This window comes from Neobacillus phoenicis, assembly GCF_047302305.1.
Classification (GTDB): Bacteria; Bacillota; Bacilli; order Bacillales; family Cytobacillaceae; genus Neobacillus.
Map to the genome: position 1 here is coordinate 1 of NZ_CP154847.1, position 115,343 is coordinate 115,343.

A 115,343-nucleotide genomic window follows, 5' to 3' on the forward strand; every position below is an offset into this window, starting at 1 on the left:
TTCATTATCGCTCGAAAGCGACTTTATTATCTTACCAAGTTATCAATCGAAAGTCAACAACTTTTTTCAACTTCTTTTTCTTGTTAACTGCTGTTTAGCAGCAACAGAAATTAATATTATACTATAATACTAATTTCGTCAATCCCGAATTTTATTTTTTTAAAATAAAATAACAAGAGCAATGTTATCTTGCATCGGGAATTACTATATTACTATCACGCCATTCATATGTCAACAGCTTTTTTTGTAATTAAAAGAGGGATTCTTCTATTAGAAAAAGAATAGTATTTCTAGATGTAATACTAGTTTAAAATAATTTTCACCTCAGGGGGAACCAAAAACATGGATAGAAACAGATTTTCCGCAATCGCCCATCGCAATCACGCCTTTAGTAATCCTATTAATGAAATAAAGATGATGAAAATGATTCGAATGATGTCACTTGAGCCAAACATGAAAGTAATTGATTTCGGAGCAGGAAAATGCGAACTGCTTATTCGTCTAGTAGAGGATTTTAATATTACTGGTACTGCTATCGAATTATATGATGGCGCCATTGAGGAAGCCAAACTTAAAGCATTGAACCGAATTCCTGAAGGTCGGATTGATTTTATTGTGGAAGATGCAAGTATGGCAGTACGAAGATTAGAAGCTAATAAATTCGATGTCGGTATTTGTATCGGATCGACTCACGCTTTAGGCGGTCTTGAATCTACTCTTGAAACAATGAAACGTGTCGTAAAAAAAGATGGATTCATTTTAATAGGAGAAGGATATTGGAGAAAGACGCCTAGCAAAAATTACTTAGAAGCATTAGGAGGCGCAGACGAATCCGAATTGAAAAGCCATGCGGAGAACATAATGATCACTGAAGAACTAGGCTTCATTCCTCTTTGGTCATATGTGGCCAGTGAAGATGATTGGGATGACTATGAGTGGCTTTATTCCTCTTCTATTGAAAATTACTGTCATGAAAATCCTGATGATCCGGACCAGGAAGCGATGTTGGAGCGTATCCGCAATTGGCGGAGAACTTATTTGAAATGGGGCCGGGATACATTAGGATTTGGTTTATATTTGTTTCGAAATAATTAGCATACAAAGAAAAAAACTCAAGCTACCATTTAGCTTGAGTTTTTTCCTTCTACAAGAATATCCCACCATATATTAACGACCCCATAATTACATAAGCTGGGTGTACCTTTAATTTTTCAAGGAGGAAAAAGCTTACCCCTACCAGAATTAGCGTTTGAAGCACACCTGAATCCGAGTAAGAAGTAGAAAAGAAACTGAACGCCATCACACCAAGCATAACAGCAATAGTAGGTCGGATATAATTGGTCATCCGCTTCACCTTAGGAGAATCTTTATACTTGTAAAGAATCCCTAACAGAACAATCATTAATAGAAGCGAAGGAGCAACAGTAGCAAAAATCCCAACGATTGAACCTAGAACTCCACCCTGCTCGTATCCAATATAGCCGGCCATTTTTGTTGCAATGGGACCTGGCAGTGAATTTCCTAGGGCTAACACTTCACTAAATTCCGGTACCGTCATCCAGCCGTAATGGTCGACGACTTCATTTTCAACTAGTGGAATGGAAGCAGGGCCTCCTCCATAACCAACAATTCCTGGTATGAAAAAGGCAAGAAAGATATGCCAATAAAGCATTATCCCACCTCCCTTTCACTATTTTTTTCAACTTTAGCAGCCTTATCACGCTTCACTAAGGCAAATAGTAATATGGCTACGATTAAAATGGCAGGATGCACATGGAAGACCTCTAATAATAGTAAACTTCCAACCACCGTTACACCTGCACTAATATGTCCTAACGTTTGATAGGACTTCTTGTAAAAATCCCATGTTAATGTGGCCATCATTACACCTACAACTGGTACAACCGCTTTAGTCATACCTGCTACCCACGGCAGGTCCTTGACCGACGCCAATGAGGTTAGCAGGACTATCATTAATATAATAGTAGGAATGATGGATGAGAAGATTGCATTCAGCATGCCTACATATCCGCCTACTCGATAGCCGATATACCCTGCCATTTTAGTGTTAATTGGGCCGGGAAGGGTATTTGCTAACGCCAAAACATCTGCAAATTCATCATCGGTCATCCATTTATAGGTTCCAACTACCTCTTTATGAACAAGCGGAATCGATGACGGTCCCCCTCCATACCCTAATATTCCGGAACGGAAAAAAGCGATAGATATATCCATCTGTTTCATCATTTATCAACACCTTTTATCAATTTACCAGGCAGCAATGGTTCCATCCGTTCTTGATTCTGTTCCACCTGAAAGCACACCGGTTTTTGGGTTTCTCCAAATGATTTGTCCTCTTCCGAATCCTCCACCATCTAAGGCTACTTCAATCTCATGACCTTTTCTTGCTAAAGCTGCGGCAATATGAGCTGGGAATGAATGTTCAACTTGAACTTTCTTTCCCTCCATCCACTGCCATCTTGGCGAGTCTAAAACTGATTGCGGATTTAGATGAAAATCAATTGTGTTCATGATGACTTGAGCATGGCCTTGAGGCTGCATATACCCACCCATCACTCCAAACGGTCCAACGGCTTCATTATCCTTTGTTAAGAATCCAGGAATAATCGTATGGTACGTTCTTTTTCCAGGCTCCAACCGATTTTCATGTGATGGATCTAAAGAGAAATCAGCACCGCGGTTTTGCAACGCGATTCCTGTTCCAGGGATAACAATTCCAGAACCAAAGCCCATATAATTACTTTGAATGAAAGAAACCATATTGCCCTCGCCGTCTGCCGTTGCTAAATAAACAGTTCCGCCTTTAGGAGGTGTACCCGGCTCTGGAGTAAGGGCAGTGTCCCCGATTAGACTTCTTCTTGCTTCAACAAATTCTTCAGACAATAACTGTTCAGCTGTAACAGACATTTTTTCTGGGTCGGTTACATATTTTTTTGCATCTGCAAAAGCTAGCTTCATCGCTTCAATCTGCTTATGATACGTATCCACCGATTCCTTTTCCTTCATTTCAAAGCCCTTTAGCATGTTAAGAGCCATTAAGGCAACGATTCCCTGGCCATTCGGTGGAATCTCCCACACATCATAGCCTCTGTAATTAACCTTAATCGGCTGTACCCACTCAGGCTTGTATGCAGCTAAATCTTCTTTCGAAAGGAATCCACCGTGCTTCTTTGAGAACTCATCGATTTGATCAGCCAATTCTCCCCGATAAAAGCATTCCGCATTGGTTTCCGCAATCTTGCGTAATGTGCTGGCATGACCTTTGGAGCTCCAGATTTCCCCTGTTTGAGGAGCCTTTCCATTTGGAGCAAAGGTCTCAAACCAACCTTTATATTCATCGCCAGTAAATAATTCTTTGAATCTATTAAATGCACTATTCCAGTACTTCCCTAAAATCGGGCTTAGCGGATAGCCAGTTTCCGCATACTCAATGGCCGGCTGTAATACTTCCGTTAAAGGAAGTTTACCGAATCGACGGGATAACTCCGCCCATGCTGCAGGTACACCAGGAACCGTAACGGGTACAAGGCCAAAGGTTGGCATCTTTTCATGTCCCATTTCTTTAACCGCATCGATTGAGATGCTTTTTGGAGATGGACCACTGGAGTTCAGTCCATGCAGTTCGCCTTTTGTCCACACTAGTGCAAAGGCATCTCCCCCAATCCCATTGGAGGTTGGTTCAACTACCGTTAAACAAGCAGCAGTTGCAATCGCTGCATCAATGGCATTCCCACCCTTTTTTAATATATCGAGACCTGCTTGTGCTGCTAAGGGCTGTGATGTTGCCACCATGCCATTTTTGGCTATTGTCGTCATTCTTTGTGATGGATATGGATAATTCAAGTAATCAAAGTTCATGAATTCTTCTCCCCTTATACATACATTTCATGATTGTTGTTCTTCAACTTTCTTTTGTTAATTATTTTAACCTATTAAATTTACAAACGGAATATTCATATCTAAAAAATTAACAAAAGTTTGTATGATATGTGATTTTAACAAAAAAGAGGCGCCCTCAAATTGAAGGGATCAGCCTCTTGCGAATTTAGGCATAATGACAAGCAACAAAATGATTTTCACTTACTTCATTGAATTCTGGTTCTTCTACTCGGCATTTGTCTGTCGCTAATGGACATCTAGTATGGAACCGACAGCCGCTTGGAACATTAATTGGACTTGGAACATCCCCAGTCAATATAACTCTTTCCCTTTTCTTCTCTTCTTTTGTAGAAGGGATTGCAGATAGCAAGGCTCTTGTATACGGATGAAGCGGATTGTCATATAGTTCCTTTTTATCCGCAAGCTCCACCATTTTCCCCAAGTACATCACTGCTACCCGGTCGCTGACGTGCTTGACTACACTTAAGTCATGAGAAATAAATAAATAGGTTAATTGATGTTCCTTTTTTAATCGCTGTAATAGATTTAGAATTTGTGATTGTACCGATACATCAAGCGCAGATACCGCTTCATCACAAACGATTAACTTTGGATTCGTACATAACGCACGGGCAATGCTGACCCGTTGACGCTGACCACCAGAGAATTCATGTGGGAAACGATGATAATATTGCTCGTTTAACCCTACTTCTACTAATAAATTGCAAACATAATCGTACACATCTTTTTTAGGTACAATCTTATGTGTCTCCACAATTTCAGAAAGCATGGTTCCTACTGTCATCCGTGGATTCAGCGAGCCGTACGGATCCTGGAAAACGATTTGCAGATCCTTACGGTTATCTCTCATTTCCTTCTTTTTTACACGAGTAATATCTTTTCCTTCATATATAATAGTTCCAGAGCTTGGCTCATGGAGTCGGAGAATAGCACGTCCCATAGTGGATTTGCCACAGCCCGATTCTCCAACAATCCCCAACGTTTCTCCTTTTTTTAAAGAAAAGCTAATTCCATCCAATGCTTTGACAACCTGTTTTTCTTTAGAAAAGAACCCCTGATCACCAACAGGAAAGTGTTTGGTTAAATTTTGAACCTCAAGAAGATTTTGTTGCGGCGATTTCTCTAATTGAAGACTCATTAAGCTCACCTTCCTTTTCATTCCATTTATCTGTATATTTCCAACAGCTTACAGCATGCTGTTCCTCTATTGATGTAATATCCGGAGCATGACTTCTACAAATCTCTTGTGCGTATGGACATCGATCAACAAATCGGCATCCTTGTGGCATGGCATCCGGTGATGGGACAGACCCTTTAATGACAAAAAGCTCTTCCACATGATCTTCTGCATCGACATCCGGGATGCACTTCATTAAACCTTGCGTGTATGGGTGAAGTGGATTGTTAAAGACCGTATTCCTACTTCCGTATTCAACAGCTTTTCCTGCGTACATCACCAGAACCTTGTCAGCCATTTCAGAGACAACAGCTAAGTCATGAGTAATCATAATAATTCCCATATCCAAGTCTTTTTGCAAATTCTTCATTAAATCTAAAATTTGCGCTTGAATCGTTACATCCAATGCAGTGGTTGGTTCGTCTGCAATAAGGAGTTCCGGATTGCAGCTTAGCGCGATTGCAATCATCACGCGCTGTCTCATCCCTCCGCTCAATTCATGCGGGTAGGCATCGACCCGTTTTTCAGGCGATGGAATACCAACAAGCTTTAGCATTTCTATCGCCTTTAGACGTGCTTCTTTTTTATTTAAATTCTGGTGAAGAATAATCGTCTCAGCTATTTGTTTACCGACCGTCTGGACAGGATTGAGTGAGGTCATTGGTTCCTGGAAAATCATTGAGACCTGGTTACCACGAATTTTACTCATTTGCTTCATTGATTTACTAGCTAAATTTTCACCCTTTAACAGGATTTCCCCTTCAATTTCTCCTGTTTTAGGTAGCAATCCCATAACAGAAAGGGAGGTCATACTTTTCCCACAACCTGATTCTCCAACGATACACAGGGTTTTCCCCTTTTCGACCGTAAATGATAACCCGGCAACGATATTCGTTGTTTTCTTCTTGCCGACAAAACTGACTTTTAAGTCCTTAACTTCTAATAATGAATTTGTCATTTTATTCCCCTCATTTCAGCTTAGGATCGAGTGCATCACGTAATCCATCACCAAATAAGTTGATTGATAGAACCGTTAGAAAGATAAATAATCCCGGGCACAATGAAATCCATGGAGCATCTTTCAGATACCCTTGTCCCATCGATAACATCGCACCCCAGCTTGGTGTGGGCGGTTGAGTACCCAATCCTAAGTAACTTAAAGACGCTTCCGAAATGATAGCTGCAGCAATCGATAAAGTCGCTTGAACAAGAATCGGTGGTAAGCAGTTTGGAAAGATGTGGCGGAACATGATTTTTACATCACTAATACCTGATGCTTTAGCCGCAGTGACATATTCTCTTTCCCTTTGACTCAGTACTTCTCCTCTTACAAGACGGATAAAGTTAGGTGTAAAAATAATTCCAATCGCAATCATCGCGTTTTGTAATCCCGCACCAAGTACAGCTGCAAGTGAAAGGGCTAATACTAATGGTGGGAACGAAAGCAAGGCGTCTGTGAAACGCATGACTACATATTCATCTAGGACTCCTCTGTAATAACCTGAAAATAATCCAATAGGAATCCCAATTAAAAGAGCTATACCAACAGAGATAATACCAGCTTGGATGGAAACTCGCGCTCCATAAATAATCCGGCTGAAAATATCGCGACCTAGTTCATCCGTGCCCATGATATTGGCTGCACTTGGACTTTGAAGGAATTTCGCATAATCCTGCTCACTTGGGCTATGTGGTGCAACAATTGGAGCAAACACAGCCATCAAGATGAGAAGAAGAGTAAACACTCCGCCAATGACGGCTAATTTATTTTGAAAAAAACGAGAACTCATTTCTTTCCATCTACGTTTTCTTGGACTTTCTACTTTTACTAGTTGTTCCAGCTTAGCTTCCATCGTTATTGTCCTCCTGTCAGCTTTATTCTTGGATCTAGTACGGAATAAAGGATGTCGATCAAGAAGTTTACCACCACAACAGCAATGGCCATAAATAGGACAGCCCCTTGTACGACAGGAAAATCTCTTGTTAATATCGCATCAATTACTAGACGCCCTAGTCCTGGAACAGCAAAGATGGTTTCCGTTATAACTGCTCCACCTAAAAATGTGGCCAATTGTAATCCACTTACCGTTACAACAGGAATTAACGCATTTTTCAAGGCATGTCCAAGGACAACCCCTTTTTCTAATACCCCTTTTGCATAGGCCGTACGAATATAGTCAGCCTGCAAAACTTCAAGCATACTTGAACGAAGCATCCTTGTAATTTCAGCACTTAAGCGAACACCTACAGCTAGCGCTGGTAAAATCATTAACATCATACTCTTTTTAAAATCAACCCATGGTTCCACATATCCTGAAGGTGCGAACCAGCCCAGTGAAATTGAAAAGATAAAGATTAGTAAAATACCTAAGAAAAATGGCGGAATAGATACACCAGACAATGCAAAAGTAGTTCCAAAGTAATCCCAGAAACTTCCCTTTCTCGTTGCTGAGATAATACCAGCTGGAATCGCAATAATCATGGCAATTAAAAAGGACATAACAGAAAGCTGAATAGTTACCGGTAGTTTTTGAAGCAAGACACTAAGAACCGGTGTATTATCTTTTAAAGAGTTTCCAAGGTCTCCTTGAAGTACGTTTGATACCCAATGGATATATTGCATATAGAGAGGGTCATTCAATCCCATTTTCTCACGTAATGCCTGAAGGGCTTCCTCGGTTGCTTCTTGCCCTAAAATCATCCTTGCCGGGTCACCCGGGGTTACATGTACTAAGGAAAAAACGATAATACTTACTAAAAATAGAATGACCACCATAAGACCTAATCTTCGAATTAAAAACTTTGCCACGTATGTCCCTCCCTTTCTAAGGCGTTCAGCTTTGATGAAATATGATCGGCTTGGAGAATTCCCCCCAAGCCGATCCATGCCTATTGCTTATTTAAACGAAACGTCATGGAAGCGCATCATTTGATCCGGGATGTGCTTAAAGCCTTGTAAATTGTTTTTATATGCTTTGTAATCTAGTTCGTGATAGAGGAAGATGTATGGTACTTCTTCTTGTCCTAGTTTAGTAGCTTCCGAATAAATATCTTTACGCTTAGCTTGATCTGTTTCTACACGGGCTTTCTGCAACAGCTCGTCCATTTTCGGATTAGAATATCCGTAGTTAATAGAGCCAGTAGAATGGTAGAGTGCAAAGATATTTCCATCTGGATCTGTTCTTCCGCTCCATCCTAAACGAACCGCATCAAATTTGAAATTATCCATGTTATCTAGCATGGTTCCAAACTCGACAATTTCAAGCTTCACCTTGATTCCAGCTTCCGCTGCCATCGACTGAATCATTTGTGACATTTGTTCTTCCACTGGTTTAGGTGAAAGCTGAAGCGTAAATTCAAATCCGTTAGGGAACCCAGCATCAGCCATGATTTTCTTCGCTTTTTCCACATTTTTCTTTGTTGGTTTGATGTTCTTATCAAACGCCCATGAATCTGGAGGAATGGCTCCTGCAGAAGGTACGGCTGTATTACGAAGCGCAACTTTGATAATCGCATCACGATCGATAACTAGATCTAATGCCTGACGAAGTGCTTTGTTATTAAATGGTGCTTTTTTGTGATTCAAATATAATCCTTGGAATCCAAGTGCTCCAACTTCTGAAAGTTTGATGTTAGAGTCCGTTTTTAGTTTTTCAACATCTTTCGGCGGAACCTTACTGATGATATCCAATTCACCTGATGTTAAGTTAGTTAAACGTACATTTTCATCTGAATATGGACGATAAACGATTTTTTCAAACTTTGGCGCTCCGCCCCAATAATCTGCATTTTTTTCCACTTCAATCTTGTCCTGCTTCACTCTTGAAACAAATTTGAATGGCCCTGTTCCTACAGGAGAATTAGCGAAGTCTGCTCCTTTTTCTTTTACAGCCGTAGGAGAAACCATCATCCCAGCACGGTCAGATAAAGCTGCCAAGAACGGGCTGTATGGTTCTTTAAGCTGTACTTTAAGTGTATTTTCATCAACCACTTCAATTGTTTGGATAGAAGATAATTCAGATGCACGAGGTGACCCAGCATTCGGATCTAACATGCGTTCAAAATTGAATTTTACTGCTTCTGCATTAAATGGTGTTCCATCGTGAAACTTTACATTTTCTTGTAGGTAGAAGGTATAAGTTTTTCCATCTTCAGAGATATCCCACTTTTTCGCAAGCTGCGGAACAAAGTTTAGCTTTTCATCTACGTCGATCAGCTTGTCATAGATACTATGGAATACTTGTCTATCAACAGCCGCAGTTGAAAAATGCGGGTCTAATTGCGGCGGGTCATCATCAAGACCAACTGTTAATGTGGTCTTATCCCCACTATCCTTTACTGGTGCACTTGCCTTTTGTGAATCCTGCGCCCCTGAACTGGAAGAATTATTATTGCCACATCCAGTTAGAAGCAACAAGAGACTCATAAATAATGCTGCGAAAACTTTTGTCTTGTAAGCCATCTTTTTCTTTTTCCCCTTTCGCATAACGAAACATCTATCTTTAAGTATAAAAATATTACTTTATGACTACTTTTTGAAAGTGTTTCGTTATTTTTTATTACATTTTGTAATTTTGCTTTATTATAATACAGTGATTTTTAAAAATCTATATAATATTCGGAAAATAGTAAAATTTTTTTCTAGTATAATTTTTCCAATAACTTTCAATATCCATTTGATTAAAACTAGGATTGTACGTTAATATAAATTTACAAATGCTTAGGGAATGTAGGAGGACGACGTATGAAAATTGATGAAATCGATCGCAGGATACTCGAATTGCTTGCCGAAAACGGCAGAATGTCCTATGTAGATATCGGGAAAGAGTTAAATTTATCTAGAGTATCGATTCGTGAGCGGGTAAACCAATTAACAGAGAACGGCATTATTGAAAAGTTCACTGTGGTCATCAATTCTGATAAAGTGGGAAAAGCTGTTTCTGCTTTCTTCGAGGTGGATTGTGAACCAGCCTCACTCGTCAGCGTGGCCGAAACATTAGCTAATAACCCTAGCGTTGCAAGCTGCTACCAAATGACTGGACCGAGTACCTTACATATGCACGTGCTTGTTGAGGACTTTTTACGATTAGAGAAATTTATTAATGAGGAATTATATAGTTTAGAAGGCATAACAAGAGTGGCGAGCCACATCTTATTACGAAGATTTAAGAGCAGGACTGGATTAAAGTTATAAGCAACCATAGAAAATGGCATGAACAAAATGTCCATGCCTTCAATCTATCATCCAGTTGGCTGCTTCATTTTATCAAAAATAGAGGAAAAGTACTTTCTGACCTGTCCTATTTTGTCACTTGAAGGTTTTGAAAATGGGCTATCCTCCAACCGTGAATTAACATCTAGTCTTGAATCGGGGTCTACAAGTTCTAAAGAATACACTCTCTTACCGTTCATTATGCAACGAATCGAACAAGCTAACTCTTCGCTCGGGCTATCCTTCAATAAATATCCTCTGACATCAGCCGTTAACGCTCGCGCCTGATACCCATTCCTTGCAAAGGTGGTTAAAATAATGACCTTGCATCCAAGCGACTTCATAGCCTCCGCCGCATCTAGACCGCTCATTTTTGGCATCTCAATATCCATTAAACAAACATCAGGCTGTAATTGATGAACAAGTGTAAGTGCCTCTTCCCCGTTGCGGGCTTGCCCGACCACTTCCATATCTTCTTCCAAATTAAGCAGGGAACCCATGGCTGCTAGCAGCATTTCCTGATCCTCTGCGATGACAATTCGAATCATTCGGTTCTCTCCTTATCTGGCCTCTCGTTTCATTTAAGCGAAAACCCCCAATGAGGGGGCTTATTGTTATAATTCGGGTTTCGCCTGAACGGAAATGCGTTTTTTCGCTACTGCTTTCACTTCTTTGAAGCTAACAAAATTCTTGTTTTTCTCATCCCACAAGCGGAATCGGAGTGACTTTAAGCTTGTAGCAAGAGAAATCGTAGGTACGTTTTGTAATGGAGCTGTGTTATTGTGTGCCTCTTCAAGCTTATAGTTTGGAACCCTTGGGCTTAAATGGTGTACATGGTGATAACCAATATTACCAGTTAGAAATTGCATGATTTTTGGAAGTTTATAGAAAGAGCTACCTTCGACTGCTGCTTTTACATATTCCCAATTCTTATCTTCTTCAAAATAAGAATCTTCAAAAGTGTGCTGTACGTAAAATAACCAAATACCTACTGCACCCGAAATCATGAAAATGGAACCCTGTACTAAAAGGAACGACTGCCAGCCAATTGCCCAGCAAAGTAATGCATACAAGGCAACGATTAAAACATTCGTTAAATACGTATTGTTGCGTTCCTTCTTTTTCGCACCTTTGCGGTTAAATCTATTTTTTAAAACGAAAACGTAAATCGGACCTAAACCAAACATAACCAATGGATTACGATAAAAACGATAGGCTAATCGAAGGCTTAGCGGTGCTGCCAAATATTCATCCACCGTAAGTGTCCATATATCGCCTGTACCTCGTTTATCTAAGTTACCACTTGTCGCGTGATGCACTGAATGCTCATGCCCCCATTGATCAAAAGGGAAAATAGTTAAAACACCCATACATGTCCCAACAATACGGTTGGCACGACGGCTTTTAAAGAAAGAATGATGGGTACAATCATGGAAAATGATGAAAATCCTTGTGAGAAACCCTGCAGCAAATACCATAGGAACTAATGCCAGCCAATAAGAAACAGAAAGACTAATATAAGCCAAATACCATAAAATCATAAACGGGCCTACTGTGTTAATGATTTGCCATATACTTTCTTTTGTTGTTGATTTTTCGAATGGAGCCACTTGTTTTCGCAAATTTTTAGTATCTTGTAAGGTCATTTTTTTGAATTCCCTTCCTTTAATTGTGTTGTTATTACAAAGTATAGTGCAATATTTTTAATCATGTTAGTATCAGGTGTCATGTGTAGACCATGATAAATGTCATATAAAAGGTGAAAATAATGAAAAAGGTGCCTGACACCAGCACTTTAACGCACTGGGGGTCAGGCACCTTTATTATTTTTTATTTTGGGTGAATAATTCCTTCTTCTTTCGCCTTAAAGACGGCTTTATGTCGTCCGGTGACTTCCAACTTTGAATAAATGTTTGAGATATAGTTTTTTACAGTTCCTTCTGTTAAGAATAGCTTTCGGGCGATCTCACGGTTAGATGCTCCCTTTGACAACTCCTCGAGCACTTCTACTTCTCTATCTGTAAGGCCATGGCTAGATTTTTTATTTTTTTCCGTCTTCAATCGTTCCGAGGGGGTTACCCAGTCTGCAATTAACTGTTTTGCAATTTCTTGTGTTATGAGAGTACCTCCATGATGAACCAGTCTAATTCCTGCTGCAAGGTCCCTTGGGTGGATTGCTTTGAGTAAATATCCTTCTGCTCCTGTGGCTAGCGCTCCTCTAACGTACTCTAATTCCTGAAACGTAGTTAAAATAATCACCCTAACGTTTGGAAACAGACTTTTAATTTGCCGGGTTGCTTCTACTCCGTCCATTAACGGCATGTGAATGTCCATCAGAATAAGGTCAGGTGAGAGTTTTTTTGTTTGCTCTATCGCCATCTGTCCATGTTCCGCAACACCAACAATGTCAAAATCCTCTTCTCCCCCTAACACAATCGAAAGGCTTTCACGGATGAGTTCCTGATCATCCACAATCAATACTTTTATCATTTTGTAGGTTTTCTCCCCTCATTCGCTCAACTCTTACAGGTAAAAAACAAGTAACTACGGTTCCCCCCTGATCACTCGACTCTATAGCCAAACTGCCTTGAAGGGATTCCAGACGTTCTTTCATTCCACTAAGACCAAATCCAAATTTTTTCTCTTTTATCCCCATTCCATTATCCGTAATCACTAATAAAACTTGGGATGCCTCTTGATTCAGTGTGACAGTGATTTCGTCCGCTTGTCCATGGCGAACAGCATTTGTTAATGCTTCCTGAAGGCATCGCGTGAGCGCTATAGCCCCTTGGAAAGTAATCGATGCTGGTGCACCGTTACTTTTAAAGGTAATTTCCATCTTTGTGTGTGATGCAAATTCGTAAACAATATTCCTCAGTTGAGAGGACAAATCTCCTATCTCGTCATTAGGGGAAATTTGATGAATATACGTTCTTGTTTCCTCTAGTGACCTTCTCATCACGTCTCTTAGTCTGCTCACCTGTTCCTTTGCTTTTTGTGGGGATCCATCCATCAGGAATGATACTGCATCAAGTCCCATAATGACTGATGTAAAAGTGTGTCCTACTGTATCATGTAAATCTCGTGCAAGCCGATTCCGTTCTTCCAATAACGTAATGTTTTCAATCTGTTTGGCGTATTCTTCTAAAAGTTGATTCTGCCTGTTGTTTTCTTCAAGTAGAACTTTTGTCTTTTTCTCCGCTTCTAGAACCTTTGAAATGGCAATGCCGACACCGAAAAAAAAGAGTCCATCAATGACGCCCATCCCTAGCTGTTCTAAGCCTACAGCCAGAATCGCAAGAAAAGGAACAATCGTAAAACCCGCCCATAAGAGCCATCTCTCTTTATCAGGACGACTATAAATTCCTGCACATAATGATGGAATGGCTAAAAAGGAGGAATATTTGCCTAATAAGTAACAACCTACGATTAAAAACAAACCGCTAAAGAATAATTCAAGCAGCGGATAGTTTTTTCTCCCTGAGCTATGCGTCCATTGAGGAATTAGAAATGCTGCAAAAAGCAAGGTCATGTTGAGCCAGGCTAGGGGGATCGGATTTAAAAACAAAACTAAAATCAATAAATGTAAAATAAACCAACCAATTCTGGTGAGTTGCGCAATTTTATAAACCCAATGGGTTTCATTTTGGAATGGTACCATTCAGCTCTCCTTCATGCTTTCGAATATTTTTACTAATTCAACACGCACTTCCTTTTTACCTTTTTTCAAAAGTCACATTAGTCATATGACTGCACATGATGATGTTATGACAAAGCACACTATTGGATCTGACCTCTTCTATTTCATAATGAAGATACAAATGAGAACAAAGGGGAGCTAGTAATGAGAAATTTTCTATATCGTCATGGATTAGTATTATTTTTAGTGGTTATGTTTGGAAGAGGAATTCTAGGGATGCTAACAGTTAAGGGTATTCAAGTAGTCAATCCTGCACTTACTATTCAGAAGGATTTAGGTTGGTTAGTTATGCTATTATATGCAGTCTGTGCTTTTTTAGCGGTAAAATGGGTAAAGGCTGACAAGGAAATCGGTTTAATTAAAGCAACCGCCAAGGATTATTTTGTATGGATACCAGCGCTTGTGATTCCTTTCACTTTGGCACTTCATTTAGGCTTTCACTCCACATGGGGCCATGTTCCTTTATTAATGATCGCTGCTATAGGGGTTGCAGTTAACGAAGAAATTCTATTTAGAGGTATTCTTTTACGTGCGATGTTACCTTTCGGAAAAGCATTCGCTATTATTGTTCCATCCCTACTTTTTGGAATAGCCCACCTCGGTAATATTCTTGTTGGTGGAGATGTAATCTTTGGTCTTTTCCAATTTGCCTGGACATTTATTGCTGGCATGGCGCTAACCGCTATGCGTTTACAAAGTAAAAGCTTACTACCTGCCATCGGATTTCATTTTGTTTTAGATGCTGTGGAGTATGGAGCGACTGGTGAATACGGCGTTCACAGCACCAACTTTTCACTTGGATGGCTGTCCATATTTGTTCTGCTAAACCTGCTCTTTCTTGCTTATGCACTTTATCTATTAAAAAAGAAAAACAACAGTGTAAATGTTGCAATGGATGCTTTTACTGCAAAATAATAGGTTTTCAAGTGAGCGAACAGCGCGAGTCACTGTTCGTTTTTCTCTGTCTTTCAAGTATAATAACCGTATTCAGCTTTTGCATATGATAGATCTTTGAGAGAAATCTTATATATAAGTCGGATAATACAAAAAAAGAGGTTACTACATGAGTGTGAGAAGTTTTGAAGAATATAATTTAAGTGAAGAAATAAAGAGAGCACTAGCTGTTTTAAAATATGAAGAGCCTACAGAGGTACAAGGTGAAGTGATCCCACTGGCTTTGGAAAACCAGGACCTTGTCGTCAAATCACAGACTGGCAGTGGCAAGACAGCCTCCTTTGCTATCCCTATTTGTGAACGGATTGACTGGGAAGAAAGAAAGCCTCAGGCCTTGATTCTTACGCCAACAAGAGAGCTTGCAGCTCAAGTTCGTGAAGATATCACGAATATAGGAAGATTTAAACGTATTAAAGCACTTGCTGTTTATGGAAAAGAGCCTTTTTCCAAACAAAGAGAAGAATTGAAGCAGAAAACACATGTTGTTGTTGGTACGCCTGGCCGTGTCATGGACCATATCGACAGGGAAACACTGGTACTAGATGAAATAAAGTATCTGATTATTGATGAAGCAGATGAAATGCTGAACATGGGCTTTATTGATGAGGTAGAAGCGATTATCAAAGAACTTCCACGAGATAGAGTAACAATGGTATTTTCCGCTACTTTGCCAAAGGATGTGGAAGCCCTCTGCCATCAATATATGAAAAATCCTACTCATATTGAGATTGAGTCAACTGGAATGACGACAGATACGATTGAGCATCGTGTTATCGAGGTAAAGGAGGAAGAAAAGCTTTCAATTCTAAAGGATGTCATGGTCGTTGAAAATCCAGATAGCTGCATTATTTTTTGCAACACAAAAGAGCACGTTGACACCGTATTTGCCGAGTTGGAAGAGTCAAATTATTCTTGTGAACGACTGCATGGTGGATTAGAGCAACAAGATCGTTTTGCTGTTATGGATGGGTTTAAGATGGGGAATTTCCGATATCTTGTGGCCACCGATGTAGCGGCACGAGGAATTGATGTTGATAATGTTTCACTAGTGTTCAACTACGATGTTCCTATGGAAAAAGAAAGCTATGTCCATCGCACAGGAAGAACGGGGCGTGCGGGCAAGCAAGGAAAAGCATTTACATTTGTGACTCCGTATGAAGAGAAATTCCTTCGAGCCATTGAACGGTATGTTGGTTTTGAACTATTGAGAATGAACGCACCTAGCCAAGGCGAGGTTTCTAAAGGGAAAGCCGCTTTTGAGGAAAAAATCAGCGGTCGCCGCGTGGTAAGAAATAATAAGACCGCTCGAATCAACCAAGGGATCACGAAACTTCATTTCAATGGCGGCAAAAAGAAGAAGCTTCGCGCTATCGATTTCGTTGGGACGATTGCAAAAATTCCTGGAGTGACGGCTGATGATATCGGCATCATCACGATCCATGACCAGATGTCTTATGTGGATATTCTCAACGGAAAAGGTTCCCTCGTCATTCAGGCGATGGAGAATACACCTGTCAAAGGCAAGAAGTTGAGAGTGAGTAAGGCGATTAAATAATAGTGTGGCGGTGGTTGGATTGCAGTAACTTGCGACTGGCATAGCCCCAATTGGCGGAGAGGCTCTCTCAATTGGCGCATAAGCCCACCCAATTAGCGGATAACCTAACTCTATTGGCGCATAGCTTCACCCAATTGGCGGATAACACTTGTCAACCAGTCCACATTTGCAAAAAAGACGATTATGCCAAGCATAATCGTCTCTATTTTTATTAGATATCCCTTATTAAATATATTTCCTCAGCTTTGCCTTAGTTTCTTCGCTCGCAAAGCACGCCTCCACACTATCGAGATAAATCTTCTTATAATCCTCTTCACTCATGTTGAATTCATCAAAGACAATCGAACATTCCTTTGCCATCGTTGTATCAGACACCGTTCTGTTATCGGTATTAACCGTCACTTTGATGCCATCCTTATGAAAATCATGGATAGGGTGTTCACTATATTGGTTCACTGCTTTTGTTTGGACATTGCTTGTTGGGCACATTTCAAGGACTACCTGCTTTTCCTTTACTACATCATAGGCCTCTGCACAGTCTTTAATAAAGACACCGTGTCCAATTCTTTCAGCCCCTAACATCTCAACCGCTTCAAGAACATTTTTCCCCACGCCCGTTTCGCCGGCATGGATTGTTACCCTATAGCCATATTTTCTTGCTAATGCAATCGGCTCTACAAAGTCACCACAGAACCCTTCTTCTTCCGATGCACATAAGTCGATGGCCACAACCCCTTTACCTAGGAATTGCTTTCCTTTTTCCACAACTTCAAAAGCACTTTCGGCTGACATCGTTCTCATGCAGGATAAAATGATATTTCCATAAATATCGAATTGAGCCTCTGCTTCTCTCATACCATCAATGACGCTTTGGATGACTTCTTCAACAGATAACCCCTGTGCCGTATGAAGCAACGGCGCAAAGCGAACCTCCATATATTTCACATTTTCTTTTGCAGCATCTTCAAACAGTTCAAAGGTAATTCTCTTTAAATTCTCCTGTGACTGCATCACTAAGTTAGGAAGAGCAAAACGCTTCAAATACTCATCAAGAGATTCACAATCTAGTGGAGCAATGAGTTCTTGTTGGATCTCGTCTCTATCCATCGTGGGCAAACTAATACCCTCTCTTTTTGCTATATCAATAATTGTTTCCGCTCTAAGGCTTCCATCAAGATGGCAATGTAGTTCAATTTTAGGTAAGGTTGTAAAATTCATGTGATGTGACCCCCGTCATTTTTTTATAAAAAAAAATTCCTGATTACGAAGAAAATACACATACATGTACATTCTTCGTAATCAGGAATTATTGGTTCCTGGTAGAGACCCCCAAACCATATCTTTGGAGTTATACGAACTTTTCATATTTCATTGAGTCAAGATTAATAGAGATTGTTTTGGTTGTCAAGACCATTCCTCACATTATCCAGTGGCCAATTGCCGTTCATTTATGTTTTGTTTGGAATAGAGTTCTTTGTAATAACTATTCCTTTTCAATAGACTTTGGTGGTTCCCACTTTCTATGATTTCCCCATTTTTTATCACAAAAATCGTATCAGCATTTAGAATCGTAGAAAGTCTATGAGCAATCATAATAATCGTCTTATCGTTATCGAATTGGTTAATGGATTCTTGAACCAGTTTTTCACTTTCATTATCTAGTGCACTGGTGGCTTCGTCTAAAATAATCAGGGACGGATTTTTCAGGAATACACGCGCAAGAGCGACACGCTGTTTTTGTCCACCAGAAAGCTTCACTCCTCTTTCACCTATTTCTGTATCGTAGCCATTCGGCAATGCTGAAACGAACTCATGAGCAAAAGCCTTTTTGGCAGCCATATAGATTTCTTCATCTGACGCATCGAGCTTTGCCATTTTAATATTATCCTTAATCGACGTACTGTAGAGGAAGTTATCCTGAGTGACAATTCCCATCTGCTCCCTCAAACTGGCGATGGAGTAATCCTTGATATTGACACCATCGATTAATACTTCACCCTTTGTAGTATCATACATTCTTAGTAGCAGTTGCAGGATGGTACTCTTACCGCCCCCGCTCTCACCGACAAAGGCATATGTTTTCCCTTTTTCAAGCGTCAATGACATATTTTTAATGATATTATTTTTTCCGTCATACGAGAAAGTTACGTTATTTAACTTAATAGATTGTGTGAACTGGTTTAATTCAGCAGGGTTTGCTTTTTCTATAATCGTGGATGGTGTGTGGAAAAAATCAAAGATCCGCCCCAGTGCAACGCTGCCCTCTGTAATGGCCGGGTATGCATTGACTAAAGCTGCCACAGGACTTCTCATTTTATCCACATAGGCAAAAAAGGCTATTAGGCTACCTACGGTTATACTCCCATCTATGACAAAAAGACTTGCTACAATCGCCACGATAAACGGTGTCATATCACTGAGCACATTGACGAGAGCTAACATGACCGCATTTATCTTCGCATGCCTATCTGTCAGTCTATCAAAATGGTGTAAATGCTGATTTAGCTCTTCTTTGTCTCGCTTTTCTGCGGCAAATAGTTTGGATAGAAAAGCCCCTTGAATTTTTTCGAAAATAAATCCACTCATTACCGACCGATACTTCATCATGTTTCGGGTGGACTGTTTAAACCTTTTTGATAAAAAGTGCGCTAGAATAAATTGAACTCCCACCAATACCACCGATAAGATTGCTAACTTCACATTTAGTGTTAGCATTACCACGATGACAAACAGCAGGACAATCATTTCAATCCAAATGTTCCCAAACACTGCGGTTAGAAAGCCACGGACCTTTTCAATATCATCGAAAAATCGTGTTCCTATTTCTCCGCTTTTGTTCTCAACAAAGTATTTGGCATCCAAGGAATGGACCTTTTGAAAAGCGTCCTTGCGCAGCTGTTTAATGATGTTATTGTTGGCCTTATGAATGCAAAACTGCCTTACATATTCCATTGGAGTGCGGATGAGAAGGAAAACCAGAATCATGCCTGCTGCAATGTACAAAAGCTGTTCTAGCATTTCCGAACGTGACAGGGATTCATTTTGAAGCAACTGATCGAAGATGTATTTTAATATCAATGGAACAAACAATGGAATGAGAAAACGAAACAAGCTCCCCACGAAGCCAATAAGATAATAGCTCCTCACTTGTTTTATATAGGGTAAAAATAACTTAAAATCTTTCATGCTATAAAACTCCTTCCATAAACCAAATTCAGCTGGCAATTTGCCATACGACAGTTAACTAGCTTTATGATTTTATTGTACGGTCGGCTGTTGCCTTACAAACCGCATAACTTTGGTATCAGCCCCGCATGGTTTTCGAGTTTTACCGCATGATTTTGGCGGAGTCTGTGCTACATCTTTGCGGTTTTTCAATCCATCCACTGTCGTAAGATGATTTCATACCAAATGAAAGGATGTTGTTATTCATGAATAACCACACACAAGCACAGGCTCCAACCATGAGTTCTTTATTTTCTAACCGCTTTGTTCAAGCCATTTTACTCTCCGGACTGTTCCTGCAACTGGGAATCTGGGTGAGGAATTTTGCCATCTTACTGTTTGTAACCGAACAGACCAACAAGGATCCATTTGCGATTTCCATGATTTCTGTGGCAGAATTTGCCCCGATCTTCCTTTTCTCTTTTATTGGAGGAACATTTGCAGATAGATGGAGACCCAAACGTACAATGGTTCTTTGCGATCTTCTAAGTGCCTTATCGGTATCCGCTGTTTTGCTGGCACTAGTCTTTCATCCGCTTTATGAAGGACAGTTCTTCCTCGTTTTCTACCAAAATTGTCTTTCATCCGCCTTATGAAGGACATTTTCACCTCGATTTCTATCAAAATGTCTTTCATCTGTCTTATGAAGGACATTTTTACCTCGATTTCTATCAAAATTGTCTTTCATCTGTCTTATGAAGGACAGTTTCACCTCGATTTCTATCTAAAATGGAGAACGTCTATAGTTTTGTGTAAATGGTTATACTTACCAATTAAGGAGATGATCATTTATGCAAAATTATAGGGATATGACAATTAGAGAATTGGCAGGTCAATGTGAAACAGTGGACGATATTCATGCCATGATTAGGGACCTTTTCAAGGAGACTCTCCAACAGGTTTTCGAGGCTGAGATTGAGGAGCACCTTGGGTACTCCAAACATGATTCTAAAGGTATCAATACGGGAAATAGCCGGAATGGCTATAGTAAAAAGACCATTAAATCTAAGTTAGGTGAAACCAAGTTAAATATCCCTAGAGATCGTAAAGGTGAATATGAACCGCAGATTATAAAGAAATATGAGACCTCTATTAATGGATTAGAGGATCAAATAATTGCCCTTTATTCTAAAGGTATGTCCACACGGGATATTGAGGACCACATGAAGGATATTTATGGTATTAACGTCTCTTCTAGTTTAGTAAGTAAGGTTACAGACAAAGTGTTGCCTCTTGTCTATGAATGGCAGTCCCGTCTACTAGACCCTGTGTATCCTATTGTGTTTTTGGATGCAATACACTTTAAAGTTAAGCATGAAAATAGGATTGTTAGTAAGGCAGCTTATACAGTTTTAGGCGTAAATACAGATGGTATTAAGGACATTCTTGGTATTTGGATCGGCGAAGATGAGAGTGCTAGTTTTTGGTTGAACGTTTGCCAAGATTTGAAGAGTCGTGGTGTACAAGATATCCTAATTGCCTGTAAAGACGGGCTTTCTGGATTTTCAGAGGCAATTAATGCCACGTTTCCGAAAACAGATATTCAGTCTTGTATCATTCATCAATTACGAAATAATGTAAAGTGTGTTCCTCACAAATTCCGTAAGGAACTTATGGACGATTTAAAAAAGGTATATAAAGCATATACAATTGAACAAGCAGAATTGGAATTTGATGAGTTTAAAGAAAAGTGGGGAAAGAAATATCCTTCTGTTATTAAATCATGGGAGACCAACTGGCTAGAACTCACGACTTTCTTTTCTTACCCAGTAGAGATTAGAAAGTTAATTTACACAACCAACACTATTGAAGCATTCCATAGACAACTAAGGAAAGTCACAAAAACAAAAACTGCTTATCCAACGGATAATGCATTAAGGAAAATTGTTTACCTTGCGACTGTTGGAGTTACAGATAAATGGTCTAATCCTATTCCTGGATGGTTAGAATGTAGACAGCAGTTTGATATCATGTTTGAGGGCCGGCTTGGGAAATAATTGACGTAGTTAAGTTAGGGCTCTGCCCTAAGGGTTTATCGCTTTCGTTCTCCCAAAAGGAAAAAGAGAGGAAAAATCCTCTCTCCTTTTGTACAGAACCCTACTAGGTGCTCGGGTTGCTCCCCAGCATTGCCCTATCCCCCTAGTAGGTAAGAACACTTTAGTTTCAATATAGTCAAATCATATAGGATTTAACCATTTACACAAAATAATTTACATTCCCCTAAAATGTCTTTCATCCGCCTTATGAAGGACATTTTCAGCTCGATTTCTATCAAAATTGTCTTTCATCCGCCTTACGAAGGACAGTTTCACCTCGATTTCTATCAAAATTGTCTTTCATCTGTCTTATGAAGGACATTTTTACCTCGATTTCTATCAAAATTGTCTTTCATCCATTGTTAGCACCTGCTCCTCTTAGGGTGTGATTGGTTATGCTCATTCTTTAATCTCAATCACAAACGGGAACGCTCTTACTGTTCCATTTTGTTTAAACTCGGCCCAAATCTTATAGATACCAGGTTTTTCAAAGGTGGTTTCAAAGATGGACTCTTTCTCATTTGACGGGTGAACATGAAGAAACTCTTTCCCATATTCGTCAAGAATCACAACATGACCCATTGCCCCTAAATAGGGAGTTAAATTCGTTTGGTCTAAGTCGAAGGAAAGTGTTACAGGTTCTCCGACCTTAAATGTACTAACCTTTAATGTGACCGTTTCTCCATCTACCTTTTTACTAAAGGTTGTGTCTGGAATCAGCTCATGTCCGTGTGTCGAAGAACTTGGATTCCCCACGATAAAGGAAACAGGCTCTACTTTATATGCGAAATTCTTCGGTTTTATATCAATAAAAGCTTTATAAAACCCTTCTGGTAGGTTATTTTCAATCGTAAATTCACCTTTACCAGTTCTTTCCGGGTGCACATGATAATATTTTTTCAGCTGTTCATCCACGATAATGAGATGGAGTTCTTTCTCATGATTGATTTCTAATTCGTCAACCGGGTTGCCCGCCTTATCCTTTAAGAAAATAGTAATGCTCATTTGATCATTTTGAACAAATACATTGACCTCGCTGCCCTCATGGTTGATTCCAGAAGAGGCTTCATGTTCATGGCCGCCGCTGTCACCACTTTCTCCCGTTTCATCATGAGCTTTCTCATCCATTTTCATCGCTTGCTTTCCGTGCTCCTCAGTCTGTGCCGCCGTATTTTTATCCTCAGCAAACCATTTATCATAAGCCTCAAATCCAATGATAACGATGGTCACATAAAGAATCCCAGCTAATGCCCACTTGATCATGCCACTCACTCCTATTTTTGGGGACAGTCCCCCGCTGCTTTAACGCAGTGGGGGACTGTCCCCAAGTTTTTATACACTTCTTAATGCGTCAATCGGGTTCAGCCTCGACGCTTTTCGTGCCGGTGCAATGCCGAAGATAATCCCTATTGCAGCAGAGAATCCCAGCGCCAATAATACCGTTGCTGTTGAAAGGGCGAAGCTTGCTCCAATTAACGCACATACACTCCATGCAATTAACGCCCCAAGTAAAAAGCCGATCGCTCCGCCAAAGAGTGATAAGAATACGGCTTCTAGTAAAAACTGCTGCTGAATTCGTTTGGGTTCTGCTCCCAGGGCCTTCCTTAGCCCAATTTCTGTGGTTCTTTCCGTTACTGACACCAGCATCATGTTCATAATCCCAATTCCACCGACAATAAGCGAAATGGATGCAATCCCTCCCAGCATAAGAGATAACATCGTAGTGATCTTATTAAACGATGCGAGCATATCCTGCATATTCATCACGGTAAAACTATTATCTTTATAATTGAATGCCTGTTTTAAGACTGCTTCAATATCAGCTGTTATCTTTTCAGAATGAGTGGAATCACCCATATACACATCCACACTCGAAATATACCCCGTTCCAAGAATATTCATTGAGGTGGTATAAGGAATGATGACTGCATCGTTATTAGAGGAATCGGAAAAACTGTTAGATTTCTCTAAAGTGCCGACCACCGTATAAGTGACACCAGAAATAAGAAGTTTTTTGCCAATGGGATCCTCTCCCCAAAACAATTCGTCTGCTATATTGGCACCAATGAGGCATACGTTATTTTTACTCTCGGTATCAAGAATGGTTAGGCCTCTTCCTGTTTCAACCAAGTCTTTATTTTTTGAAAAATACACATCATTTTTACCCTGAACTGAGACATCCGTTTTTTCTTTACCGTTATATACCACCGTAGTGCTTCCTGAAAGAGTTGGAGAAACACCAGCAACATCCTCGATTTCCGCAAGTTTTTGAATGTCACTGTCTATCAACCCCTGCTTCAGTGGTGTCCCCATTGCTTGAACGGATATTTTATCTGCACCAAAGGAGGAAAACTCACTTGTCATCCCATTCATTGCACCTTTAACTATGGTGATTAAGGCAATTATGGATGCGACACCAATCACAATTCCCAGCATGGTTAGGAAGGAGCGCATTTTGTTATGGATGAGATTCATCCAAGACATCTTCAGATTTTCCTTAAACATATACAGTCTCCTCTCTCAGTTTGCCGTCTAAAATGCGAACAATCCTGCTGGCATTTTTGGCAATCTCGATATCATGAGTAATCATAATGATGGTTTTTCCTTCCTGATGAAGCTCATGAAAAAGCGCCATAATTTGCTGACCCGTCTTTTGATCCAATGCTCCAGTGGGTTCATCTGCTAGTAAAATAGTAGGTTCTGTGACCATCGCTCTAGCAATGGCCACCCTCTGCTGTTGCCCTCCAGAAAGCTGATTCGGCCGGTTTTGTAATTTATCACCTAGCCCCACTCTTATGAGCATTTCGCTGGCCCTCCGTCTACGTTCCTTTTCAGCCACCCCCGCATATACAAGAGGCAGCTCCACATTTTGAATGGCACTCAGTCTAGGAAGGAGTTGAAATTGTTGGAACACAAATCCAACCTCTTTGTTTCGAATCGCAGCCAACTCAGATTCATCAAGCTCATCAACCTTTTGATTCGATAAAAAATAATCTCCGCTTGTCGGTGAATCGAGACAACCAATCAGGTTCATCAGTGTGGATTTTCCTGAACCTGAAGGACCTAATATTGCAACAAAGTCTCCTTTATTTACTGTAAGACTTATGTGATTAAGGACGACTTGTTCTTCTTCGCCCATTACATATGTTTTGGTTATCTGATTCATGTCTAGAATTTGCTCACTCATTATTGGCTACCTCCCTGCATCATGTCTGCATGAGAAACCTTTTTATCATCAGTTGAAATAATGACCTCGTCACCAGCACTCACACCGTCTTTAATTTCAATTGTCGTTCCATCGTTAATGCCTGGTTGAATATATTTTTTGTTTGTCATCCCTTTTTCTGTTGGGATTAATACGTACGGTTTATTTTTACTATCAAATTGGATTGCCTTCATAGATAAAGTAACTACATCCTTTGCCTGTTGCTTCAGAATTTTCGCCTCTGTACTCATTCCGACTTTGATTGTTTCGTCTTTAGCAAGATCAATAGTTGCAGTAAAATAAGACACCCCATTTTCATTGGTTGCTTCCTTAGATATGGTGGAAACCGTTCCTTTTATTTCTTTTCCAAGTGCATTGATCGTTACATTGACCTCTTGACCTACCTTTAAGTATTTAAGGTCAAATTCGTCGACCTTTACGGTGGTTTGTAAAATGGAATAGTTGACGATATCGATTAGTTGCGCCCCAGACATTAGCTCCGCATTTTTCTCCACATGGATTTTTGAAATCTCCCCGTCTAATGTAGCCTTTATTTTGTCTCCCTGTTTCGTTACCATCAAGACATCTCCGTTTTTCACTTGGTCTCCAACTTTAACCTTAATTTCTTTTATTTGCATGGCCTCTTCACTCGTAATTGTCTTCCTGTTTTTCGCTTCTACTGCCCCGGAAAAGCTGTAAAAGGTTGTAATGTCTCCCGTTTGTGCTTTTTCTTTTTCCACGTTGCCTAATCCCTTCGGCGTAAATAATACTGCTGAAATCAGCGAGGCAACGATTAGCCCTACAATCGACCAAATCACGATCTTCTTCTTGCTCTTCTTTTTTTGCTTTGTATTCATCTTTCCTACCTCCGATTGTTTTATTGTCCTTGTTCTGTAATCCGACTAAATTTATTAACATTTCTTGAATGATTACATTGTACGGAGTTTCCATTCCATCAAAACCGCAGACTTTAGGAGACCCCACGCAGAATTTCGTGGTACCACCGCATGTCTTTTGCAATAATTGGGACTGCTCCCGAAAGGCACAAAAGAACCTTAACTCGATAGGTTAAGGTTCTTACATATGGACTGTCTGTTTCTTCTGAATTTGTTGAGACAATAACACGGCTCCCCCAATAATAATTACGACAAGTAGCAAGATGATTAAATAGATTGGTAAAAACAAAGTCGCTATAGCAAACCAACCAAATAAAAGAAAGAGCGGGCTGGTTGCTCTAAGAAACATATAAGTAAATCTCGACCAGCCAGATCGAATAAAGGGTGTGGCTTCTAATAATAAAATAGTTGGGTTCATAATGCCTTTAAAAGATTACCTTTTTTATATGATTTCCTTTCTTACTCGTCACTTTCGATGTTTTACTCGTCAAAAGTATGATTTACTCGTCTATTTTCTAATTTACTCGTCAAACTTCACACTTTACTCGTCAATAACCCCATTTTACTTGCCAAATACCTAAACTACACCCACTCCTTCATAAAAAACACCACAGTTAACAAGGACTGTGGTGGGGCAGAATTATATGCTTTCTTAGTCTTCAAAAAAATAGCCGGCGGTCACCGGCTTCCTTCTTCAAGTTAATATAAATCTTCATTTGGTAAAATACCCAGGCTCTTGGATTTTTTGATGGCTTCTACCCTGGAATTCACGTTTAGTTTTTGGAACAGTTCCGTTAGACTGTATTCTAATGAACGTTGACTGATTAATAGTGTCTTAGATATTTCTTTGTTACTGTGCCCTTTTGCTAATTCCCGAAGAAGTGTTTCTTCTTTTTTTCCAATCGTAGTCTTTTCATTTGCCTTATCCCCTTGGACCACGATTTCCTGACGTCTAAGCTGCTTTAACAGATGCATAGGAACGATGGCTTCTTTCCTCGCAGCACTTCGAATCGCCTGAACCAATTGCTCGCGGGTTGACGTTTTCGCTACAAAGCCCGAAACCCCTGAATCCATCAGCAAATTAAAATGCGGGGCAATATCAAATCCGGAATAAATTAAAATTACGGCATCAGGAACATCCTCGAGCACCTTCCGTGCCAAATCGGCCCCATTGATATTGGGCATATATAGGTCAAATAGAATCACATCAAATGTCTTCAGACGAACTAAGTCAGGGACACAATATACGTCCGTTTCAATCGTGACATTCATTTCCGGCTCTGCTTCTATCAACATTTTTGTTCCTTCGACGACTGATCGATGATCATCAACCAACAATATTTCCATAGTAATCACCTTTTTGCTTTGTTGTAGTTGGCAGGGTAATGTTCATCTGAAAACCTTTCCCCGCAGCGGAATGTACCTTTACTTCTCCTTCTAAACTTAGAACTCTATTTTCAATACCAGCAATACCCATATGTTTATATGAACCTTCCATACCAGATAATTCTACCCCAACTCCATTATCATCATAAGAAAAGTAAACCTGTTCTTGATTGCTTGCCAGCTTCATCGTTACTTTAGTTGCCTTAGAATGTTTTGAGGCATTATTTAGTAGTTCCTGTACGATTCGATACATTCCTAAAATTTGATCTTCATTGAGAGGGATTTGCATGTTTTCTGCATCAAATTCTATCTCGTAATTAGAGAACATTCTGGCATAGGAAAAGAGGCTTTTCAACGATTCTACTAATCCCATTTTTAAAAGAAATGGCGGCCGCAATTCATTACAGGTAATCCGGATTTGGTGGATAGCATCGAGTAATCCTTCCTCAATTTCCATCAATTCTTCTTTTATCTCCTTATTAAATAAAGTGGTGGAACGAAGTGATTCCAGCTTGCGATACCAAATAATGAGATCCTGTAAAACGGTATCATGAAGGTCGCTTGATAGAGCGGCTCTTTCTTTTTCTGACAATCTGAATAAAAGGCGTAACATCCATTTCGGCGTTTCTTTGTAAACTGCCATGTCCTCCATGCGCTTCATCAGGTCTTCAATGAATTGAAGGTTATCATAAAGAATGGTGACATAATGGACAGCAGTCTCCAGCCACTCCTCTTCGATTTTAAGCAGGGCATCTTTGAAATGAATCCGCAAGTATATGAGCTGATCCCTCTCACCAATTTTGATCCACTTATCCTTCCGAACCCCGTCATTCGGTTCCTGACCCCGTGGTATTTCTTCAATGGAAGCATCCGTCACGGATAACACACTCTTCACCTCATCGATTAGCCTAGTTTCTAACTCAGATACTTTCATGACATTCGCAAGGTCATTAGAAAAACGATTAATACTTTGTTGGAGCGTTTTGTACCTTTCTTCACTTGAGATGAGTTCCCGCTCCTCCCGTTTCCGATCCGTAATATCCTTCACGATTCCATGTACACCATTTAATTTTCCAAATAGAAAAATCGGTACGAAGGTAATATGAACAATTCGCTCACCTATGCTAGAACGAACGATACGACACTCCACATCTCTTGATTCTTTCCTCTCGATGACTTCAGAAAGAACTTGGAATACAGGAAGGTGGTCTTCATCATGAATTAAACCGATAAAACAACGGTCCGGTAACTGCTCCATTTTAATACCTGTTATTTTCTCAAAGGCATGATTCGCATTGACAAAGTTGGCATGTAAGTCAATTGAAAATACACCATCTAAGTTGTTTTCAAATAAAGACTTATACCTTTGTTCGCTCTCCTCAACCACCAGCTCAGAACGTTTTTTCTCCGTGATATCTAACATCATGCTATCAAGTCGTTCCACTGCTCCTGTCTTATCCAAGTACGGTTGGATAATCAGCTGGCCCCATTTAGTTTCATTTTCATTATGGATAAAACGAATGAGTTTGTTCACTGGTAATCCCTTATCTAACGTTTCCTTAACTGACCCCATGAGCATAAGATTATCGTCAGGGTGGATATGGTCATGCATGCGAATCGGTTTATGCATGAGTTCATGTCTTGGAATACCTGAGATTTTTTCAATACTTTCCGAACAAAAGGTTAAAAAGCTAAAATCCTTATCTGTTGACCAAACCGCTGCATTCACGCTTTCCAGGATATTTTCCAGTAACTGCTCTGTCATTTTGCGCTCCGTAATATCTCTTACGACAGCTACCACATACTTTACATTCCCAAAGCTATCCAGCACCGGTTTTACTTTTGTTTCAGCATATAGCGTGGATCCCTGTGAATGGATCACGCGGTATTCCAAACTGACTTGCCTCTTTGTTTCAACCACCTGAAGATGTTTGGAGCGAACATAGTCTCTGTCTTCTGGATGAATGATATCAAATGCATCCATCCCTTCGTATTGATCAATGGTGTAACCTATTAACGGTTCGATGGATGGTGAAACATAACGGACAATTGATTTATTATCAACCATGACGATTGCATCTGTCATGTTATCGGCGATAATCTTGTACTTTACACCCTCACTTAGAACATCATCACTACTACTGTAATTCGAATTTTTCCCCATCGCCACTTCCCCTTTCAACGCAGTGCACTTTCCAATATCATCCTATTTATCCTCATTATAATCGAGGATGAATCCATGACACACGCAAAAATATGGGGAAAGTCCGCAATTTATGTACCGATGCCAAGTTTAGTTCTTTTCAACATAAAGTAAGTTATCGAGGGAATACTACTCCTATTTAGTTAAAATGTGGGAGGATTAGAAAGTGACTAGAGAAAATGCTTTATCCATTTTCGCTTTAGGCGGAATCAATGAAATCGGAAAAAACATGTATGTAGTTCAATATGCAGACGATATCGTTATTATCGACTGCGGCGGTAAGTTTCCCGATGAGAGTCTATTAGGAATTGACTTGATCATCCCTGATATTACTTATTTAGAAGAAAACAGGGAGAAGATACGCGCCTTGGTGGTTACCCATGGTCATGAGGATCATATTGGCGGCGTTCCTTACTTTTTAAAAAAATTAAATGTACCGATTTATGCCACCAATTTTACTTTAGGGTTAATCGAATTAAAGCTAGACGAGCACCGGCTAATGAGGGATACGAAGCTCATCCCTGTTAATGCTGATTCAAACCTAGAGTTCGGGCAAGTCCAAGTATCCTTTTTTAAAGTGAGCCACAGTATTCCTGACTGTCTCGGAATTGTTTTGCATACACCAGAAGGAAATGTCGTCCATACCGGCGACTTCAAATTCGACCTGACACCTGCTAATAACCAATATGCTGATATTCATAAAATGGCCGAAATCGGCCGTCAGGGTGTCTTGGCTCTCATTTCCGAAAGCACCAATGCCGAACGAACTGGACTCACCCCTTCAGAACGAATGGTAGGAAGTCATATGGATGAAGCCTTTATGAAGGCAGAAGGCAAAATTATTGTTTCTACCTTTGCTTCGAATGTGAATCGAGTACAGCAGGTTGTTAATTCGGCAATCAAGACGAACCGCAAGCTCGCCTTACTCGGTCGAAGCATGGTGAATGTCGTAGATGTGGCGATCGAACGAGGGTATTTAACGGTTCCAGAGGGAATGTTGATTGAGCCGCGCGAGGTCGATCGGTTAGCCCCAGAAAAAGTAGCGATACTTTGTACAGGGAGTCAAGGAGAACCAATGGCTGCACTTTCACGACTTTCTAGCGGCAACTATCGGGATGTGGCGATTTATCCTGGGGATACAGTTGTTTTAGCTGCCTCACCTATACCGGGTAATGAAAAGGATGTATCACGAATTATCGACAACCTCTTTCAACTTGGGGCGAAAGTCATTTATGGCTCTGGCAGCACCACTGGCATGCATGTGTCCGGCCATGGCTATCAGGAAGACTTAAAGCTGATGCTCACCTTAATGCAGCCTACGTATTTCATTCCGATCCACGGTGAATATCGCATGCTGCATCATCATCGCATGTTAGCCGAATCGATTGGAGTAGAGAAAAACAATACCTTTATTATTAAAAATGGCGATGTGGTCGATATCGAAAACGGAGCGGCACGACAGACTCGAAGGGTGCCATCAGGAGATACGTATGTAGATGGCATAAGCGTCGGTGATGTTGGTGCGATTGTATTACGCGACCGAAAGCAGCTATCTGAGGATGGAATGCTAGTCGTTGTTTTAACATTAAGTAAGGCCGAGCGAAAAATTATTTCCGGGCCTGATACGATTACTCGAGGGTTTGTATTTGTAAAAAATTCCGAGGATCTTATCAAAGAAGTGAACCAGCTCGTTAGAAAAACAGTCAATGATCTACAAGAGGAAAATGTCCGCCAATGGAATATCATCAAACAAAACATTAAAAAATCCGTTGGCCAATACCTATTCGCTCAAACCAAAAGAAAACCAATGATTCTGCCTATCATCATTGAAATATAAAAAGGTGTCAGGCACCATTGTGAAAATTTCACATGGTGCCTGACACCTTTTCTTTGATCACCTAATCTAGAGAACCCACGGTTTGAAACACTTCTGTTGATTCTGGCGTGACGTAAATCGTGCGGCTTGGGAAGGCGACTTCTACGCCCTCTTCCTCTAAGATCCCCATAATTTCTAAGTTGATATCATGTTTGATTCTCACGTGTTCTGCCCAAACGATTGTATTGGTGAAGAAATAGATAAGAATATCGAGACTACTTTCATTATAATGATCGAATGCAACCATAATCGTATCTGGATGAATATCCTCATGATTCTTTAACATCTCTTCGATTCGCTGGACCACTCTTACAATTTGGTCTTTAGTAGTTCTATAGTTAATGCCTAAGTGGAAATTGATCCGTCGTTTTCCCATTCGGCTCCAGTTGGTAATCGGTTCGTTTGCCAGGGTTGAATTCGGAACGGTAACAAGTGCCTGACTAAATGTTCTCACCTTCGTGCTTCGGAAATTAATATCCTCTACTGTCCCCTCCACGCTAGGAGTTAAAATCCATTCACCAATTGAAAAAGGTTTCTCTGTGACAATGACGATTCCACCAATTAGGTTGCCTACCGCTTCCTTTGCAGCTAAGGCAAAGGCCAGACCCCCTAATCCAAGACCGGCAACCAAGCCATTTACGTCATAATTAAATTCCTGACCAATAATCGTGATACTAATCGCAATCAGGATGACACGGATGGTTCTTGAAATAAACGGAAGCAGAATTAAATCAATTTTATTATTAATTTTTTTGTTCATACTAATTAAAATTCCCGAAGTAGGAGAGGACAAATTAAACAATCCCCATGTTATTAACACAATGACCATTGATCGTAAAAATTTTAAAAATAACGCATTATGTTGTTCGACAAACGGGAAGTAATCCATTGCCACATACAAACCTACAATAATAAATGCCCATCCTAAAGGACGTTCGAAACTTAAAAAGATTTGCGTAAAGAAATCAGTTGGTGTTTTTCTAGACAGCTTTAGAATCAACTGAAACACATACTTAGTAAATAGGTTTCTAAATAGGATAAACACCAGCAAAATCCCGATAGAAATCCCTAAATTTTTTAACATATCATAGTCTAATGCCGACATTGAAAAAGCCAATACAAATGAATCCATAGACATTTTAAAGATACCTCTCTTTATTACTTTTTTAAAGGCTCTGTTAAACTTGTCTGTTGATTTCCGCTCCAGGTACGAGCGGTTCGTGGGCGTTTCGGCGAGCTCCCCGGCGCTTGCGCCTGCGGGGTCTCCCCTGACCCGTACTCCTACAGGAGTCTTCGCACCTTCCGCTCCAATTAACAGGGTATAAAAATCAACACTATTCTTTAACAGAGCCTTTTTAAAACAATACATCCACATATCTTAAAGTTTAAAACTAAATATTTGAATACGGCAAAAGTCATGGATTTATTTTCAAAATCTTCCATATAAATATTTATACTATTCTAACAAATGCTGTAATATGAAATTATAACTAGAGTTGATGGGGGATGTTTCTATGAAAAAAAGAAAGCTGGCTTCACTTATAATCGTTGGTTTATTACTTTTATTTACTATTGTAACCTGTTTCAACACACTAACTTTAAAATCAAAGCAACCCTCTCCTAAACCAGTCAAAACCGTGATTAACCAGGATGAAGCAGTCGCCCATCTATCAAAAGCCATAACGTTCAAAACCGTTTCCTACCAAGACCGCAGTAAATTTGCTTTCAATGAGTTTAGTAAGTTTATTGATTTTTTACAGGAGAGCTTTCCAGCCGTCTATAAAAATCTAGAATTTGAAAGAGTCAATGATTATGCCCTCGTCTATAAATGGAAGGGCAGTGACTCTAGCAAACTTCCCATCGGTTTAACGAGCCATTATGATGTGGTCCCCGTGTTAACAGGAACCGAGGCCAATTGGGAGCAGGATCCTTTTAGCGGAAAGGTGGTCGATGGAAAGATTTGGGGACGGGGTACATTGGATGACAAAATTGGTGTCATTGGTATTTTACAAGCAGCCGATTATCTCTTAGCTGAAGGCTTCAAGCCAGACCGCGACATGTATTTCATGTTTGGGTTTGATGAGGAAATCGGCGGGGATGAAGGTGCAAATGCTATCGTAACCACTCTAAAAGAGAGAGGGATTACGTTTGACTATGTGTTAGACGAAGGTGGAGCCATTGTTGAAAACATGGTGCCTGGTGTGAAGCAGCCGGTTGGCGTAGTTGGTATCTCAGAGAAAGGCTCGGCCACTGCAGAATTGACGATCGAAGGCAGCGGCGGACACTCGTCACAGCCGAAGGATCATACCAATATTGGCCGAATTGCCAGAGCGATTAGTAAATTGGAAGATACCCAGTTTAAAGGAGACTTGAGAGGTCCAGGAGAAGACATGTTTGAATTTGTTGCCCCTGAAATGAGCTTTGGGATGAAATATGTGTTTGCCAACAAAGCTATTTTTGAACCGGTGATTGAAAAAATCTTAATGCAGCAGCCTGCATCTGCTGCGTTAATTCGAACCACCATCGCCCCGACGATTTTTCAAGCGGGCGAACAATACAATGCCCTACCAGAAAAAGCATCCGCCATTATTAACCTTCGCGTAATGCCTGGAGATTCCTTAAGGGGGATAAAAAGTTTTATAGAAGATACAATTGACGACAAAGACATTGATGTGAAAATCACAGGCAGTGAGGCCTCTAAGGTATCATCAGTGAACGGCTGGCAATTTAAGTCGATTCAACAGGCAGCAAGAAATGTGTATCAGGATGCTGTCGTTGCGCCTTACTTAATGTTTGCGGGATCAGATGCACGGCAATATGACCCTATTGCGAAAAACACCTACCGTTTCTTGCCCGTACAAATTACTTCTGAAGACCTCAACCGGATGCATGGCACAAACGAGCATGTCAGCATCGAAAACTACATGAACGCCATTAATTTTTATGTAGAAGTGATGAAGGAAGCAAATAAATAATGTGTTAATAGGTGCCTTCCCAAGAAAGGCACCTATTTTTCTCTTAATCCATCGTCAGCTGCAAGGAAACATTCTCAACTTCAATGGGTTTACCTAATGGAAGTTCAGGATTGGTGGTTTTTGCATACAAATGAACTTTTAGATCATTCTCTTTTTTTAAATGAAAATCTAATACAGTATCATTCATAATAAGCGATCGTCCTGTTTCTGTTTCCACGCACTCTGGGAACACACTCGAAATAAAGGCTTTGACCTCATCGCTTTCCTGTAGCTCTACGACCGCTCGATTAATCGCATTTACTTGGTTCTTCTCACTATTGGGATGCATAAAGTATTTTTTGGTAAACTCATATTTTTCCTGGCTGTCCATTTCTAAAAACATAATTTGCAAGTCCGTTCCTGGAATTTCAGACGTATATAGGGTGCGAAACGGCAAGCTTTTTTTGAAAAAGCGAAGCATAGTAAACGTAATCCGTTCTGGACCACTTACATGGACTCCCCGACTCTCTAGTTCGGCTTTAATCTCTTCCACATTATCTACCATGAAGCACAAACCAAAGATGCCTCTTTTACCGGAATGATATTTCGTCACCCACTCCGGCCTCCAGCCTCCTCCATCTTCAGAAAGCATCCAGGGCATTTCAAGGTATTGTTCACCAATCCAAATATTTGATACCTTAAATCCTTTCGTCCCTTTCCCTTTTGTTGGTTCAAAAGGAATGCCTAAGTTGTCTAATTCATTTTTAACCCAGCTAATTTTTCATCATTGTTAGTTATATGTACAACAAAATGGTCTAGTCTCATCATATCGATACCCCTTAATTTAGCAATCATTCAAACTACAAGTAACATAATCTACCATTTTTGTATTTTTGTCCAATTAAAATCCGATGAATTTGGAGCTTACCTCCCCTTTTCCTGTAAACTTAGCTATAATTACAAAAACGATGAAAAAAGCACCATTAATTGGAGGTGGTTGCTATGACAAATATTAGAGACCTCGCCAAGATGGCTAGTGTTTCTGTAACTACTGTGTCTCGCGTGTTAAATCATCACCCATATGTGAGTGAAGAGAAGCGAAAAGCGGTGCTGAAAGCAATCGAGCAAACGAATTATCAGCAAAATATCAATGCGGTCCATTTAAGCATGGGAAAAACCTTTCTTGTTGGTGTCGTTGTTCCTTATATTGACCATCCCTATTTTTCTTTGTTATTGAAGGGAATGGCAAGTGAGGCATTGAAACACAACTACAAACTCGTTCTTTTTCAGACCAACTATGATGAAACAAGAGAATTAGAAGCCTTACAAATGCTGAAACAAAAGCAAATAGATGCATTGATTATTTGTTCCCGTAAAACCAGGTGGACGACGATTTCTGACTACCTGACTTTTGGCCCGATTATTTTATGTGAAGATACGAGAGGAAGGCCTGTTTCATCCACCTTTGTAGACCACTATAAAAGCTTTATGACTGCACTAGAATATTTATATGAAAAAGGGCATTGGAACCTTGGTTATTGTATCGGACGTAAATCTGGTAGGAACAGCTTTTATCGAGAAAAGGCCTTTAAAGATTTTGTCACCCAACATGATTTGCCTTTTCATCCCGCTAATATATTTGACCACTGTCTGCATTTTGAGGATGGAGAACGGGTTATTGAGCGGATTTCAGACATGTCGGAACCGCCGTCTGCGCTGTTGGTGACCAGTGATGAAGTCGCAGCAGGAATTGTTACCTGTGCCCAAACCCGAGGACTATCGATACCTAACGACCTTGCTATTATCGGCTTCAACAATCAACCGGTTGCCAAAATGATGAATATCACCACAATGGAAATTCCGCTTGTGGATATAGGTAAAAAAATCTTTTTACAAGGTATTAATGATACTAACAAGGTCTATCATCAAGAAATATCCGTTACCTTAATTGAACGGAAGACCGTCTAATTATTCCTTATATCTGTCTATTGCACAAGGACAATTGTCCACGAATGGTGCCTGACACCTTTTACGGTTTAATTTTTTGCTAAAATCTCTTGACCTGAAACGCGTTTCATACAATATTCTGTTTTTGCAAAGCCTTCAGCACCTGGTCCGCGTGATCGGGTAACCGAGCGTCAAGACTGGTGCTGATGTTAACTCGGAGGTGTTACCATGCAAAAACCAATTGTATTTTTCGATATTGATGGAACGATTTTAAATGAAGATAAAGTAATTCCAGAGTCTACAAAGACTGCCATCCGTCTGCTTCAGGAAAAAGGAATTCATACGGTCATTGCCACAGGTCGTGTTCCAAAAATGTTTTATTGGATTCTGAAGGAATTAAATATTAACTCATATGTAGCGATGAATGGACAGTATGTGGTGTTTGAGGGGCAGGAAATCTACTCCAATCCAATTGATTCTAAAGTCCTGCAATCTCTATCCACTATGACCGCAAGCAAAGGGCATGCCCTAGCCTACTGTAGCCATCTCGATTACAAGGTGAGTGAAAGAAACCATCCGTTTATTGAGTCTGGCTTTGATTCTTTGATGATGGCTTACCCTGAAGTGGATCCAGAGTATTTTAAGCGGTGGTCTATTTTTCAAGGACATCTATACTGTGAATCCCAATATGAACAAATGTATGCGGAACGTTTCCCAGAATTAAGTTTCGTCAAATGGTATGAGTATGCGTACGACATCCTGCCAAAAGGAGCTTCCAAGGCCGTAGGTATTCAGAAGATGCTTGAGGCATTAAAGATTAAAATTGAGCATAGCTTTGCTTTTGGAGATGGATTGAACGATTTGGAAATGCTCTCTACTGTCGGAACCGGAGTTGCTATGGGCAATGCCGTTCCGGAGGCAAAAGCTGTTGCAGATTTAGTGACAACCTCTAATTGTAATGATGGCATCCTCCGTGGATTGATACAGCTGGGACTTTTAGAGGAAGAGCTTGCCGTCAAATAAAAATAATGGGCCCTTCTGTCTGAAGGAGCCCTCTTGTGGTGTCAGGCACCATTTTTCATTAATTTACTGAAGGCACAAAAATCTTTTCATACTCATAATCCCCATTTGTTTCGTTTATTTTGATAACCGACGCATTTTCTACGGGCTTAAAGCCAGTCAACTCCTCAATCGGCCAGTTCATTAGAAAGGTTAGCAGCATTTGAATAAAGGCTGCATGGGTAACAATAACCACATTTTCATATCTTTGCTGCCGCTTTACGCGCTCTATGACGGTGTGCATAAACATCGTCGCACGTAAGTATACATCGGCCAATGACTCCCCATTTTCATATCGAAAATAAAATTGGCCTGCTGCTTTGAATTCCTTCTTTTTCTCTGGTGGACGATTGCTAAAGTCATAAAGATTACCTAATTCCCATTCTCTAATTAGAGGATTCTCGTGAAAGGGAACTTGTTCTGGCAGCAGCGAATGAACCGCTTGAGCAGTTTGGATTGTGCGTAAATAAGGAGAACTGTATACCACGGTCTTTTCATTTAGTATGGATTTCATAAATTCAGCCGTTTTTCGAACTTGAAGGAACCCTAGATTTGTCAACGAATGCTGTGAGTCATGGGTATGCGCCATCACCGTTCGATCGATGTTATGTTCAGACTCCCCATGCCGGATTACGTATAAATTCAACTCTCCCCACCCCTTAACAATTTGTCCATATAAGATACTACTACCTATAAAACTATTAAATTCATCCTTTTACATAAGGAAGTAATTTCGGGGCTATTCTGTGCCCGATTAATACAATTAAAATAGTCATTAAACCGTAAGGAGCATTTAAAACGATATCCCCCAAATGAATAATCTCATCATGAAGAAGCCGATAAAATAGATATAGTGAGTATGGTACGGTGATCAAAATGGCCGTCCCCACACCTATTGCATAGGTTCGAAAAAAGAGAGACTGCCCGATATGTGTGAATACATGAAGAAACAAGAGAACATTAAATCCGACCAATAAGCCAAATAATTGCTGCTCCACTGCCATATAAGCTGCAATTATATACATGACAAGTTGCAATACAACAGGGATGGAAAATCTGGCTGCCGTTGTCTGTGACATCCCCTCAAATATGCCTCTTGCCCTTAATGGTACTCGTTTGATTACCTTTGCATAATTTTTCTGAAACCAAGCTTCTACAAAGATGATTTCTTCAAAATCATGTAATAAAAATGTAAGCGGAAATAACCAAATGACCGTTTCTATACTTAGATTCGTATTAAGCCATTCCAACATGCTCTCACATCTCCACTCTCCAACATTAAATCTATTGTTTCTCTAGATATTCGATAACGAGTTGAAAATCCCTTTTTGTTCCAACTGGCCCATGTCCAGGAATAGCTGTTTCAATATCCATTTCTTCTAGTTTCCTCAAAATCTGAATCCACTTATCAGGATTGGACTCCTCAAATAAGGATGGCTTTGAATTCACAAATAACAAATCACCCATGAAGGCTACTTTCTCCTCTGGAATATAAAGGACAGCATCACAGTGGGAATGCCCGCCACCCAATGTAAATAACTGAGCGCTTCTTTCGGTCCCTGTAAAAGTGAGTTCATCTGTAAATGTTTGTTTCGGTAACATTAATTCCAATGTGGGTAAAGACACTTCCATTTCGCCTAAAAAATGAATCTGTTGCTGTAACTTTTCATCGTATGCCTCACCTAATTTCAGCTTTAGTGACTGGATATAATTTTTAAGACCTTGGATATCACTTTTCTGTTTATCAATTCTCGCAGGATGAAGGTCCTTCATTTTTTCATAGGTGGTTTGACTCGAAATAATGGTACTTTCCTTGAAAACCTGGTTCCCTCGGATATGGTCTCCATGCCAATGACTATTAATCACCCATGTGACAGGTTGATTCGTTACTTGAACGGCAATCTTGTTTAAGTCTTCCGCCGCTTGTTGAGTGTTAAAGGTATCAAACACAAGGGTCTGGCACCCTAAATCCACAAACCCGGCGTTTCCGACTGCACCGCCGCCCTCTTTTGCAATGGCTGCATAAATTCCATCTCGGACTTTTTCGAGTGTAAAGTGTTTGCTTTGAAATTTTTCTAGCATATCTTTCTTACTTCTCCTTCATTGAGTTATTGTTAACATATAAGGTTTTCTTACATTATTTTTTTAAATTGGTGAAAAATAATGTAGGAAAGTGTATTTTAATAAGTATGTAAATATGCTGTGGCAGACAATTAATAGGGATGTGTAATAGTGCAGTCTTTGAATCATCTCATTGGACATTATGGGTACTTTGGAATCATTATTGCCTTAATTGGTGGGATTGTGGGACTCCCCATACCGGATGAGGTTTTACTTACTTTTGTTGGCTATAATGTTTTTCAGGAGAAAATGTCTTATTTCCCCTCCCTTTTATGTGCTTTTATCGGTGCATTCGGCGGGATTACGCTAAGTTATCTTTTAGGGATTAAATTAGGTCTCCCATTCTTACAAAGGTTTGGACCAAAGTTTCATATAACGGAAGAAAGAGTGAATAAAACAAGGAAATTATTTATAAAGTTTGGGCCCTTTCTGCTGATCATCGGCTACTTTATTCCTGGTGTAAGGCATGTGACGGCCTATCTTGCTGGAATAAATAATTATTCTTATAAAAAGTTTGCCTTATTTGCCTATTCGGGTGCCATGACCTGGTGCTTTACTTTTATTACGCTGGGAAAAGCGTTAGGAGATAATTGGGTTCATGTCGGCGCTTATCTTTCTAGATATAGTCTATATGTTCTCTTCGTACTCCTTCTTGGCGCTATTTTATTTTTTACCTTTCGGAGGAAAAAAAGAGTTTTGAGCTAAATATTTAATCAAACGTTTGATTAGTTTTACGAAAACCGGCCCCTTGTATAGATAGATTTTAATCAAACGTTTGATTAGTTTTTCAAAATCCAGCTTCTTGTATAGACAACTTTTAATCAAACGTTTGATTAGTTCTTCGAATCCCGCCATCTTGTATAGACAACTTTTAATCAAACGTTTGATTAGTTTATTAAAAGATCAATCCTATATTATCCACGGTACATAACCAATCTTCATAACTCAATGAGATAATTTTCCGCATGACTTTTCCTTAATCTACATCCATTTTAATAGTGTATTTTACTATTTTTTAAGTTTGTTCCATTTCAATTTTTTCCAAAAATTAAGAAGCCGCTCTATTTTCATAGAGAGACTTCTAATAATCTAGCTTATTTTGTTACCTTAGCTTGAAGAGCAGCACGTGCTTCTTCGCTAACTGCGTCTTTTCCACCAAGAACAGTTACAGAGGTAACTTTGTTTGTGTACACAAAACGAGTTAAGAAAGAATCTACTTCCGTAGGAACAGCCGTTGGCTCAACTAATAATAGTAAACCACCGTTTGCCACTACTAATGGAGCAGCTGATAATGCATCCGGGAAGTTTCTACCACTTGCAACATATAGGTTGTTTGTGTTTGTAGAGAACTTGTTTAGGATTTTCGCTAGTGTACCGAAGCGAGTTTCTCCAGCTAGTCTTTCAACATGTAGAGCAACTTTGTCAGCTCCTTTGTACACTTCATTAGAAATAACGTCTGTTCCACCAAGAACGAAGACTTCTTCATCTTCTAGAATCGCTTTCGCTTCATCTGAAAGAGTTTTTCCATCAGTTAAGACGATTGGCATCTCATACGCACCAGCTACAGAAGCAGCACTCAATGCATCAGCAAAGTTTGCACCAGTTGCTAAGAATACGCCATTTCCAGCAAATCCAAGCTTTTGGAGCTCAGCTACGATCGCTAAGTTTGTACCATAACGGTTTGGCATTCCTTCTGTTTCAAGCCGCTTCACGTTTTCTAAACTGATTCCAAGCTCTTTAAGTTGGGCAACTGCCTCTTCAGATACAGCAGCAGTTCCACCTAGAATGTAGACTTGGTCTGCACCAAGACGTGTGATCTCATCTAGAACTTCCTTAGTAAGCTTGCCATCTGCACCAACGGATAGAATTGGAGCATTCAGAGCAGCAGCTAGTGGTCCAGCAGATAAAGCATCAGGGAAGTTATAACCTGTTGTTAAAATAACAGCCTTATCCTTATCTTCCTCTGCGTATCCATCTGGATGTAATTGCTTAGACACTTCTATACCTGTTGCGATACGGTTGGCACCTTCCACACTGCTTAATACGTTTTGATCTGTTGAAATTGGAAGCAATGAAAGTACTTCGTTTGTTTTAGCATCTAATAGATACACGGCACCAGTGTACTTACCAGCTTCATCAGGTGTTTTAATGCTTACTTTAGTGGTTACTGATTGACCAACAGCAAGAGTTTTTTGAACATCATCAACAACGATTGAACCTACACCCTTTTCACCTGGATCTAATACTTTTTCTACTGCATAAGAAAGATCGAAAGATGTATTTCCATCTGGTACAGAGTAGCCAAAGACATCTAAGTAGTATTCGCCATCTGGTAAGCTAGTGAAGGAAATTTGTTCCTCTGATCCGCCATCCCAGTTTTCGCCGACAACATTCATGTCTTTGTCATAAAGAGTTAAGTCTAGGTCATCACTTGGATTTCCTGGATTAGATATCTTTGCATTGAAGGAAACATTGTTTTTAATCGTTAATGGAACCGTGAAACTTTGTTCATTACCTACGTTGTAACGACCAGCTGTTTCTTTAGGACCGCTGAAGGCAGCAGTAGCTAATTTCACATCGCGCTTCTCAGATAGGTAGTTGTGGAAAGTTACTTCTTTTTCAAGCTCAGTTGAATTAGCTACTTTACCAAGCTTAATTTGTCCTGGCTGTGCAACCACGTCTTGAACGATTGCATCAAGCTTGTACTTATTCATTTCTTTTCCAGGAGTTGGAGCAGTGGCTGCATATACATGAACTTCCCAAACACCTGGTTTTGGTCCCTTGAATACTGCATCTTCTACGTTAAGACCGCCATATCCAGCATAGCCAACGAACTGATTGACTTGTTTTCCGTCTGGATCAAAGACGAGCATACGAACGCGACCTTTGTAGTCACCGCCTACGCTAAGAGCACTTAATGAGAAGCGAACTTCGCTTGCACCTGGCTCTACTTTGAACGTGTAACCTTTTGTTTGTGAACCAATTACTTCATCAGTCTTACTAAAACGGAAGTTGTTATTAATAGTGAACTCCTCACCAACAATAACCGTTTGATATGATCTTGCTTCTACATAAGGAGTAGAGGCATCATCAAATAATAATGTAGCTGCGTTTGTACCAGTTTTAAGTTTAGACGCATCGTATTTAACCTTGATCGTCTTAGAAGATCCAGCTGGTAAAACAAGCTTGTCTACAGACGGAGTGACCCAGTCTTCTGTTGCAGAAACAGATACATTTTTATCTTCATCTGTATTGTTTTCTACTAAAACTTCCACTGTTTCCGGAAGATCTTTGTTTCTTACATATAATCCTGGTCCGCCAGACACTTTTTCACCATGATACACGGTTACATCAAGCTCTTTTACTTCAGGTATAAAATTTTTCTTAAGGTACTCATATGCAGCAGGGATGTCGATCAAACCGCCACCTTCTTGAGTACGGTTATAGCCATCCAAATGCTTCGCAGTTTGGATAAGTGCTTCACGAGCAATTTCATAGCTGAATGGCACGCGGTCTTGTTTTGCAGCAGATTTTAATAACGCTACAGCTCCAGCTACGTATGGAGAAGACATACTTGTACCTTGCATCACCACATATGGTCCATTCTGAACTGGGTGAGCAGCGAAAGCAGAACCTGGTCCGACGATATCAGGCTTTTGGTTACCCGCTTCGTTTGGACCTACTGATGAGAAGTACCACAAGCCTTCACCAGCAACTGGAGTTCCATCTGCATTTTTACCATAAGGGTAAGAATTGTATTCTTTTGCCCACATTTCAGAATTAATGTAAGCCCCAACAGAGATATTCGGAGTTCCGTCACCAGGAGAACCTACTGTATCGACACCTGGTCCGTTGTTTCCTGCAGAAGTAACAAAAATAATATCTGTTTCTTCACTAAGTGCTTTCATTAATTCGCCGTATGAACCTAATCCATCATTCAAATCAGGCAGTGAACCTAAGCTTAAGTTAGCAACATCTGCACCGAACCCGCCTAAAGACTCAGGAAGAGCTGCATCGATCATTGCTGATTGGATACTCCATGTAGAAGCGCCACCTTGAGCTTTAAATACACGCAAACCAACTAGTTCTGCACCAGGAGCAACCCCTTCACCAGCAACTGCACCATATTGATTTGCTACAAGCTTTCCATTCGCAGCTGTGATACCAGATACGTGTGACCCGTGACCATTGAAATCAGTGAAAAGTGTGACAAATTTGCCATCAACGCTTAAATCAGTTACACGGAAGTTAGCGCCGGCCTTTGTATCATTCACATCCACGTCAAATGTTCCAGTTTCCCCGTTTGCATAAGCAGTTTCATCTGTAAAGTCGTTGTCAAGGTCAGTGTCCACAAACACCTTGTCACCAACTAAAAGGACCGGGAAGTTATCTGACTGCTTGAATCCACCACTTGAGTTTTTAACGTTATTACCAGTCTTCCCATCCGCATTTAAATCTTGGTTCGTGTAATCTGCATGACCAATTGGATATGGATTTGTTTCAAAACTAGTTGTACCAAAGTAAAGCTTATGGTCTGTAGCATCCAACCCAGTTGTGTTGTATGTAACATTTCCAACCGTTATCGAATCACCAGCCGCAAGCTCAGAGCTAAAGTACACATCGCCTTCAGCTTTATATTTAGGCCCATTCACACCTTCAACAACTTCAGGCCCATTAGTGACTGAGATTGTGTAATCACGTACACCTACGATTTTAGATGCACCATATTTACGTGTTGCTTTATCTAAAGCGCTAGTGAATGACTCGTGACCTGGGTCTGGACCTGAGTCAATAACAGCAATACGAGTATTAGCACCTGTATATTGCTTGTGAAAATCAAGCACGCCTGTTGGAGCATGCGTTTCCGCTTGATCTGGAGTAACTACTCCATCAGAAGCCACCTCGTTTTGACCTGCTACTTGAAGCTCTTCATCTTGAATTTTTTCAAGTTGAACAATAGAGTTTTTACCAACTGTACGAACAGAGTCAAGGTTCACGATTTCAAGAACCTTAGATGTAGGAACATCCGCTAAGTAAGCATAGTTCTTGTGGTTCATCTTTACTTTTGCACCTAGCTTTTCTAACTGTGCGGTCGCATCTACCTTACCGTTACCGATTACAATAAGCTCTTGTGTCTTTTTCGAGCTTAACGCTAGTGACATTACTTCTTGAAAGTTAGAAACACGAAATTTCTTCGTCTCTTGTAATGCAGCTTGCGCTTTTTGTGGATCAAATGCTACGACACCCGTGAATGAAGTTGCTACTAAGGTCGCGCTAGCAACCACTGAAAGCATCTTTTTCTTAAATCCCAAAGCGTTTCCCCCCTTATATTTTTACTCATTTGTTTGTAATTTTTAAAAATTCAAACAAATGAGAATATGTAAATTTTACTAGTTTAGTATTTAATTAGTCAACTAGTTTTGACAAAAAAGTAGTCTCCCATATGGGAGACTACTATTTTGATAAGAATCTATCCATAAGCCAAGCGGTTTCCGTTGAAATAGCTTGGTTACCGCCAAGGACATAATAATTTTTTGTGGAAAATAAATCTGTTACTTTTTTCACAGATTCAGGTTCTATTTGTGGCACTAGAATCACCGGACTTCCGGTACGAGCTGCTAATGGACCGACCGCTAACGCATCAGGAAAATTTAACCCTGTCGCAAAGTAGAGCGGCAATGTTGTATTTTCCTCATCTCCGAACGTCCGATGTACATTATAATTCGTTTCAAAACGTGTTCCCCCATCAATTCGATGTGGACTAGGTAGAGATGCAAACACTGCATTCCCAATGACCATTTCGCCACCAATTACATACGTCTTTGTTATTGCCTTGTCACTTAAGTACGCTTTCACTTGATCAGGAATAAAAGCCGATCTTGTAAACAAAAGTGGATACTGAAGCTTGCCACTATACGAGGCAACTGATAGTGCATCAGGATAATTTTCACCTGAAACAACAAACGCTTTATTTGTCGCAAACGGAATTGCTTGATTGACGACAACCGCTGTCTCGTACCGCGTGCTTCCTGCGAGACGGACCGTTTCCATCCCCAGCTCATGAAGCTGTGCCTCAACATTCAGTGGAATGGCATTTTCTCCACCAATAACGGCGATATAATCTGGGTTTATCCGCTGTAGTTCAGCCTTTAGTTCTTCCGTTACCTGTTGATGCTTCACCAGGAGAATCGGGCTATCAAGGTAGGTTGCAAGTGGAGCGGCAACTAGGCTATCGGGAAATGTATCAGCTGTTGCTATAATCACAAACGTACCTGTTAGACTTTTATTATGAATGGTTAACGTCTTTGCTGGTAGCTTTGCCCAACCTTGTTTCGAAATTTCAATGGACGTTTCCATACTAGTTGCACCATACAAACGTTGATAAGTATCAATAAGCTGCAGCGCTCTTGCTGTGTTAACCAGCTTTTCTTGGCCGCTAGCAGTGAGCGAGCCTTCTATTAATGTTCTAATTTGCTCCGCTGTTAAAAAAGGCGCCTGTCGCTTTAGCATCGCTGCTACGGAACTAACAATCCCAGAGGACATACTTGTTCCATCCATGAGCGTATAATCATCGTTCATGAAGGTACTCCAGATCCCCGTCCCTGGTACGTATACATCTACATAGCTCCCATAGTTTGAAAACGATGCCCGCTGAAGCGTGTTCGTGTCCACACTACCAACGGAAATAACTTCTTCGTATGCCGCCGGGTACATCACTTGGTTCTTTCCTTCGTTACCAGCAGCAGCAATAATCAAAACATTTTTTGACTCTGCGTAGTCAATGGCATCCTGTAAAGCTTGCATATTATTCAAGCTCCCAAGACTTAAATTTATAATCGTTGCACCATGATCAACCGCATAAAGTATTCCTTTTACGACATCAGACATGTATCCAGTATCGTGCTCGATGACTTTAATGGGCATGATTTTGACTTGTTTGGCTATAGAAGACAATCCTATCCCATTGCCAGTAGTCGCCCCAACCAGACCTGCTACATGAGTACCATGACCATCGATATCGATTGGCGGAAGGCTTGGTTGAATTATATTGGTTCCTTCTACCAGTGTGTCACGTAAATCAGGATGGTCCAAATCAACACCTGAATCAATAACAGCAACAACCACCTCTTGTGTAGGGTGATAATTGCTCCATGCCTCCTCTACCTTTAAGACGTTAAAGACCTTTTGCTGATCAGTAAAATTAGGATCATTTGGAACAGTTCCTTGTGTAAAGGCAATTTGGTCAACTTCAGCATACTCGACAAGAGGACTTGCCTCGAGTTCTTTTATTTTACGATCAACTTTATCTTTGGTAGTCTTTACCACATCAATTTTACCGAGACGTTTTTCATGAATGGAAAGAGGACTGACCTCACTATTTTTGTACTTAACCAGTATCCGAACATTTTCCTCCGCAGATGCAGAAAGAGAAGGTTGACAGAATCCAAAGAAGAACACTAGGCCCAATACTAAAATATACATATACCTGAAAATTCGCAAAATTAACTCTCCTTCTAATCTACTTTTTTATTAGTATAGTAGAACAAAAGTAGAATGGAAAGCTAGTTTCAGTAGAAAACAAGAAAAGAATGATTGGATTTGGACTATGGCATATAGCACTTCTGTATTTAATCATGACGATCCGAAAATACGCTTACGAATCATTTTTTTAATCAGGCGTATTTGCCCTCTGTGACTCAACTCATCTTCAAACACATGAAACCATTTGAAGAAATTATTAGCGGGACGATCCCACCAAAACGGAGCTTGTTCAAATAGCCATTCGTCTGGCAGCGTTTTAAACGTTTCGATTGTCTCACTTCTTACCTGTTCTAATTGCTCCAGATAAAACTCAAGCGAGTTCCCTTTAATCTGCTCTCTAGCATTCTTCCCTAAATCTAAAGCGGGATTAAAAGCACTTTCCTCTTCCTCTGTAAGATCACGATTTTCAAAAGTTACAATCTGGTATGTTTTTTCAACCGAAGCCATGTGTGCTAATAGCATTCCAATGGAATTAGCTTCCTCATCAAAAAGAAAATCTAGTTCTTCTACGGTTAAGTCTTTTACTGCATCTAAGGTTGTCTGCCTGGTATAGTTCATCATGGATACCAATTTACTAAATTCCAAACCTAAGCCTTCTTTTTGATCTATTACATATAATGTTTGATTATCAAAATTCAATCCTATCCCTCCGATTGGAAAAATAATACAATACTACTATTCGACTTTTTTGAAGAAAACCCTTTAATTACGGTGTAATTATGTATTCACGCTAAATCGTGTTAAACTAACCAACGACATATATAAATTTTTATTAATAAACTGGAGTGGTTAGATGAGTAAGCCGAAAGCAAAAGCGAAAAGTGGAATAGGTAGGGGTACAGGTAAGAAAGGCTGGAACCGTTGGCAAACTAGTGCTAATAAAGCAAAAAGCGCCAAGCCCTATGTCAGCAAAGGGACTAAAAGAGCGGCGGATGCAAAAAATGCTGATCAATCTTCCGATAAATAGTTGCCTTAACCTTTTTGATTGGTAGACGGTGTGATGGATACGTGCCAGTAATTCTCATTTAGAATCTTTGATGAATACTCATTTTGTTGGAAATGATAATGAACGATATAACCAACTTAGGAGGTATTTGTAATGTCCGATCTTGAGCCTTTGGAATATGAAACTGGAACCGCGATACGCGATTATGACATTATTGATATTACGGCATCAGCAAATGGCTATGATGTACTGCTCGATATTAACTTAGATAGCGGGTATTCATTAACAAGAACCAAATTAGAAATTACCCATGAGGATTTACAAGGGTATGAAACAAGCGAGATTGAAGAAGGTATTAAATATGCTTTAGGGTTCTTTGGACAATAGGTTTGTTACCTTTATTCTACTGTTGCTTTCTTAATGATTGGTGTTGTTTTAGGTATTACTCCAAATTTAGCTCTCTACATAGAGTAATATTTCGTCACATTGGTCACGTAGGTTCTTCCTACGTGACCGTTTACTCGTTCCTTTTTCTGTTTGGGGGGGCACCTAGAACCTTTCTACGTTACCCTTCACCTCTTCCTTTTTCTGTTTGGGGCACGTAGAACCTTTCTACGTTACACTTTGCAACATTGCTGTATATCCGAGATTTAACTATATATAATCTTTACACGCTCTTAACATCAGGTTAAGAAAACCCCTCTTTATTTTTAATACAATAAAGTAAAGGGGGGCGGAAAATGACTAGAGAGTGGCTGGAAATATTTTATGGTTTTGATTGTCGAGTGCTACAGAAGGTTAATCGTCATTTTGATAAAAAGCTGCTAAATTTCTTTTTCCGGATTATTACACGGTTGGGAGGAGCAGATTTTACCATTGCATCGACGCTGTTTCTCATTCTTTTATCGACAGGCGAGGCCCAATTAACGGCCATCTGCAGTGCACTAGCTTTATCTGCGAGTCATATACCTGTCCATATCTTAAAAGAGATCCTTCCTAGAAAAAGACCCTATGTAAAAATTGAAAAAACAAAAACTCATGAAAACCCTTTGCAAGACCACTCATTTCCTTCAGGGCATACAACCGCAATTTTCTCCGTTGTAATTCCCTACATCTTATTCGTTCCACACTTATCTTTTTTCTTAATACCCATAGCGATACTCGTAGGCATTTCAAGAATTTACCTCGGCCTGCACTATCCATCAGACGTCCTAGCAGGTGCCTTCCTCGGAACACTAACTGGAGTTATCACCTTTTGCATTCTATGTATCTGAGAAATACAATTTATGGTGTCAGGCACCACGAAAAAACATTTGTCCTCACACAACGGACACTTGCGGTGCCTGACACCTTCAAATTCTTATGCCTCTACGATATTTGGTTGTTGGTAGGTTTCTTGGTCGAATTCTCCTGTTGCTTTGCTTGTTAGTACGCCTGCAGTCATGGCCCCGCTGACATTTAGTGCTGTACGGCCCATGTCAATGAGTGGCTCTACTGAGATGAGCAAACCGACAATCGCAATTGGCAGATTCATAATAGAAAGGACGATGAGGGCTGCAAAAGTAGCACCACCGCCGACACCAGCAACACCAAAGGAGCTAATTGCAACGACCAAAATGAGTGTAAGAATAAAGGAGAAACTGGTTGGATCGACCCCTGCTGCTGGAGCAACCATAACGGCTAGCATGGCTGGGTAAATCCCCGCACAGCCGTTTTGACCAATGGAAAGTCCGAATGACCCTGCAAAGTTCGCTATCCCTTCAGAAACGCCCAAGTCTTTTGTCTGTGTTTTGATCGTCATTGGTAACGTTCCCGCACTTGTACGTGAAGTAAAGGCAAAGGTTAAGGTAGGAAGTCCCTTTTTTACATAATTCCTCGGGTTTAGTTTAACAAACGATAAGAGTAATAGATGGACAATAAACATAACGATTAGCGCCACATAGGAAGCAACTACAAACTTCCCTAATTTAGCAATCGCTTCATAATCACTTGTGGCGGTCACCCTTGTAATAATTGCTAAAATGCCATACGGTGTGAGGCGAAGAATCAATGTTACTACCCTCATGACAATCGAGTACGCAGTATCTATAATCCGGGCGAAAAACTCGCCGTGCTCAGATTCCTTCCGTTTGACTCCTAGATAGGCAATCCCAATAAAGACAGCGAAGATAACCACGGCAATCGTAGATGTCGGCCGTGCTCCTGTTAAATCCTGAAATGGATTACTCGGAATTAACTCAATAATCTGCTGTGGCAATGTCATATTTTCCACACCAGCCACTCTTTCCTCAAGCTGAGCATTCCTAGCTTTCTCGGCATCTCCTGCGTTTAACTGGATTCCGTCAAGGCCAAACCCTAAGGCGGATCCAACACCAACGGCTGCAGAAATAGCCGTTGTTCCTAATAAAATTCCAATCACAAGAAAGCTAATCTTCCCGATATTTTTGGTTAATTTTAACTTAGTAAAAGCGGCAACGATACTAATGAAAACCAGCGGCATAACCACCATTTGCAGCAACTTAACATAACCATATCCTACAATGTTAAACCAATCGATGGACCCTGTTGTCACTTCATGTGTGGTGCCATAAATCAGATGGATGATAAAACCAAAAATAATACCTAAGCCTAATGCTGTAAAAACACGTTTAGAAAAAGAGACGTGTTTCTTTTGCATCATAAACAAACCAAACATGAGCGCAAACAAAACGAGGATATTAATGATGATAAGAAGGGCGTTCATTTTACTCCTCCTCTAGTTTTGTAAAATTTTCCAACACATACATTCCAATGAGTCAAGTCGGAATTACAAATGAACAATCCATCAACAGCTTTAAAATCATCAAACGTTTGATATTACATACATATGTACTGTCAGGACATTAAATACCATTCACGAAAAAAAGGTGTCAGGCACCGTACGTGGACATTTGTCCACGAGCAGTGCCTGACACCCTGCTATTTTATCTCATATGTTTTGCATTTTTCGTAGAAGCTGGTTTTTCCTATTTCCAGGAGTTTGGCGGCTTCTTGTTTATTTCCATTAGTAACGTCCAACGCGTTTAGAATGGCTTTCCTTTCGGCCTGTGCCAACACTTCTTTTAAAGGGGCAATCGGTGCCGGAGTGAATTGCATTGGCTCAATGCTAACCGTTTGGGAATCATTCTTAGAGGTACTCTCCGTCTCCAAGTCACGTAAATATAATGGCAAGTGCACGACTTCAATGGTCTTCCCATCTAGGACATTAATCGTCCGCTCGAGAACATTCTCAAGTTCGCGAATGTTCCCTGGCCAGGAATGCTGCATGAGTCTTTCTTTTACCTCAGGAGAAAGCTCTATCCCTTTACGGTAAAATTTCTTCTCCAGCTTTTTTAATAAATTGCTAGAGATGTGCGGAATATCCTCCCTTCTTTTTCTCAGAGGGGGGATTTCTATTTTTATGACATACAATCGATAATATAAATCTTGACGAAACTTTCCTTCCTCCACCAGCTTTTCTAAATTGCGATGCGTCGCTGCAATAATTCGAACATCAACAGGAATGGATTTTTGAGCTCCGACCCGCTGCACCTCTTTTTCCTGCAACACCCGCAAAAGTTTGCTTTGCATCGCAAGGGGCATGTCCCCAATTTCATCTAAAAAAAGAGTCCCATTGTTTGCTATTTCAAACTGCCCTTTCTTGCCTCCTTTTTTTGCACCTGTAAAAGCACCCTCTTCATACCCAAACAGCTCCGATTCTAGTAAATGTTCAGGAATTGAAGCGCAGTTGATGGCCACAAAGGGCATAGATTCTCGCATACTATTATTATGTATAGCGTGGGCAAATAACTCTTTACCCGTCCCGGATTCTCCTATCAACAAAACGGATGAGTGGCTCTCAGATATTCTCTCTGCCAGTTTTTTAGCTGCTAAAAAAGCAGGGCTATTTCCAATTAAATCGGTGAATTGGTACTTACTTTTCAATTCTTTTTCAACTTTTGTTTTATAATATTTCAGTTCTTCTACAAGTCTTTGTATTTTCGTTTTATACATCCGCCATTCCTCTGGTGTTCGGAACATGACGGTTCCCAGAGCACCGACTCTCTCTCCATCCACGATGAGAGGGTACCGGTTAGCAATCATTTCACTACCATTGATGGGGTGCAACGAAGCAAGCTCCTTTTGTCCTGTATTGGCAACGATATGCATGCGGGTATTTTCAATGACCTCTTCCACAGGCCGGTTAATGGCATCCTCCACTGTCGTCCCCAAAAACTCACAATAAGCCTCATTAATATAAAGAATAATACCCTCGCGATCCACCACTACAATTCGTTCCGCTAATAGATTAATAATTTGCTCATGCCAATTATAGGGGATATTCTCAAATCCTCGGTACATTCTTTTCCCACCCTTACCACACTAGATATATTAATTATACCAAATATACTGACAAAGGGGTCAGACCCCACAAATATATGGTTCCTGACCCCTTTTTACATTATTGAGCTGTATAGCCACCATCCAGGATGACTGCCTGACCGGTGATTCCTCTTCCCTTGTCACTTGCTAAAAAGACCGCATAATCCGCAATTTCCGAAACAGATAATAGCCTTCTCTGTGGAACAAGCGGATAAATCACTTCTTCAAGGACACGATCCAAGCTAACATTTCGGGTTTTCGCCAAATCCCCAAGTTGGTTTCTCACAAGCGGAGTATCGACGTAACCTGGGCATAATGCATTTACCGTAATCCCATCCGCAGCTCCCTCTAATGCCGCTACCTTCGTTAAACCAATGACTCCGTGTTTCGCACTGTTGTAAGCTGCTTTCCCAGCGAAGCCGATCACCCCATTAATGGAAGCCATATTGATAACTCTGCCAAAGCCTTGTTTTTTCATGAGTGGAAAAACATGCTTGATGCCGATAAACGGGGCGGTTAACATGATTTTGACAAGTAACTCGAACTTTTCAGTCGGAAACTCCTCAATTGGAGACACATACTGCATCCCAGCATTATTCACTAAAATATCGATACTGCCAAATGTCTGGTAAGCAAGCTCTAGGCTATTCTTAAAAGCTTCTTCATCCGTTACATCACACGGAGCAGCTAGTGCTTCAAAACCTTGCTCTCTTAACTCAGCAGCCACTTGTTCACTCTTGACCGCGTTTAAATCGGAAATTACGACTTTTGCACCTTCTTGTACAAAAGTTTTTGCGATTTCTAACCCAATTCCACTTGCAGATCCAGTAATAAATGCTGTTTTTCCTTCTAATGACTGTTTCATACGAGATCCTCCTTAAAAGCTATTCAATAATGAAGCATTAAATGATGTTAAACATCGAGTAGATCGCAATAACAAAGAATACGGCTACTGTTTTAATGACGGTTACTGCGAAGATGTCACGATAGGACTGCTTATGAGTCAAACCTGTAACAGCTAGCAGGGTAATAACGGCTCCATTGTGCGGCAGTGTATCCATACCACCCGATGCCATCGCTACCACACGGTGCATAACTTCAGGAGGAATATTTGCTGCAGCAATCGCTTGATTATACTTATCCGCCATCGCACCAAGGGCAATCCCCATTCCCCCAGATGCCGATCCAGTAATACCAGCAAGGGAACTCGTCGTGACAGCACCGTTAACAAGCGGATTAGTAAATGTACTTGAAATCGCATCACTGATTTTTGTGAACCCTGGAAGAGAAGAAATAACGCCACCAAAACCGTATTCTGCACCGGTATTCATGGTCGCAAGTAACGCTCCAGCAATACTTAGGTTTAAACCTTCTTTAAAGTTCACGGTTACACGCTTCCAATCAAAAGCAAGGGATGTAACAATCCCGACTACTAGTGCCAGCTCAACTGCCCAAATAGCAGCAACTGCTGTTACATCTACTGTATATGCTTTTAAGCCGATCGCCGAAAAATCAAACCCATTCGGATACCATTTAGGTATGTAGGTAATGAATAGTTTATTAGTCACTCCTACAAGCACTAGAGGCACAAACGCCATGATTTGGCGTAAAACAGATTGTTGGGACGTTAAATCTGGCAAAACTTCTTTTTCCTCTGATTTAGCCAGTTCCAAAGCAGATGCATTTTCTGTGCCAAAGCCATAGTAGCCTTCGCCAGCTTTTTCTGCCTTTTTTCTTCTAGTTTCTAGATAGAGAAGTCCTAGACCCAAGACGAAGATGGCTCCGATAATCCCAAGTGTTGGTGCAGCGTAGATATCAGTTTTAAAGAAGTTAATTGGTATAACGTTTTGGATTTGTGGTGTACCTGGTAAAGCATCCATCGTAAAGGTAAAAGCACCAAGAGCGATGGTTCCCGGGATTAAACGTTTTGGAATGTTTGCTTCTCTAAACATTTGAGCGGCAAATGGATAAATGGCAAATACAGCTACGAATAAGCTTACGCCGCTATAGGTTAAAATAGCACCTAGTAAAATGATGGTGAGCATGGCACGTTTCGCACCAACCCAACGAACAATTGTTTTTGCAATGGATTCTGCGATGCCTGACATTTCAACTACTTTTCCAAAAATTGCTCCAAGTAAAAAGACGGGAAAATAAGATTTAATGAATCCGACCATTTTTTCCATAAACACACCTGAGAAAAACGGTAAAACATGGCTTGGGTCAACCAGTAAAACGGCTAAAAGTGCGCAGAGCGGAGCAAATAGAATAACAGAGAAACCACGGTACGCAACGAACATTAATAGCCCAAGCGACAAAAGAATGATAAATAATTGCATGAAAATCCCCCTTTGAATAATTTGGATAAGCTTCTGTCTCTCATTAGGTAAGCGTTTTCAATTTGAAGCTCGCTTATATACTTGCAATTTTTGTGCCAAAATTATTAATTTTTAAATAATTTACTTTAACATTAGGGTTTAACGCTTTTTCACGTTAGTAATAAAATAAACACTCCTATTCTCTTAAACTACTTTCCGTTTTTACGGAATATTCACTAGAATACGATTCCGCTATTACGGAATTTTCCGTTTTTACGGAATCTTGTCCGTTAAATCGAGTTCTTTTTTTTAAAATTCTATAAAACTCACTTAAATTTATCGAATTTAAGAATTACTAGTGGATCAAATCCCTTTATCAGCGGTTTTTGTATACTTATCAGCGAATATACAAATATATCAGCGAATTTGAGAGTTTATCAGCGAATCGGGGACATTTATCAGCGAATCACTTTTTTCTTTAAATCACACATGCTTTAGGCATTCGGACTAGTTACCGCTTAACACTTTTTTCCTCTTGAATGGGCACTAGTCGCAACGACTAGTTACCATTCTCTCTCTTTTTCCCCATACACGGGCACTAGTCACCCCACGCAAAAGGTGTCAGGTACGAGTCGTACCTGACACCCAAAGATGCTCCCACCAAAAGAGCAGCCCCACAAAAGGACTGCCCTAAGAATCTCTCTTATTTCTTTTTCGCGTGCTTTCTCATGTCAAAAGCAACCGCTACAACGATGATTAGGCCTTTAACGATAAATTGGATGTATGGGCTAACTCCAAGGAAAGCTAGACCGTAGTTGATGATTTGGAATATAAGAACACCAGTAACAACGCCCGGTACCGTTCCAATACCACCTGATAAAGATACCCCACCGACTACGCAGGCTGCGATGGCATCTAGTTCGTACATGTTACCTGTGTTGTTCGTCGCACTACCTACACGACCCGCTTCAAGCGTACCAGAGAATCCATATAAAAGACCTGCGATCATGTAGATGATAATTAGATTTCTTGCTACGTTAACACCGGAAACCTTTGCTGCTTCTGGGTTGCCCCCGATTGCATACATATTTTTTCCAAGTTGCGTCTTATTCCAAATAACCCATATAACAACAGTAGCAATAATGGCATAAATAACGAGATACGGAATTTCATAGGAACCAACTGGAATCCCACGTTGAGCAAATGTCGTAAACTTTTCGCTTAATCCACCGATTGGCTGTGCGCCATATGGAGGACGGTCAAAGTAAATAGACGTAATACCATAAACCCCGATCATCATCCCTAACGTCGCAATGAAAGGAGGTACATGTAATTTTGCAACAATCACACCATTTAATGTAGCAATTAAACCTGTTGCAATCATTGCAATAATAATCGGAACAATCAACGGTAACTCTGGCAAATTAGGATACATTTTATAAGCGTAATCCCCTGCCTGCAGCATAGATGCTGATACAACCGCTGCAAGTCCGACCATCCGTCCAGCGGATAAGTCCGTACCAGCTGTAATCAGGATTCCTGCCATCCCAAGTGCAATGATAATACGGGAGGAGGATTGACTTAGAATATTTATCAAGTTTGTAACTGAAAGAAAGTCAGGAGAAGCGATTACGATTCCAATAACGAGTAGGATTAAAAAGACATAAATCACATTATCAAAGAGCAGTTTAGTTATACTGCCTTTTTGTGTAGCTGAATTTTTCATATGCATCTCCTCCTAATACAAAGCTGCTAATCGCATGATTTCTTCTTGCGACGTTTTAGCTGTTTCAACGATACCTGCTGCTTTACCATTACTCATAACTAAAATTCGATCGGTTACACCTAGAAGCTCTGGCATTTCAGAAGAAATCATAATAATCCCCTTACCTTCTGCCGCTAATTCATTGATTAACTGGTAGATTTCAAACTTAGCCCCTACATCGATTCCACGTGTCGGTTCATCCAGTAATAAAATATCCGGTTTGGTTAAAAGCCAGCGCCCGATGATAACCTTTTGCTGGTTCCCCCCTGAAAGACTGCCAATGGACGTTTTTTGCGAAGGGGTTTTTACCTTCATGGAATCAATCACCCATTGTGTATCGTGTTCTACCTTCTTGTCAGATAGGAAACCACTTTTTGTTTTATATTGCTTCATGTTAGAAATAATCGAGTTAAAGCTGATACTTAGTTCTGGGAAGATTCCCGTTGATCTTCTTTCTTCCGTAACGAGTGCAAAGCCGTTTCTAATGGCATGCTGTGGTGAATGGTTTTGAATCACCTTTCCGTGTAATTCAATCGTCCCTGATGAGATTCCGCGAATTCCAAATAACGCCTCAACAACCTCTGTCCGCTTGGATCCTACTAATCCAGCAATCCCTAAGATTTCACCTTTACGAAGCTCGAAGTTAATATTTGAAAAAGAAGGCTGTGTTTCCGCTGTAAAATCAGAAACCTTTAAAATCTTTTCTCCTGGTTCGTTAACCTTCGCTGGGAAGCGCTGTGATAAATCACGACCTACCATCAGCTTGATGATTTCATCCGTTGTTAATTCTTTCGAGCTCTTCGTCGCAATATACTGACCGTCACGCATGATCGTCACTTCATCAGAGATTTTCAGGATTTCCTCCATTTTGTGAGAAATATAGATGATTGCCACATTCTCATTCTGAAGCTTCCGAATGATTCTGAAGAGATGATTTACCTCTGTCTCTGTTAAAGAGGAGGTCGGTTCGTCCATTACGATGATTTTTGAATGATAAGAAACAGCTTTTGCAATTTCCACCATTTGCATTTCTGAAACGGATAACGTGCTCACCTTGCTCCGTGGGTCAATATTGATATCTAGACTCTTAAAAATAGCTGCTGTATCCTCATACATTTTCTTTTCATCAACGAAAATACCTTTTTTCGGATAACGCCCCAGCCAGAGATTATCCATTACATTTTGCTGGCGTACTTGGTTTAGTTCTTGGTGCACCATGGAAACGCCGTTTTCAAGTGCCTGCTTGGAATTGGCAAAGGAAACTTCTTTTCCATCAAACAGAATTTTACCTTCATCCATCGAGTAAATGCCGAATAGGCATTTCATTAATGTGGATTTTCCTGCACCATTTTCGCCCATCAAGGCATGTACGGAGCCGGGTTTCACTTTCAAGGAAACATTGTCCAATGCAAGTACTCCCGGGAATCTTTTTGTGATATTGAGCATTTCTAATAGATTGATAGTACTGGATTCTGACATGAGCGAACCTCCTTACTAACTATTTAAAAATATGAGTAGCACCTGCGAAGTGCATCCCTCTTTTATATAACAATTTCAATGTTGCGGTGTCCCGCTCCAAATCGTGGCAGCAATACCCCGAACGAAGGAAAAGAATATTCCTTTCCTTCGTTCGAAGAGCGCCGGGGGCTGACGGTCATCAACCCTGGACAGGCGCTTCTGCGAAATCTTATTTATATGCGTCTTTACCAACTTGGATGTTGTCTTTTGTTACTTCAACGTAAGGAACACGAACCGCTTTCTTGTCGTCAAGCTTCCACTCTGTTCCATCTAATACGTCTTTGCCGTTTGCAGCATTAGTTGCAAGCTCAATTGTTGCTTTACCTTGGTTTTTCGCGTCATTTAACACGGTACCAACCATCTTGCCTTTTTCAATCATTTCTAATGCTTCAGGAATCGCGTCAACACCTACAACTGGCATGAACTTGTCGCCGGAGAAGTATCCACCCTTTTCAAGTGATGCAATCGCACCTAATGCCATACCATCGTTGTTTGCGATAACAAATTCGATTTTGTCACTGTATTTTGCTAACCAAGCATCCATTTTTTCGGTTGCTTTTGTTGCATCCCACATCGCTGTATCCATTGCTAATTCTTCTACTTGGATACCTTTTTCTTTTACAGTATCAACTGCATATTTAGTACGTGCTTCTGCATCTGGGTGTCCTGGCTCACCTTTTAATAGTACGTATTGAAGTTTGCCGTCACCGTTTTTGTCCCACTTATCTTTGTTCGCTTCCCAAGCTTTTGCAATCAATTGACCTTGGAGTACACCAGATTCAGAGGAAGTTGTTCCTACATAGTAAGCTTTGTCATATCCTTTCAAAACACTTGCATCTGGCTCTTTATTGAAGAAGATAACTGGAATATTCTTTGGTTTTGCTTTGTCAATAATGGTTTGAGCTGCTTTAGGATCTACAAGGTTAATAGCTAGAGATTTTGCACCCTTTGCAATCAATGTATCTACTTGCTCGATTTGTTTTGCCTGGTCGTTTTGTGAGTCATTTAGCATAAGGTTTACTTTACCTTTTGCTGAATCTTCCATTGCACGACGTACATAGGACATGAAGTTGTCATCAAATTTGTAGATGGTTGCACCAACAGCCGGTAGACCGCCGTCCTTACCTTTGCCAGAATCAGAACCGCTTGTTGAGCTGCTGCAGCCTGCGGCTAATAGAATACTAGATGCAACTGTTAAAGATAGAACCAAACCTTTTTTCTTCTTAAGCATGTGATCATTCTCCTTTTTCCTTTTGATAAAGACTAACGGTGCTTAACCAGCCTGCGTGTAAGCCCTTACACATATGTTAGCATCCGGAGAATTACGGCAATAGTTCCAATCTATAGCACATTTTTGTGAATACCTAGACTATTTTGCAAACGGTTGCATTTACCTGATAATAATCTCCTATTTTTTTAAAAAAATGAAAGGCCGGCTCCTTTGCTTTTGGAGTCGGCCTTTCATTGAAATTTTATAGACTAACCGTTGCTTTCCGGAATTCTGATGGAGATAAGCCGGTTTGCTTTTTGAAGACACGGCTGAAGTAATTCGGGTCTTTGTAGCCAACGGAGTAGCATATTTCCTTTAAGCTTTTTCCCGGATCAACAATCGCCGTTTTGGCGTGCTGGATTCTTATTTCTGTTAGATAATCAATAAAAGTCATTCCAAAACGATCTTTAAATAACTTACTTAAATAGTACGGGCTCAGTTCCACAAATTCAGCCACTGATTCTAACGTAATGGAATCAGCAAAATACTTCTCAATATATTCCTTGGCTTTATGCAGCATACCCTTAGCATGATTATTTCTCCACACCTGAACTTGATGGACAACAGATAATAAATGGGCTTTCCCTTTTTCAAAAATCACCCTACTATCTTCCGACTCGTCGATTGCAGGAGTTCGTTCATAGCTTATTCCTAAATCGTGAAGCATACGTGAGATGAGAATAAACAACTCCTCAAAGGACTTTTTCACCAGCGCTGTCTTCACGTTCTTATTGTCAGCATGCTTGGCCACGAATGTATCAAATATGTATAAAACCTGATTCACATCCCCCTGACGAACTGCCTCTAGCAATTTTTTCTCCACCTCTAGTACACCAGATTCCACGGATTCTGGAGATGACCCTTGCTTAACACCAATGATATACTTGCGATTCGGTGTTTTTAACAATTGCTTTAGAGCTAATACGGCTTCATGATAGGATTGATTTAGCTCATGTGCTTGATTGTAGGGAAGACCCACTCCAATTCGCAACTCTGCAGGAAAAGACTCTTTTTGAAAAAGACTGTGCAACCTTTCAATAATCGCCTGTGCACTTGTTTTAAAGTTGATTTTCTCGGCTGTCTTTTTACATAAAAATAAAACAGGCACTTGGGAATCCGTAAGAGGTCCAATCATCATTTCTTCATTTTTCCCTACTACTTTCTGAATCTCTTTCAACCACCTATACCAGTTCTGTTTGTCGCTGGCAAACAGTTCGGCATGTCCTGTAGGCTGCATGGAGAGAAGCATAATATATCCAGAGGTAATTTCCACCCCTAATAATTGACCCCATTCCTCAAACGTAATATCTTGAACAGAATTCACTAATAAAGAAGACACCCACTCTTTTTGTGCGATGGATACAGCACGCTCCAGGTTTTCTCTTAAACTTTGCTGTTCTTCTATCACCTTCCGTTCCTCTAAAATTTCACTAGAGACCCGTTCCACAGCTTCCAAAATATCTTGTTTACTGCTCGGTTTTAGGATGTATTCTTTCACCCCCTGCTGCATCACTTCTTTGGCGTATTCAAAAGTATTAAATGCAGAAACCATGATAAAACGGATTCCTGGGTCCATTTTTCTAATTTCCTTAACTGCTTGAACTCCATCTACCCCGGGCATTTTGATATCCATAAAAATAATGTCAGGTCTGTGTTCGGCAGCCATTTCTATCGCTTTCCTGCCATTTGGAGCTTCTCCAATGACCCTTACGTCCTTTAAGGAGTTGTTAATAATTTTCGTTAATGCTTTCCGCTCAATCACTTCATCATCCACTATAAGAATACGTAACAAGCTCACTTCCCCCTTTTGCCGCAATAGGAATGGTCAGTCTAAAATTGGTCCCCTTCATTAGCTCTGATTCAATTTCAACAATGTCATTTCGCTGATAAAATAGCTGTAGTCTTCTGATTACGTTTTTGACGCCAATTCCATTTGAATGATCTTTTGCCTTTTCAGGTGGTTCTTCCGCTCCCGCAATCCCATCCACATATTGAAGCAGTCTTCTTTTGACCGACTCCTCCATTCCATCTCCGTTGTCGATTACTTCTACATTGATTCGGTCCTGATGACGATAAATATGAAGGCGGATTTCGCCATTTGCTTCATAGGCTTCGACACCATGAATAAAGGCGTTTTCGATTAATGGCTGAAGGATTAAACTTGGAATTTCAATATCTAAACAATCTTCCTCAATCTCTGTGACAAACTGAATCCGTTCACCAAATCGAGTCTGTTGAATATAAAAATACTCTTTTACAATTCGTACTTCATCTCTTAGAGTGGAGGCTTTATCGAAATCACTTAAGTTATAGCGAAGAATAGCAGCTACGGCTTCTATCAAGCGCGAGGTATGCTCTGCTTCCTCTAAATAGGCCATCTTGGAAACCGTATTCAAAGTATTGAATAAGAAGTGAGGATTAATCTGGTTTTGGAGACTCCTTAACTCCAATTCTTTTAACAGCTTATCTAATTCGCCCTTTTGTTTGATTTCCGTTACTAGTTGTCTTAGGTTTGTCCGCATTTGGTTGAACGTTTCGGTTAACGGCTTTAATTCATCCTTTGTTGTAATTTTAATATCTTCTCCGGACAGGTCGCCTTTTGAAATTTGCTTCGCCGCTTGCGACAGCAAACTAATTGGTTTAGTAATGCCCCCCGAAATCCATAACGCCAACAAGGTGCTTACGAAAAAGGCTGCGGCAAAAAGTGAAATTGACATGAGTTTATAATAATGGTTTTGCCTTTCCATCTGATTATAGAATTCTTGATAATCGGTGAGCTTATTGTTCAACAGCCCTAGCGTACTTTCTTGCAGGAAGGAAGCAATTTTCATTACTTCATTAAAATGATAAGAATATTGGTTAATATCGTCCTTTTGGAAGGCCAAAATAGTTGCATCACTTTCTTCCAAAAAACTATCGATCATATTTTTATAATTTATAAGCTTGATATCATTCGTATCTAGTTCCTCATAAAGGCTACTTTGATCTTTGAGGAGCTTTGTCTTTTCTCGTTGATAGTCTCTTAAATAGGAAACTTCCTTATCTAAAATATACGCATGCAGTTTTTCTGTCACTAAGTTTGTCCTTTTGGAGATATCATTGAGAAGAAGAAAACGTTCAAAACTATCATCATATTCAACGACGAGATTTTCGCTGCTTTTATAAAAAAAGAAGCCGACTGAGGATAGCAAAACGACCAGTACGATGAAATAAAGAAGCAATTTGGACCGAATTCGAAATAACATTAGTTGTCGTCCTCCTTGTTATGCATACCGCTTACTGGTAAATCCCCTATTCTCATAATTCTTGTTTCTGTATGGACAACCTGAGAGACTGTTTTTCCTTCGATTATGTCAATCATCATTTTCACTGCTCTGTATCCCATTTCATAGGGCTGTTGGACAACGGTTGCCTTGATCGTTCCTCTTCGAATATAGTCCAGGGTTTCGGGCAGTGTATCAAATCCAATCACGTAGACTTCTCTTTGTTTCTTATATTTTTCAATGACCTGTGCAATTCCGATGCCGTCGAGGGCACTGGTTCCATAAAATGCATTAATTTCGGGATGATCTTTTAGGAGTTGATTGGCTTTTTCTGCTGCTTTTACTGTGCTGATTTCGGATTGCTGGATATCAATAATATGTATTCCAGGTGCTTCTTTTACCGCGTCCTGAAATCCCTTCACACGCTGTTGTTGATGGTTGGCGTAAAAGGTCCCGGTAATTATGGCCACATTGGCTTTTCCGTTCGTATCGGTAATTAAGGCTTTTCCTGCCAAATATCCTGAGTAATAATTGTCTGTTCCTATATAGGCTAGACGGAGACTGTTGGCCGCATCCGTATCTACTGTGATGACTGGAATTCCTCCAGCAATCACACGGTTAATTAATGGGGTAAATTGTTCGTCACTTAATCCCTGAGTTAAAATCCCATCCACTTTAGAAGCTGCGGACATTTCAATGGTCTTTAAATGGTCGTCAATATTTGCCTGCTTCGGCCCCGAGTATTCTAGTAACACACCATATTTTTTAGCGGCATCCTTTGCCCCGCTTTCAACGAGTCTCCAATACTCGTTATCTAGTTCTTCCGGCACGAGAACAAAGTGATATTTATAGGCGTCAGGCACCTTCTTCTCGACGGGCAAATGATGGGTAACCACCTTATATCCATAAAAAATCGACAAGGAGCAACTCACTATAAAAAACAAAATACCAAATGTATACGCTGTCAAAGATAACTTACTCATCCAATCTCCCCACTCTCGATGCCACTCTAACTAACGCTATTATACGGAACATTCCAAAAACCGACAATGGAAAGAATATGGTGTCAGGTACCAAAATGAGAGACTCTACGAATTCGGACAACTCTTTGTTTTTTTCTCTTACTCTGTCCAAAGTTGCCTTGCCTTCTGACAATATTTCGTCTTTTTCCTCCTTCTCTGTCCGAAGTTGACCTGCATTCGGACTATTCCTTTCTATTATTATCTTAATCTGTCCAAACGCCCCACGGACTCGGGCCACCAAAACCCAATAACCCACGACACAACAAAAAACCCACCACTGGTATGGTGAGTTTCATTTAGAAGCTGCTATTACGTAGGATGAGCTTAGTGCCTATGAAGATTTTCTTAGCGATTTTCCTGCCTTCAATTCTTTCAAGCATGGTATCTACAGCTGTTTCACCCATGAGCTCCGTGTATACCTTTACCGTACTTAAAGAAGGGAACACATACTTCGAAATACTAATATCGTTAACTCCAATAATGTTCACTCGCTCAGGAACTGCAATTCCTTCCTCTAGCAACGCTCGCAATGCGCCAACAGCAATCGAATCATTCGCTGCGAAAAAGGCAGTAGGCAGTCGTTCTCCATGTTCCGTGATTGCCCTCTTCATCAACGAGTGGCCACCATCCACGGAAAAGGTGCCACTATACATCATCGCTTCGTGCAATAAACCCTTTTCTGCTAAATACTGCTTAAACGTCTTCTCCCTTGCATCTTCAATTGCGGAAGTCTTGTCCTTAAACACTTCTCTTCCACCAATATAGCCAATCTCCCTATGCCCTTTATCAAGTAAATGATCCAGCACTTTTTTCGTTGCCTTCTCAAAATCAATCACAACCGAATCAAAGCGTTCCTCATCGGGAGATGTATCTACAAATACAAGATTCTTTGTAAGTTTTTCCAATTCACTCACTTGCTTGCTACTGAACTTTCCAATCGCAATAAGCCCTTGAATGTCCTCTGCTTCCGTTAAATCCTCAATATTGTCCTGGAAGTACTTTTCCACCTGAAGTCCATGATGACGGCAGCGGTTTTCGACGCCCAGACGAATGGACATATAATACAGGTCTTCGAGTTCCTCTTTTTCCGTGTACCATTGCAGGAGCGCAATTTTCCCTGACTCCTGTTTTCGAACGGACTTCTTTTTATAGGAAAGCTCCTCTGCTACTTCAAAAATTCGCTTCTTCGTTTCATCACTGACAGAAAGCGTCGTGTCATAATTCAATACTCGTGACACGGTAGCAATCGAAACCCCCGCCAATTGTGCAATATCTTTAATGGTTGCCATAATCAAACTCCTAATGTATTAGCAAAAAATCGATACGTCGTTGTAGAATAGTATAAATGCTGCGGCTCCAAGATGACAGTTGGAAATGCTGGATGATGAATGGCATCAGGAAATCCTTGTGTCTCCAGGCAAACGCCTAAATAATTTCTTGCACGAACACCTGATATCGAATACGGACCCTCTAAATGGTTCGCTGTATAAACAACGACACATGGCTGATTGGTCGTCACCAGTAATGAGCGTCCACTTTCCTCATCACTTAACATGACCGTATTCTTACCCTCTTTTGTAAAAACAAGCGGATGGTCGTAGCCTTTTCCAACAAGAACATTTTGTGGATGAGAGGATTGGATCCCCGTACTCAATCTCCGGCCATGCTGGAAGTCAAATGGTGTATTTCGAGAAGATAGTAATCTCCCCGTCGGAATCAAATCAGCCCCTAACTCCAAGAAACGTTCACTTTCTAACTGGAGAATGTGTTCAGAACAATCCCTTTTCAGATTTCCGCTTAAATTAAAATAGGTATGATTGTTTAAATTAACTAACGTTTTTTGGTCCGTATTCCCTTCGAAAATCATACTCAGCTCATTTTTATTATTTAGAAGATAAGTAACCGTTGTTTCGAGGTTTCCAGGGTACCCCTCATCTCCATCAGGACTTAAATAGAAAAATCTCAGACCAATTGCATGTTCTTCCACGATTTTTTCAGTTTTCCAAATTACAGAGTTAAAGCCCTTCTTCCCCCATGTAAATGGTTAGGCGGCTGATTTTCTGCCAGCTGGTATTCCTGTCCATCCAGCTCAAACCGAGCCCCTTGAATACGCCCCGCAACTCGGCCGACAACCGCCCCAAAATACGGCGATAAGTCCAAATAATCCTCGAATTCCTCAAAACCAAGCACTACATTCTCAAACTTCCCCTGACGGTCAGGGACCATGATTTTTGTAATCACACACCCAAAATTCAGACATGAAACCGTCATACCTGAATCGTTCACAAGGGTATATTCCCTCACCATTTCATCCTGATACTGACCAACCCATCTTTCTAGTATTTCCATTTCCTCTCACTCACCACTCTATAAAGATTGGATAAATCGCTTGAATCCTTCCGTTCCCTCTTCATCTCGCTTAAAGACGCCTGCATCTTCTAATGCTTTTAAAAACTTCTTCCCTACTTCTTCTTTAACCAGAGCTTCCACATTGTCTTCACTCGCTACTCCTTCATAACGCTCCCTTAATTCTTCCGCCCAGCTTTGATGATAGTCCGCAACCTCGCCGCCATTACCGAGAATAAATTGTTCAACTTCTACAAGCTCATCCTTTAAACGGGCTGGTAAAACCGCAAGCCCCATGACTTCAATCAGGCCAATATTTTCTTTTTTAATATGATGAACATCTGCATGTGGATGGAAGATCCCCATTGGATGCTCATCGTTCGTCCGATTGTTTCGAAGGACCAAATCGAGTTCATAGGTATCGCCTTTTTTACGAGCAATCGGTGTAATGGTATTGTGCCGAGTCTCACCGGTCCATGCCAAAATACCGACCTTTTTATCACTGTAACTTTTCCATTTGCCTAAAACATACGCCCCTGCCTCTACAAGCTCACCGATTCGTGTAGACCGCAGACGGATGACGGACATCGGCCATTTCACAATGGAGCCCGCCACCTTTGGAAACCCCGCCATCTCAAATGACCAATCATCTTCTGCCTTTGCCATTGCAAACTCATAATGACCGCCCTGATAGTGATCATGCGACAAAATGGAACCACCGACAATCGGGATATCTGCATTGGAACCGACAAAATAATGCGGAAATTGCTCTACAAAGGTTAATAAACGTAAAAAGGTCTCCCGGCTGATTTTCATATCTGTATGAGTTTCAGACAGCACAATACAATGCTCGTTGTAGTATACATACGGTGAATACTGTAAATACCAAGTCTTATCGAGAAGTTTTAAACGAATCATGCGGTGATTCGAGCGTGCCGGATGGCCAATTCTACCTGCATAGCCTTCGTTTTCCACACAAAGCAAGCATTTCGGATAGTCCGGTTTCTTCATCGTTCTCTCAAGCTCGATGCTGCGCGGGTCCTTTTCCGGCTTGGATAAATTGATCGTAATATCTATTTCACCGTATTCCGTTGCGGCCTTATACTCAACGTTGTTTCGAATTCGCTTCATTTGGATGTAGTTACTATTCTTACTTAATTCATAAAAATACTCTGTCGCATTCTTTGGGTCCTGTTTATAGTTTTCGAAAAAGAGCTGATTCACTGTTGATGGACGGGCAACCAAACAATTCATGATTTTACTAGAGAACATTTCCCTCGCATCAAACAAATCTTCAATGATTCCATGCTCACATGCAAAGTCCACCATTTCATCAAGTAAATCTGGGATATCCAGACTGCTTTTCTCGGAGAAATCCTCTTCTTTAAACTCCGTTAACCAAAATAAAGAAAGAATTTGGTTACGGGCATAGATTTCGTCTTCTTTCTCGATCAATTGAACGGCCAACGCCTGATCTATTAATTGCTGCACTAGTTGATCAATCATGTGTTTTCTCCTCTATTTTTGATAGCCACTAGGGTGCTGAAAATGTTCACCGGATGCATAAATAGCCATTTAAATCGACTCCTCCATTTCAATTTCCTTGGCTCCATCACCGATACTGGCTACATAGAAATCTGCCTGATAGCCAACTCTGTCCGCATAGACTGCACCAACATTTGCAATAAAGTTGTCAACCTCTTCATTAGCTACAATCGCTATGGCACAGCCCCCAAATCCTGCACCTGTCATTCGTGCGCCAAGCACTCCCGGTTGCTTCCATGCAGCTTCTACTAAACTATCAAGCTCCATACCTGTCACTTCATAATCATCCCGTAATGACACATGCGATTGGTTCATCAACTGCCCGAATGCTTCCAGATTACCGGCCTTTAATTCCTCCAGTGCCCTCAAAGTTCTACGATTCTCATAGACAGCATGTTTCGCCCGTTTGCGGACGATCTCATTAGTAATGAAGAATTGATTCTCATCAAACTCCGCTTCTGAAAGCTGTCCGAGCGCCTCAATTGGGAGTCTTTCCTGAAGCTGCACCAACGCCTCTTCACATTCTCCTCTTCGCTCGTTGTATTTAGAGTCTGCTAACTCCCTTCGCTTGTTTGTATTCATGATAATAATTTTCTGATTTTCGAGCTGAATAGGCGCGTACTCATATTGAAGTGTCTGACAATCTAGCAAAATACCGGCATCCACCTTGCCCATTCCGATTGCAAATTGATCCATGATTCCGCTGTTTACACCAATAAATTCGTTCTCCACCTGCTTGCCAAGCTTAATTAATTCGAGACGTGGGATTTCTAATCCGAACAGTCCATTCACTAATACGCCTGTTAATAATTCAATGGATGCGGAGGATGATAGTCCAGCTCCATTAGGAATATTACCGTTAATCGCACAATCAAATCCGGATGGAATTTCGTATCCTGCTTCCATGATGTAGCGAATCATCCCTTTTGGATAGTTCGCCCAATTATGTTGTTTATCGTAATCTAGTTCTCTTAAATTAAATTCGATAATTCCTTTTTCAGGAAAATTAACCGAGTACAGGCGTACCAATTGGTCTTCACGCTTTCTTACGACCGCATAGGTCCCGTATGTAATGGCACATGGAAAAACATGGCCGCCATTATAATCCGTATGTTCGCCAATTAAATTGATCCTGCCTGGGGCAAAAAACGCCTGTCTAGGTAAGACATGAAATAAGTCTAAGAATGTTTTATTTAGTGTTGTGACGTTCATTTTAAAAGTCCCTCCAACTATGTCTGCAAATTCCGCCTTTGTAACCCTTTTCATCTATATGATAATTTTACTCTCTTTAGTAAAAACCTTCAAATATTTTTACTAAAATTTTTACTAAAAATAAGTAAAAATGACGAATGCACATCCATTCGCCCTTTCCACTCTTATAATCTCTGAATTTTAAATTCGAATTCTAACTCCTGATTTGCTGGAATTAAATGTTCCTCTTGTACAGGTGCACCCCAGCTGTCATCACCGCCAACACCCATCTGCTGGCCAGCTACAGTTACCACCGTATAGTGTACCTTCGGCAGCTCATAATGATGATTTGCATTCTCCAGCTCAAATGCCGTATATGGTGAAACATTGCATTCAACCGGGTCGGATATAGATGATATTCTGATTCCCTGACCACAGTCATTCATTATATCAACGCGTCGTACTCCTGTACGGTTACCGGATTCTTGCGGGACAACGTAGCCAGATACATTGCTCGATGCCGTATTTTTAAAGACACCAAGCCTTGCCCCCATCGCACGGTCAGAGTAGTTCTCTTCCGGTCCCATGGCGTACCATTCGAGTTGGTCGTAATCCGCTGGAACCTTAAAGGATACGGCAAATATCGGCAGTTGCGGGAGATTTTCTGCTCCATAATAGGCAGACTTTACTATCACACTACCATCTACCAAAACCGTATACCTACTAATTACTTTTACATCGTTATGAATAGATAGTTTATAGGTAAAAGTAACCGATACTTGGTCTTTCTCTTCTACAAGGTCAACTGCCACACATTTTCGTGCTAGGCTCGCTGCGTACCAAAGCCCTGAGTGGAAGCCTTGAGCAAAGCCTCTGTCATTATCCGTTGTGGCTCTCCAAAACAGTGGTGCAGGTGGCAGGGCAATTATTTCTTTCCCGGCGTAATTGAGCGAAACCAAGCTTCCTACCGCTTTTGAAAAAATGACCTTGAAATCCTGTCCGTGGATACCCATATTGACATCCCCGTTCACAACTCGAAGATTACCTCTCATACCTTTTGATTCCTCAGCGCCTTCTACCTTAAACACATATTGTCCAAATGCCATCTCATAACCGGCATCTGCCCAACAATTACTTTCCTTCAGCTTAAAAGAGGTATGAATACAATACTCACCGGTCTCTTCCACCATTCCAGAAGGCCACTTAAATTCAACTCGTCCCGCGCTTTGAGGAGCTACGACCACATAATGCTGCTCCCGATGCAGCTCCTTGCCCTCCAGGTACAGAATACATTCCAAATCAAAATTGGAAGTGTCTGAGAACAGACTTTCGTTTTTAATGGTAACACCGTTCTCACCGGGAAGAAGCTTAAAGTCTTGATACAAAAATTTAACTTCCTGCATCTTTGGTGACAGTTCTCGATTAGCATACACAATTCCATTCGTACAGAAACCGTAATCCGTCGGACGGTCGCCAAAATCACCACCGTATGCTAAAAATTCTTCTCCATACCTGTTCTTTTTTACTATGGCTTGATCGATGTAATCCCAAATAAAACCACCCTGATACATGGGATATTTCTGCTCTAAATCCGTATATTTGTACATTCCGCCAAGCGAATTTCCCATAGCATGCATATATTCACAGCTAATGTATGGTTTCTCTGGATTTTCACTCAAATACTTTTCAATTTCTGCAGGCTTTGCGTACATACGGCTTTCCATATCGCTTGTGTCATTATACTCCCTGTTATGGAAAACTCCTTCATAATGCACGAGTCTGCTCGGGTCGACTCTCTTAAAATATTTTGAAACATTTAGAATGACCTCTCCAGCATAGGATTCATTCCCACAGGACCAAATCAAAATCGACGGATGGTTCTTGTCGCGTTCATACATGGACACCGCCCGGTCCATGACAATGTTTTCCCATTCCATCCTATTCCCTGGAATGTTCCATGAAGGGTCAACCGTCATCATTTTTTGCCACGACCCATGCGTTTCCAAATTCATCTCATCAATCACATAGATCCCGTATTCATCACAAAGCTCATACCAATAGCTTTGATTCGGGTAATGCGAGGTACGGACGGCATTCATATTATTACGCTTTAAGGTTTGAATATCCCATAGCATGTCTTCCTTTGTAATTGCACGGCCTGTCCGGCAGTTAAATTCATGGCGGTTGACACCCTTGAACACAATCCGTTTCCCATTTATGCGCATGATTTTATCCACCAGCTCGAATCTTCTAAATCCCACTTTCTGTGGAACTACCTCTACTAACCTACCTTCTACGTTAAACACTTGGATATAAAGCTTGTATAAATAAGGATTCTCTGCACTCCAGAGTTTTGGATGATCGAGTTCAAGTGACAGGATCCACTTTCCATCCCTTTCCACCACCTGATTTATAGCTACTAAGTTACCATTTTTATCATGTAATTCGGCAGTTATTTTTGAAGTGCTTTTAGTACCAAAGGATTGCAGTTTGAGGTCAGCTAGTAGAGTACCTTTTTTAAAATTAGCCTCTAATTCTGCTCTTATAGTAGCATCGTACACATGAATTTCCGGTACCGAATAAAGATATACATCGCGAAAAATGCCGGACATACGCCAGAAATCCTGATCCTCCAGCCAGCTCCCTGTGCTGCGCTGGTAAACCTCAACCGCTAATTTATTCTCTCCTTCTATTAAAAATGGAGTAAGTTCAAACTCGGCAGGTGTGAAGGTATCCTCACTATACCCCACGAATTTTCCATTTAGCCACACATAAAAGGCTGATTCAACCCCTTGAAAGGATATATACAATGGTCTATTTTCCATGTGAGCGGGCACAGTAAACATTTTCACATAGCTTCCTACCGGATTATCGTCCATAGGGATTTCAGGAGGACGGATGTCGTGGTGACCATCCCATGGATACATCGTGTTCACATATTGTGGTTTCCCATAACCTTGAAGCTGAATGTGTCCAGGTACTGTAATATCTCCCCAGCTTGCGGTATGAAAGTCAGGCTGGTAGAAGGATTTCGGGCGGGATTCAGGGTTTATGCTATAGGTGAATTTCCAATTACCATTTAAACTATGACGGAGTTTCATTGGAGCAACACTTCTTGCCTCCTCCAGAGTCTCGTAATAATAGTGGTCTGAATGAGCGGGAAGTCTGTTGACAGCAAACACTTGAAGATCTGAGAGCCAATTTATCTCTGGATTGATAGTCATCGTTAGTGATATCCTCTCTTTTAATAAAATTTTACTTAATCATACAACATTCCCAGTGAAAGCGGTTTTATTTTTTTAGTAATTATTTTACTTATTGGGGATTCGAACGGTGAAGGTGCTTCCTTTGCCCATTTCACTAGATATTTGAATAGTCCCTTTATGCATGTCCACAATCCATTTCGCAATTGAAAGTCCTAATCCATGTCCCCCCATCTGCCTTGAGCGAGATTTATCTGAACGGTAAAAACGTTCAAAAATACGATGATAATCCTCTTTTCTGACAAGGAAGAATACCACAGCTAGTCCTATTAAAAGCAATAGCCATGGAAATCCTCCTCCGTGATGAGGGCCATTCACGAATTAAGGAGAGTCGAATCCACCTCGTGATCCCATTCCCATGCCACCCGGTCCATGTCCATGTGGTCCAGCAGCAAAGTTGCGTCCTCCTCCTAGAAGATAGTGAAGGACGTTAAATGCTACTATCACAGCAGCAATCATCACACCCCAAAACACTCCTTTTTTCATATTCTTATTCATTTCTCTTTCCTCCTTTAAACTTGATACTTGAAGTCTATTAGAGAACGTGAAAACTTGGTGAAAGTCTATCTTTTTTGAAATAAATTTTTAGGATAGTCTCTTTAAAAATGTCTGTTGATTTCCGCTCAAATTAACAGGTGTAGTAAATTAAGCTAAGGCTCTAAATAAGGCAAAAAGACCCTTCCTATCAGAGTAAAGAGTTCCGTTTTCGGGTGGGTTTCTTAATTAAAAGACACAAGAATTGAGGTATGAATTAGTTTACTTCTTTTTCTTTATTTATCAAGATTTCTACGAAATTTCATTAACTTTGACATAGCACCCGATCTGATAAATAGACGGAAAAATTTCGCTTAATTAGTAATTATTATTAAAAAAAGCTTAAATAGACGAAGAGATTCCGCCTATTGACTCGAAAAATTCGAAAATGGGAGTTTTTGCTTTGCATAATCGGAAAAACTCCCCTTATATACCCTGAAACGAGCTCCATTCTGGATCTAACCGAAAAATCTCCGCTTATTTTACTTTTGTTGATTACTCGATTAAGAACAAGACATCTTATTTAAAAGGGAGTGAGGATATCTCAAAAATCCAAGAGAACCCCATTATGATGCATTACGGTGAACCGTATCACAACTAAGTGAGGTTTTGTATTCCTAATAAAGAAACTCGCCAATTACTATTAACGGGTTCTGTTTTGGGAGAGAAATTCTTAAATAATACACTGAATAACAACATATATAGCATCTAAATTAACACAATAATTGTAAAAAACGCTCAGAGCCTATTCTGAGCGTTTTATTATAAATTTTTATTAATTTGATTTTAACAATGAGTAAACATTGGTATCATAAGGAACACCATTTTGATACATATAGCTTTTCAAAACACCTTCTTTTTCAAAGCCTAGCTTTTTTAATAATTCATTAGATGTCTTGTTTCCAAGGAAAACAACAGCTCCAATGCGTGTTAATCCAAGTTCATTAAAGCCATATGATATTACTTTTGATGTAGCTTCAGTTGCGTACCCTTTTCTCCAATAAAGGGGATGAAGTTCATAACCTATCTCAGCCCTTTTGTGTTTAGGAGACCAAACATTAAACCCAATTGTCCCGATAATTCCTTCTTTTTCTTTTAATTCAATTCCCCATCTAATTCCTCGTTTTTCTTTGTAACTTTTAGAGAAAAACTCAACAAACTGTTCTGCTTGTTCTATGCTTGTTAAAGCGTCTTGTCCGTAATAACGAATAACATCAGTATTAGAAAAACAATTAAAAATGCCTTGAACATCCTTGTTTACAATTTCTCTCAATATAAGTCTTTCTGTTTCTAGTGTTGGAAACAATTCTCCCACTCCTTTTTTTGAACTTTCTCTTTTTTAAAAAAACATTAATAATATCTTAGCATAAAATTCCAAATAACATTAAAAATCATCCTGTTTTTCTTAAAGGTGGGAGATGAGAACTTGCATTAGTTACTTAATTAACTTGTCAATTTTAAAGAGGACAATAACTATTGTCCTCTTGATAATTAGGTTGCTAATACCACAGTTATTTTTATAGTAAAATCGGAACAAACATTGGTTTAACAATAAATAATAAAGACCAAAACGCTATGCGAAATGGTCTGCTAAATCGATTGCTATTTAATGTTTTCTCTCCCTCAACGGAACCGTTAAATTACTATCGCGATTTACTTTTTTATATACCAATACGACTGTCATTTTGGCACATATTTTAAGAAAAGCACCTCAAAACGGAACCCTTTACTATCAGAGGAAAAGTCTTTATTCTACCTCTATTAAATTGAAGGCGATGTGACTCTTAACTAGCCAGCGGCAGTGTAATCTCTACCAGTGTTCCTTCATTCATTTTACTCTTATATGAAATGCTGCCATGGTGCTGTTTAAGGATTTTATGACAGATCATGATTCCCAGGCCTGTTCCCTTTTCTTTTAAGCTATAGAACGGCTCGCCTAGACGAGGAAGAAGCTCTTCAGGAATACCGCAGCCTTGGTCTTGAACAGCAATCATGCACTCTCCCTCTGCACTCTTTCGAAGGTCAATGCTAATTTCTCCGCCATCCTTCATGGCCTCCATCGCATTTTTTAAGATATTGAGGAACACCTGCTTTACTTGATTCCTTTCGCAAGTTATAAAGAAATCCGTATCCTCCATCTGCAAATTCAACTGAATATTATTCATCAGCGCTTCTGGGGCCAATAATTCAAGTGTATCTTCTAGTAATTTACATAAATCTATTCGATTTAATTGAATGGCCTGCGGTTTTCCCAGTGATAACAATTCACTGGTTATCCCCTCAATTCTCTCTAATTCAGTAAGCAGCAAGCGGTCAATGTCGGTATTCTCACCACGGTAGAGCTGCAGAAAGCCCTTAATGGTTGTCAAAGGGTTTCGGATTTCATGAGCAACTCCCGCAGCAAGCTCTCCAACAATGGAAAGCTTCTCCGATTGAAGAAGAATTTCCTCTGCTTTTTTCCGTTCAGAAATATCCCGGCTGATAATTACAATATGCTCAACCGATTGTCCTTCACCTTTGACAGGCATACATCGGGATTCAAATTCTATATAATAACCTTCTTTGTGTTTCAAACGGAATTCTAACGCTTGAGATTCTTTCTTCTCAAACATGGTCTTGACTGTATTTTTAAAATCACAGACATCTTCTGGATGAATAAACGTACATAATTCAAACTTTTCTAATTCGCTAGCTCGAAACCCTAAAACCACTTCATGTGAAGGGGAGAAGTAACTGATCGAATGATCCTTACTCATCACCATAATCAAGTCTGAGGTATTTTCTGCAATGATTCTATATTTCGATTCGCTTTCTCCTAACATTTTATACATGTCAGACAATCGATTGTTCAATCTATGCAGCTTCACATAGGATTCGATAAGCAAGCCGCCAATAGTTACCCCTAACATCACAAAAACGAGATATTGAAGATGAAACAAAGGCTTGTCTCTAAGTACATTGAATAAAATTGGGACGGTAAGAACATATATGACTAGGTATACTCCAGAGAGAATGGCACTCCTTTTAACTGCGGAGAGTTTCGAAATATACATATGAATAACGGAAAAACTAATCATAATGATCGACCAGCCAATGATTGCCGGCATCCATTGACCACTAGAGTATAGCCTCATGAGTAATGAGAAAATACCTGTAATTATTCCTGCGATTGGTCCAAGATAGGAGAAAACCAGGATGACAGGGGCGTACCGAATATCGTACGAATAACCCTCTTGGTGAATGGATAACATGACAAGAATGATCGAAACGATTCCCCCATACAATCCACACCAAAGTTTAATCCTCTTAAAGGGTTTATGTTTGATGAACGAGCGGATCACCAGTGGTGTAGTAACCAATAGTGAAAAAATTGCGAGATTCATAATATAGTCTAAAAGAATCAACTGAATCCACCTATTTCATGATAAATTCTAACTATTCCCTCTTATCTTAAACTAGAATTTATACTATTTCTATAATGAATAAATTTAATTAATTGGTATTTTAATCCATATCCAAAAAAAAGAAAAGACTCTTCCGCCGAGGCGAAAAAGTCTTTGAGATTTATTGTCCTATTTGGATAATAAAGAAAGCACGGTATCTAAGATAACATTGACCCCTTTTTCACAGTCTTCCCAAGAAGTCAGTTCTACTTCACAATGGCTCTTTCCATTAATACTTGGTACAAATAGCATGGCGGTCGGAACATAGCTGGCAATAAATTGAGCATCATGCCCTGCGCCACTAACCATTCGTTTGTTGGTGTATCCAAGAGACTGAGCGGATTGTTCTAAAAGCTCGCAGATTTCCGGCTCAAACCAAACCGTATCCCGCTCCCATAGTTTAGTAGTCTTGATCTCACAGCCCTCATTTTCTGCGAATTGAGGAAGCCCATGAATGAAATCTTTGACGGCATTGACTATTTCCATATCTTTATGCCTTGCTTCAAGAGTAAAAATCACCTTATTCGGAATAACGGTGTGAATGCTTGGATATACGTTCACTCGACCGATTGTAAATACTAACTCTTCATCCAGGTTGCCTAAACGTTGACGGATTTCATTAATAAGGTTGTTCGTTGCGAAAAGGGCATCCTTTCGCATATTCATTGGTGTAGTACCTGCATGGTCAGATTCTCCTGTTACTTCTATTTCATAACAGCACATCCCTACCACACACTCGACAACACCGATGGTAAGTGCCTCTTTTTCTAAAATAGGCCCTTGTTCAATATGCAATTCTAAAAAGGCAGTCGCTTCTTTGAGGCGATTGTCTACCTCACCCTCATATCCGACAGCCTTTAGGGCCTCTCCAAATGTGGTACCTTCTGCATCTTTCTTTTGCAGCATGATCGATTTATCAAATTTCCCTGAGAGGACACCTGAAGCCATCATAGAGGGTTCGAATCTAGCCCCCTCTTCATTTGTAAAATTAACAATAGTAATAGGTATTTTCGGCTTAATATTATTTTCTACTAGTGTTCTTACTACTTCTAGACCGGTCACTACACCTAAAACTCCGTCAAAGCGGCCGCCTTTTTTAACGGTATCTAAATGAGAGCCTATTAAAATAGGAGGTTTGTTTTCGGTCCCTTCAAGTGTGGCGTACATACATCCCATATCATCTACCTTGACCGACATACCTAACTCTTCGCAGCAGGTGCGGAAGTAATCTCTGACACGGCGGTCTTCCTCTGATAATGACAATCTCGTAACCCCGTTGTTTTCTGTCCGACCAAAATCCGCAAATCGTTCCAGTTCCTTCATCAGTCTTTCCCCATTAATCAATAGCTTTTGTTTTTGCATACTGAACACTCCCTTTTTATATAATGAGATTACGTCTGTTTCCAATACTGTTTTATTGAATCTCACGGAGGTTAAAAGCGTAGGATGGTTTAGTTGAAGCCGATGGAAATGGATGATTATGTTACCTATTTAATTATGTAAAAATTCAGTCAATAAGTTTATTATACAATACTACCAGCCACAGTCATTAGACAAAACATCAAATCTTTCCAAGCAATTGTTTTATAGTTTGTATGATTTCACATTTTTCTTTCACTCAATTAGAAATTATTGTATCTTTGAAGGAAATATATAGATAAGAAACGTGAGGCACATCGTATGTGGAGAAACAGAAATGTTTGGATTTTATTGTCTGGGGAGTTTATTGCGGGTTTGGGTTTGTGGCTTGGCATTATTGGAAACTTAGAGTTTATGCAGGCGAAGCTGCCTTCGGATTTCTTAAAATCATTACTTTTAGCAGGAGGGCTGCTGGCCGGGGTTGCAGTCGGACCATACGCTGGGCGACTTACTGACCAAACTAGTAAGAAAACGGTTATGCTCATCGCTGGATTCGTACGTACCATTAGCGTCATTTTTATGCTAATCGCTATCCAGACCGGCTCCATTTGGTGGATGGCCTTGTTCTTAGTTTTGCTACAGGTTTCTGCTGCTTTTTATTTCCCAGCCCTTCAGGCGGCTCTCCCGCTTATTGTCGCTGAAAAGGATTTGCTCCAATTAAATGGCGTTCATATGAACGTATCTACCCTGTCACGGATAATCGGCACTGCCCTAGCCGGGGTTCTACTGGTAATCCTGCCTTTATCCATGCTTTATGTAGGATCACTTATAGGATATCTAGGACTATTGATTCTTACTTTTTTCTTGAACTTTGATGAAAGGAAACTTGATAACTCAGGTAAGATGAAGAATAGCTCAACTGAGAATAATAGTTTTAAAGATATATTCCCGATCATTAAAATTCTTCCAATTGTCTATATGACGCTCATTATGACACTTGTACCGGTGTTATTTCTCGGCGGTTTTAACCTGTTAGTCATTAATATCAGTGAGCTTCAGCATAGCTCAGCCATTAAAGGTTGGATCTACACTGCTGAAGGGATTTCCTTCATGCTTGGTGCCTTTATTATTAAGCTGATCACTGACAGAGTGTCACCTTATATCATTTTGTTCATTTGTTCGTTTATGATTGGCGTCTCACAACTGCTTCTTTATTTAGCGAATGTTCCTTTGTTAAGTGTGTTGGCCTTTGCCTTATTTGGCTTTTCCGTAGGCTGCTTTTTTCCAACAGCCGCTACCATTTTTCAAACAAAAGTACCAAAAGATTACCACGGACGCTTCTTTTCCTTCCGTAATATGCTGGACCGAATTTCGTTTCAGATTGTTCTGCTAATCAGCGGCTTTCTCTTAGACTTAATCGGCCTGCAGCTCATGTGTGTCCTATTTGGTGCAATATCCATTATTACTACCACCATTTTCTATGCTAGACACAAGAGGGTTCAACTGGTCGAACAAAAGAACTGACAGTAAAAAGCATCATCCAGCCTGGATGATGCCTTTTTACTCTGTCCACAATTGGTGCCTGGCACCCAAAAAGCTTTAAATAATGAAGGATAACGGAGTCAATAAAAAAGGGCGTGTCCACCACACGCAGACAAAAGTCCACGTGCGGTGCCTGTCACCCCTTTTCCTTTTTTAACCGATCTTTTTCTTTGGTTTTGCTGTGGTTGGTGCGCTTTCCCATGCTTCTAGGTTTGGTAAGCCTTCGATGTTTGAAGTGTAGAAGACAGGATTTTGACCGTTCGCCTTTTGACTCTTATAATCTGTAAGGGCCGCAAAAGCGATTTTTCCTAGTAGAATGATCGCTACTAAGTTCATAATAGCCATGAGCCCCATGAATAAGTCAGCAAGACTCCAAACAAAATTCAGCTCTGCTAAGGAACCAAACGCCACCATGCCAACTACGGCAATACGGTAAATATTAAGAACTAGCTTGTTATTTTTGATAAATTCAATATTCGATTCACCGTAATAGTAGTTCCCCACGACAGAACTAAATGCAAATAAGAAGACGATAAATGCAAGGAAAATACCCGCCCATGAACCTAATGAACCTTCTAATGCATTTTGAGTTAAAATAATCCCATTGCCCTCTTTCGAATTATATAGACCTGATAATAAAATAATAAATGCCGTTGAGCTACAAATAACAAGGGTATCAACAAATACTCCCAGCGCCTGAATTAACCCTTGTTTAACAGGGTGGCTAACGTTAGCAGTTGCTGCGGCATTCGGGGCACTACCCATACCCGCTTCATTGGAGAACAGTCCACGTTTGATTCCGTTCATCATCGCTGCCCCAATCGCTCCACCAGCTACCTCTTTCATTCCAAAGGCACTTTCAAAAATTAACTTAAACACACCTGGAATTTCGGTTACATTCGTTGCCATAATATACAAAGCTATTAGAATATAAGCTCCTGCCATAATAGGAACCATCCACTCCGCCACTTTCGCTATGCGTTTTAGTCCGCCAAAAATAATTACAGCTGTAACAACTGATAACACGATGGCAATCACCATTTTATTGATACCAAATGAATTATTCAGGGAGCTTGTAATAGTGTTAGCCTGTACAGAGTTAAACGCTAGACCAAAAGTGATAGAGATCAGAACTGCAAAGGTAATCCCCATCCAGCGTGCTTTTAAAGCTTTTTCCATATAATAAGCGGGACCCCCACGGAAGGAATCACCGTCTTTTACTTTATAAATTTGGGCAAGTGTTGCTTCAATAAAAGCAGAGGCTGATCCTATTAAAGCGATGAGCCACATCCAGAAAACAGCACCTGGCCCCCCAGTAGTGATAGCAATGGCAACCCCGGCAAGGTTTCCGGTTCCTACCCTTGATGCAGTACTGATACAAAAAGCTTGGAAAGATGAGATCCCTTTTTTATCTCCCTTTGCTCCTTCACCCATCAGGCGAAACATCTCTCCAACCATGCGGAATTGGACAAACTTTGTTCGAAAAGAGAAATAAAGACCTGATCCAATCAATAAGACAATTAGAATATAAGACCAGAGTAACGTATTAGACTCATTTACAAAATTTTCAATTATTTTCATTTGCTTATCACCTTCTACCCCTTATTTTCTATATACTGATATAATTTATCAAAATCAAATTAATCTGACAATGTTTGAATTTTCCAAAATAGTAGTTACAAAGTATGAGCTTCGGTTCCCGGTAACTTTTTTAAAAGTTTAGGATAATCGTAATATTGTAAAAAAATAGGTCGTTATATCTAAGAAATTTATGTAAAATAGAAGTAGGGCTAAAATGGTCCTACCAATTTTTAAAAAGAAAAACTAATTTAAGGGTGAACGTAATTGCGATTTTTCAGGAAGGAAACGAAACGATTATGCTAAAAGCTAGGCTGTATGACATATCCATCTTTCTTACTGCTCTGGCCATAGCTATTAGCTCAAAACATATATTAGTAGGCCAACCAAATTTTATTAAGGCCTTAATTGTGTTTTGGGTATTCTCCAGTCTGTATTATCACCTTAGAGTTTTTTCAAAAAACGGCAACACAAATTTTGAATATGGTATTAGCTACTGTTTATCATTTGTTTTGTTTACCGGTCCCCTTGGCTTATTCATATTTGAAACGATTTACCGCTTTACCGTGTATGCTTATAGAAAGTGGACAAGGACCGCTGACCCTAGCGAGTTTACAGACACTTTATATAATATTGGCGCCTTTGTCATTACTAACTCAGTAGCCTACTTCTTGTACCTACAACTAAATTCTAGCTTTGATAAAATTCCCTATGGTTTTTGGATATTGATGTTTTTGCTGACATGTATCGCCTCTCTTCTTTCTGGTACCTTTTTAGTGACTGCTTTTTACATAATGGGTGACCTTAAAACTTTAAAAGAAGGTGTCGACTTTATTTTTAAAAGCAGAAGTTTGCTTGACTTCGGGAAAGTAGCAATCACCAACGGATTATTATTCATGTTTTTAAAAGAAGGAAGATGGCAAATCTTAATTAGTTTATTTATTTTAAACTACGTAGTAAGCCGTTCCTTTTTCTCAAAAGCTCAAAGTGTTCAACACAAGCTGGAAAGGGACAAGTTCGAGCAAATGGCCTATACAGACTTTCTGACTGGCGTGTATAACCGTACATTTATGGATAAAAAAATGGCTGAGCTTAATCAAACGGAAGAACAAATTGGTATTGTTGTATGCGACATCGATAAATTTAAACGAATCAATGACAACTACAATCACGCAGTGGGCGATAAAGTTATTCAGCACTTTGCTTCTACGCTAAAAAGCTATCTTGATGAAAATGATTATTTGTTCCGAAGTGGTGGAGAGGAATTTACTCTTTGTCTCAGAAATAGAGATTATGATCAAACACGGAATCTGGTGAATGAGATTCTGAAGGGCGTTGAAAATAACGCGGTAAATGTGGAGTATCAGGGTGAACACGTCTCCATTTCCTATACTGCTTCGTTTGGCCTTTATTACTACAAGGTAAACGACCAAATTTCTATAGAAAAAGCCTATATTATGGCTGACCAGCTGTTGTTCCGTTCCAAGGATCTAGGAAAGAACAGAGCTTCCATGGTTAACGGTCTAGCAAAAGCAGTAGTCGTGTAACTAATTTCATACCATTAAAAAAAGAAGCGGTTTCTGCCGTTTCTTTTTATTTTGGTGTTAAATTTCCCATCCAACCCAATTTGTTGACCGAAGTTGCTCTGACTTCTGTCTATCTTTCTTCTTTTTCTGCCAACTCTGTCAGAAGTTGACCTGACTTCTGACTATCTCTCTTCTTTTTATGGCAACTCTGTCAGAAGTTGACCTGACTTCTGACTATCTCTCTTCTTTTTATGGCAACTCTGTCAGAAGTTGACCTGACTTCTGACTATCTCTCTTCTTTTTATGGCAACTCTGTCCGAAGTTGACCTGACTTCTGACTATCTTTCTTCTTTTTATACCAACTCTGTCAGAAGTTGACCTGACTTCTGACCATCTCTCTTCTTTTTATACCAACTCTGTCCGAAGTTGACCTGACTTCTGACTATCTCTCTTCTCTTTATGGCAACTCTGTCCGAAGTTGACCTGACTTCTGACTATCTTTCTTCTTTTTATGGCAGCTCTGTCAGAAGTTCCTCTAACTTCTGACTATCTTTCTCCCTTTTCTACCAACTCTGTCCGAAGTTGACCTACCTTGCAAAACAGAAACAAAAATGTTAGATAACTACAAAGTTTACACAAAGAGCATTTTTTTTATTTCCAATTCCATCAAAAAAGGTGTCAGGCACCATACATGGACATCTGCCCACGAGTGGTGCCTGACACCAAAATCCGATTTATGATACGCGCTTTAGATGTTTGAATTGTCCTTTTGATAGAACAGTCGTTTCGAGGCGATGTGCCATGATGGCTGCTAGAACAGATAGAACAATGTCCTTTGGCAGCGGAGCAAGCATCCAGAACCAAGCCATTTTGTAAGTGAAACCCTCTGGTGCAGCAGCCCATAATTTATAAGCAAAGTACATCCAGTTGGTTCCGAATACATAGTTGACAGCCATTCCGATTAAAGCAGCAATAATATAAGTAGCCAACCCTTTCTTCTTCTCTACTATTTTTCCGATAATAAATGCAGTGAAAATATAAGAAAGAATAAAGCCAAAGGTAGGTTTAATAATGATGGCTAATCCTGCGGAAAAGTCAGCGAAAACTGGAACACCTACCAAACCTACTAACATATAAACAGTCATTGCAATAGATCCTAATCGGCTTCCTAAAATAGCACCTGCTAAAATAGCAAAAAAAGTTTGAAGTGTAATCGGTACTCCACCAACATGTAAAAACGGAGCAATGGTACTGATATTTGCACCAATGGCCATCAATGCCACAAACATGGCTGATAGTGTTAAATCAAGAGCTTTTAAATTTTTCATTTACTTTCTCCCACCCTACAATATAAATGTCTTAAATTTAAAATAAATGGTAAGATAACCTTTTGTCAACCAAATTATAAAATAGGTTAACAATAAATTTTTCACTTCTATACTACTAAAGGAAAACTCTTATTTAACTATTACATTTTTTGGATTTCTCCAAAACTCGTTCAACGAGCTTTTATTTTTTAATTAAATGAAATTTTCAAAAAATATTTTGACAAACTATCTTTTTAAAGGTATATTAAGATAACGAAATAATTATCTGAATTTTATAAAAGTATGTTCACATAGGGGGAAACATAGTATGGAAAAACGTCAGCAGTGGGGGTCAAGATACGGATTTATCATGGCAGCAGTTGGTTCGGCAGTAGGTCTAGGGAATATCTGGAGATTCCCAGCCGTTGCCTATGAAAATGGAGGAGGCGCCTTCTTCCTACCTTATCTATTCGCCATTTTAACAGCCGGAATTCCTATTTTAATTTTAGAATTTACAATCGGTCAAAAATATAGAGGGTCAGCACCACTATCATTGTTCCGCATGAACAAAAAAGCAGAATGGCTTGGCTGGTGGCAGGTGTTAATTTCCTTTGTTATCTGTACGTACTACTCTGTTATCATCGCATGGGCTATCAAATACACGATTTACTCATTTGGTACTCAGTGGGGTTCAGATCCTAGCAAATTCCTATTTGGAAAAGTTCTACAGTTATCTGATAAGCCAGGTGAAATTGGCGGTCTTGTTTCCGGCATCGTCACTCCATTACTTTGTGTATGGGCAGTTACTCTTTTTGTCCTATTTCGTGGAGTTTCTAAAGGAATTGAAAAACTTAATAAAATTTTCCTTCCGACTCTTATCGTGATGTTCTTAGTAATTGTTGTTCGTGCTTTAACTCTTGATGGTGCAGCGAGTGGATTAAATGCCTTTTTCAAACCGAATTGGGATATGATTTTAAACGGAAAAGTTTGGATTGCCGCTTATGGACAAATCTTCTTCTCCTTATCTATTGGATTTGCCATCATGATTACGTACTCTAGTTATCTACCGAAAAAATCAGACATTAATAACAATGCCTTTATCACAGCTTTTGCCAACTCTGGATTTGAATTACTTGCTGGTATCGGAGTGTTTGCAGCACTTGGATTTATGGCAAAGCAACAGGGAGTACCAATTGATGAAGTGGTTAGCAGTGGAATTGGACTAGCCTTCGTTGTATTCCCAAGCATCATCAACGAGTTCCCTGGCTTAAATGGATTATTCGGCGTATTGTTCTTCCTATCTTTGGTTTTTGCTGGAATGACTTCACTTATTTCCATTGTAGAAACATTTGTAGCGGGGGTTCAGGATAAATTCAATGTATCACGTACAAAAGCAGTTTTAATTGGTGGACTTGCAGCAACTGTCATTTCACTTCTTTTTGCAACAAACGGCGGATTGTATTTACTAGATGTGGTGGATTATTTCATCAATAACTTTGGAATTGTGTTTGCAGGTCTTATTGAAGTAATCTTAGTTGCTTGGTTCTTCAAAGGTTTAACCGGATTACAAAAACATACCAATGAAATTTCTGACCTTCGTGTAGGTACATGGTGGAAGGTATGCCTCGGTGTAGTTACACCACTTGTTTTGGGTTATATGATGTTTGATAACATCCGCCAAAACCTTAAGCAAAATTACGAAAATTACCCTACAGAGCTTATTATGTATGCAGGAGTATTATTAGTTGCTTTCACAATTCTCGTTGCAGTCCTTCTTTCCCTTAAGGGGTGGAAAGCTTCTGCTAAAACTGAAGAAAATAGGGAGGTTGCTTAATATGTCAGGAAGCGCAATAACTATGATGATTGTTGGGATGGTCATACTATGGGGCGGTCTTGCAGCCAGCATCCTCAATGTAGTCAGAGTATCAAAAAAGGCAAAGGCCTAATATAAATACAAAAAAGGATTGAGCAGTTCCACCGCTCAATCCTTTTTTCATGCCGTTCGCTCAATATTTTTTTGGACGGCAAAACTTACAGACTTTGATGGTTTGGTTTGTTTCTGTCTTCTGTGTGTAAAGTAGCTTTACTCCCGTTCTACTGCACAATGGGCATGTCCCACGACCATTTGAAGGCAGATAGCTAATCGTTTTTCCCCTATTTCTTTTTGCCATTTTCCATCATCCTTATCTAGAAATCTTGTTTCTTTATCTAATGTTGGACTGGCATAAAGATTGATAGGCATTTAATTGTTTTTATGAAAAATTTTCGGACGAACTGTGGACGGCCGCTATCCCTTCTCATTCCTCCCAGCAGAATATTCCTCTGTCAAATTAGAATCGCTATTTAACAGATTACGAACCTCGTCAGGAACAGGTACCTTCTGCCTTGATTGACGATTAATCGTTGTAAGAACTACTTCCGCAGCTACCATTCGCTCTTGCTGGTCATTCGTCATCGTTTGCTTCAATGTAAAACTTGTATTTCCTACCCGCTCCAGCGACGTTTGGACCCCTAATCGATTACGATTGAATACTTCTTTTTTATAATCGACCTCAATATGTACAACTACCGCTTCCACTCCGAGAGAGATACAATATCGGTACCACCACTTGCGACCATCATCTAAATACTCAAATAGCTTTACATTACTTACGTGACCCCGGTTGGCTTCTGCTACGATGAACAGCTCTGAATAGGCCAAACTTCCATCCCTCCCCTCCTCAAATGATAAACAACCATCTATCAATAATTCGCTGCTGAATAGATGGATACCTGCCCGCCCTTTCCACACAACCTCATGAAAGATGGCACGACAACACACCTCTTCCCATAAGATAACAATAAGAGTTGAGTCTAAACTTTTCATACGGAAAGGAAAGATGTGGTGCTTTTTTATGAAAAACTATTCAGTTCATCCCCCTTCATTTCAGAACCTTCAAGAGACTGGAATGACATTTGAACAGGTATTTGAACGGATTATTACATTTATGCAGTTTGATCCAAACGGAAACTACCGCCTGATGGTAGGGACAGACTCACAGGTCCACAAATCGAATACGGTCTTTATAACCGGAATCGTGATTCAGAATGAGGGTAAAGGTGTATGGGCTTGTATTAGAAAGGTGGTTGTTCCCCGAAAAATGACGCACCTTCATGAACGTATATCACTGGAATTGTCTTTAACAGAAGAAATCGTCTCGTTGTTCACAGAGGAAAGAAAAAATGAACTGATTTCTATCGTCCTTCCTCATTTGTACCAGGGGGCTACTTTTACTATGGAAGGCCATATTGATATCGGGGCCGGAAAACGGAATAAAACGAGTGAATTTGTCAGGGAAATGGTCACTAGAATGGAATCTATGGGCGTCGAGCCTAAAATCAAACCAGACGCCTTCGTCGCCTCAAGCTATGCCAACCGTTACACAAAATAAGGGTGCCTGGCACCACGCAAGGACACTTTGCCCATGAGCGGTGCCTGACACCCTTATTTATTTGCTCAGGCCTTTTACTTCTAATTATATATAGGTGAGCTGAACTTTTACTGTCGTCCCTTTGCCCGGTTCACTTTCAATTTTCATCGTTCCGTTATGTTCTTGGATGATTTTGTTGCTGACGGTTAGGCCAAGCCCAATTCCCTTGTCCTTGGTTGTATAGAATGGCGTTCCTAAATAGCCCATTACATGCGTGTCAATCCCAATACCTTCATCGGAAAAACTAATTTGAACTCTTTTCCCTGCTAATTTTTCTACATAAACATGGACATTTCCTCCACTTGGCATGGATTCGATGGCGTTTTTAAGAAAATTAACAAAGACTTGTTTCAGTTGATTAGGGCTGCATAATAATTCAATATCATCTGCTTGATTATTAACATGGTTGATGATTTGAACATTATGCAATAATGCTTGCGGGTGCAAAATATTCACGGTACTATCTAAAATGGAATGTAAGCCCTTCTTTTCAAATTGAATTGCCTGGGGTTTTGCTAGGGACATAAATTCATTGACAATCATATCAATTCTGTCTAGTTCATTCATAATAATGGACAAATAATTATCCTGCTTTTCTTTATCTGGCGTGCTTTTTAAAAGCTTGGAAAATCCTTTTAAGGAAGTTAACGGATTACGAATTTCGTGCGCAACCCCTGCTGCTAATTGACCAATAATTGAAAGTCGGTCTAAATTCCGTAAAGCATCATCATTTTTTACCCTATCCGTCACATCTCGTCCAACTGTAACATAGCATTCTACCTCATTTTCCTCATTAAAAATGGGTGTAATTGTAGTCTCGGAATCTATTACTTTATTATCCCCCGTCTTTAATTTCACTTGAAGTAGTTGAGGTTCACCTGTTTCAATTAACCTTTGGTATACTCGTTTAAAGTTTTCTTTTTCCTCCGGAAGGATGAGATCATATACATCTTGACCAATTAGTTGTTCTGGTTTAAAACCAACCCCTTTTTCATGAGAAGGACTTGCATAGATGATCTCTTTATCTTTGGAATAAAGCTTAATCATATCTGTAGTATTCTCGGTGATTAATCGATACAATTCACGCGTTCTTTTTAATTCTCTTTCTGTATTTATATGCTCCGTTATATCCCGGTAAATAGCTATTACAGCAATAATTTCCCCCGCTACGTTTCGAAAAGGAGAATAAGACACAGCTATATCAAGAATTCGTCCATCTTTATGATAACGTTGCGTCACAATGTCATGAAAAAATTCCCCTTGTTTAACCGCGCTTATTATTCCACTTACGACGTCAGGATTAGGGAATTCCTCAAATCTTCGCCCAAGGATTTCTTCCTCTGTATAACCGAAAATCTTCGTATACATGCCATTCACTCGAATAAACCGATTCTCCATATCAACAATACAGATTCCATCAGCCGTACAATTAAGAAAAAGATCGATTAATTCATCAGGATTATAGACAACAGACTCATTCTCTTTTCCAAAAATAGGGAAACTCTTGGCCACAAATATCTCTCCAAACACATTAATCTCTACCTTCCATTTTACAGAACTTTGCGACAAAGAAAAGAAGTATTTTTTTGTGGGTGTCAGGCACCACAGAAAGACATTTTATGCATTTTGTCCATTCCACACGGACTTTTCTTCTAAACTACAATAATTAATTTTTTCTCCCTATCATATTGGACTTCCATTCACTCATAAATTTTGAATTAGGGGGTGGCTTAAGTGAAAAAAGGACTTTTGGCATTGATTTTATTACCACTTATTTTTTTATTATCAGGGTGCGGCGGGGATCCTGTACATGATGATCTACTTAATTATGTGAATAAAGAGATGAAAGAAGCAGGGAAATTGGAAAGTGCGGCTGTTTCTGCGTATGAAGGTGTTTCTGGAGCAAATTATACCGATGATCAAACGATGTATGATGCATTAACTAAGGACATTATACCTAATTACAACGAGTTTATTAAGGAACTAGATTCTGTCAACATCGAAACAGAGGAATTACAGGATATTCACGAGATCTATATTGAAGGTGCAGACATACAATTTAAAGCCTTTACTACTATTAAACAGGCTTTAGAAGAACAGGACCCCGCACTCATTCAACAAGCGAACGACATGCTGGCAGATGCGAGAAAGCATATTCGTGATTATCAGAATAAGCTTGATAAACTAGCAAAAGAACATGATGTGAAAATTGAAAGATAATCATAAGAAAAAAGGCCAGTTCTCCTTGTTAAATGTGAGAACTGGTCCTTTTTTAATAGTAACCTCGATTAAAATTGTCTGTTGATTTCCTCTCCAGTTGCTTCGCTTTCCGTGGGCGTTTCGGCGAGCCTCCTCGGCGCTTGCGCCTGCGGGGTCTCCCCTGTTCCGTACTCCCACAGGAGTCTTCGCACCTTCCGCTCCAATCAACAGGTGTATCCAATTTACATAAGGCTTTAACATAACCTACTAATAATAAGTCTCTATCCAATTTCTTAAACTGTATGACGGTTTTTGATTGGTAAGCGTTCGAAGTAAGTTGCCATTCTCCACAGCCATTCCAGCGGGCCAAACCTATAGAACCTTAGCCAAATGGTGCTGAAAACTAACTGACTTGTTAATATGGTTAAACAAAGGTACAGTGACTGGATGTAGGTTAGCTGCTGGAACAAATGAAACACTTTTCCCGCCAGTAACATGAATACAGTTTGTAAAATATAGTTTGTCAACGCCATACGGCCAAAGCTTTTTAATGGAGATAAGATTCTCCGAACGAAAGATAATTGTAACAGCAACACCATTATTCCCACATAAAACGCAGACACAATCGGCCCAATCGTTATTCCACTATTTATGAACCGCTGCATTTCTAGGGATTGCGCATGACTGACCTGTGCAATCACAGCAGGAGCCTCTAGGTTTTGATGTATAAGACTGACCACGCTTAAGGCAAACATGATGCCAGTAAAAACTGCGACCTTCTTCCTTTCTTGTGAGACCCACTCAAACACTCGGTACTGCCCAGCTGCGATTCCTAACAACATAAGTGGAACTACCATAAAAATTTTAGCCGAAAAAAGACTTAAAGCGAGCAGCATAGCTAGGCCAAATAGAAGATTGACCCACTTAGGTGCCCTATAAAAAGGTAATATAATGAAGCCGCTGACGGCATAAATGGTCAACGCTTCTCCAGGATGAAACTTTACATGAAGCAAACCAAAAAGAAACAGCACTATGATTCTCCGGAAATACAATACCCTCCCATTTTTCCCTTTCGCATTAGCACGAGTAATAAAAATATAAAACCCCACCCCAAATAGAAATGTAAAGATGGTATAAAAGCGCCCCTCAACAAATAAATAAAGAAACCTCCAGTACGAAGCATCGATGGTGCTGGGGTCGGGGAGCTTAACAGACAACAACGGAATAATATTCACTAAAATAATTCCAAATAAAGCAAAACCTCGCAAATAATCAAGCACATCCAACCGTTTAATTATTTCTATTGAATTCATCTCTTCCTCCCACTGTCCACTCTATGTGGAAACTTGTCCACGAGTGGTGCCTGACACCTAATATAACCTTACTATTTTTTCAAAGGCTATGAACATAATTATAATTTAATGCATATTTTAATGATATAAATGGAAAAGGAAAAAAGACCGTGGTCCCTTATACCACGGCCTGTAAAAACTAATCGTGCGAAGTGAACGACTAATCCATCCTTTGTCGGCCAAACAAGAGTGGATTATTTTTTTGTTCTTCTTTAAACAAGTCGATCACCCTTCTGCTATAATCTCCGGTAACTTTATTGCCCTACTACGGTAAGTGTAGGGTTTTGACATGTTCTAAATTATGATACACATTGTCCCCTTTAGCGGTCATCAATGTTAGTTGGTTATTATGAACCTCTTGCAGAAAACCGATTTTCTCTTCATTTCCTCCACCATCAATAATCACAAATTGATTCATTATTTTTTTACATTGTTCCACAAAAGAACGGGCTAATGAGACCGAGGTTGAATTAACAAGCAGGGACTGATTATTTTGTAAATAAGGGGTTGCTTTCTCAGGATATGGGATTAGCCATTTTACATGGTTCATCGAAATAAACATTGATTTGTACACAGGTGAGTTAAAAACAAGGTAGTCATTCATAATACTTGTTACATATCCATGAATTGATATATTACCGGATACATAAACTTCCACAAATCTCCCTTTAGCATTTGTTAAAATTTTCCTAAATGAAATGGTTGGGGATTCCGCTTTAATTGGTTTTTCACTAGGCAGGGTATATACTTCATCTTCTACTATCATGGTTTGTTTCCACCTCTGAATATGGACTACCGGAATGTAAAGGAAGGATTGGTTTCTTCCAACGTATATAACGATGATGTCCAGCCCAAAATCAATTAAAATCCCTTTTAAAATATGACCTCCTGAAATCTCAATCTCTATATTTTTTCCTACTAGTTCTTGAAAATTGTTCATATTAAAATCTCCTTATTATTTACTTATTGAAGCGCTCCACCAAAGAGACTTGAAACCCAATAATATAAGACAACTAATGTAAACAAGGTTGCCGGTGGAATTACCACAATGGTGACTTTTACATACTCCCACCACGTAAATTTGACTTTTCCCTTCCTTAAGATATTCATCCACAACAACGTAGCAAGTGTTCCCATTGGAAGTAACAAGGATCCCATGTCACTGCCTATAACGTTAGCCAGATAGGCGACTTTCAAGGTAAGCAAGTCTAATCCCATATGCGTTAATGTAAGGGTTCCAACCATAAGTGCCGGGTGATTGTTAAAAATATTGGAGAGAACAGATAAGAGAGCTCCCATCATGACACTTGCATGAAGTAAACTTCCCGAAACCATCGGTCTCATGAATCCAATCAGCCAATCTGTTAGACCGATATTATTCAGGCCGTAAATAATGACATACATACTAAAGGCGAAAACAAGAATATACCAAGGTGTCTTTTTGATCATATCAATAGGTGGAATTTTTAAATAGGCCCATCTCCAGCCTAGAAGGACAAGTGAGCCAATTACCGCCATTACCGAAACTGGAATTCCTATATAGGAAGCGGCAAAGAGACTAATTCTTACAGCAAATACGAACAGAAGCACATTTCGCATGAACTTTGATCGTTCTTTTTCTGATGAATATAGTCCAGGTTTAAGTGGGTGGTAGGCAGGTTGGGTTAATCCAGTTACCTTAGTTGGAATGGTTTTCGGTAACACCCTCTTAAAGCGAAGGAACAGTAGAAAAACTAAAAACAGAAGCCCTAGTGTTGCAGGTACAAACATCATGGCCGTATGCAGATACAAGCTCATATGCACAATTTTCAACGCAATCAGGTTCACGATATTGCTAACCCCGATGGGTGCACTCGATGCTGTAGCCACTAAGCCTCCAGACAATAAATAAGGGATCTTTTGATGGTTTTTTAACCTCATATTGTTAAGAAGCATGACCAAAATAGGAGTGGTAATTAAGATACTTCCATCATTATTAAAAAACAGGGTCATTAGAAAGCATAAGAGATTTACATACCAGAATAAGCGGATACCTGATCCCTTTGCTTTGGCCGCGAGCTTCTCTGCAACCCAATTAAAGAATCCGAAGCTTTCTAAGACGATGGCCATAACTATGGTGGCAATAATAGTTATAGCAGCACCACTTATCGTCTCCGTAATCATCCCAAGGTCACTTAGCGAGACACTCCCGCTTATTAAAACAAATATTGCCCCAATCGTCGCTGGAATTGCTTCATTAATCCCTCTTGGTCTCCAAAGAATAAAAACGAGTGTAGCCACAAAAGATAGAATGGTTAACCAAACCATTGGCTGAAAAAACATATTGTTCCCCTTTCAATCTTGCTATTGATTCATGATGTAATCATGAGAGACCTTTCCTCCTCACCAAGTTTGTCCGCTTATGTCCCTCCCTTCCATTTATCTCTTTGTATGGTTGTACTTCATTTATATGTATCACCAATTAGACAGGCTCTAGGTTTATACCCTTTTCATTAGGAATTCCACGAAAATCTAGATATAAAAAAGGATGCCAGATACCATGCAAGGACATTTGTCCTTCCATGGTGCCTGACACCCTTCATAATTTAACACTATTAAAACCTTTGTAATGGCAAACAATTTTTTTGCTTTGGAAACAGTATCTCTATTTGTGCCGCATCTTCACCGGATAATTCCCATCCCAATGCTTCTAAATTACTTTTAATGTGGTGTATGGTTTTAGCTTTCGGTATTGTCACGAGTCCTTCTTTTCTGAGAATCCAATTTAGCGCTACCTGGTGGGCTGTTTTCCCGTATTTTGAAGCAATACCCTCTAGTGCCTCCCGCTCCTTTGATCCTGGTTGCGGAAATCCCTGATTACCAAAGAACTTTGGTGCATAACCAAAAGGAGAATAGGCCATAACAGTAATCCCTTTCTCCTGGCAGTAAGGAAGGACATTGTTTTCAATCCGCCTGTCATTTAAATGATAGCCCACTTGGTTACAAGCAAGCAAACGGTTCCCCAACTCCGCCTGGGCTTCATCAATTAACACCGGAGTAAAGTTGCTCACTCCGATATATTTCACTAGTCCTTTTTCTACTAAGTAAGCCATCGCTCGCATTGTTTCCTCTACCTCATGTTCTTCACTCGGCCAATGCTGGAGGTATAAATCAATATAAGTTGTCTGTAGCCTTTCTAAGCTTGCTTCCGCTGCGTCAATCACACCTTGAAAAGAGCAGTGTTTCGCAGAAACCTTGGTCGTGAGAAAAATTTCCTTCCTGCAGTCTTGAATGGCCTCACCGACAATCCGTTCCGCACCACCCCTTGCATACTCCTCAGCTGTATCAATCAAGGTCATTCCGTGTTCAATTCCGAATCGTAATGCTTTGATTTCTTCCGTTGCTTCGAGTTTACTTTCTCCATATTTCCATGTCCCTTGACCAAGAACCGGGATGTTGACCTCAGTTCTTCCTAGTTTTCTATAAATCATCAGAGGTCACACTCACCTTTCTGCTTCTATCACTTACGTTTTATTCAGGTGTTTTATGAGTAACTTACTATTTCCACAAACGCTTCGGTTGAACTTCATTTCCGTCAAATTCTAAAAGAAAGACATCTGGATTACTAAGATTCTTCCATTGTTCAAAACCAAAATCAGAATGATAGTTTTTCAGTAGTAAAGACATCAAATTCCCATGTGTTACGATGATGGTATTTTCATCTACTCCATTTATAATCTCTTCAACCATACTTACCACCCGCGCCATGGCCTCACGGGTTGATTCGCCTCCATCAAAAGATAAATCCAAATCATTGTAGGTGGCTTGTAGCTTTTCCAACCAATCCTCTAATACCTTCGTACTTAGAATCCGCTCAGATAACCGCTCATCCGTATCCACTTCGACCTGTTTCAATTCAGCTAACGGCTTCACTGAATGGATTGCCCGCACAAATGGACTGGAGACGATTCGATCGATTTTTATAGTTAAAAAAAACCCTGCTAACTCTGCTGCTTGTTGAACCCCTTTGTCCGTTAAGCGAGCCTCCCTTGGCTGACCCTCCGCCTCACAATGCCTGACCACATAAACTCTTTTACTCATGCATTCCCTCTCCAATACACAAAATGACTTTTACCTCTAAATTCGCTGTCTATTGGAAAACTCCTCTATACTGTTTGAGGAACTTGGTTCAGCATCGTTCCTGTTGACGCGAAGTTGGTATGCCAAGAGAAGGCTTTTTCTAGGATGTGAGGAGTTTGACCTCCTCTTGTCAGGGCTCCTTGAAAGTATTCTCGAAGCTGTTCGCGATACATTGGATGTGCACATCGTTCAATAATTAATTCTGCCCGTTGTCTTGGTGCTAAACCACGCAGATCTGCATATCCTTGTTCAGTCACCACCACATCTACATCATGCTCCGTATGATCCACATGCGAAACAAACGGCACAATGCTTGAAATGTTACCGCCTTTCGCTATGGACTTAGTCACAAAAATGGCGAGGCGTGCATTTCTGGCAAAATCCCCTGATCCGCCGATTCCGTTCATCATTTTTGTCCCCAATACATGGGTAGAGTTTACATTGCCATAAATGTCGAATTCAAGTGCGGTATTAATGGAAATCAGCCCTAGCCGGCGAATGATTTCTGGGTGGTTCGAAATCTCCTGTGGTCTCATGATTAAGCGGTCGCGATACTTCTCGAAGTTGCTGAACACTTTTTTCATTTTTTCCTCTGATAGAGTAATCGAGCAACAGGAAGCAAAATTCACCTTCCCCGCATCCATCAAATCAAAAACAGCATCCTGCAATACTTCCGAATACACCTCTAAATCGGTAAACTCGGACCCTATTAAGCCGTGAAGAACCGCATTTGCGATGGAGCCTATTCCTGACTGTAATGGGGCAAGACGTTCTGTTAACCTGCCAACTTTTATTTCCTCACGGAGAAATGTCAATAGGTGCTGGGCCATAATCTCCGTTTCCGCATCCGGGGCGACAATAGTTGAAGGAGAATCTAGTTGATTAGTAAATACAATTCCTTTTACCTTCTCTAAATCTACCGGAATTCCAATGGTACCAATCCGGTCAGCAATCTTTGTTAGCGGAATCGGCCCTCTCTCCCCCTGAACTCCTGGTTCATACAAATCATGTAGGCCTTCTAAGTTTACTTGGTGTGCCATATTTATCTCGATAATGATTGATTTTGCATTCAATGCAAAGGATAATGAATTACCAACCGATGTGGTTGGTATCACCATTCCATCCTCCGTAATTGACAACGCTTCCAAAATAGCGTAATCAACAGGGTCCATCACACCCGCACGCACTAACTCAGCCGTATGTGATAAGTGCTGGTCAACAAATAATAGTTCACCCTTATTGATTTTGCTGCGCATGGTTGGATCTGCTTGAAAAGGTAGCCTCTTTCCTAATATCCCTGCTTCCGCAAACAGTTTATCCACGTCTGATCCTAATGAGGCACCAGTATACACATTTACCTTAAAGGACTCTGTTTCCGCTCGTTTCACCAAAGCAAATGGTACCGCCTTCACATCACCAGCACGTGTGAACCCGCTCAACCCCAGAGTCATTCCATCTTGAATCCATGAGGCTGCTTCTTCAGGAGTCACAACCCGATCCCATAAACGTGAATCCCTAATCCGATCTAGTTTATTTTCCATCTCTCATCCCACTCCCTAAGTAATTTAAACTCATTGTAACCGATAAAGGTTATCACCTAGAGATTTCATTGATAGATGACGAAAAATTCTGATTAAACAGCATTTCCACGTTCTAAACCAGCATATATCTTAGAAACCTAGCAGTCTCCTAAAATAGCTAGAATAGGATTGGCTAACGGGAACACGGTCGCCGTTAGCCATCGCAAGAATAAAGGTCGAGTGGGTATCAGGATAAATTGCCTTTATATGGTTTGCATTCACAATAAATGAACGGTGGCAGCGGATAAAAAAATCTTTGGGCAAAAGATATTCAAACTCCTGAAGGGAGTTTTTATGGGTACCACTCAGCTCCTTCGCATGGACGTAAGTTTTCTTATCCTTTGCCTCAAGATAAATCACCTCGTTAAAAGGAACCGGTATCCAGCCATCCTGTGTTTTAATCGTTACCACCAATTTCCCGCTTGTTAGGGCCGGAAAAATGGCTGTCACACATCCCTCTAGCTTCCCTTCGTGGAAAAAAGGTACCGCCATGCCGTGATAGGGTATGCCGAAAATATCGCGATTGATAAATTCTGAGATTTTTTGCTTTGAAAAAATTGCCTTATAAGCAATGGTCCCTTCCTTCAAGGGATCGCCCGGTCTGATTTTCAGATCAATCCGTTTACTTGGTCGGTAATAAATATATTCCCTCGTATTTGAGACAGCAATTGAAATCTCCTCCGAAAACAACTCACTTATTACATCTAAAAGTGAAACCACCGTAATACTTTCCATACATAAATCCCCTCTGAGGTATTATGATTATATTGCTTTTATTTTTTCATCAAGCAGTTTAAAAGCCTCTTGAACTCTCTCTTTGGGTACTGCCGCATATCGATCGCCTATACTCACCTCGAAATAGCATTCCTTCTCACTGACTTCTCGCAAATAGCTGGTCAATCCAACACCGGTTTCCTCATAAACAGCTAAAAGAATAGGTTCCAGCGCTTGATTCGATACGCTAATATGTACATGAAACATATTAGAAATCGGTACTGCCGGCTTGGTTTCAACCGCATGGCACTGATTATAAAGGGCTGCCAGCTCCTTCGCTTCCTCAAAATACTGTGCCATTTTTGGAATCCTTTGATCAAAATAATAGTCCGCACTGATTATGTAAGGATATAGACTAATTAAATCCCCGCCATGCCGTCTTTTCCATACTTTTGATTTTTCCGTAAAGGCCTTTCCACCCGCTAGAATGGCCCCGGCAATGGCGCCAATCCCCTTATAAAAGGACACATAGACACTATCAAAAAGTGCACAGATTTCCGCAGCCGACTTTTGATAGAAAGGGACAATCTCAAAAAGTCTCGCTCCATCAAGATGCAATTTGACTCCTTTTTCACGGCAAAAAGCTGAAATGGCTTCAAGCGTTTGATAATCAGGCAATTGCCCCCCAATCTCACGCTGTGGTAATTCTAGCAATAAACATGCAATCTCCTCATCCATACCAAGGACATCTTCCAAACTAATTAATCTACTTTTATCTGCCAGCAATACAGGCTCGATATGATGCAATTCCTTTAAACCATCTTCTTCATGGATTTCTAAATGACTCAATGGATGATAAGCAACCTTTTTGACACCCTTTTGATCACACCAAATCCGTAAGGCAATTTGCTGTGCCATCGTTCCACTAGGAAAAAATACAGCCGCTTCTTTCCCTAAATAAGCCGCCATTTTCGCTTGAAAATCCTCGATGATTTTCCCTTTCCCATACATATCACTATCCATGTCCCCATCCACATTCGCAAACGCCTCTGTAAGGACTTGAATATCTCGAGTTCCGTGACCAGGTAATTGATATTCCGTCTGTTTAAAAGCATCTAATAAAACGTTTCGCTCGCTCATCGTCTGTCTCTCCTCTTATTTATTCTCATAGAAAATTATACCAATCGATAAATTAAAAATCGCTCATTTGGATTCTTTTCATAAACATATGGGAGAACCACTTCCTCTATCCATTCAAAAGCTGTTTCCTTCTCTAAAAAGTAAATATAATCTGCCGCCGGATAATATAAAACCAACTCGATTTCCCGTGGTGACTGTTCATAGGAACACAAAATATTGTTAATAATTTTTCTAAATACTTGAACAGAAAAAGGGTTAAAGAAGTAAAACCGATTGTCTTCCGGATGTACCTCATATTCTTCTGCTAAGCAGCATAGGAAATGGATCTTTTCCTTATTGTTCTTTGCCCTTTTCAAATAACTCTTTTGATTTTGAACAGCATCCTGATAAAGTTCATCATCCATTTCTATTCCGACCACCGAGGCACCGAAGAAATAGTGGATATAAAAATTAAGACGTCCTTTTCCACAACCAAAGTCGACAATATGATCATTGTTTTTTAACTTATATTTTTCAAATAACACCTCAAGCGCACTATAGGGTGTTGGTTCATAGCGGTGATAATGCAAAGATTTATGAAAACCCTGCTGTACCTCTTTTGTTTTTATGTTTAGTAATTTATCATAATAATGTTCCTTCATGGATGTCTCCTACCTATTTAAAAATCGATCCTCTTTTCATATTATCCCATATAAAAGAAGGAAAAAGGAGAACCATGTAGAACTGTAGAATAAATCGGATCAATTAGGAGCTGACGCCCTTTTGAAAATAAAAAAAATCTTAAATAATAATGCCGTTGTAGTTTCTGATAACGATGAGGAGAAAATTGCGATCGGGGCAGGCATCGCTTTTCAAAAGAAAAGAAATGACATAATTAATCCAAATAAAATTGAAAAGCTATTCATCATGAAAGAAAACGAGAAATTTCAGCAGCTATTGCTTAAAATTCCTGAAGAACATTTTGCCCTCTCTGAGGATATCATTACTTACGCAGAGGAATCACTTGGCTCTAAATTAAATGACCACGTTCATATCGCTCTTACCGATCACTTATCCTTTGCCATCGAGAGGGTACGGGAAGGCATCCAACTAAAAAATAAATTATTCCATGAGATAAAAACCCTTTATAGAAAAGAGTTTGATATAGGTATCTGGGCTATCAAACATATCGAAAATAAAATCAATATCAAAATGCCTGTTGATGAAGCAGCCTATTTGGCGCTTCACATTCATACTGCTAAACTGCATGGTGTTGATATGAAGCAAACACTGCGGCAAACGGCAATTATTGGCGAAATGATACATACGATAAAAGAGTGTCTTCACGTATCCATTGAGGAGGATGACCTATCGTATCAACGATTACTGACCCACCTCCGTTTTACACTTTCTAGAAGCCGCCATCCTGTGCAGCCCGTAATGGATGATGAGATGCTGACCATGATCAAAAAGAAGTTCGCGGTCTCCTATCAATGTGCCAAAAACGTCGCGAAGCTTCTCACAGAACAATACAGCATCCACCTTCCAGAACACGAACTGGGATACATCACTATTCATATCGAAAGATTAAGAAACCTATAGTGACAAAAAAACGCTTAGACTAATCGTAAGTCTAAGCGTTTTTCCATAACGTATGGCTATTTATTTCTTGCGTATCTTCATGATTTCATCTGCTACGAATTGGACATTTGTCCCCACGATGACTTGAATGCTTTGTTTTCCAACGATATTAATCCCTGGAACACCGGTTGCCTTAATTTTCTTTTGGTCTACCACATCCATGTCTTTTACTTCTAAACGCAAGCGTGTTACACAGTTATCGACAGAAACCACATTGGCGTCGCCGCCCAATCCTTCATAAATCTGAGCTGCCATCACTGCAAATTTGCTTTCACCTGTAGCAACACTCACTTCGCCCGCTTCGTCCTCATCTTCCTCACGACCAGGAGTCATTAGGTTGAACTTAACGATAATGAATCGGAATAAGAAGTAGTAAATTACCGCAAATACGAGGCCTTGAACTAGTAACATATATGGCTGATTGGCAATTGGTATCCTTAAGCTTAGCACAAAGTCGACTAGACCCGCACTAAAACCGAAACCAGCTGTCCAATGGAACGCTGCTGCGATTGCTAATGACAGACCTGTCAAAATTGCATGGACAAGATAAAGCATTGGTGCAACAAACATAAAGGCAAATTCAATTGGTTCCGTTACGCCCGTAAAGAAGGCTGCAAAGCCGGCAGCTAACATTAAGGAAGCTACTTGCTTTTTCTTCTTTGTTTTTGCTGTATGGACCATCGCTAACGCGGCAGCTGGAAGACCAAACATCATAACAGGGAAGAATCCTGCTTGGTACATACCTGTAACGCCTTTTTCCCCTTTGCTTGCCCAGAAGTTCGTAATATCACTGATTCCGGCCACATCAAACCAGAACACGGAGTTTAACGCATGGTGTAAACCGGTTGGGATTAATAGACGGTTGAAGAATCCATATAGACCTGCACCTAGTGCACCTAATTTCGCAATTCCTTCACCAAATGAAACTAATCCTGTAAAAATGACCGGCCATACGAAGAATAGTATAGCGGAAGCTACTAACATCGAAACAGCCGTCATAATTGGTACCAATCGTTTACCGCTAAAGAACGCCAGTGCATCCGGTAATTTCACATGACTGAAACGATTGAACATTGTCGAAGCGACAATACCTGAAAGGATCCCTACAAACGCATTTCCAATTTTCCCAAACGCAGGATCGACCTTTGCTGGATCAATCCCTTGTAATAAAGCCACTGTATTGGTTGAAAGCAAAGTGGTAACAACTAGATAGGCGACTAAACCGCTGAGCGCTGCCGACCCGTCCTTTTCCTTTGCCATTCCCAGCGCTACCCCTACTGCAAATAGGATTGGGATATTATCAATAATTGAACCCCCGGCTTTAATTAAGAAGGCTGCAAGCGGGCTATCTGCTCCCCATCCAGTAGGGTCAATCCAGTAACCGATACCCATTAGAATCGCAGCAGCTGGTAATACTGCTACCGGCAGCATCAATGAACGACCAATTCTCTGTAAATATTTTTTCATTATCTTACCTCCTCTTAAAATGACGACCTACTAACAAAACAACTAATCATACAAAATACGAACAACTAAAAATAAAATAATTTCCTTAAAAAGTGCACAATAGCCGCCGTTTTGTCAGTCTACTACCCCCACCATCACCTCCTTTAAGTCTCTGTAATAATAACGGTTTCCCCTTTAATGCCTTTTTTTTCTTGTGTAAAACGGTACTGTTTGCCAATTTCATTACTATTTGTAATAACAATAGGTGTTATGATACTTTTTGCAAGTTGTTTTATCATATCCAAATCCATTTCCATCAATAGCTGCCCGGTAGTCACTTTATCCCCCACATTGACCGCTATCGTAAATCCTTCCCCGTTTAAAGATACGGTTTCGAGACCGACATGAATGAGAATTTCCGCCCCATCTACTGCACGAACACCAATGGCATGCTTAGTCTCTGCAATCAGAATAACGCTGCCCTTTACAGGTGAATAAATTTTTCCCTCTTCAGGGATCATAGCGATTCCCTCACCCATCATCTTTTGACTGAAAACTGGGTCTGGAACCTCGCTTAACGAAAGGATTTCTCCATTTACTGGTGCAAAAATGGCTGATTTCTCTTTTTTAAAAATATTGAATCGCATTTTTTCTTACTCCTTTTTCACAGTTAAATGTCCATCTAACCCTAATATTATCTTACGGTCTTGTATTAACTCCTAGTACTAAGAAAAGCACTGGGATTGGACAATTCTCAAAGTCGAACTATTCCTTACAAATAGACTGTGTTAAACATGAATGTTGATTTCCGCTCCAGGCGCTTCGCTTTCCGCGGGCGTGTCGGGGAGCCTCCTCGTCGCTCGCGCTCCTGCGGGGTCTCCCCTGCACTGTACTCCCGCAGGAGTCTTCGCACCTTCCGCTCCAATCAACATTGTCTATAAAAACAACATTAGCTTTTAACACAGCCTACAAATAAAAAAGGCATGGGGGTATAATAAAAGGACATGAAAATGCCTTTCATTTTACCACCATGCCTGATCGGATCAGTAACATGTGATCATATTAAATATTACCTATATCATATCACTTATCAGTAAAATTACAATATGTAAGCGTAAACATTTTTGAAACGCTATGATTTTTTCAATAACTCACGGATGATTTTTTCACAGATTTCATGGGTTGTAAGCGCATCTTGTGCAGAAATCCCTGGGGTTGAATTTGTTTGTACCGATTGGATAAAATCTGCTACCATCTGTTCAAAGCCACGTTTTACCAAGGTTGGTTCCCAATCACTGCTCCGGACATCAACTGTTTCCATATTCTTCAAAACAGTGAGTTTGGACACATTATGGACCGTTCTTTTTTCTAGCGGTCCCATGACTTCGGCTATTTCTTCGTTCGTGCCATTATCACGATTCATAATGCCGATGGCGGACCTGCCATCACCAGCAATGAATTGAACCACTATATGATAAAGAGTGTCTTCAACCATTCTACCGTTGACAATCAAATCTTTAATATTGTACGGAAATAGATACCTCATTGTATCTACTACATGAATAAAATCATCATAAATAAACGTCCGCGGTTCTCCTGGCAGACTCTTGCGGTTCTTCTGAACAACAACCATATTCGGCTCTGCGACTTCTTTTAGTTTTCTATAGGTCGGTGCAAATCTACGGTTAAACCCAGTCATGAGAATAAGGCCCTTATCCTCCGCTAGCTTTACCAACCTTTTGGCCCCTTCGTAATGGTCGGAAATAGGCTTATCAACAAACACATGAATCCCACGATGTAAGAGTACCTCTACTATTTCCTCATGAGATGCAGTTGAGGAGTGAACAAATGCCCCGTTAATGCCGCTGTTCATTAAGGACTCCATGTCAGAATGAAGATGTTCAAACCGGTACTGGCTTCCTAGAGACCTTAGCTTGTCTTGATTTCTTGTGTAAAAATGAAATTCAATCTCTTTCATACTACTGTATACAGGCAGATATGCTTTTTGCGCAATATCCCCTAGACCAATAACACCTAATTTAAGCATTTTGTTCCCCTCCAAACTTATCCCCGGTATTGTATAGCTAGTCCTTTTAAGAAATTTCTAGCGTATTTATCACCGCACTCTTTATAATTTTTATGGCCTACTTTTCTTAATAAAGCACTTAATTCACCTTTTGTGATCGTAATCCCTGCACTATCAAATATATCAATCATATCTTCACTAGTTAGAGTTAGTGCTATTTTCAATTTCTTTAAAAGGATATTATTCACACTTTCCTTAGAGAATTGCGGTCTATCAGGTTGGCCGGGTTTTGGCTCTTGCTCGCCTCGCTTAAAGGTAATAAGGCCATTTAAAAATGACTCAAACATCTTATTATTGCATTTTATTACGTCTTCCTCATTGTCTTCTTCATAATCTACATCGTCATTTGATTTTGTAAGGATTTTAAGGACTTCCTCTTTTGTAACTTCAACGCCACCAAGCTTAAAGATCTCAACCATATCCGTGTTTTTTATATCCAAAGCATATCGCAATCGTATTAAAATATCATTATTTTCCATCTAGAATAGAACCCTCCATACTTCTTCTACTTTCTCTCGAGCCACGCACAGCACTCAACGTGCGTAGTCATTGGAAACATATCAACCGGTTGCACTTCTACTGTCCTGTAGCCCCCGTCTTCTAAAATCCTCAGATCCCTTGCTAACGTCGCTGGGTTGCAGGAAACATAGACAACCTTTTTCGGCTTCATCTCTATAATCGTTTGCAGCAATGCCTCGTCGCAGCCTTTACGCGGCGGGTCCACTACTAAAACATCCGCCGTATTCCCGTCCTTGTACCACTTCGGAATCACAACCTCCGCTTCACCGGCAGCGAATTCCGCGTTCGTAATTTCATTCAATTCCGCATTTCGCTTCGCATCTTCAATCGCCTCAGGAACCACTTCTACACCAAATACTTTTTTGGCCTTTTGTGCTAAAAATAATGAAATCGTTCCAATTCCACAATAGGCATCAATGACATTTTCTTCTCCGTTTAGATTCGCGTATTCCAATGCCTTTTCATATAGGACCTTTGTTTGTACTGGATTCACTTGGTAAAACGATAGAGCTGATATCGCAAACTTTACATCACCAATATAGTCATAGATGACCTCATTCCCCCATAAAACATTGGTTTTCTCCCCCATGATCACATTGGTTCTTTTGGAATTTACATTGTGAACGATTGATTTTAACTTAGGCAATCGAGCGACCATTTCCTCAACCAGCCGATTTTTCTGTGGCAGGTCCGTGGTTCTTGTAATGATGACAACCATGAGTTCTCCCGTTTGTTGACCATAGCGCGCCATAATATGCCTCAGTACACCTTTATGGCTTTCCTCTTGGTAGGCAGGAATGCCAAGCTCATTGCAAATTTCCTTTACTACCTGAATTGCTTCATTTATTTCTGGGAGTTGAATGAGACTTTCATTGGTATCAACAATTTCATGGCTTCTTGGCTTAAAAAATCCAGCAATTAGTTTACCTTCTTTTTCTCCAACTGGTACCTGTGCCTTGTTTCGGTAATGGAACGGTTCCTCCATTCCTAGAATCGGGTGTACCACTACATCCTCTAATTTACCGATGCGGGTCAGGACTTGCCTGACCTGATTTTCTTTATATTTCAACTGCCCTTCATATCTAATGTGCTCAAGCTGACAGCCTCCGTATTTATGTTTTTCTTCGCTAGGAATATCGACACGGTACGGGCTTTTTTCATAAAGCTCGATTAGCCGGCCGATTCCATATCCTTTACCAGTCTTGATCACCTTAATCTTCGCTTTTTCACCAGGCAAACCATTGGGGATGAATAACGGATAGCCTTCCACCTTCGCTACCCCTGCTCCATCATGAGTAATATCTTCAAAAACAACATCTATATAATCGTTCTTATTAACAGGTAATGTTCTGCTCATAAACTTCGTCCTTTGCTCCATTTTTGACTAGAAGAATTGTATCACATTCTGAGGAAGAATACGAAACAAGGCCCCACGAGAGATAAGGTTTATGCTAAAATTTTCCTATGTCTTTATTTTGATTGAGAGGAGCCATTATGAAAAAAAGAAATTGGCTTTACCTTTGCTTGATTGTTCTATTATTTACAGCAGGCTGGTATGGTTATGAAACTGCGACTGACGACACTTATGAAGGAATGTCTATTATTCCTGAGGATCATAAAGATATCCCCTTATATCCTGGCTTGGAGCCTACGAGGAATAATTATGTAATGAAAGGTGACTCGTGGAGAGAGGTTTTTGTATTTTATGAAAAACAGCTTCCTGAGAATGGCTGGACGTTAGCTTTGAAGGGCTCCGCACTTGAGGATAAGGATCCTGAAAATGATTGGTCGGGAGCGTATTCTGAGTGGACCAAAGAAGGATTCGATGGTGTTTTATGGGTTTCGACGAGCTATAATCAAGGGGACAATCAAACAGAGGTCATGTTTGATCAAACACCTATTCTACATTCTACAACATGGATTGAGAAAGTACCTGCAAGCCTATGCATTCATGCTGATGCGTTACGGTCAGACTGTGAGAAGGTTACTGACCCTGATGAATTAAAGGCAATTATTCATTTTATTAACAATGCATATGATTCAAAAGAAAAAGCACCTGCGTATAAAAATGAAGGCAGAATAGACTTAGGAACCTTTGATGTTTATTTCTATTATCAAAAGAATGAGGAGATTATCCTTTGGTCGGGGAAAGGTACTAAGAAAATGAAACCCGAGCCGGAGTTTTTGGCGCTTTTGAAGCTTTCATCCTAAGACTTTGTTCTTTTCCGACTTTATGAAAGACATTTCTTTTCTTATTCTCTTATATTTTGTCCTTCATCGGGCTTATGAAAGACAGTTCTTCTCATATACTCTTATGTTTTGTCCTTCATCAGGCTTATGAAGGACAGTTCTTTTCATATTTCCTTATATTTTGTCCTTCATAGGGCTTATGAAGGACATTTCTTCTCATTTTCTCTTATGTTTTGTCCTTCATCGGCTTTTCTTTATATACAAATACCCAAAATACCAAAAAGACGCCCCTCTCAGGACGCCCTATCATTTATTCCTTCATCGCTGCTACTTTCTCTTTTACCTCTTCAATATTCTTCATTTTGTTATCCCAGCACTTTTGACTTAAGTCAACTGGGTATTCTTCTGGGTTCATAATCCGCTTGTATTCTTCCCATAACGAATCTAAATTCGCCTTCAGGTAATCACGTGATTCTTCCAAACAAGGAAGCTCATACACAAGCTCGCCATTAACAAAAATATCTTCATGAAGTGGTTTAGCAGTAAAGTTTGTAACCACCTTATTAATGAACGTATGAGTGGGATGGAACATTCTCAGACGCTTTTCAGGGAGCTTCTCATCCTCCATCGCAATATAATCGCCCTCTGCATGGTGATTCGTATTATTAATAATGCGATAGATTTTTTTCAGGCCTGGAGTTGTTACTTTTTCTGGATTAGAGGAAATTTTAATCGTATCCTCCAACTCCCCCTGTTCGTTTTCAATACAAACAATTTTATAAACAGCCCCAAGTGCAGCTTGATCATAGGCAGTAATCAGCTTTGTACCAATTCCCCAGCTTTCAATTTTTGCACCCTGCGCCTTCAAGTTAATAATCGTATACTCATCTAAATCACTGGAAGCGTAGATTTTTGCATTCTTAAATCCGGCTTCATCCAATAATTTACGTGCTTCTTTAGAAAGATACGCAAGGTCACCACTATCTAAGCGAATCCCAATAAAGTTAATCTGATCTCCCATCTCTTTTGCCACTTTAATCGCATTCGGCACGCCAAGACGGAGTGTATCATACGTATCAACTAAGAAAACACAATCCTTATGTGACTCCGCATACTTACGAAAAGCTGTATATTCATCTTTATATGCTTGAACCATTGAATGAGCATGGGTACCAGCGACTGGTATCCCAAACAATTTCCCTGCTCTCACGTTACTTGTTGCTTCGAAACCTGCAAGGTAAGCCGCTCTCGTCCCCCAAATAGCTGCGTCCATCTCCTGGGCACGTCTTGTCCCAAATTCCATTGCAACCTCATTGCCCAAAACTTGTTTGATTCTTGTAGCTTTCGTTGCAATTAATGTTTGGTAATTCACAATATTGAGCAAAGCTGTTTCAATTAACTGTGCTTCAGCCAAAGGCGCTTCAACTCGTAAAATCGGCTCATTGCCAAAAACGAGTTCGCCCTCTTTCATGCCACGAATGGTTCCAGTAAACCTTATATTTTTTAGATATTCAAGAAAATCTTCTTGATAACCAACTTCATTTTTTAAGTACTCAAGGTCGTCTTCCGTAAAGTGGAAATTTCGAATATACTGAATGACCTTTTCAAGACCAGCGAAAACAGCATAGCCATTCCCAAACGGTAGCTTGCGGAAAAATAATTCGAAGACCGCACGTTTATTATGTATACCATCTCTCCAATATGTCTCTGTCATATTAATCTGGTAAAGATCGGTATGAAGAGTATAACTATCATCTTGATAAATGTGTTTCATAATCGCCCTCCGGAATACTATTACAGCTTTCTCATCATTAAAAACTATAATATCATTAAAAAGATTATTTCACCATAGCACCCAACGATTGTTCAAAATGTCCGAGGGCCCATTCATGTCCCGCTTGATTAAATGAGGCAACAGCGTCCTTGTAAACAACGATTTTGAAGCCTTTATTGTACGCATCTACCGCCGTATGAAGCACACAAATATCCGTACAAACCCCCACCAAATGAACCTCCGTAATGCCACGCTCTCTTAATTTGATTTCCAAGTCTGTACCAGCGAAGGCGGAGTACCGTGTTTTATCCATAAATACAACATTTTCCTGGTCCTTATTTTTCTCATATTCATCCATTAATGCTCCAAATAGGTCTCTTCCAGATGTACCGCGAAGATTATGCGGTGGGAATAATTTTGTTTCCGGATGATATTCATCCCCTTGGTCATGGACATCAATAGCAAAGACCACGTAATTACCATTCTCAATAAATTCGTTCGTTAGCTGTGTGATTTTCTCTTCAATGGACTGGCCTGGTTTTCCACACGTTAGCGCCCCACTATCTGCAACAAAATCAAATGTATAGTCAATGTTGATCAATGCCTTCATATCCCACACCCCTTATTTGTCTTGACTGTTGTGTATAACCCCATTATATACCTTAATTCTAGAGCTAATTCGGTTTTTCCTCCTATATAAACCTTCACGTTACGAAAAAAGCTCGCTCCATATGGAACGAACTTCTTGTTAACTATATCTTTTACCCGGCACCCAATCTGTCGGTCGGTCAAGCGGGCGAATATGATCAAGTGGCACAAACACTTCTAAATGGCGGTATAGGTTTTCAAACTCTGCTGGAAGCAGTCCGCCGAATTCGCCGTCTAAATTTAACTGCACCCTGTCATCAGAATATACTTTTATACGATTTGCCTGTGTGTAAATGACATTGGGGTCATTCACATGCTCCCCGCGAACGGCTAAGGTTGAGATTCGAATAAACTCTGCCAAGTTAACCTTTTTCAAAATTAGCAGCGAGAACAACCCATCATTAATAGAGGCATCAGGCGCAAGCTTTTCAAATCCCCCAATGGAATTCGTCAAGCCCACAAGGAACATCATGGCTTCTCCTTCGAACAGCTTCCCATCATATTCAAGCTTTAGATGCGAGGCTTTAATTGAAGGAATCATTTCCATTCCCTTTAAGTAGTAGGCAAGCTGACCAAGCATCGTTTTTAATTTGCTAGGTACCTCATATGTAAGCTCAGTTAGCCTTCCTCCACCAGCGATATTTATAAAATACTTTTCATTAATACGACCAATATCGACGGGAATTAATTCCCCTTTTGTGATTATGTCTACAGCGGTTCCAATATCCCTTGGTATCTGAAGGGCACGTGCAAAATCATTCGTTGTTCCAGCTGGAATGATTCCTAACTTCGGACGATACTCCTGCTCAGCGAGGCCGTTAACCACTTCATGAATGGTTCCATCTCCCCCGGCAGCAATAACTATGTCATACTTGCGCTCGACAGCTATGCGCGCCGCATTTGTTGCATCGCCTGCTCCAGTTGTGGCATGACAAGAAGCTTCATAGCCAGCCGCCTCTAATTTCATAAGAATCTCCGGCAATTGGCGCTTGATCAATTCACGTCCTGAAGTTGGGTTATAAATTAGTCTTGCTCTTTTCATTATCATCATCCTAATTTTTTTAAATAACACCGACTCTGTTAATTCTATATTCTACCAATTATTATCCTCGCTTACAAATATATTGCGGGACCATAAATCCTATTCTTTCTCCAGAGTCCATCTTCTATCATAATCCTTTTTATTTTTTTTGCAAAAAATAAGACGATGTTTTCCCTACTAATTGCTATTAAGACTTACATTATACGCATTAACTATATTGATACGGTGTTTGCCTTCTCCTGCTTGATAAACCGCATTTTTCAACACAGATGAATTCTCTATGCCTTCAGAAGCCTTATCATCAGATACTTTCCACTCGCCATCCTTTCCGTGAACATCCTCGACTCCGACTGCTGCTATCTTTAAATCACTATTTTTCATAACATCGACCATAACCGATGAAACACTTTCAATACTCCAATCATTCGCCAGCGTCCTTGGCTTTAGCGTAAGCTCATTCCCGTTACCGATCACCTCAAGCTTCACATCACTTGGTACAAGAAGCGTTGCCGCAACATTACCTTGTACATCAAACGGTCCCACCTCATTTGGCAAGGTCTTCACATTCAGATATAACGTATCGCCTCTTTTGTTTGCTGAAATCATATCATCCGCTGTTTTTAAAAGCTTATCCTTCTTCGCTGTTTGAACCCGATACGTACCAAACATAGAGATCTCATTTTCCTCTGTCGCCTCAATCGTCATATCATAGCCAACCGTTCTGACTACCACTCGTTTGATACTATCATCCATTTGATAGGAATAAGTGGGAAGCTCAAACGAACGTTCTTCCCTTGCAATTAATTCCTCCACCTTGTCCATCAGACCTGTTGAGCTAATGACCGCAAATGCGATACCAGTAGTCCCCATCAGTCCGACAAAGAAAATACTAAGAAAATCATATTTTAACATCGGCTTTTCCTGCCGTGACAAAAATAAATAGAGTAAAATTTCGACACCCAGAACAATTAATAATATTGGCCACCACGCGCTCATCACCTGAACCATGCTAAACCCAAGAAACCTTGAGAAAAAGAGGAAAAGGCCAAGAAATAGGAGCGATCCTCCCATTGAAAATGTACCCACACGCCAGGTTCTCATACCTCTTCCTCCTTTCTTTTTCTAAAAAGGAACCCAATTCCGGCTCCGATTAAGAGCACGCCTGCCATCCTTTTTCCCCACTTACTCATGGTTCTCTACCTCCCGCTTCTTTTTGCTACCAGATAATAACTTGATTCCTCCACCGATTAATAGCAGACAAACAAGACCTGTCTGGAAATACGGCTGGAAGTAACCTTGAACCCAGTACATCACATCAATATCCAATAGTCTTGAGAACACGGGTGAAAAGGCTGGAAGCAGAACGTTCATGACTAAATAATATACACCCATAATGACAAGCCCAATCCCCACCCATTTCTGATGATTAAGGAAATAGGCAATGATCGGCACATCTTCAATCGATTCCTCACCGTACCTAGATGCTTTTTGCAGTCCATCAAAAAAGCTGTAAAACCAGATAATCGGTATTAAAAACAAGAAGATCCCTAAACGTAAAACATCTAATATATATATAGAAAATAGAAACGCCGCCATTAACTGAATCCCTCGGCGCTGTAAACCTAAATAGAGGTGGCCGGCTCCAGGGAAGATCGATAGAAAGGTCGCAATGGATTTACTCTTCTTTCCGTCTTCTTTCCGCATTTCAAAGTCCTCTAAAATACTTCGATCGATTAACTCCTCACCGCGTTGCTTTTTATTGACTTGTTGGACTGCATCGAAAAATCCGTACACCCAGATCACCGGTAATCCCGCTAAGAACACCATAAACTCGCCGCGATTAGACATGGCTGTTACAAAAATAACCATGACGGCAAGACCCAAAAACGCTGCTAAAAGGGTCAACCCCCTATTCATCAGGCCAATCTGCAAGTGGCCGAGACCTGGGACAAAGGATAAGACAATCGTATAGAATCGTTCAGAGTCTTGATTTTGGATATCCTCCGGATTGGCAGCCTTTACGGCTGCCTTATGCTTTGAGATCTGAAGTCCCATATCTATAAAGCTAATAATGTAGAAGACAGCCCCTCCCAAAAAGGCTAGGAAGGCTTCCCCTCCTGCATTATTAATTGCACCAATCAGTGTTGCAAACGCTGCTACACCGACTGCAATAAGATAAAATAAGCCACGAAAAACTTTACCGTTATAAATATGTCCAAGACCAGGAATAAGATTTAATGTTAATGCCTTTGTCGGATTTTTCATTTCTTATTTGCCTCCTTTTTTTCTAATGAGTCCATCCATGCGAATGTTTTATTCATCATCCCCTCTGTCATAGATGGTCTTTTTTCCTGAATCTGTTTTGTTTCTATTGAATTTGCATAAGTTGCAAGCGATTGGAATGCTCCAGTAAAAGTTAACAAGATTGTCGCAGCCGCTGCCAATAAATAATGAAACGCAGCCTGCTTATAAAACGGCTTCTTCTTGATGGACTTTTGTTCAGCATTCTTGGTGTCAGGCACCACATCTTGCTTCTTGGAAACCTCTGCCATTACGGCATCGGTAAAACTAGTTTCATTTGATAGAATGGGGAGAGATGATTCATTTGCTGTTACTGCTTGCAAATAGACTTCAAGACATTGGTCACATGTATATAGATGATTTTCAAACTCCTCACGGGTTTTACCAGTGATTTCATTTCTTACATATTGCAGCCATTGATCGTAGGTGTAATGCTTCATGAAAAATCGTCCTCCTTCCAATTCTTTTTCATCCAGCTTCGTGCCCGGTACAGCTTCGTTTCAATTGTCTTCACCTGTACTTTTTGTTCCTCAGCCATTTGTTGATAGCTTTTTTCCGCAATGTAAAACCCATAAATGACTTCGCGGTAATTCTCTGGTAACTCATCAAGCCTTTTCCTAACAAGCTTACGTTGATCATTTTCAATGATTTCTTTCTCTATACTATCCCTAGGTGTCCCTAATGCCTGCTGCTCCAGGGCATCCACAACTTCCTCTCTTCTTCTGGCCTGTTTTCGTTTTACATCTATTGCATGATTGACAGCAATTCGTGTCATCCACGTTTTAAACCCTTGGTTTTCATATTGGGAGAGAGAGGTATAAATTTTCATGAACACTTCTTGTGCGGCATCTTCTGCTTCCTTTTGGTCACGAAGAACAGCAAAGACAGTCCGGAACACGTCATTGCGGTACTTCTCAACCAAAAGACGAAAGGCATGTTCATTGCCCTCCAGCACTTTTTCTATTAATACGGTGTCGCTAATGGTTCTCTCCCCCTTTCTCTCTGTTCTTTCACATCAATAGACGAAACGTATTGCAAACACCCCTACACTTTTTATATAAATATTTTTTTCATCATATCATGCTCTCTAGGAACCATCATAAAAAAACGTGCGAAACGAGTCGCACGCCTAAAAAGATTACTTATTCTAATCGTAAGATACAAACATTACAGTCATGAGGAATCTCAAAGGATCCACTCTCTGGTAAGGAGCCCGTTAATTCCTTTAATGCTTCCTTTCGAACCGACTCGTCTAGCTCCGCTAGCCAGGAGATTGACTCTACTCGTTCTACCCAATCCTCTTTCGAAAAGCTAACGGTATAATTTAGCTTGTAGAAGTCTCTAATTTCAAATCCTTCTTTTTTCCACTCTTCAAACCACTCAACTGGAAAGCCATTAATTCTCATTTTTGAATCTGCTTTCGAACCAGCCGGTGTTAAACCGCCCACTATGTATTTTTCAATAACCTTTAAGGTTTCTTCCACCACAGCCGGCCCTGAAAGAAATCCAGAATCTATGATAATTAACGTCCCTTTTGATTTTAGAATCCTTTTGATTTCTTGGATAGCCTTCGCACGATCGAACCAGTGCCACGCTCTCATCACCGTCACAATATCAAACTGTGAATCTTCCAAACCTGTGGCTTCCGCTGTTCCCAGTTGATAGGGAATGTTGAAATTCTTCCTTTGATTCAATAAAACAGCCTGATGTAACAATTCCTGTGATGGTTCAATACCCACTACATTTGCTTTTCTCATCGCCATTTTTCTTGCAAGTACACCTGTGCCTGATCCAAGGTCAGCGATCGTCTTTCCATCAAAAAAAATATTGCGCAGCTGCAAGCTTTCCATTAAAGTGACGGGAATATCTTCTCTTGAACGAGCATAGCTATTAGCAACTTGGCCAAAATCAATTCCACTCATGTTAGGTTCTCCCTTTACTTCCGAATATTGAGATATTAACAAAATAATACCATTTAAGTGTGATAGAATGCTATTAGAATTAAAAATTATATGTGAGGGACTGATGCATATGGTTTGGTTATTGCTTCTTGCTTCTTATTTAATTGGAAGTATTCCCACTGCTTTGATTGTGGGTAGACTAATCTTTGGTGTCGATATCCGGGAACTTGGAAGTAAAAATCCGGGAGCAACAAATACGTTACGGGTTCTTGGAAAAAAGTCTGCTATTTTCGTCCTTCTTATCGACCTTGCAAAGGGTGCTTTAGCAACTTATCTGCCTTTATATTTTCAATTGGAGGTTGACCCCATCTACTTTGGATTACTTGCTGTGGTTGGCCATTGCTTTCCTATTTTTGCAGGGTTTAGAGGCGGCAAAGCTATTGCCACAACTGCTGGAGCATTATTAATAGCCAATCTCCCATTGTTGGTCGTTGCGTATCTTTCCTTTTTTGCCATTATTTTTATAACCAAGTATGTATTTTTTGGATCTATTTCTGTTGGATTAAGCATGCTTGCCTATTCCTTTTTTTCATCTGAATTAGAATTAGAACTCATTTTTTTATTCTTTTCATTCTTTTTAATTTATCTACACCGTTCTAATATTCGCAACTTTATCCTTGGGATCGAACCAAAGATTAATGATAAAACTTTAAGCAAAGATCGCATTCCACCAAAGGGCGGCGGCAATTTCAAACTATAAAAAGAGAAGGCTGATTCCAATACCAGGAGTCAGCCTCCTTTTTATTTTGGCTGTGTTAAAGAACATTGTTGATTTTTAACTCTGTTGATTGGAGCGGAAGGCGGCGAAGACTCCTGCGGGAGTACGGGGCAGGGGAGACCCCGCAGGAGCGAAGCGACGAGGAGGCTCCCCGGCACGCCCGCGGAAAGCGAAGCCGCCTGGAGCGGAAATCATCAGACAAGTTTAACAGAGCCTTTATTTTAATAATGTACCTATTATGCTGCTTGCTACCGTTTGCCAAATGGATGCGTCCTGTTGATAGGAGGTTCTCAACCGCTTATACATTTCCATCTGTCTTTCCTGAAAATCAACTGCATCCTTTCCAGGCAAAGCTGCTCGTTCCTTTTCCACAAGAGCCTGCATTTCTGGTGCTCTTGGACCCCAAACCCCCACTTCGTTTCCCTCTTGGTCAATAAAAATGAAAATGGGAATGGCCCTTGATGTGCCATTTGTTAAGTATTGGTCCATTAACTCTAAATTCTGGTCTCTGAGAACAAAGCGAACCTCTATCCCGCTGGCTTCAGCAATTTTGAGTAAAATCGGATTGTTCAAGAGCGCATCCCCACACCAATCCTCTGATATAATGATGACTCGTAACTGCTTCTCCCTTAATTCTTCAAGCTTCTTGCTGTCTTCAGCAGATAGTGTGAAATGCTCATAAATGGATAGCATTTCTTCTTTATTACTTGTCATTCCATTAATATATTCATCAACTGGCATTCCTTTTTGAAACCAAGCGTTTAAACCCATCCCAACTACACCCCTTCCGATTTTCTTCTATGATAGTCGTTTTAATCACACGTTACAATTGAACTGCATTCAAGCGTATTCCTATGGTATTCTACAAGCACTTATTACTATTTTCATAAAGCAATAAATTAGTACTAGAAATGAATTTAATAAGTTGATAGAATATTTTATATATAGGAAATATTATTATAAATAATTTCCAATATAATAAAGGGGGAAAAGTATGTCAAACGAGACACTACAATTAGTTTCGATTGGAATCTACATCGCCATGATGCTATTCATCGGTTGGTATTCTTATCGAAAAACTAGCAATCTGACGGACTACATGCTCGGGGGAAGGTCTTTAGGACCTGCAGTAACCGCCTTGAGTGCTGGCGCAGCTGATATGAGTGGATGGCTATTAATGGGCTTACCTGGCGGAATTTATGTAAGCGGTTTAGCGGACGCTTGGATCGCTGTCGGTCTAACAATTGGCGCCTATTTAAACTGGTTATTGGTAGCACCTCGTCTGCGCTCCTATACACAGGTAGCAAATGATTCTATTACAATTCCAAGTTATTTAGAAAATCGCTTTAAAGACAAAA

99 protein-coding genes, 3 pseudogenes and 1 riboswitch (1 of these 103 running past the window's edge) are annotated in these 115,343 nt (G+C 40.1%); of the genes and pseudogenes, 24 read left to right on the top strand and 78 right to left on the bottom strand.

Annotation, left to right across the window (positions count from 1 at the left end; genetic code table 11):
• The first annotated feature begins 342 nt into the window (after nt 1–342).
• A complete protein-coding gene (locus tag AA0X95_RS00005; protein ID WP_413303981.1) occupies nt 343–1,095 on the top strand; it encodes an SAM-dependent methyltransferase in 753 nt (250 codons plus the stop codon).
• 49 nt (nt 1,096–1,144) lie between these two features.
• Here AA0X95_RS00005 and AA0X95_RS00010 read toward each other — a convergent pair whose 3' ends face one another.
• From AA0X95_RS00010 to AA0X95_RS00045, 8 genes are all read right to left on the bottom strand, one after another.
• Nucleotides 1,145–1,672: a chromate transporter gene (locus AA0X95_RS00010; protein WP_413303983.1), complete on the bottom strand. Its 528-nt coding sequence runs from the start codon at nt 1,670–1,672 to the stop codon at nt 1,145–1,147.
• Nucleotides 1,672–2,244, bottom strand: a complete 573-nt coding sequence (locus AA0X95_RS00015; protein ID WP_413310299.1) for a chromate transporter — start codon at nt 2,242–2,244, stop codon at nt 1,672–1,674. Before AA0X95_RS00015 ends, AA0X95_RS00010 begins: the two co-directional genes overlap by 1 nt.
• A 24-nt stretch (nt 2,245–2,268) precedes the next feature.
• Nucleotides 2,269–3,879: a gamma-glutamyltransferase family protein gene (locus tag AA0X95_RS00020; RefSeq protein WP_413303985.1), complete on the bottom strand. Its 1,611-nt coding sequence runs from the start codon at nt 3,877–3,879 to the stop codon at nt 2,269–2,271.
• A gap of 187 nt (nt 3,880–4,066) precedes the next feature.
• Complete coding sequence (locus AA0X95_RS00025) at nt 4,067–5,059, bottom strand: ABC transporter ATP-binding protein (protein ID WP_413303987.1); 993 nt, start codon at nt 5,057–5,059, stop codon at nt 4,067–4,069.
• Nucleotides 5,016–6,056 (bottom strand): ABC transporter ATP-binding protein, encoded by a 1,041-nt coding sequence (locus AA0X95_RS00030; protein WP_413303990.1) that lies wholly within the window; start codon nt 6,054–6,056, stop codon nt 5,016–5,018. Before AA0X95_RS00030 ends, AA0X95_RS00025 begins: the two co-directional genes overlap by 44 nt.
• A gap of 10 nt (nt 6,057–6,066) precedes the next feature.
• Nucleotides 6,067–6,951, bottom strand: coding sequence for an ABC transporter permease (locus AA0X95_RS00035; protein ID WP_413303993.1), 885 nt, complete (start codon nt 6,949–6,951; stop codon nt 6,067–6,069).
• A gap of 2 nt (nt 6,952–6,953) precedes the next feature.
• Entirely contained in the window at nt 6,954–7,907 is a 954-nt protein-coding gene (gene nikB, locus AA0X95_RS00040) for a nickel ABC transporter permease (protein ID WP_413303996.1), read from the bottom strand.
• An 87-nt stretch (nt 7,908–7,994) separates the two neighbouring features.
• Nucleotides 7,995–9,560 carry an ABC transporter substrate-binding protein gene (locus AA0X95_RS00045; protein ID WP_413303999.1) on the bottom strand — a complete coding sequence of 522 codons (1,566 nt, stop codon included), beginning with the start codon at nt 9,558–9,560 and terminating at the stop codon, nt 7,995–7,997.
• A gap of 282 nt (nt 9,561–9,842) precedes the next feature.
• On the opposite strand from AA0X95_RS00045, the gene AA0X95_RS00050 reads away from it, so the two are divergent.
• Nucleotides 9,843–10,292 carry an Lrp/AsnC family transcriptional regulator gene (locus AA0X95_RS00050; RefSeq protein WP_413304002.1) on the top strand — a complete coding sequence of 150 codons (450 nt, stop codon included), beginning with the start codon at nt 9,843–9,845 and terminating at the stop codon, nt 10,290–10,292.
• Between the two features lie 47 nt (nt 10,293–10,339).
• Here AA0X95_RS00050 and AA0X95_RS00055 read toward each other — a convergent pair whose 3' ends face one another.
• The 4 genes from AA0X95_RS00055 to AA0X95_RS00070 form a co-directional block, all read right to left on the bottom strand.
• Nucleotides 10,340–10,858 (bottom strand): response regulator transcription factor, encoded by a 519-nt coding sequence (locus AA0X95_RS00055; protein ID WP_413304004.1) that lies wholly within the window; start codon nt 10,856–10,858, stop codon nt 10,340–10,342.
• Between the two features lie 66 nt (nt 10,859–10,924).
• The gene (locus AA0X95_RS00060) at nt 10,925–11,956 is read right to left on the bottom strand and encodes a fatty acid desaturase (protein WP_413304007.1); all 1,032 of its coding nucleotides are present in this window, start codon (nt 11,954–11,956) and stop codon (nt 10,925–10,927) included.
• Nucleotides 11,957–12,140: 184 nt separating this feature from the next.
• A complete protein-coding gene (locus AA0X95_RS00065; protein WP_413304010.1) occupies nt 12,141–12,800 on the bottom strand; it encodes a response regulator in 660 nt (219 codons plus the stop codon).
• Nucleotides 12,775–13,971 carry a sensor histidine kinase gene (locus tag AA0X95_RS00070; RefSeq protein ID WP_413304012.1) on the bottom strand — a complete coding sequence of 399 codons (1,197 nt, stop codon included), beginning with the start codon at nt 13,969–13,971 and terminating at the stop codon, nt 12,775–12,777. The genes AA0X95_RS00065 and AA0X95_RS00070 overlap by 26 nt, the downstream gene beginning before the upstream one ends.
• A 183-nt stretch (nt 13,972–14,154) precedes the next feature.
• Between AA0X95_RS00070 and AA0X95_RS00075 the strand changes: the two genes are divergently transcribed.
• Nucleotides 14,155–14,925: a CPBP family intramembrane glutamic endopeptidase gene (locus AA0X95_RS00075; RefSeq protein ID WP_413304014.1), complete on the top strand. Its 771-nt coding sequence runs from the start codon at nt 14,155–14,157 to the stop codon at nt 14,923–14,925.
• A gap of 148 nt (nt 14,926–15,073) precedes the next feature.
• A complete protein-coding gene (locus tag AA0X95_RS00080) occupies nt 15,074–16,519 on the top strand; it encodes a DEAD/DEAH box helicase (RefSeq protein WP_413304017.1) in 1,446 nt (481 codons plus the stop codon).
• A 225-nt stretch (nt 16,520–16,744) separates the two neighbouring features.
• Here the strand turns inward: AA0X95_RS00080 and add are convergent, their stop codons facing one another.
• Both add and AA0X95_RS00090 read right to left on the bottom strand, forming a co-directional pair.
• Nucleotides 16,745–17,737, bottom strand: a complete 993-nt coding sequence (add, locus tag AA0X95_RS00085) for an adenosine deaminase (protein WP_413304019.1) — start codon at nt 17,735–17,737, stop codon at nt 16,745–16,747.
• Nucleotides 17,738–17,795: 58 nt separating this feature from the next.
• Nucleotides 17,796–17,895, bottom strand: a riboswitch (purine riboswitch).
• A 46-nt stretch (nt 17,896–17,941) separates the two neighbouring features.
• The gene (locus AA0X95_RS00090; protein WP_413304022.1) at nt 17,942–19,705 is read right to left on the bottom strand and encodes an ABC transporter ATP-binding protein; all 1,764 of its coding nucleotides are present in this window, start codon (nt 19,703–19,705) and stop codon (nt 17,942–17,944) included.
• 245 nt (nt 19,706–19,950) lie between these two features.
• Between AA0X95_RS00090 and AA0X95_RS00095 the strand changes: the two are divergent.
• A pseudogene (locus tag AA0X95_RS00095) lies at nt 19,951–20,272 on the top strand (MFS transporter); the annotation flags it as partial.
• Nucleotides 20,273–20,535: 263 nt separating this feature from the next.
• A complete protein-coding gene (locus AA0X95_RS00100) occupies nt 20,536–21,741 on the top strand; it encodes an IS256 family transposase (protein WP_413299614.1) in 1,206 nt (401 codons plus the stop codon).
• Between the two features lie 438 nt (nt 21,742–22,179).
• On the opposite strand, the gene AA0X95_RS00105 is transcribed toward AA0X95_RS00100, so the two are convergent.
• The 7 genes from AA0X95_RS00105 to AA0X95_RS00135 form a co-directional block, all read right to left on the bottom strand.
• Nucleotides 22,180–23,043 (bottom strand): hypothetical protein, encoded by an 864-nt coding sequence (locus tag AA0X95_RS00105; RefSeq protein ID WP_413304025.1) that lies wholly within the window; start codon nt 23,041–23,043, stop codon nt 22,180–22,182.
• Nucleotides 23,044–23,112: 69 nt separating this feature from the next.
• Nucleotides 23,113–24,285, bottom strand: a complete 1,173-nt coding sequence (locus tag AA0X95_RS00110) for an ABC transporter permease (RefSeq protein WP_413304028.1) — start codon at nt 24,283–24,285, stop codon at nt 23,113–23,115.
• Nucleotides 24,278–24,955: an ABC transporter ATP-binding protein gene (locus tag AA0X95_RS00115; RefSeq protein ID WP_413309769.1), complete on the bottom strand. Its 678-nt coding sequence runs from the start codon at nt 24,953–24,955 to the stop codon at nt 24,278–24,280. Before AA0X95_RS00115 ends, AA0X95_RS00110 begins: the two co-directional genes overlap by 8 nt.
• Nucleotides 24,956–24,966: 11 nt before the next feature.
• Complete coding sequence (locus AA0X95_RS00120) at nt 24,967–25,842, bottom strand: efflux RND transporter periplasmic adaptor subunit (RefSeq protein ID WP_413304031.1); 876 nt, start codon at nt 25,840–25,842, stop codon at nt 24,967–24,969.
• Between the two features lie 220 nt (nt 25,843–26,062).
• The gene (locus tag AA0X95_RS00125; protein ID WP_413304033.1) at nt 26,063–26,299 is read right to left on the bottom strand and encodes a hypothetical protein; all 237 of its coding nucleotides are present in this window, start codon (nt 26,297–26,299) and stop codon (nt 26,063–26,065) included.
• Between the two features lie 281 nt (nt 26,300–26,580).
• Nucleotides 26,581–27,228 (bottom strand): response regulator transcription factor, encoded by a 648-nt coding sequence (locus AA0X95_RS00130; protein WP_308081302.1) that lies wholly within the window; start codon nt 27,226–27,228, stop codon nt 26,581–26,583.
• Nucleotides 27,209–29,431, bottom strand: a complete 2,223-nt coding sequence (locus tag AA0X95_RS00135) for a PAS domain S-box protein (protein WP_413304036.1) — start codon at nt 29,429–29,431, stop codon at nt 27,209–27,211. The genes AA0X95_RS00130 and AA0X95_RS00135 overlap by 20 nt, the downstream gene beginning before the upstream one ends.
• A gap of 205 nt (nt 29,432–29,636) precedes the next feature.
• Between AA0X95_RS00135 and AA0X95_RS00140 the strand changes: the two genes are divergently transcribed.
• The gene (locus AA0X95_RS00140) at nt 29,637–31,307 is read left to right on the top strand and encodes a ribonuclease J (RefSeq protein ID WP_413304038.1); all 1,671 of its coding nucleotides are present in this window, start codon (nt 29,637–29,639) and stop codon (nt 31,305–31,307) included.
• Between the two features lie 61 nt (nt 31,308–31,368).
• Here the strand turns inward: AA0X95_RS00140 and AA0X95_RS00145 are convergent, their stop codons facing one another.
• Complete coding sequence (locus AA0X95_RS00145) at nt 31,369–32,484, bottom strand: mechanosensitive ion channel family protein (RefSeq protein WP_413304040.1); 1,116 nt, start codon at nt 32,482–32,484, stop codon at nt 31,369–31,371.
• Nucleotides 32,485–32,860: 376 nt separating this feature from the next.
• Here AA0X95_RS00145 and AA0X95_RS00150 point away from each other — a divergent pair, with 376 nt between their 5' ends.
• Entirely contained in the window at nt 32,861–34,321 is a 1,461-nt protein-coding gene (locus AA0X95_RS00150; RefSeq protein ID WP_413304042.1) for a M20 family peptidase, read from the top strand.
• 43 nt (nt 34,322–34,364) lie between these two features.
• Here AA0X95_RS00150 and AA0X95_RS00155 read toward each other — a convergent pair whose 3' ends face one another.
• The gene (locus tag AA0X95_RS00155) at nt 34,365–34,913 is read right to left on the bottom strand and encodes a VOC family protein (protein WP_413304045.1); all 549 of its coding nucleotides are present in this window, start codon (nt 34,911–34,913) and stop codon (nt 34,365–34,367) included.
• A gap of 389 nt (nt 34,914–35,302) precedes the next feature.
• Here AA0X95_RS00155 and AA0X95_RS00160 point away from each other — a divergent pair, with 389 nt between their 5' ends.
• The gene (locus AA0X95_RS00160) at nt 35,303–36,268 is read left to right on the top strand and encodes a LacI family DNA-binding transcriptional regulator (protein ID WP_413304048.1); all 966 of its coding nucleotides are present in this window, start codon (nt 35,303–35,305) and stop codon (nt 36,266–36,268) included.
• A 207-nt stretch (nt 36,269–36,475) separates the two neighbouring features.
• Nucleotides 36,476–37,270: a Cof-type HAD-IIB family hydrolase gene (locus tag AA0X95_RS00165; RefSeq protein ID WP_413304050.1), complete on the top strand. Its 795-nt coding sequence runs from the start codon at nt 36,476–36,478 to the stop codon at nt 37,268–37,270.
• 58 nt (nt 37,271–37,328) lie between these two features.
• Here the strand turns inward: AA0X95_RS00165 and AA0X95_RS00170 are convergent, their stop codons facing one another.
• From AA0X95_RS00170 to AA0X95_RS00180, 3 genes are all read right to left on the bottom strand, one after another.
• Nucleotides 37,329–37,952, bottom strand: a complete 624-nt coding sequence (locus AA0X95_RS00170; RefSeq protein ID WP_413304053.1) for a histidine phosphatase family protein — start codon at nt 37,950–37,952, stop codon at nt 37,329–37,331.
• A gap of 61 nt (nt 37,953–38,013) precedes the next feature.
• Nucleotides 38,014–38,559, bottom strand: coding sequence for an HXXEE domain-containing protein (locus AA0X95_RS00175; RefSeq protein WP_413304056.1), 546 nt, complete (start codon nt 38,557–38,559; stop codon nt 38,014–38,016).
• Between the two features lie 31 nt (nt 38,560–38,590).
• The gene (locus AA0X95_RS00180) at nt 38,591–39,388 is read right to left on the bottom strand and encodes an MBL fold metallo-hydrolase (RefSeq protein WP_413304059.1); all 798 of its coding nucleotides are present in this window, start codon (nt 39,386–39,388) and stop codon (nt 38,591–38,593) included.
• 147 nt (nt 39,389–39,535) lie between these two features.
• On the opposite strand from AA0X95_RS00180, the gene AA0X95_RS00185 reads away from it, so the two are divergent.
• On the top strand, nt 39,536–40,132 hold the full coding sequence (locus tag AA0X95_RS00185; protein WP_413309771.1) for a DedA family protein: 597 nt from the start codon (nt 39,536–39,538) through the stop codon (nt 40,130–40,132).
• 389 nt (nt 40,133–40,521) lie between these two features.
• Here AA0X95_RS00185 and AA0X95_RS00190 read toward each other — a convergent pair whose 3' ends face one another.
• The 3 genes from AA0X95_RS00190 to AA0X95_RS00200 all read right to left on the bottom strand — a co-directional run bounded on the left by AA0X95_RS00190 (nt 40,522) and on the right by AA0X95_RS00200 (nt 47,530).
• On the bottom strand, nt 40,522–44,739 hold the full coding sequence (locus tag AA0X95_RS00190; protein WP_413304062.1) for a cell wall-binding repeat-containing protein: 4,218 nt from the start codon (nt 44,737–44,739) through the stop codon (nt 40,522–40,524).
• 142 nt (nt 44,740–44,881) lie between these two features.
• Complete coding sequence (locus tag AA0X95_RS00195; RefSeq protein WP_413304064.1) at nt 44,882–46,927, bottom strand: S8 family serine peptidase; 2,046 nt, start codon at nt 46,925–46,927, stop codon at nt 44,882–44,884.
• A 132-nt stretch (nt 46,928–47,059) separates the two neighbouring features.
• Nucleotides 47,060–47,530 carry a DinB family protein gene (locus AA0X95_RS00200; RefSeq protein ID WP_413309773.1) on the bottom strand — a complete coding sequence of 157 codons (471 nt, stop codon included), beginning with the start codon at nt 47,528–47,530 and terminating at the stop codon, nt 47,060–47,062.
• A gap of 232 nt (nt 47,531–47,762) precedes the next feature.
• Here AA0X95_RS00200 and AA0X95_RS00205 point away from each other — a divergent pair, with 232 nt between their 5' ends.
• The 3 genes from AA0X95_RS00205 to AA0X95_RS00215 all read left to right on the top strand — a co-directional run bounded on the left by AA0X95_RS00205 (nt 47,763) and on the right by AA0X95_RS00215 (nt 49,189).
• A complete protein-coding gene (locus AA0X95_RS00205) occupies nt 47,763–47,936 on the top strand; it encodes a DUF3934 domain-containing protein (RefSeq protein ID WP_413304067.1) in 174 nt (57 codons plus the stop codon).
• A 132-nt stretch (nt 47,937–48,068) separates the two neighbouring features.
• Entirely contained in the window at nt 48,069–48,302 is a 234-nt protein-coding gene (locus AA0X95_RS00210) for a hypothetical protein (RefSeq protein WP_413304070.1), read from the top strand.
• 353 nt (nt 48,303–48,655) lie between these two features.
• Nucleotides 48,656–49,189 carry a phosphatase PAP2 family protein gene (locus AA0X95_RS00215; protein ID WP_413304073.1) on the top strand — a complete coding sequence of 178 codons (534 nt, stop codon included), beginning with the start codon at nt 48,656–48,658 and terminating at the stop codon, nt 49,187–49,189.
• Between the two features lie 86 nt (nt 49,190–49,275).
• Here AA0X95_RS00215 and AA0X95_RS00220 read toward each other — a convergent pair whose 3' ends face one another.
• The 20 genes and pseudogenes from AA0X95_RS00220 to AA0X95_RS00315 form a co-directional block, all read right to left on the bottom strand.
• Nucleotides 49,276–50,658 carry an L-cystine transporter gene (locus tag AA0X95_RS00220; protein ID WP_413304076.1) on the bottom strand — a complete coding sequence of 461 codons (1,383 nt, stop codon included), beginning with the start codon at nt 50,656–50,658 and terminating at the stop codon, nt 49,276–49,278.
• 215 nt (nt 50,659–50,873) lie between these two features.
• Entirely contained in the window at nt 50,874–52,295 is a 1,422-nt protein-coding gene (locus AA0X95_RS00225) for a sigma-54 interaction domain-containing protein (RefSeq protein WP_413304078.1), read from the bottom strand.
• 100 nt (nt 52,296–52,395) lie between these two features.
• On the bottom strand, nt 52,396–53,181 hold the full coding sequence (locus tag AA0X95_RS00230) for a 3-hydroxybutyrate dehydrogenase (protein WP_413304080.1): 786 nt from the start codon (nt 53,179–53,181) through the stop codon (nt 52,396–52,398).
• Nucleotides 53,182–53,218: 37 nt separating this feature from the next.
• A complete protein-coding gene (locus AA0X95_RS00235; protein ID WP_413304083.1) occupies nt 53,219–54,655 on the bottom strand; it encodes a GntP family permease in 1,437 nt (478 codons plus the stop codon).
• Between the two features lie 682 nt (nt 54,656–55,337).
• Nucleotides 55,338–56,360, bottom strand: coding sequence for a galactose/methyl galactoside ABC transporter permease MglC (gene mglC / locus AA0X95_RS00240; protein WP_413304085.1), 1,023 nt, complete (start codon nt 56,358–56,360; stop codon nt 55,338–55,340).
• A 12-nt stretch (nt 56,361–56,372) separates the two neighbouring features.
• Complete coding sequence (mglA, locus tag AA0X95_RS00245; protein WP_413304088.1) at nt 56,373–57,878, bottom strand: galactose/methyl galactoside ABC transporter ATP-binding protein MglA; 1,506 nt, start codon at nt 57,876–57,878, stop codon at nt 56,373–56,375.
• 208 nt (nt 57,879–58,086) lie between these two features.
• Nucleotides 58,087–59,148: a galactose/glucose ABC transporter substrate-binding protein MglB gene (mglB, locus tag AA0X95_RS00250; protein WP_413304091.1), complete on the bottom strand. Its 1,062-nt coding sequence runs from the start codon at nt 59,146–59,148 to the stop codon at nt 58,087–58,089.
• Nucleotides 59,149–59,389: 241 nt separating this feature from the next.
• Nucleotides 59,390–60,979 (bottom strand): response regulator, encoded by a 1,590-nt coding sequence (locus AA0X95_RS00255; RefSeq protein ID WP_413304094.1) that lies wholly within the window; start codon nt 60,977–60,979, stop codon nt 59,390–59,392.
• Nucleotides 60,954–62,432, bottom strand: a complete 1,479-nt coding sequence (locus AA0X95_RS00260) for a sensor histidine kinase (RefSeq protein WP_413304097.1) — start codon at nt 62,430–62,432, stop codon at nt 60,954–60,956. Before AA0X95_RS00260 ends, AA0X95_RS00255 begins: the two co-directional genes overlap by 26 nt.
• On the bottom strand, nt 62,432–63,433 hold the full coding sequence (locus AA0X95_RS00265; RefSeq protein ID WP_413304100.1) for a sugar-binding protein: 1,002 nt from the start codon (nt 63,431–63,433) through the stop codon (nt 62,432–62,434). Before AA0X95_RS00265 ends, AA0X95_RS00260 begins: the two co-directional genes overlap by 1 nt.
• Before the next feature lie 335 nt (nt 63,434–63,768).
• Entirely contained in the window at nt 63,769–64,761 is a 993-nt protein-coding gene (locus AA0X95_RS00270) for a LacI family DNA-binding transcriptional regulator (RefSeq protein ID WP_413304102.1), read from the bottom strand.
• 2 nt (nt 64,762–64,763) lie between these two features.
• A pseudogene (locus AA0X95_RS00275) lies at nt 64,764–65,821 on the bottom strand (aldose epimerase family protein).
• 18 nt (nt 65,822–65,839) lie between these two features.
• A complete protein-coding gene (gene galT / locus AA0X95_RS00280) occupies nt 65,840–67,324 on the bottom strand; it encodes a UDP-glucose--hexose-1-phosphate uridylyltransferase (protein ID WP_413304105.1) in 1,485 nt (494 codons plus the stop codon).
• A gap of 69 nt (nt 67,325–67,393) precedes the next feature.
• Nucleotides 67,394–68,575, bottom strand: a complete 1,182-nt coding sequence (locus AA0X95_RS00285; protein WP_413304108.1) for a galactokinase — start codon at nt 68,573–68,575, stop codon at nt 67,394–67,396.
• Nucleotides 68,576–68,739: 164 nt separating this feature from the next.
• Nucleotides 68,740–71,778: a glycoside hydrolase family 2 TIM barrel-domain containing protein gene (locus AA0X95_RS00290; RefSeq protein WP_413304111.1), complete on the bottom strand. Its 3,039-nt coding sequence runs from the start codon at nt 71,776–71,778 to the stop codon at nt 68,740–68,742.
• A gap of 87 nt (nt 71,779–71,865) precedes the next feature.
• A pseudogene (locus AA0X95_RS00295) lies at nt 71,866–72,042 on the bottom strand (ATP-binding protein); the annotation flags it as partial.
• 96 nt (nt 72,043–72,138) lie between these two features.
• On the bottom strand, nt 72,139–72,315 hold the full coding sequence (locus tag AA0X95_RS00300) for a hypothetical protein (protein WP_413304114.1): 177 nt from the start codon (nt 72,313–72,315) through the stop codon (nt 72,139–72,141).
• A gap of 811 nt (nt 72,316–73,126) precedes the next feature.
• On the bottom strand, nt 73,127–73,657 hold the full coding sequence (locus AA0X95_RS00305; RefSeq protein WP_308081335.1) for a GNAT family protein: 531 nt from the start codon (nt 73,655–73,657) through the stop codon (nt 73,127–73,129).
• A 478-nt stretch (nt 73,658–74,135) separates the two neighbouring features.
• On the bottom strand, nt 74,136–75,755 hold the full coding sequence (locus AA0X95_RS00310; RefSeq protein WP_413304118.1) for an ATP-binding protein: 1,620 nt from the start codon (nt 75,753–75,755) through the stop codon (nt 74,136–74,138).
• Nucleotides 75,756–75,923: 168 nt separating this feature from the next.
• Nucleotides 75,924–77,156, bottom strand: coding sequence for a Zn-dependent hydrolase (locus tag AA0X95_RS00315; protein ID WP_413304120.1), 1,233 nt, complete (start codon nt 77,154–77,156; stop codon nt 75,924–75,926).
• A 318-nt stretch (nt 77,157–77,474) separates the two neighbouring features.
• Here AA0X95_RS00315 and AA0X95_RS00320 point away from each other — a divergent pair, with 318 nt between their 5' ends.
• Nucleotides 77,475–78,677 (top strand): MFS transporter, encoded by a 1,203-nt coding sequence (locus AA0X95_RS00320; RefSeq protein WP_413304122.1) that lies wholly within the window; start codon nt 77,475–77,477, stop codon nt 78,675–78,677.
• 171 nt (nt 78,678–78,848) lie between these two features.
• Here AA0X95_RS00320 and AA0X95_RS00325 read toward each other — a convergent pair whose 3' ends face one another.
• Complete coding sequence (locus AA0X95_RS00325; RefSeq protein ID WP_413304125.1) at nt 78,849–80,276, bottom strand: alanine/glycine:cation symporter family protein; 1,428 nt, start codon at nt 80,274–80,276, stop codon at nt 78,849–78,851.
• 296 nt (nt 80,277–80,572) lie between these two features.
• Between AA0X95_RS00325 and AA0X95_RS00330 the strand changes: the two genes are divergently transcribed.
• Nucleotides 80,573–81,820 carry a GGDEF domain-containing protein gene (locus AA0X95_RS00330; protein WP_413304128.1) on the top strand — a complete coding sequence of 416 codons (1,248 nt, stop codon included), beginning with the start codon at nt 80,573–80,575 and terminating at the stop codon, nt 81,818–81,820.
• A 713-nt stretch (nt 81,821–82,533) separates the two neighbouring features.
• On the opposite strand, the gene AA0X95_RS00335 is transcribed toward AA0X95_RS00330, so the two are convergent.
• Nucleotides 82,534–83,127, bottom strand: coding sequence for a biotin transporter BioY (locus tag AA0X95_RS00335; protein WP_413304131.1), 594 nt, complete (start codon nt 83,125–83,127; stop codon nt 82,534–82,536).
• Nucleotides 83,128–83,434: 307 nt separating this feature from the next.
• Between AA0X95_RS00335 and AA0X95_RS00340 the strand changes: the two genes are divergently transcribed.
• Nucleotides 83,435–84,940: a sodium-dependent transporter gene (locus AA0X95_RS00340; RefSeq protein ID WP_413304133.1), complete on the top strand. Its 1,506-nt coding sequence runs from the start codon at nt 83,435–83,437 to the stop codon at nt 84,938–84,940.
• Nucleotide 84,941: 1 nt separating this feature from the next.
• The gene (locus AA0X95_RS00345) at nt 84,942–85,052 is read left to right on the top strand and encodes a methionine/alanine import family NSS transporter small subunit (protein ID WP_413304136.1); all 111 of its coding nucleotides are present in this window, start codon (nt 84,942–84,944) and stop codon (nt 85,050–85,052) included.
• A gap of 137 nt (nt 85,053–85,189) precedes the next feature.
• Here AA0X95_RS00345 and AA0X95_RS00350 read toward each other — a convergent pair whose 3' ends face one another.
• Complete coding sequence (locus AA0X95_RS00350) at nt 85,190–85,348, bottom strand: hypothetical protein (protein ID WP_413304138.1); 159 nt, start codon at nt 85,346–85,348, stop codon at nt 85,190–85,192.
• Nucleotides 85,349–85,393: 45 nt separating this feature from the next.
• Nucleotides 85,394–85,807, bottom strand: a complete 414-nt coding sequence (locus AA0X95_RS00355; protein WP_413304140.1) for an acyl-CoA thioesterase — start codon at nt 85,805–85,807, stop codon at nt 85,394–85,396.
• A 193-nt stretch (nt 85,808–86,000) separates the two neighbouring features.
• Between AA0X95_RS00355 and AA0X95_RS00360 the strand changes: the two genes are divergently transcribed.
• Complete coding sequence (locus AA0X95_RS00360; RefSeq protein WP_413304143.1) at nt 86,001–86,537, top strand: ribonuclease H-like YkuK family protein; 537 nt, start codon at nt 86,001–86,003, stop codon at nt 86,535–86,537.
• A gap of 84 nt (nt 86,538–86,621) precedes the next feature.
• Here AA0X95_RS00360 and AA0X95_RS00365 read toward each other — a convergent pair whose 3' ends face one another.
• The gene (locus tag AA0X95_RS00365; protein ID WP_413304146.1) at nt 86,622–88,088 is read right to left on the bottom strand and encodes a PAS domain S-box protein; all 1,467 of its coding nucleotides are present in this window, start codon (nt 88,086–88,088) and stop codon (nt 86,622–86,624) included.
• Between the two features lie 222 nt (nt 88,089–88,310).
• On the opposite strand from AA0X95_RS00365, the gene AA0X95_RS00370 reads away from it, so the two are divergent.
• Entirely contained in the window at nt 88,311–88,796 is a 486-nt protein-coding gene (locus AA0X95_RS00370) for a hypothetical protein (protein ID WP_413304149.1), read from the top strand.
• Between the two features lie 272 nt (nt 88,797–89,068).
• Here AA0X95_RS00370 and AA0X95_RS00375 read toward each other — a convergent pair whose 3' ends face one another.
• The 9 genes from AA0X95_RS00375 to AA0X95_RS00415 form a co-directional block, all read right to left on the bottom strand.
• The gene (locus AA0X95_RS00375; RefSeq protein WP_413304152.1) at nt 89,069–90,088 is read right to left on the bottom strand and encodes a DUF418 domain-containing protein; all 1,020 of its coding nucleotides are present in this window, start codon (nt 90,086–90,088) and stop codon (nt 89,069–89,071) included.
• A gap of 304 nt (nt 90,089–90,392) precedes the next feature.
• The gene (locus tag AA0X95_RS00380) at nt 90,393–91,067 is read right to left on the bottom strand and encodes a DUF2642 domain-containing protein (protein WP_413304155.1); all 675 of its coding nucleotides are present in this window, start codon (nt 91,065–91,067) and stop codon (nt 90,393–90,395) included.
• A gap of 23 nt (nt 91,068–91,090) precedes the next feature.
• Complete coding sequence (locus AA0X95_RS00385) at nt 91,091–92,449, bottom strand: arsenic transporter (RefSeq protein ID WP_413304157.1); 1,359 nt, start codon at nt 92,447–92,449, stop codon at nt 91,091–91,093.
• Between the two features lie 272 nt (nt 92,450–92,721).
• A complete protein-coding gene (locus tag AA0X95_RS00390) occupies nt 92,722–93,597 on the bottom strand; it encodes an aldo/keto reductase (protein WP_413304160.1) in 876 nt (291 codons plus the stop codon).
• 67 nt (nt 93,598–93,664) lie between these two features.
• Entirely contained in the window at nt 93,665–94,207 is a 543-nt protein-coding gene (locus tag AA0X95_RS00395; RefSeq protein ID WP_413304163.1) for a histidine phosphatase family protein, read from the bottom strand.
• A 65-nt stretch (nt 94,208–94,272) separates the two neighbouring features.
• Nucleotides 94,273–95,787, bottom strand: coding sequence for an acetyl-CoA hydrolase/transferase family protein (locus tag AA0X95_RS00400; RefSeq protein ID WP_413304165.1), 1,515 nt, complete (start codon nt 95,785–95,787; stop codon nt 94,273–94,275).
• Nucleotides 95,788–95,916: 129 nt separating this feature from the next.
• Nucleotides 95,917–96,561, bottom strand: coding sequence for a LytTR family DNA-binding domain-containing protein (locus AA0X95_RS00405; protein ID WP_413304168.1), 645 nt, complete (start codon nt 96,559–96,561; stop codon nt 95,917–95,919).
• 27 nt (nt 96,562–96,588) lie between these two features.
• On the bottom strand, nt 96,589–97,680 hold the full coding sequence (locus AA0X95_RS00410; protein WP_413304170.1) for a threonine aldolase family protein: 1,092 nt from the start codon (nt 97,678–97,680) through the stop codon (nt 96,589–96,591).
• 35 nt (nt 97,681–97,715) lie between these two features.
• Nucleotides 97,716–98,321 carry an SAM-dependent methyltransferase gene (locus AA0X95_RS00415; protein WP_413304173.1) on the bottom strand — a complete coding sequence of 202 codons (606 nt, stop codon included), beginning with the start codon at nt 98,319–98,321 and terminating at the stop codon, nt 97,716–97,718.
• A 121-nt stretch (nt 98,322–98,442) separates the two neighbouring features.
• Here AA0X95_RS00415 and AA0X95_RS00420 point away from each other — a divergent pair, with 121 nt between their 5' ends.
• Nucleotides 98,443–99,261 (top strand): PRD domain-containing protein, encoded by an 819-nt coding sequence (locus AA0X95_RS00420; protein WP_413304176.1) that lies wholly within the window; start codon nt 98,443–98,445, stop codon nt 99,259–99,261.
• A gap of 60 nt (nt 99,262–99,321) precedes the next feature.
• Here the strand turns inward: AA0X95_RS00420 and nagE are convergent, their stop codons facing one another.
• The 5 genes from nagE to rlmD form a co-directional block, all read right to left on the bottom strand.
• Nucleotides 99,322–100,767 carry an N-acetylglucosamine-specific PTS transporter subunit IIBC gene (gene nagE / locus AA0X95_RS00425; protein WP_413304179.1) on the bottom strand — a complete coding sequence of 482 codons (1,446 nt, stop codon included), beginning with the start codon at nt 100,765–100,767 and terminating at the stop codon, nt 99,322–99,324.
• A 143-nt stretch (nt 100,768–100,910) separates the two neighbouring features.
• A complete protein-coding gene (locus tag AA0X95_RS00430; RefSeq protein WP_413304181.1) occupies nt 100,911–101,393 on the bottom strand; it encodes a PTS glucose transporter subunit IIA in 483 nt (160 codons plus the stop codon).
• A gap of 485 nt (nt 101,394–101,878) precedes the next feature.
• The gene (locus tag AA0X95_RS00435) at nt 101,879–102,793 is read right to left on the bottom strand and encodes a Gfo/Idh/MocA family protein (protein ID WP_413304183.1); all 915 of its coding nucleotides are present in this window, start codon (nt 102,791–102,793) and stop codon (nt 101,879–101,881) included.
• A 17-nt stretch (nt 102,794–102,810) separates the two neighbouring features.
• Nucleotides 102,811–103,311, bottom strand: coding sequence for a DUF1456 family protein (locus AA0X95_RS00440; RefSeq protein ID WP_413304186.1), 501 nt, complete (start codon nt 103,309–103,311; stop codon nt 102,811–102,813).
• A gap of 26 nt (nt 103,312–103,337) precedes the next feature.
• The gene (gene rlmD / locus AA0X95_RS00445; protein ID WP_413304189.1) at nt 103,338–104,708 is read right to left on the bottom strand and encodes a 23S rRNA (uracil(1939)-C(5))-methyltransferase RlmD; all 1,371 of its coding nucleotides are present in this window, start codon (nt 104,706–104,708) and stop codon (nt 103,338–103,340) included.
• A gap of 137 nt (nt 104,709–104,845) precedes the next feature.
• Here rlmD and AA0X95_RS00450 point away from each other — a divergent pair, with 137 nt between their 5' ends.
• A complete protein-coding gene (locus tag AA0X95_RS00450; RefSeq protein WP_413304192.1) occupies nt 104,846–105,562 on the top strand; it encodes a hypothetical protein in 717 nt (238 codons plus the stop codon).
• Nucleotides 105,563–105,851: 289 nt separating this feature from the next.
• On the opposite strand, the gene AA0X95_RS00455 is transcribed toward AA0X95_RS00450, so the two are convergent.
• The 9 genes from AA0X95_RS00455 to AA0X95_RS00495 form a co-directional block, all read right to left on the bottom strand.
• Nucleotides 105,852–107,315 (bottom strand): nicotinate phosphoribosyltransferase, encoded by a 1,464-nt coding sequence (locus AA0X95_RS00455; protein ID WP_413304195.1) that lies wholly within the window; start codon nt 107,313–107,315, stop codon nt 105,852–105,854.
• Nucleotides 107,316–107,379: 64 nt separating this feature from the next.
• Nucleotides 107,380–107,925, bottom strand: coding sequence for a cysteine hydrolase family protein (locus AA0X95_RS00460; protein ID WP_413304198.1), 546 nt, complete (start codon nt 107,923–107,925; stop codon nt 107,380–107,382).
• Nucleotides 107,926–108,063: 138 nt separating this feature from the next.
• The gene (locus tag AA0X95_RS00465) at nt 108,064–109,005 is read right to left on the bottom strand and encodes a diacylglycerol kinase (RefSeq protein WP_413304200.1); all 942 of its coding nucleotides are present in this window, start codon (nt 109,003–109,005) and stop codon (nt 108,064–108,066) included.
• Between the two features lie 177 nt (nt 109,006–109,182).
• Nucleotides 109,183–110,106 carry a hypothetical protein gene (locus AA0X95_RS00470; protein WP_413304203.1) on the bottom strand — a complete coding sequence of 308 codons (924 nt, stop codon included), beginning with the start codon at nt 110,104–110,106 and terminating at the stop codon, nt 109,183–109,185.
• On the bottom strand, nt 110,103–110,195 hold the full coding sequence (locus tag AA0X95_RS00475; protein WP_413304206.1) for an LPXTG cell wall anchor domain-containing protein: 93 nt from the start codon (nt 110,193–110,195) through the stop codon (nt 110,103–110,105). The genes AA0X95_RS00470 and AA0X95_RS00475 overlap by 4 nt, the downstream gene beginning before the upstream one ends.
• Nucleotides 110,188–111,270, bottom strand: coding sequence for a hypothetical protein (locus AA0X95_RS00480; protein ID WP_413304208.1), 1,083 nt, complete (start codon nt 111,268–111,270; stop codon nt 110,188–110,190). Before AA0X95_RS00480 ends, AA0X95_RS00475 begins: the two co-directional genes overlap by 8 nt.
• Complete coding sequence (locus AA0X95_RS00485; protein WP_413304211.1) at nt 111,267–111,746, bottom strand: hypothetical protein; 480 nt, start codon at nt 111,744–111,746, stop codon at nt 111,267–111,269. The genes AA0X95_RS00480 and AA0X95_RS00485 overlap by 4 nt, the downstream gene beginning before the upstream one ends.
• Nucleotides 111,743–112,288: an RNA polymerase sigma factor gene (locus AA0X95_RS00490; protein ID WP_413309775.1), complete on the bottom strand. Its 546-nt coding sequence runs from the start codon at nt 112,286–112,288 to the stop codon at nt 111,743–111,745. Before AA0X95_RS00490 ends, AA0X95_RS00485 begins: the two co-directional genes overlap by 4 nt.
• 160 nt (nt 112,289–112,448) lie before the next feature.
• Nucleotides 112,449–113,228 (bottom strand): class I SAM-dependent methyltransferase, encoded by a 780-nt coding sequence (locus AA0X95_RS00495; RefSeq protein WP_413304214.1) that lies wholly within the window; start codon nt 113,226–113,228, stop codon nt 112,449–112,451.
• A gap of 103 nt (nt 113,229–113,331) precedes the next feature.
• Here AA0X95_RS00495 and plsY point away from each other — a divergent pair, with 103 nt between their 5' ends.
• The gene (plsY, locus tag AA0X95_RS00500; RefSeq protein ID WP_413304217.1) at nt 113,332–113,967 is read left to right on the top strand and encodes a glycerol-3-phosphate 1-O-acyltransferase PlsY; all 636 of its coding nucleotides are present in this window, start codon (nt 113,332–113,334) and stop codon (nt 113,965–113,967) included.
• A gap of 234 nt (nt 113,968–114,201) precedes the next feature.
• Here the strand turns inward: plsY and AA0X95_RS00505 are convergent, their stop codons facing one another.
• A complete protein-coding gene (locus AA0X95_RS00505) occupies nt 114,202–114,756 on the bottom strand; it encodes a thioredoxin family protein (RefSeq protein ID WP_413304219.1) in 555 nt (184 codons plus the stop codon).
• Between the two features lie 223 nt (nt 114,757–114,979).
• Here AA0X95_RS00505 and putP point away from each other — a divergent pair, with 223 nt between their 5' ends.
• Nucleotides 114,980–115,343 carry the beginning of a sodium/proline symporter PutP gene (gene putP / locus AA0X95_RS00510; protein WP_413304221.1) on the top strand. Its footprint extends 1,130 nt past the window's final position, so only the first 364 of its 1,494 coding nucleotides appear in the window; the start codon lies at nt 114,980–114,982; its stop codon lies beyond the right edge, outside the window.

Coding starts and splice junctions, on each gene's coding strand:
- AA0X95_RS00005 (WP_413303981.1), top strand. CDS start 343: ATGGATAGAAACAGATTTTCCGCAATCGCCCATCGCAATCACGCCTTT.
- AA0X95_RS00010 (WP_413303983.1), bottom strand. CDS start 1,672: ATGCTTTATTGGCATATCTTTCTTGCCTTTTTCATACCAGGAATTGTT.
- AA0X95_RS00015 (WP_413310299.1), bottom strand. CDS start 2,244: ATGAAACAGATGGATATATCTATCGCTTTTTTCCGTTCCGGAATATTA.
- AA0X95_RS00020 (WP_413303985.1), bottom strand. CDS start 3,879: ATGAACTTTGATTACTTGAATTATCCATATCCATCACAAAGAATGACG.
- AA0X95_RS00025 (WP_413303987.1), bottom strand. CDS start 5,059: ATGAGTCTTCAATTAGAGAAATCGCCGCAACAAAATCTTCTTGAGGTT.
- AA0X95_RS00030 (WP_413303990.1), bottom strand. CDS start 6,056: ATGACAAATTCATTATTAGAAGTTAAGGACTTAAAAGTCAGTTTTGTC.
- AA0X95_RS00035 (WP_413303993.1), bottom strand. CDS start 6,951: ATGGAAGCTAAGCTGGAACAACTAGTAAAAGTAGAAAGTCCAAGAAAA.
- AA0X95_RS00045 (WP_413303999.1), bottom strand. CDS start 9,560: ATGGCTTACAAGACAAAAGTTTTCGCAGCATTATTTATGAGTCTCTTG.
- AA0X95_RS00050 (WP_413304002.1), top strand. CDS start 9,843: ATGAAAATTGATGAAATCGATCGCAGGATACTCGAATTGCTTGCCGAA.
- AA0X95_RS00055 (WP_413304004.1), bottom strand. CDS start 10,858: ATGATTCGAATTGTCATCGCAGAGGATCAGGAAATGCTGCTAGCAGCC.
- AA0X95_RS00060 (WP_413304007.1), bottom strand. CDS start 11,956: ATGACCTTACAAGATACTAAAAATTTGCGAAAACAAGTGGCTCCATTC.
- AA0X95_RS00065 (WP_413304010.1), bottom strand. CDS start 12,800: ATGATAAAAGTATTGATTGTGGATGATCAGGAACTCATCCGTGAAAGC.
- AA0X95_RS00070 (WP_413304012.1), bottom strand. CDS start 13,971: ATGGTACCATTCCAAAATGAAACCCATTGGGTTTATAAAATTGCGCAA.
- AA0X95_RS00075 (WP_413304014.1), top strand. CDS start 14,155: ATGAGAAATTTTCTATATCGTCATGGATTAGTATTATTTTTAGTGGTT.
- AA0X95_RS00080 (WP_413304017.1), top strand. CDS start 15,074: ATGAGTGTGAGAAGTTTTGAAGAATATAATTTAAGTGAAGAAATAAAG.
- add (WP_413304019.1), bottom strand. CDS start 17,737: ATGAATTTTACAACCTTACCTAAAATTGAACTACATTGCCATCTTGAT.
- AA0X95_RS00090 (WP_413304022.1), bottom strand. CDS start 19,705: ATGAAAGATTTTAAGTTATTTTTACCCTATATAAAACAAGTGAGGAGC.
- AA0X95_RS00100 (WP_413299614.1), top strand. CDS start 20,536: ATGCAAAATTATAGGGATATGACAATTAGAGAATTGGCAGGTCAATGT.
- AA0X95_RS00105 (WP_413304025.1), bottom strand. CDS start 23,043: ATGATCAAGTGGGCATTAGCTGGGATTCTTTATGTGACCATCGTTATC.
- AA0X95_RS00110 (WP_413304028.1), bottom strand. CDS start 24,285: ATGTTTAAGGAAAATCTGAAGATGTCTTGGATGAATCTCATCCATAAC.
- AA0X95_RS00120 (WP_413304031.1), bottom strand. CDS start 25,842: ATGAATACAAAGCAAAAAAAGAAGAGCAAGAAGAAGATCGTGATTTGG.
- AA0X95_RS00125 (WP_413304033.1), bottom strand. CDS start 26,299: ATGAACCCAACTATTTTATTATTAGAAGCCACACCCTTTATTCGATCT.
- AA0X95_RS00130 (WP_308081302.1), bottom strand. CDS start 27,228: ATGGAAATATTGTTGGTTGATGATCATCGATCAGTCGTCGAAGGAACA.
- AA0X95_RS00135 (WP_413304036.1), bottom strand. CDS start 29,431: ATGGGGAAAAATTCGAATTACAGTAGTAGTGATGATGTTCTAAGTGAG.
- AA0X95_RS00145 (WP_413304040.1), bottom strand. CDS start 32,484: ATGTCTATGGATTCATTTGTATTGGCTTTTTCAATGTCGGCATTAGAC.
- AA0X95_RS00150 (WP_413304042.1), top strand. CDS start 32,861: ATGAAAAAAAGAAAGCTGGCTTCACTTATAATCGTTGGTTTATTACTT.
- AA0X95_RS00160 (WP_413304048.1), top strand. CDS start 35,303: ATGACAAATATTAGAGACCTCGCCAAGATGGCTAGTGTTTCTGTAACT.
- AA0X95_RS00165 (WP_413304050.1), top strand. CDS start 36,476: ATGCAAAAACCAATTGTATTTTTCGATATTGATGGAACGATTTTAAAT.
- AA0X95_RS00175 (WP_413304056.1), bottom strand. CDS start 38,559: ATGTTGGAATGGCTTAATACGAATCTAAGTATAGAAACGGTCATTTGG.
- AA0X95_RS00180 (WP_413304059.1), bottom strand. CDS start 39,388: ATGCTAGAAAAATTTCAAAGCAAACACTTTACACTCGAAAAAGTCCGA.
- AA0X95_RS00200 (WP_413309773.1), bottom strand. CDS start 47,530: ATGATGAACTATACCAGGCAGACAACCTTAGATGCAGTAAAAGACTTA.
- AA0X95_RS00205 (WP_413304067.1), top strand. CDS start 47,763: ATGAGTAAGCCGAAAGCAAAAGCGAAAAGTGGAATAGGTAGGGGTACA.
- AA0X95_RS00210 (WP_413304070.1), top strand. CDS start 48,069: ATGTCCGATCTTGAGCCTTTGGAATATGAAACTGGAACCGCGATACGC.
- AA0X95_RS00215 (WP_413304073.1), top strand. CDS start 48,656: ATGACTAGAGAGTGGCTGGAAATATTTTATGGTTTTGATTGTCGAGTG.
- AA0X95_RS00220 (WP_413304076.1), bottom strand. CDS start 50,658: ATGAACGCCCTTCTTATCATCATTAATATCCTCGTTTTGTTTGCGCTC.
- AA0X95_RS00225 (WP_413304078.1), bottom strand. CDS start 52,295: ATGTACCGAGGATTTGAGAATATCCCCTATAATTGGCATGAGCAAATT.
- AA0X95_RS00230 (WP_413304080.1), bottom strand. CDS start 53,181: ATGAAACAGTCATTAGAAGGAAAAACAGCATTTATTACTGGATCTGCA.
- AA0X95_RS00235 (WP_413304083.1), bottom strand. CDS start 54,655: ATGCAATTATTTATCATTCTTTTGTCGCTTGGGCTATTAATGTTCGTT.
- mglC (WP_413304085.1), bottom strand. CDS start 56,360: ATGAAAAATTCAGCTACACAAAAAGGCAGTATAACTAAACTGCTCTTT.
- mglA (WP_413304088.1), bottom strand. CDS start 57,878: ATGTCAGAATCCAGTACTATCAATCTATTAGAAATGCTCAATATCACA.
- mglB (WP_413304091.1), bottom strand. CDS start 59,148: ATGCTTAAGAAGAAAAAAGGTTTGGTTCTATCTTTAACAGTTGCATCT.
- AA0X95_RS00260 (WP_413304097.1), bottom strand. CDS start 62,432: ATGTTATTTCGAATTCGGTCCAAATTGCTTCTTTATTTCATCGTACTG.
- AA0X95_RS00265 (WP_413304100.1), bottom strand. CDS start 63,433: ATGAGTAAGTTATCTTTGACAGCGTATACATTTGGTATTTTGTTTTTT.
- AA0X95_RS00270 (WP_413304102.1), bottom strand. CDS start 64,761: ATGGCAACCATTAAAGATATTGCACAATTGGCGGGGGTTTCGATTGCT.
- galT (WP_413304105.1), bottom strand. CDS start 67,324: ATGATTGATCAACTAGTGCAGCAATTAATAGATCAGGCGTTGGCCGTT.
- AA0X95_RS00285 (WP_413304108.1), bottom strand. CDS start 68,575: ATGAACGTCACAACACTAAATAAAACATTCTTAGACTTATTTCATGTC.
- AA0X95_RS00290 (WP_413304111.1), bottom strand. CDS start 71,778: ATGACTATCAATCCAGAGATAAATTGGCTCTCAGATCTTCAAGTGTTT.
- AA0X95_RS00300 (WP_413304114.1), bottom strand. CDS start 72,315: ATGAATAAGAATATGAAAAAAGGAGTGTTTTGGGGTGTGATGATTGCT.
- AA0X95_RS00315 (WP_413304120.1), bottom strand. CDS start 77,156: ATGCAAAAACAAAAGCTATTGATTAATGGGGAAAGACTGATGAAGGAA.
- AA0X95_RS00320 (WP_413304122.1), top strand. CDS start 77,475: ATGTGGAGAAACAGAAATGTTTGGATTTTATTGTCTGGGGAGTTTATT.
- AA0X95_RS00325 (WP_413304125.1), bottom strand. CDS start 80,276: ATGAAAATAATTGAAAATTTTGTAAATGAGTCTAATACGTTACTCTGG.
- AA0X95_RS00330 (WP_413304128.1), top strand. CDS start 80,573: ATGCTAAAAGCTAGGCTGTATGACATATCCATCTTTCTTACTGCTCTG.
- AA0X95_RS00335 (WP_413304131.1), bottom strand. CDS start 83,127: ATGAAAAATTTAAAAGCTCTTGATTTAACACTATCAGCCATGTTTGTG.
- AA0X95_RS00340 (WP_413304133.1), top strand. CDS start 83,435: ATGGAAAAACGTCAGCAGTGGGGGTCAAGATACGGATTTATCATGGCA.
- AA0X95_RS00345 (WP_413304136.1), top strand. CDS start 84,942: ATGTCAGGAAGCGCAATAACTATGATGATTGTTGGGATGGTCATACTA.
- AA0X95_RS00350 (WP_413304138.1), bottom strand. CDS start 85,348: ATGCCTATCAATCTTTATGCCAGTCCAACATTAGATAAAGAAACAAGA.
- AA0X95_RS00360 (WP_413304143.1), top strand. CDS start 86,001: ATGAAAAACTATTCAGTTCATCCCCCTTCATTTCAGAACCTTCAAGAG.
- AA0X95_RS00375 (WP_413304152.1), bottom strand. CDS start 90,088: ATGAATTCAATAGAAATAATTAAACGGTTGGATGTGCTTGATTATTTG.
- AA0X95_RS00380 (WP_413304155.1), bottom strand. CDS start 91,067: ATGAACAATTTTCAAGAACTAGTAGGAAAAAATATAGAGATTGAGATT.
- AA0X95_RS00385 (WP_413304157.1), bottom strand. CDS start 92,449: ATGTTTTTTCAGCCAATGGTTTGGTTAACCATTCTATCTTTTGTGGCT.
- AA0X95_RS00390 (WP_413304160.1), bottom strand. CDS start 93,597: ATGATTTATAGAAAACTAGGAAGAACTGAGGTCAACATCCCGGTTCTT.
- AA0X95_RS00395 (WP_413304163.1), bottom strand. CDS start 94,207: ATGAGTAAAAGAGTTTATGTGGTCAGGCATTGTGAGGCGGAGGGTCAG.
- AA0X95_RS00400 (WP_413304165.1), bottom strand. CDS start 95,787: ATGGAAAATAAACTAGATCGGATTAGGGATTCACGTTTATGGGATCGG.
- AA0X95_RS00405 (WP_413304168.1), bottom strand. CDS start 96,561: ATGGAAAGTATTACGGTGGTTTCACTTTTAGATGTAATAAGTGAGTTG.
- AA0X95_RS00410 (WP_413304170.1), bottom strand. CDS start 97,680: ATGAGCGAGCGAAACGTTTTATTAGATGCTTTTAAACAGACGGAATAT.
- AA0X95_RS00415 (WP_413304173.1), bottom strand. CDS start 98,321: ATGAAGGAACATTATTATGATAAATTACTAAACATAAAAACAAAAGAG.
- nagE (WP_413304179.1), bottom strand. CDS start 100,767: ATGAAAAAATATTTACAGAGAATTGGTCGTTCATTGATGCTGCCGGTA.
- AA0X95_RS00430 (WP_413304181.1), bottom strand. CDS start 101,393: ATGCGATTCAATATTTTTAAAAAAGAGAAATCAGCCATTTTTGCACCA.
- AA0X95_RS00435 (WP_413304183.1), bottom strand. CDS start 102,793: ATGCTTAAATTAGGTGTTATTGGTCTAGGGGATATTGCGCAAAAAGCA.
- AA0X95_RS00440 (WP_413304186.1), bottom strand. CDS start 103,311: ATGGAAAATAATGATATTTTAATACGATTGCGATATGCTTTGGATATA.
- rlmD (WP_413304189.1), bottom strand. CDS start 104,708: ATGAGCAGAACATTACCTGTTAATAAGAACGATTATATAGATGTTGTT.
- AA0X95_RS00450 (WP_413304192.1), top strand. CDS start 104,846: ATGAAAAAAAGAAATTGGCTTTACCTTTGCTTGATTGTTCTATTATTT.
- AA0X95_RS00455 (WP_413304195.1), bottom strand. CDS start 107,315: ATGAAACACATTTATCAAGATGATAGTTATACTCTTCATACCGATCTT.
- AA0X95_RS00460 (WP_413304198.1), bottom strand. CDS start 107,925: ATGAAGGCATTGATCAACATTGACTATACATTTGATTTTGTTGCAGAT.
- AA0X95_RS00465 (WP_413304200.1), bottom strand. CDS start 109,005: ATGAAAAGAGCAAGACTAATTTATAACCCAACTTCAGGACGTGAATTG.
- AA0X95_RS00470 (WP_413304203.1), bottom strand. CDS start 110,106: ATGAGAACCTGGCGTGTGGGTACATTTTCAATGGGAGGATCGCTCCTA.
- AA0X95_RS00475 (WP_413304206.1), bottom strand. CDS start 110,195: ATGAGTAAGTGGGGAAAAAGGATGGCAGGCGTGCTCTTAATCGGAGCC.
- AA0X95_RS00480 (WP_413304208.1), bottom strand. CDS start 111,270: ATGAAAAATCCGACAAAGGCATTAACATTAAATCTTATTCCTGGTCTT.
- AA0X95_RS00485 (WP_413304211.1), bottom strand. CDS start 111,746: ATGAAGCATTACACCTACGATCAATGGCTGCAATATGTAAGAAATGAA.
- AA0X95_RS00495 (WP_413304214.1), bottom strand. CDS start 113,228: ATGAGTGGAATTGATTTTGGCCAAGTTGCTAATAGCTATGCTCGTTCA.
- plsY (WP_413304217.1), top strand. CDS start 113,332: ATGCATATGGTTTGGTTATTGCTTCTTGCTTCTTATTTAATTGGAAGT.
- AA0X95_RS00505 (WP_413304219.1), bottom strand. CDS start 114,756: ATGGGTTTAAACGCTTGGTTTCAAAAAGGAATGCCAGTTGATGAATAT.